106 protein-coding genes and 3 pseudogenes (2 of these 109 cut by a window edge) are annotated in these 115,343 nt (G+C 34.2%); 61 read left to right on the top strand and 48 right to left on the bottom strand.

Annotation, left to right across the window (positions count from 1 at the left end; all coding sequences use genetic code 11):
• Positions 1-2,381, bottom strand: partial view of a gluzincin family metallopeptidase gene (locus EQG63_RS06285; protein ID WP_235827814.1) — the 5' portion only. It extends 415 nt beyond the left edge of the window; only the first 2,381 of its 2,796 coding nucleotides appear in the window; it begins with the start codon at positions 2,379-2,381; the stop codon falls past the left edge of the window.
• A 182-nt stretch (positions 2,382-2,563) separates the two neighbouring features.
• Here EQG63_RS06285 and EQG63_RS06280 point away from each other — a divergent pair, with 182 nt between their 5' ends.
• A complete protein-coding gene (locus EQG63_RS06280; RefSeq protein ID WP_129435508.1) occupies positions 2,564-4,549 on the top strand; it encodes an endonuclease in 1,986 nt (661 codons plus the stop codon).
• A gap of 49 nt (positions 4,550-4,598) precedes the next feature.
• Here EQG63_RS06280 and EQG63_RS06275 read toward each other — a convergent pair whose 3' ends face one another.
• Positions 4,599-5,462 carry a bestrophin family protein gene (locus EQG63_RS06275; RefSeq protein ID WP_129435507.1) on the bottom strand — a complete coding sequence of 288 codons (864 nt, stop codon included), beginning with the start codon at positions 5,460-5,462 and terminating at the stop codon, positions 4,599-4,601.
• 2 nt (positions 5,463-5,464) lie between these two features.
• The gene (locus tag EQG63_RS06270; RefSeq protein WP_129435506.1) at positions 5,465-7,444 is read right to left on the bottom strand and encodes a KUP/HAK/KT family potassium transporter; all 1,980 of its coding nucleotides are present in this window, start codon (positions 7,442-7,444) and stop codon (positions 5,465-5,467) included.
• A 117-nt stretch (positions 7,445-7,561) separates the two neighbouring features.
• On the opposite strand from EQG63_RS06270, the gene EQG63_RS06265 reads away from it, so the two are divergent.
• Positions 7,562-8,614: a WD40/YVTN/BNR-like repeat-containing protein gene (locus EQG63_RS06265; RefSeq protein ID WP_129435505.1), complete on the top strand. Its 1,053-nt coding sequence runs from the start codon at positions 7,562-7,564 to the stop codon at positions 8,612-8,614.
• Here the strand turns inward: EQG63_RS06265 and EQG63_RS06260 are convergent, their stop codons facing one another.
• The 3 genes from EQG63_RS06260 to EQG63_RS06250 are packed head-to-tail and all read right to left on the bottom strand — an operon-like array spanning position 8,615 to position 10,121.
• Positions 8,615-9,067 (bottom strand): sensor of ECF-type sigma factor, encoded by a 453-nt coding sequence (locus EQG63_RS06260; RefSeq protein WP_129435504.1) that lies wholly within the window; start codon positions 9,065-9,067, stop codon positions 8,615-8,617.
• A gap of 1 nt (position 9,068) precedes the next feature.
• The gene (locus EQG63_RS06255) at positions 9,069-9,545 is read right to left on the bottom strand and encodes a hypothetical protein (protein WP_129435503.1); all 477 of its coding nucleotides are present in this window, start codon (positions 9,543-9,545) and stop codon (positions 9,069-9,071) included.
• A gap of 33 nt (positions 9,546-9,578) precedes the next feature.
• Entirely contained in the window at positions 9,579-10,121 is a 543-nt protein-coding gene (locus EQG63_RS06250) for an RNA polymerase sigma factor (RefSeq protein WP_129435502.1), read from the bottom strand.
• A 98-nt stretch (positions 10,122-10,219) separates the two neighbouring features.
• On the opposite strand from EQG63_RS06250, the gene EQG63_RS06245 reads away from it, so the two are divergent.
• The gene (locus EQG63_RS06245; RefSeq protein ID WP_129435501.1) at positions 10,220-10,882 is read left to right on the top strand and encodes an HAD family hydrolase; all 663 of its coding nucleotides are present in this window, start codon (positions 10,220-10,222) and stop codon (positions 10,880-10,882) included.
• Here EQG63_RS06245 and hutI read toward each other — a convergent pair.
• The gene (hutI, locus tag EQG63_RS06240) at positions 10,879-12,114 is read right to left on the bottom strand and encodes an imidazolonepropionase (protein ID WP_129435500.1); all 1,236 of its coding nucleotides are present in this window, start codon (positions 12,112-12,114) and stop codon (positions 10,879-10,881) included. The two genes, EQG63_RS06245 and hutI, sit on opposite strands and share 4 nt — an antisense overlap.
• Before the next feature lie 126 nt (positions 12,115-12,240).
• On the opposite strand from hutI, the gene corA reads away from it, so the two are divergent.
• Positions 12,241-13,311 carry a magnesium/cobalt transporter CorA gene (gene corA / locus EQG63_RS06235; RefSeq protein ID WP_129435499.1) on the top strand — a complete coding sequence of 357 codons (1,071 nt, stop codon included), beginning with the start codon at positions 12,241-12,243 and terminating at the stop codon, positions 13,309-13,311.
• 96 nt (positions 13,312-13,407) lie between these two features.
• Entirely contained in the window at positions 13,408-13,575 is a 168-nt protein-coding gene (locus EQG63_RS06230) for a hypothetical protein (RefSeq protein WP_129435498.1), read from the top strand.
• Between the two features lie 100 nt (positions 13,576-13,675).
• Here EQG63_RS06230 and EQG63_RS06225 read toward each other — a convergent pair whose 3' ends face one another.
• Both EQG63_RS06225 and arsC read right to left on the bottom strand, forming a co-directional pair.
• Positions 13,676-16,150: an outer membrane beta-barrel family protein gene (locus EQG63_RS06225; RefSeq protein ID WP_129435497.1), complete on the bottom strand. Its 2,475-nt coding sequence runs from the start codon at positions 16,148-16,150 to the stop codon at positions 13,676-13,678.
• Between the two features lie 70 nt (positions 16,151-16,220).
• The gene (arsC, locus tag EQG63_RS06220) at positions 16,221-16,562 is read right to left on the bottom strand and encodes an arsenate reductase (glutaredoxin) (RefSeq protein WP_129435496.1); all 342 of its coding nucleotides are present in this window, start codon (positions 16,560-16,562) and stop codon (positions 16,221-16,223) included.
• Between the two features lie 82 nt (positions 16,563-16,644).
• On the opposite strand from arsC, the gene EQG63_RS06215 reads away from it, so the two are divergent.
• The gene (locus EQG63_RS06215) at positions 16,645-17,592 is read left to right on the top strand and encodes a CPBP family intramembrane glutamic endopeptidase (protein WP_129435495.1); all 948 of its coding nucleotides are present in this window, start codon (positions 16,645-16,647) and stop codon (positions 17,590-17,592) included.
• Positions 17,579-18,634, top strand: a complete 1,056-nt coding sequence (locus EQG63_RS06210) for an AMP-binding protein (protein ID WP_129435494.1) — start codon at positions 17,579-17,581, stop codon at positions 18,632-18,634. The genes EQG63_RS06215 and EQG63_RS06210 overlap by 14 nt, the downstream gene beginning before the upstream one ends.
• A gap of 20 nt (positions 18,635-18,654) precedes the next feature.
• Here EQG63_RS06210 and EQG63_RS06205 read toward each other — a convergent pair whose 3' ends face one another.
• From EQG63_RS06205 to EQG63_RS06195, 3 genes are all read right to left on the bottom strand, one after another.
• Entirely contained in the window at positions 18,655-19,386 is a 732-nt protein-coding gene (locus EQG63_RS06205) for a DUF2490 domain-containing protein (RefSeq protein ID WP_129435493.1), read from the bottom strand.
• 130 nt (positions 19,387-19,516) lie between these two features.
• A complete protein-coding gene (locus tag EQG63_RS06200; RefSeq protein ID WP_129435492.1) occupies positions 19,517-20,836 on the bottom strand; it encodes an inorganic phosphate transporter in 1,320 nt (439 codons plus the stop codon).
• A 24-nt stretch (positions 20,837-20,860) separates the two neighbouring features.
• The gene (locus EQG63_RS06195; RefSeq protein ID WP_129435491.1) at positions 20,861-21,505 is read right to left on the bottom strand and encodes a DUF47 domain-containing protein; all 645 of its coding nucleotides are present in this window, start codon (positions 21,503-21,505) and stop codon (positions 20,861-20,863) included.
• Between the two features lie 173 nt (positions 21,506-21,678).
• Here EQG63_RS06195 and EQG63_RS06190 point away from each other — a divergent pair, with 173 nt between their 5' ends.
• The 3 genes from EQG63_RS06190 to EQG63_RS06180 all read left to right on the top strand — a co-directional run bounded on the left by EQG63_RS06190 (position 21,679) and on the right by EQG63_RS06180 (position 25,521).
• Positions 21,679-23,322, top strand: a complete 1,644-nt coding sequence (locus EQG63_RS06190) for an acyl-CoA carboxylase subunit beta (protein ID WP_129435490.1) — start codon at positions 21,679-21,681, stop codon at positions 23,320-23,322.
• Positions 23,323-23,406: 84 nt separating this feature from the next.
• The gene (locus EQG63_RS06185) at positions 23,407-25,035 is read left to right on the top strand and encodes a M1 family metallopeptidase (RefSeq protein WP_129435489.1); all 1,629 of its coding nucleotides are present in this window, start codon (positions 23,407-23,409) and stop codon (positions 25,033-25,035) included.
• 63 nt (positions 25,036-25,098) lie between these two features.
• On the top strand, positions 25,099-25,521 hold the full coding sequence (locus EQG63_RS06180; RefSeq protein WP_129435488.1) for a DoxX family protein: 423 nt from the start codon (positions 25,099-25,101) through the stop codon (positions 25,519-25,521).
• A gap of 52 nt (positions 25,522-25,573) precedes the next feature.
• Here EQG63_RS06180 and EQG63_RS06175 read toward each other — a convergent pair whose 3' ends face one another.
• Together EQG63_RS06175 and prfB are read right to left on the bottom strand one after the other, a co-directional pair.
• The gene (locus tag EQG63_RS06175; RefSeq protein WP_129435487.1) at positions 25,574-26,368 is read right to left on the bottom strand and encodes an HNH endonuclease; all 795 of its coding nucleotides are present in this window, start codon (positions 26,366-26,368) and stop codon (positions 25,574-25,576) included.
• Between the two features lie 16 nt (positions 26,369-26,384).
• Positions 26,385-27,480 (bottom strand): peptide chain release factor 2 gene (gene prfB, locus EQG63_RS06170; protein WP_129435486.1). Its coding sequence is split into 2 segments (ribosomal slippage): positions 26,385-27,416 and positions 27,418-27,480, totalling 1,095 coding nucleotides; the frame shifts between segments, so codons are not numbered across the junction.
• 177 nt (positions 27,481-27,657) lie between these two features.
• Here prfB and EQG63_RS06165 point away from each other — a divergent pair.
• A complete protein-coding gene (locus EQG63_RS06165) occupies positions 27,658-28,683 on the top strand; it encodes a threonine aldolase family protein (protein ID WP_129435485.1) in 1,026 nt (341 codons plus the stop codon).
• Positions 28,684-28,721: 38 nt separating this feature from the next.
• Here the strand turns inward: EQG63_RS06165 and EQG63_RS06160 are convergent, their stop codons facing one another.
• Positions 28,722-29,045, bottom strand: coding sequence for a YbaB/EbfC family nucleoid-associated protein (locus tag EQG63_RS06160; protein WP_129435484.1), 324 nt, complete (start codon positions 29,043-29,045; stop codon positions 28,722-28,724).
• Between the two features lie 67 nt (positions 29,046-29,112).
• On the opposite strand from EQG63_RS06160, the gene EQG63_RS06155 reads away from it, so the two are divergent.
• Positions 29,113-31,251 (top strand): S9 family peptidase, encoded by a 2,139-nt coding sequence (locus tag EQG63_RS06155; RefSeq protein WP_164974470.1) that lies wholly within the window; start codon positions 29,113-29,115, stop codon positions 31,249-31,251.
• A 69-nt stretch (positions 31,252-31,320) separates the two neighbouring features.
• The gene (locus EQG63_RS06150; protein ID WP_129435482.1) at positions 31,321-32,358 is read left to right on the top strand and encodes a PLP-dependent cysteine synthase family protein; all 1,038 of its coding nucleotides are present in this window, start codon (positions 31,321-31,323) and stop codon (positions 32,356-32,358) included.
• 78 nt (positions 32,359-32,436) lie between these two features.
• On the opposite strand, the gene EQG63_RS06145 is transcribed toward EQG63_RS06150, so the two are convergent.
• Positions 32,437-33,825, bottom strand: a complete 1,389-nt coding sequence (locus EQG63_RS06145) for a TlpA family protein disulfide reductase (RefSeq protein WP_129435481.1) — start codon at positions 33,823-33,825, stop codon at positions 32,437-32,439.
• A 150-nt stretch (positions 33,826-33,975) separates the two neighbouring features.
• Here EQG63_RS06145 and EQG63_RS06140 point away from each other — a divergent pair, with 150 nt between their 5' ends.
• Positions 33,976-35,592, top strand: coding sequence for an ABC-F family ATP-binding cassette domain-containing protein (locus tag EQG63_RS06140; RefSeq protein WP_129435480.1), 1,617 nt, complete (start codon positions 33,976-33,978; stop codon positions 35,590-35,592).
• A 37-nt stretch (positions 35,593-35,629) separates the two neighbouring features.
• Here the strand turns inward: EQG63_RS06140 and EQG63_RS06135 are convergent, their stop codons facing one another.
• The 16 genes from EQG63_RS06135 to EQG63_RS06060 form a co-directional block, all read right to left on the bottom strand.
• A complete protein-coding gene (locus tag EQG63_RS06135) occupies positions 35,630-36,484 on the bottom strand; it encodes a TolB family protein (protein WP_129435479.1) in 855 nt (284 codons plus the stop codon).
• A gap of 122 nt (positions 36,485-36,606) precedes the next feature.
• On the bottom strand, positions 36,607-37,005 hold the full coding sequence (locus EQG63_RS06130) for an OsmC family protein (RefSeq protein WP_129435478.1): 399 nt from the start codon (positions 37,003-37,005) through the stop codon (positions 36,607-36,609).
• Between the two features lie 3 nt (positions 37,006-37,008).
• The gene (locus tag EQG63_RS06125; protein WP_129435477.1) at positions 37,009-37,890 is read right to left on the bottom strand and encodes a pirin family protein; all 882 of its coding nucleotides are present in this window, start codon (positions 37,888-37,890) and stop codon (positions 37,009-37,011) included.
• An 11-nt stretch (positions 37,891-37,901) separates the two neighbouring features.
• On the bottom strand, positions 37,902-38,780 hold the full coding sequence (locus tag EQG63_RS06120; RefSeq protein WP_129435476.1) for a pirin family protein: 879 nt from the start codon (positions 38,778-38,780) through the stop codon (positions 37,902-37,904).
• 76 nt (positions 38,781-38,856) lie between these two features.
• Positions 38,857-39,459 carry a Crp/Fnr family transcriptional regulator gene (locus EQG63_RS06115; protein WP_129435475.1) on the bottom strand — a complete coding sequence of 201 codons (603 nt, stop codon included), beginning with the start codon at positions 39,457-39,459 and terminating at the stop codon, positions 38,857-38,859.
• A gap of 75 nt (positions 39,460-39,534) precedes the next feature.
• Complete coding sequence (locus EQG63_RS06110) at positions 39,535-40,296, bottom strand: SIMPL domain-containing protein (RefSeq protein WP_129435474.1); 762 nt, start codon at positions 40,294-40,296, stop codon at positions 39,535-39,537.
• Between the two features lie 159 nt (positions 40,297-40,455).
• Positions 40,456-42,882 (bottom strand): phenylalanine--tRNA ligase subunit beta, encoded by a 2,427-nt coding sequence (gene pheT / locus EQG63_RS06105; RefSeq protein ID WP_129435473.1) that lies wholly within the window; start codon positions 42,880-42,882, stop codon positions 40,456-40,458.
• A 121-nt stretch (positions 42,883-43,003) separates the two neighbouring features.
• Positions 43,004-43,939: a PorP/SprF family type IX secretion system membrane protein gene (locus tag EQG63_RS06100; RefSeq protein ID WP_129435472.1), complete on the bottom strand. Its 936-nt coding sequence runs from the start codon at positions 43,937-43,939 to the stop codon at positions 43,004-43,006.
• Complete coding sequence (locus EQG63_RS06095; protein ID WP_129435471.1) at positions 43,932-46,334, bottom strand: Ig-like domain-containing protein; 2,403 nt, start codon at positions 46,332-46,334, stop codon at positions 43,932-43,934. Before EQG63_RS06095 ends, EQG63_RS06100 begins: the two co-directional genes overlap by 8 nt.
• A 258-nt stretch (positions 46,335-46,592) precedes the next feature.
• A complete protein-coding gene (locus tag EQG63_RS06090; RefSeq protein ID WP_129435470.1) occupies positions 46,593-47,792 on the bottom strand; it encodes a cytochrome-c peroxidase in 1,200 nt (399 codons plus the stop codon).
• Between the two features lie 95 nt (positions 47,793-47,887).
• Positions 47,888-49,240 carry a YHYH protein gene (locus EQG63_RS06085; RefSeq protein WP_129435469.1) on the bottom strand — a complete coding sequence of 451 codons (1,353 nt, stop codon included), beginning with the start codon at positions 49,238-49,240 and terminating at the stop codon, positions 47,888-47,890.
• A gap of 66 nt (positions 49,241-49,306) precedes the next feature.
• Positions 49,307-50,329, bottom strand: a complete 1,023-nt coding sequence (locus EQG63_RS06080; protein ID WP_129435468.1) for a cytochrome-c peroxidase — start codon at positions 50,327-50,329, stop codon at positions 49,307-49,309.
• Entirely contained in the window at positions 50,326-51,012 is a 687-nt protein-coding gene (locus EQG63_RS06075) for an MbnP family protein (RefSeq protein WP_129435467.1), read from the bottom strand. The genes EQG63_RS06080 and EQG63_RS06075 overlap by 4 nt, the downstream gene beginning before the upstream one ends.
• Positions 51,002-51,472 carry a hypothetical protein gene (locus tag EQG63_RS06070; protein WP_129435466.1) on the bottom strand — a complete coding sequence of 157 codons (471 nt, stop codon included), beginning with the start codon at positions 51,470-51,472 and terminating at the stop codon, positions 51,002-51,004. Before EQG63_RS06070 ends, EQG63_RS06075 begins: the two co-directional genes overlap by 11 nt.
• A gap of 2 nt (positions 51,473-51,474) precedes the next feature.
• The gene (locus EQG63_RS06065) at positions 51,475-51,744 is read right to left on the bottom strand and encodes a hypothetical protein (RefSeq protein WP_129435465.1); all 270 of its coding nucleotides are present in this window, start codon (positions 51,742-51,744) and stop codon (positions 51,475-51,477) included.
• A 23-nt stretch (positions 51,745-51,767) separates the two neighbouring features.
• Complete coding sequence (locus EQG63_RS06060; protein ID WP_129435464.1) at positions 51,768-52,313, bottom strand: RNA polymerase sigma factor; 546 nt, start codon at positions 52,311-52,313, stop codon at positions 51,768-51,770.
• 133 nt (positions 52,314-52,446) lie between these two features.
• Here EQG63_RS06060 and fabG point away from each other — a divergent pair, with 133 nt between their 5' ends.
• Together fabG and EQG63_RS06050 are read left to right on the top strand one after the other, a co-directional pair.
• A complete protein-coding gene (gene fabG / locus EQG63_RS06055; protein WP_129435463.1) occupies positions 52,447-53,193 on the top strand; it encodes a 3-oxoacyl-[acyl-carrier-protein] reductase in 747 nt (248 codons plus the stop codon).
• 71 nt (positions 53,194-53,264) lie between these two features.
• Complete coding sequence (locus tag EQG63_RS06050; RefSeq protein ID WP_129435462.1) at positions 53,265-55,322, top strand: VWA domain-containing protein; 2,058 nt, start codon at positions 53,265-53,267, stop codon at positions 55,320-55,322.
• Here EQG63_RS06050 and EQG63_RS06045 read toward each other — a convergent pair.
• Complete coding sequence (locus EQG63_RS06045; RefSeq protein WP_129435461.1) at positions 55,317-57,413, bottom strand: LTA synthase family protein; 2,097 nt, start codon at positions 57,411-57,413, stop codon at positions 55,317-55,319. The genes EQG63_RS06050 and EQG63_RS06045 overlap by 6 nt on opposite strands.
• Positions 57,414-57,537: 124 nt before the next feature.
• Between EQG63_RS06045 and EQG63_RS06040 the strand changes: the two genes are divergently transcribed.
• Positions 57,538-58,032: a hypothetical protein gene (locus tag EQG63_RS06040; protein WP_129435460.1), complete on the top strand. Its 495-nt coding sequence runs from the start codon at positions 57,538-57,540 to the stop codon at positions 58,030-58,032.
• A gap of 2 nt (positions 58,033-58,034) precedes the next feature.
• A complete protein-coding gene (locus tag EQG63_RS06035) occupies positions 58,035-58,745 on the top strand; it encodes a VIT1/CCC1 transporter family protein (RefSeq protein WP_129435459.1) in 711 nt (236 codons plus the stop codon).
• 62 nt (positions 58,746-58,807) lie between these two features.
• On the opposite strand, the gene EQG63_RS12235 is transcribed toward EQG63_RS06035, so the two are convergent.
• Complete coding sequence (locus EQG63_RS12235) at positions 58,808-58,957, bottom strand: hypothetical protein (protein WP_164974469.1); 150 nt, start codon at positions 58,955-58,957, stop codon at positions 58,808-58,810.
• 14 nt (positions 58,958-58,971) lie between these two features.
• On the opposite strand from EQG63_RS12235, the gene hisG reads away from it, so the two are divergent.
• From hisG to EQG63_RS05990, 9 genes are all read left to right on the top strand, one after another.
• On the top strand, positions 58,972-59,829 hold the full coding sequence (hisG, locus tag EQG63_RS06030) for an ATP phosphoribosyltransferase (protein ID WP_129435458.1): 858 nt from the start codon (positions 58,972-58,974) through the stop codon (positions 59,827-59,829).
• 10 nt (positions 59,830-59,839) lie between these two features.
• Positions 59,840-61,132: a histidinol dehydrogenase gene (hisD, locus tag EQG63_RS06025; protein ID WP_129435457.1), complete on the top strand. Its 1,293-nt coding sequence runs from the start codon at positions 59,840-59,842 to the stop codon at positions 61,130-61,132.
• A complete protein-coding gene (gene hisC / locus EQG63_RS06020) occupies positions 61,122-62,165 on the top strand; it encodes a histidinol-phosphate transaminase (RefSeq protein WP_129435456.1) in 1,044 nt (347 codons plus the stop codon). Before hisD ends, hisC begins: the two co-directional genes overlap by 11 nt.
• Complete coding sequence (gene hisB, locus EQG63_RS06015) at positions 62,158-63,294, top strand: bifunctional histidinol-phosphatase/imidazoleglycerol-phosphate dehydratase HisB (RefSeq protein ID WP_129435455.1); 1,137 nt, start codon at positions 62,158-62,160, stop codon at positions 63,292-63,294. The genes hisC and hisB overlap by 8 nt, the downstream gene beginning before the upstream one ends.
• Entirely contained in the window at positions 63,294-63,875 is a 582-nt protein-coding gene (hisH, locus tag EQG63_RS06010) for an imidazole glycerol phosphate synthase subunit HisH (RefSeq protein WP_129435454.1), read from the top strand. Before hisB ends, hisH begins: the two co-directional genes overlap by 1 nt.
• Positions 63,876-63,953: 78 nt before the next feature.
• Entirely contained in the window at positions 63,954-64,682 is a 729-nt protein-coding gene (gene hisA / locus EQG63_RS06005) for a 1-(5-phosphoribosyl)-5-[(5-phosphoribosylamino)methylideneamino]imidazole-4-carboxamide isomerase (protein ID WP_129435453.1), read from the top strand.
• Between the two features lies 1 nt (position 64,683).
• On the top strand, positions 64,684-65,439 hold the full coding sequence (gene hisF, locus EQG63_RS06000) for an imidazole glycerol phosphate synthase subunit HisF (protein ID WP_129435452.1): 756 nt from the start codon (positions 64,684-64,686) through the stop codon (positions 65,437-65,439).
• A 2-nt stretch (positions 65,440-65,441) separates the two neighbouring features.
• The gene (gene hisIE / locus EQG63_RS05995; protein ID WP_129435451.1) at positions 65,442-66,041 is read left to right on the top strand and encodes a bifunctional phosphoribosyl-AMP cyclohydrolase/phosphoribosyl-ATP diphosphatase HisIE; all 600 of its coding nucleotides are present in this window, start codon (positions 65,442-65,444) and stop codon (positions 66,039-66,041) included.
• A 42-nt stretch (positions 66,042-66,083) separates the two neighbouring features.
• Positions 66,084-66,749, top strand: a complete 666-nt coding sequence (locus EQG63_RS05990; RefSeq protein ID WP_129435450.1) for a DUF2461 domain-containing protein — start codon at positions 66,084-66,086, stop codon at positions 66,747-66,749.
• Here the strand turns inward: EQG63_RS05990 and EQG63_RS05985 are convergent.
• Positions 66,746-67,147 (bottom strand): glyoxalase, encoded by a 402-nt coding sequence (locus EQG63_RS05985; RefSeq protein ID WP_129435449.1) that lies wholly within the window; start codon positions 67,145-67,147, stop codon positions 66,746-66,748. The two genes, EQG63_RS05990 and EQG63_RS05985, sit on opposite strands and share 4 nt — an antisense overlap.
• A 92-nt stretch (positions 67,148-67,239) precedes the next feature.
• On the opposite strand from EQG63_RS05985, the gene EQG63_RS05980 reads away from it, so the two are divergent.
• Both EQG63_RS05980 and EQG63_RS05975 read left to right on the top strand, forming a co-directional pair.
• Complete coding sequence (locus tag EQG63_RS05980) at positions 67,240-67,647, top strand: NUDIX domain-containing protein (RefSeq protein ID WP_129435448.1); 408 nt, start codon at positions 67,240-67,242, stop codon at positions 67,645-67,647.
• Positions 67,644-68,033 carry an acyl-CoA thioesterase gene (locus EQG63_RS05975; protein WP_129435447.1) on the top strand — a complete coding sequence of 130 codons (390 nt, stop codon included), beginning with the start codon at positions 67,644-67,646 and terminating at the stop codon, positions 68,031-68,033. Before EQG63_RS05980 ends, EQG63_RS05975 begins: the two co-directional genes overlap by 4 nt.
• Positions 68,034-68,108: 75 nt before the next feature.
• Here EQG63_RS05975 and EQG63_RS05970 read toward each other — a convergent pair whose 3' ends face one another.
• Together EQG63_RS05970 and EQG63_RS05965 are read right to left on the bottom strand one after the other, a co-directional pair.
• Positions 68,109-69,371 carry a mechanosensitive ion channel family protein gene (locus EQG63_RS05970; RefSeq protein WP_129435446.1) on the bottom strand — a complete coding sequence of 421 codons (1,263 nt, stop codon included), beginning with the start codon at positions 69,369-69,371 and terminating at the stop codon, positions 68,109-68,111.
• Positions 69,364-69,648: a DUF3817 domain-containing protein gene (locus EQG63_RS05965; protein ID WP_129435445.1), complete on the bottom strand. Its 285-nt coding sequence runs from the start codon at positions 69,646-69,648 to the stop codon at positions 69,364-69,366. The genes EQG63_RS05970 and EQG63_RS05965 overlap by 8 nt, the downstream gene beginning before the upstream one ends.
• A gap of 174 nt (positions 69,649-69,822) precedes the next feature.
• Here EQG63_RS05965 and EQG63_RS05960 point away from each other — a divergent pair, with 174 nt between their 5' ends.
• From EQG63_RS05960 to EQG63_RS05950, 3 genes are all read left to right on the top strand, one after another.
• Positions 69,823-71,361: a DEAD/DEAH box helicase gene (locus EQG63_RS05960; RefSeq protein WP_129435444.1), complete on the top strand. Its 1,539-nt coding sequence runs from the start codon at positions 69,823-69,825 to the stop codon at positions 71,359-71,361.
• 111 nt (positions 71,362-71,472) lie between these two features.
• A complete protein-coding gene (locus tag EQG63_RS05955) occupies positions 71,473-73,383 on the top strand; it encodes a DUF294 nucleotidyltransferase-like domain-containing protein (RefSeq protein WP_129435443.1) in 1,911 nt (636 codons plus the stop codon).
• A gap of 1 nt (position 73,384) precedes the next feature.
• Entirely contained in the window at positions 73,385-73,945 is a 561-nt protein-coding gene (locus tag EQG63_RS05950; protein WP_129435442.1) for an exonuclease domain-containing protein, read from the top strand.
• Between the two features lie 6 nt (positions 73,946-73,951).
• Here EQG63_RS05950 and acs read toward each other — a convergent pair whose 3' ends face one another.
• Positions 73,952-75,859 (bottom strand): acetate--CoA ligase, encoded by a 1,908-nt coding sequence (acs, locus tag EQG63_RS05945; RefSeq protein WP_129435441.1) that lies wholly within the window; start codon positions 75,857-75,859, stop codon positions 73,952-73,954.
• Between the two features lie 114 nt (positions 75,860-75,973).
• On the opposite strand from acs, the gene EQG63_RS05940 reads away from it, so the two are divergent.
• The 10 genes from EQG63_RS05940 (at position 75,974) to EQG63_RS05895 (ending at position 86,736) form a co-directional block, all read left to right on the top strand.
• On the top strand, positions 75,974-76,576 hold the full coding sequence (locus tag EQG63_RS05940) for a flavin reductase family protein (protein WP_129435440.1): 603 nt from the start codon (positions 75,974-75,976) through the stop codon (positions 76,574-76,576).
• Between the two features lie 3 nt (positions 76,577-76,579).
• Positions 76,580-77,032 (top strand): SRPBCC domain-containing protein, encoded by a 453-nt coding sequence (locus EQG63_RS05935; RefSeq protein ID WP_129435439.1) that lies wholly within the window; start codon positions 76,580-76,582, stop codon positions 77,030-77,032.
• Between the two features lie 48 nt (positions 77,033-77,080).
• Positions 77,081-79,429 carry an oxidoreductase gene (locus EQG63_RS05930; protein ID WP_129435438.1) on the top strand — a complete coding sequence of 783 codons (2,349 nt, stop codon included), beginning with the start codon at positions 77,081-77,083 and terminating at the stop codon, positions 79,427-79,429.
• An 8-nt stretch (positions 79,430-79,437) separates the two neighbouring features.
• On the top strand, positions 79,438-81,027 hold the full coding sequence (locus EQG63_RS05925) for an AMP-binding protein (protein ID WP_129435437.1): 1,590 nt from the start codon (positions 79,438-79,440) through the stop codon (positions 81,025-81,027).
• A 3-nt stretch (positions 81,028-81,030) separates the two neighbouring features.
• On the top strand, positions 81,031-81,456 hold the full coding sequence (locus tag EQG63_RS05920) for an acyl-CoA thioesterase (protein ID WP_129435436.1): 426 nt from the start codon (positions 81,031-81,033) through the stop codon (positions 81,454-81,456).
• 7 nt (positions 81,457-81,463) lie between these two features.
• On the top strand, positions 81,464-82,444 hold the full coding sequence (locus tag EQG63_RS05915; protein WP_129435435.1) for a carbon-nitrogen hydrolase family protein: 981 nt from the start codon (positions 81,464-81,466) through the stop codon (positions 82,442-82,444).
• Positions 82,445-82,458: 14 nt separating this feature from the next.
• A complete protein-coding gene (locus EQG63_RS05910; protein ID WP_129435434.1) occupies positions 82,459-83,781 on the top strand; it encodes an APC family permease in 1,323 nt (440 codons plus the stop codon).
• A gap of 60 nt (positions 83,782-83,841) precedes the next feature.
• Positions 83,842-84,951, top strand: a complete 1,110-nt coding sequence (locus EQG63_RS05905; RefSeq protein WP_129435433.1) for a cupin domain-containing protein — start codon at positions 83,842-83,844, stop codon at positions 84,949-84,951.
• 38 nt (positions 84,952-84,989) lie between these two features.
• Positions 84,990-85,898 carry a fumarylacetoacetate hydrolase family protein gene (locus EQG63_RS05900; RefSeq protein WP_129435432.1) on the top strand — a complete coding sequence of 303 codons (909 nt, stop codon included), beginning with the start codon at positions 84,990-84,992 and terminating at the stop codon, positions 85,896-85,898.
• A gap of 88 nt (positions 85,899-85,986) precedes the next feature.
• Positions 85,987-86,736 carry a maleate cis-trans isomerase family protein gene (locus EQG63_RS05895; protein WP_317125544.1) on the top strand — a complete coding sequence of 250 codons (750 nt, stop codon included), beginning with the start codon at positions 85,987-85,989 and terminating at the stop codon, positions 86,734-86,736.
• 44 nt (positions 86,737-86,780) lie between these two features.
• Here the strand turns inward: EQG63_RS05895 and EQG63_RS05890 are convergent, their stop codons facing one another.
• The gene (locus EQG63_RS05890) at positions 86,781-87,068 is read right to left on the bottom strand and encodes a hypothetical protein (RefSeq protein WP_129435431.1); all 288 of its coding nucleotides are present in this window, start codon (positions 87,066-87,068) and stop codon (positions 86,781-86,783) included.
• 102 nt (positions 87,069-87,170) lie between these two features.
• Between EQG63_RS05890 and EQG63_RS05885 the strand changes: the two genes are divergently transcribed.
• The 4 genes and pseudogenes from EQG63_RS05885 to EQG63_RS05875 all read left to right on the top strand — a co-directional run bounded on the left by EQG63_RS05885 (position 87,171) and on the right by EQG63_RS05875 (position 90,277).
• Positions 87,171-88,754, top strand: a complete 1,584-nt coding sequence (locus EQG63_RS05885) for an FMN-binding glutamate synthase family protein (protein ID WP_129435430.1) — start codon at positions 87,171-87,173, stop codon at positions 88,752-88,754.
• Between the two features lie 24 nt (positions 88,755-88,778).
• Positions 88,779-89,117: pseudogene (locus EQG63_RS12425) on the top strand (Crp/Fnr family transcriptional regulator); the annotation flags it as partial.
• 24 nt (positions 89,118-89,141) lie between these two features.
• Positions 89,142-89,351, top strand: coding sequence for a cyclic nucleotide-binding domain-containing protein (locus tag EQG63_RS12355; RefSeq protein ID WP_235827813.1), 210 nt, complete (start codon positions 89,142-89,144; stop codon positions 89,349-89,351).
• A 74-nt stretch (positions 89,352-89,425) separates the two neighbouring features.
• Positions 89,426-90,277: an acyl-CoA thioester hydrolase/BAAT C-terminal domain-containing protein gene (locus tag EQG63_RS05875; RefSeq protein ID WP_129435429.1), complete on the top strand. Its 852-nt coding sequence runs from the start codon at positions 89,426-89,428 to the stop codon at positions 90,275-90,277.
• A gap of 39 nt (positions 90,278-90,316) precedes the next feature.
• On the opposite strand, the pseudogene EQG63_RS05870 reads toward EQG63_RS05875, so the two are convergent.
• The 3 genes and pseudogenes from EQG63_RS05870 to EQG63_RS05860 form a co-directional block, all read right to left on the bottom strand.
• Positions 90,317-90,526, bottom strand: a pseudogene (locus EQG63_RS05870) (slipin family protein); the annotation flags it as partial.
• 84 nt (positions 90,527-90,610) lie between these two features.
• On the bottom strand, positions 90,611-92,587 hold the full coding sequence (locus tag EQG63_RS05865) for an alpha-ketoacid dehydrogenase subunit alpha/beta (RefSeq protein ID WP_129435428.1): 1,977 nt from the start codon (positions 92,585-92,587) through the stop codon (positions 90,611-90,613).
• Positions 92,588-92,593: 6 nt separating this feature from the next.
• Entirely contained in the window at positions 92,594-94,207 is a 1,614-nt protein-coding gene (locus tag EQG63_RS05860) for a S8 family serine peptidase (protein ID WP_164974468.1), read from the bottom strand.
• A 241-nt stretch (positions 94,208-94,448) separates the two neighbouring features.
• On the opposite strand from EQG63_RS05860, the gene EQG63_RS05855 reads away from it, so the two are divergent.
• The 7 genes from EQG63_RS05855 (at position 94,449) to EQG63_RS05825 (ending at position 100,019) form a co-directional block, all read left to right on the top strand.
• Positions 94,449-95,402, top strand: coding sequence for an isopenicillin N synthase family dioxygenase (locus EQG63_RS05855; RefSeq protein WP_129435426.1), 954 nt, complete (start codon positions 94,449-94,451; stop codon positions 95,400-95,402).
• Positions 95,403-95,483: 81 nt separating this feature from the next.
• A complete protein-coding gene (locus EQG63_RS05850) occupies positions 95,484-95,816 on the top strand; it encodes a translation initiation factor (protein WP_129435425.1) in 333 nt (110 codons plus the stop codon).
• Between the two features lie 11 nt (positions 95,817-95,827).
• Positions 95,828-96,700, top strand: a complete 873-nt coding sequence (locus tag EQG63_RS05845; protein WP_129435424.1) for a nucleoside phosphorylase — start codon at positions 95,828-95,830, stop codon at positions 96,698-96,700.
• Positions 96,701-96,978: 278 nt separating this feature from the next.
• A complete protein-coding gene (locus EQG63_RS05840) occupies positions 96,979-97,497 on the top strand; it encodes a GNAT family N-acetyltransferase (protein WP_129435423.1) in 519 nt (172 codons plus the stop codon).
• 3 nt (positions 97,498-97,500) lie between these two features.
• On the top strand, positions 97,501-98,034 hold the full coding sequence (locus tag EQG63_RS05835; RefSeq protein WP_129435422.1) for a GNAT family N-acetyltransferase: 534 nt from the start codon (positions 97,501-97,503) through the stop codon (positions 98,032-98,034).
• 165 nt (positions 98,035-98,199) lie between these two features.
• Positions 98,200-99,045, top strand: coding sequence for a substrate-binding domain-containing protein (locus EQG63_RS05830; RefSeq protein ID WP_129435421.1), 846 nt, complete (start codon positions 98,200-98,202; stop codon positions 99,043-99,045).
• Positions 99,046-99,071: 26 nt separating this feature from the next.
• The gene (locus EQG63_RS05825; protein ID WP_129435420.1) at positions 99,072-100,019 is read left to right on the top strand and encodes a transglutaminase-like domain-containing protein; all 948 of its coding nucleotides are present in this window, start codon (positions 99,072-99,074) and stop codon (positions 100,017-100,019) included.
• Between the two features lie 35 nt (positions 100,020-100,054).
• On the opposite strand, the gene ung is transcribed toward EQG63_RS05825, so the two are convergent.
• Positions 100,055-100,723 carry a uracil-DNA glycosylase gene (gene ung / locus EQG63_RS05820; protein WP_129435419.1) on the bottom strand — a complete coding sequence of 223 codons (669 nt, stop codon included), beginning with the start codon at positions 100,721-100,723 and terminating at the stop codon, positions 100,055-100,057.
• A gap of 171 nt (positions 100,724-100,894) precedes the next feature.
• On the opposite strand from ung, the gene EQG63_RS05815 reads away from it, so the two are divergent.
• Positions 100,895-103,072, top strand: coding sequence for an endonuclease MutS2 (locus tag EQG63_RS05815; RefSeq protein ID WP_129435418.1), 2,178 nt, complete (start codon positions 100,895-100,897; stop codon positions 103,070-103,072).
• Between the two features lie 146 nt (positions 103,073-103,218).
• On the top strand, positions 103,219-103,632 hold the full coding sequence (locus EQG63_RS05810; protein ID WP_129435417.1) for a thiol-disulfide oxidoreductase DCC family protein: 414 nt from the start codon (positions 103,219-103,221) through the stop codon (positions 103,630-103,632).
• A gap of 88 nt (positions 103,633-103,720) precedes the next feature.
• Here the strand turns inward: EQG63_RS05810 and EQG63_RS05805 are convergent, their stop codons facing one another.
• Together EQG63_RS05805 and EQG63_RS05800 are read right to left on the bottom strand one after the other, a co-directional pair.
• Positions 103,721-105,073: a T9SS type A sorting domain-containing protein gene (locus EQG63_RS05805; protein WP_129435416.1), complete on the bottom strand. Its 1,353-nt coding sequence runs from the start codon at positions 105,071-105,073 to the stop codon at positions 103,721-103,723.
• 325 nt (positions 105,074-105,398) lie between these two features.
• A complete protein-coding gene (locus tag EQG63_RS05800) occupies positions 105,399-105,590 on the bottom strand; it encodes a cold-shock protein (protein ID WP_129435415.1) in 192 nt (63 codons plus the stop codon).
• 130 nt (positions 105,591-105,720) lie between these two features.
• Between EQG63_RS05800 and EQG63_RS05795 the strand changes: the two are divergent.
• A pseudogene (locus tag EQG63_RS05795) lies at positions 105,721-105,843 on the top strand (DCC1-like thiol-disulfide oxidoreductase family protein); the annotation flags it as partial.
• Between the two features lie 39 nt (positions 105,844-105,882).
• Here EQG63_RS05795 and EQG63_RS05790 read toward each other — a convergent pair.
• The 3 genes from EQG63_RS05790 to EQG63_RS05780 all read right to left on the bottom strand — a co-directional run bounded on the left by EQG63_RS05790 (position 105,883) and on the right by EQG63_RS05780 (position 108,746).
• Entirely contained in the window at positions 105,883-107,118 is a 1,236-nt protein-coding gene (locus EQG63_RS05790) for a DUF6161 domain-containing protein (protein WP_129435414.1), read from the bottom strand.
• 2 nt (positions 107,119-107,120) lie between these two features.
• A complete protein-coding gene (locus tag EQG63_RS05785; protein ID WP_129435413.1) occupies positions 107,121-107,810 on the bottom strand; it encodes a hypothetical protein in 690 nt (229 codons plus the stop codon).
• Positions 107,811-107,990: 180 nt separating this feature from the next.
• Positions 107,991-108,746: an abortive infection system antitoxin AbiGi family protein gene (locus EQG63_RS05780; RefSeq protein WP_129435412.1), complete on the bottom strand. Its 756-nt coding sequence runs from the start codon at positions 108,744-108,746 to the stop codon at positions 107,991-107,993.
• A gap of 261 nt (positions 108,747-109,007) precedes the next feature.
• Here EQG63_RS05780 and EQG63_RS05775 point away from each other — a divergent pair, with 261 nt between their 5' ends.
• The 5 genes in view from EQG63_RS05775 to EQG63_RS05755 are tightly spaced (at most 24 nt apart) and all read left to right on the top strand, a layout consistent with a single transcriptional unit that may run on beyond the window.
• Complete coding sequence (locus EQG63_RS05775) at positions 109,008-110,369, top strand: TerC family protein (protein ID WP_129435410.1); 1,362 nt, start codon at positions 109,008-109,010, stop codon at positions 110,367-110,369.
• A 1-nt stretch (position 110,370) separates the two neighbouring features.
• Positions 110,371-111,042, top strand: coding sequence for a TetR/AcrR family transcriptional regulator (locus tag EQG63_RS05770; protein WP_129435408.1), 672 nt, complete (start codon positions 110,371-110,373; stop codon positions 111,040-111,042).
• Entirely contained in the window at positions 111,039-112,673 is a 1,635-nt protein-coding gene (locus EQG63_RS05765) for a peptidase domain-containing ABC transporter (RefSeq protein ID WP_129435406.1), read from the top strand. The genes EQG63_RS05770 and EQG63_RS05765 overlap by 4 nt, the downstream gene beginning before the upstream one ends.
• A 24-nt stretch (positions 112,674-112,697) precedes the next feature.
• Positions 112,698-114,050 (top strand): HlyD family secretion protein, encoded by a 1,353-nt coding sequence (locus EQG63_RS05760; RefSeq protein ID WP_129435404.1) that lies wholly within the window; start codon positions 112,698-112,700, stop codon positions 114,048-114,050.
• Positions 114,034-115,343 carry the 5' portion of a TolC family protein gene (locus EQG63_RS05755; RefSeq protein ID WP_129435402.1) on the top strand. The gene runs 76 nt beyond the window's last position, so 1,310 of the gene's 1,386 nt are visible here — the first part of the coding sequence; the start codon lies at positions 114,034-114,036; its stop codon lies off the right edge, out of view. Before EQG63_RS05760 ends, EQG63_RS05755 begins: the two co-directional genes overlap by 17 nt.

Raw genomic sequence — 115,343 nt, 5'->3', positions numbered from 1 at the left:
AAAGCGTATAAATCTTTCTGTTTGTTTTGAATAAAAGTTCCGGCAAAAAGACGAAGACTAAATTGATAGTTGTTTTCGAATAATTTACTGTATCCAATTTCAGATGTAAATTTACTAAACTGACCTGCAAAAGTAGTACTCAAGCTGTAACCAAAGCTTTTGGCAGTTTCACTTTGACCACTTGAAAAACCAATGGTTGTAGCGCTAAATTGCAGTGGTATCTTGTCATTTACCAAAAGTGGAGAAGATTGCTTGTTCACATAATTTTGCTTAATATAAAGAGTTTTGCCAATGTTTTTGGTCAAATCTGAATCTCTAAAATTCAAACTAATAGCAGGGGTAGCCTTGAAATAAGCAGCATTTTCATAATAATGAAAGTAAGAACTTCCAAAAGAATAGCGAATACTATGCAGTTTTTTATTGCTTCTTTGATGATTATATGAAAGTCCGAACGAGCCCGTTGCTTTTCTAGGTGTTGTGGAATAACTTGGACTAAAATCGAAAACCAATGGCTTATTGATAAGATTTTTGTTGTGGAGACTTAGGGTAAGAATTGCCCCATCATACTTGTTATATCCAATTTCTGGAACATAAAAAATTTGACTATAATTGGCATTTTCTACATCTCTTAAAAATGTAAATTTTACCGGTTTATTAAACCATAAGAATTTTTTAAGTTTTCTATGGTTATTTCGGTTATTAATTTCGGTAAAAAAATTATTGTTATTAATAATCAGTTTGTCAACTTCAGTATTGTTTATGGTGATAATGGAATCTTTTTGTGGATTGTCAATCCATTTTTCAAATACTTTTTGTCTGTTTTTAAACCCTGAAACTAAATAGGGTACATGGCTGTTTGTTTTGTTTTTAATTTCAACCTGACTGGTTTCCGATTCTTTTGTTATAGCACCGAAAGAATAATCAATTGCTATGTTAGAATGAATCATTTCATCAAAAAACCAATTGATATCTTTACTTGAATTAGAAACTAATATTTTTCTAAAATCTTGTTTTTCAGTATATTTATAATTATTAATCTCTACAAATTCTTTAATTGATTTTTTTAATAAATCATTTCCAATATAATTATCTAAAAATTTAAATGCCAAACCAGTTTTGTATTTTGAAGCGATTTGCTCATTAAATTTTACTAATTTTTCTTTAGACTCATCAAGTCTTTGATCTAAATTTTTTCGAGCCATCAATAAATAGGCAAGCTGGTATTGGTCATTAAATTTTGCACTGGCTAATTGATATCCATTTGTGATTTTGAATCGGCTTAAATTTCCTATCAAGCGCAAATCGGGATAATTTTCCTCGATATAATTCATTAACAAATAGGTTTGTATACCACTAAATAAATAATGGTCTTTTCTAAAATCGATATTTAAGTTTTGCTTTAAGTAATTTTGAGAATAGACTTTTAGAAACTTTAATTCATATAAAAAGGAATCAGGGAATGGACTTAAAAATGCCGGAAGTTGATTTAATCCATAAAAAGGATTTCGGTCGTAATCGATTTGAGAAACCATAATTTTATCTACTTTCGATTTTCCTAAATTGGAATCAATATAGTTGATGATTTTATCAATCACAATCGCTCTTTGGAATTCATTTACTCTTAAGTTGGTTAAATTCGTTTCTATTTCAATTTTATCATTTTTAAAGCTTTCAAAACTTGATTTTTTTTCTATCGCGAACTGATTTTCTTTCGAACTGCCATTAAATGTATTTACTTCCGTTTCTTTTAAATTGGATGTTATGGTATATGATGACGGCATTTTAAAGGCAACTGTAATAGATTCAATGTCTTCTAAAACAGCATCTTCAATATCTTCATTGCTGTATTGAACACTCGAACCATTCTTAATCTTTGCCAATGCCAGAAAGCTATCTTTTAAATAAAAGTTTTCTTTGACTTTGCCCCAACGCGTAAATTTAGCATCAGGAATTTTTATTTCATAATCGATTTTAATTTGTATGGAGTCATTGGGTTGCAGCGTATTAATTTTCAACTCTACTAAATCAATTTGATTTTCAATTCTTTGCCATTGCGCAGGTGCATTATTGATAGTAAGCTGATTAATTTTAGTGTTTCCTCTCTCTTTTTCTGTTGAAAGATGAAAATTCCTAACATATTGATCTGAGAAACGTTTTCCCAAATTTGTTTTTCTGTTAGAATAAGCATGATTCCAATCGTTTAGAATTAATTTATCAATTGGGTTTGCATATTGATTTTTGTAATTAATTTTTTGAGTTACATGAAATGTATAGGAAATAGTGTCCAATCTTGCTGTAATAGTCACCTTTTGCTGACTGTAAACAGGTAATGAAACAATTATGAGGATTGCGAATAACGGAAAAAAAAGTTTGTCCTTCAATTTTAATTTATTTTAATGGCAATGTAACACTATTTAATGTAATTTTACAATATATAGGTTTTGAGAATATTTAACAATTGATTTTCAATTTGTTAAAAATTCTGTTTGTTTATAATTCTTTTATAGAATATGGTTTTTCATATTACAATTTGGCTATATTGCACCCCCCAAATTTAGTTATTATGATTAAAAAAATACTTTTCTTATTACTGTTTTGTAATGTTTCCTTTTCACAGGTTTATATTAATGAGCTTGACTGTGATACACCTGGAACTGATGCTTTAGAATTTATTGAATTTAGAACGATGACCCCTAATTCCTCTTTGGATGGGTATGTTTTAATTTTCTTTAATGAAGGAACTGGCTTAAGTTACCAAACATTTGATTTGGATGGCATGATAACAGATGTGAATGGAATTGCTACCTTAGGTAGTGTTGCTGTTTCTCCTTCTCCAGATAGAATAGCACCCAATAATTTTATCGAAAACGGACCTGATGGTGTCGCTATTTATCAATTGAATACTGCACCTACAAACGGAAAAACACCCGCTCAAATTACAGGACTTGGAGGTATTTTAGTGGATGCATTAATTTATGAAACAAACGATGCGACTCCAGCTACTGGATTAATGGCTGCATTTGGTGAAACGATTTCGTACGATGAGCAAATTAGTACTGGTAGTCCAAGTACTGTAAATTCAATTCAAAGAAAAGAGGATGGGACTTATGAAACCAAAACTCCAACTCCAGACGTACCTAATGATGGATCAGGAACGATTGCCAATGCTATTTCAGTTGCCTTTTCTGCTTCAGAATTAAGTGAACCTAATCCTTTTACAATTACTTTTTCAACACAAACTCCCGTAACAGGAAGTAATCTAGTTTTAAATTACACATTAGCTAATGGTACTTTTACCACGGGTGATTATACTGGAGTGCTAACAGCCACCATACCTGTTGGTTCTTCAAATGTTATAGTAAATTATACGCTAGTTGATGATACCAGTAATGAAGGTGATGAAGTATTAAAATTAACAATTGCAGCAGTACCGGCAACATATTCCTTAACGAATAATAATATTGAAATTCGAGTGCATGATAACGATTATATCGTTCAGCCATGGGGAACACCAATTGCACCAACATATGGATTGTGCCCTAAAAATATTCCAGTAGGATATTATGATTCTTTGGAAGGAAAGTCAGGAGCTCAATTAAAACAAGCGATTCAGGATATTATTGCTAATCCAGCTGTGGTTAGAGAACATACTTATGCAGATGTGTGGGAAATGCTTAGGGAAGCCGATTCCAATCCACAAAATAGTAGTGATGTTTGGTTGATGTATGTAGAACACACAAGTTCAAAATTAAACCAACAAACAGGAACTAGTGGTGCTACAGGGTTTTGGAACAGAGAACACATTTATTGTCAATCAAGAGGAGCATTCAATTTAGATACAAGTGCTCCAAATGACGGAATAGACGTTTGGACACCAACGGATGCTAATGATATTGAAGCCGGAGGTGCAGATGGTCATCATATTAGATCAGAAGATAGTCCAGAAAATTCTTCTAGAAATAATAAAAATTATGGAGTAGATGCAGGAACTGATGATTACAACGGACCATTAGGAAATGTAGGGAGTTGGCGTGGTGATGTTGCCAGAGCTATTTTCTATATGGCGGTGCGATATAATGGGTTAAATGTAGTGAATGGTTTTCCTTCTGAAACACCAACAGGTTATATTGGAGATTTAGCGACACTTTTAAATTGGAACGTACTTGATCCTTCTGATGATTTTGAAATGAATCACAATAAAGTCGTTTATAATTGGCAAAAGAATAGAAATCCCTTTGTTGATTATCCGATACTTGCTGATTATGTTTTTGGATCTCAATACGGACAAACTTGGAATGCTGCTTTAGCAACGCAAAGCTTCGACAAACTAAATGTCGTAATGTATCCTAACCCATCAAATGGTTCAATTCGCATTTCTGGATTGTTTGAAACGGCTACTGTTGAAGTACAGGCAATCACAGGACAAAAAATAGTGGAAACCAAATACGAGAACGATTCAAGATTGGATTTAGATTTAGCGGCTGGAGTGTATTTAGTTAAAATTACTGAAGGCAATAAATCAGTGACGAAGAAATTAGTGATTCGATAGTTGTAAAATACACAAATAAAAAAGTCCCACATTCTGGGACTTTTTTGTTTTATAATATTTCTTCAATGTTTTTCTTAATGTTTTCTGCCATTCTTTGGGTTGGAAGATCATTCTCATCATTTCCAAAAGGCTCTTCAATTTCTTCCGCAATCAATTCTAAACTTGCCAATACATAGAAAATAAAAATAACCACAGGAATAGTGTAGTAGCCTAGACTAAATACATAACCGAATGGAAGTGTCATCACATAAAAAAAGATGAATTTTTTAAGGAAAACACTATAAGAATAGGGGATAGGCGTGTTTTTTATTCGCTCGCATGCACCACAAATATCCAAGAAAGACGTCATTTCAGGATTGATGTACAGCAAGTTTTCATCGGTAAGTTTGTTTTGTCGTTTCAACTCAAAAAGTTTTTTCGACATTAATTTTACCAGCTGATTGGGTTTGTGTTTTTTATGCGCAACATTAATATTAAATTCTTCAAAAAGTTCGTGGCTTATTTTTTCATCTTTCAAATGTAAACTCAATGCTTGAGCAAAGCTGGGAATGGTTTTTCGGAAGAATATTTTATCCTCTTTTTCAAGTAAAATGGCGGAAAGTTTTACCGCTAAATTCCGACTGTTGTTCACTAAGGCTCCCCATTGCTTTCTGCCTTCCCACCAACGGTCATAGGCTGTATTTGTTCTAAAAACCAATAACAATGAAATCACAAAACCCAACATGCTATGCATGATAGTGATGTTTTTTAAATGATGGTTTTCGGATAATTTAAAATATTCAATTTCTAAAAAAGCAATAATTCCAGTGTAAATCCCAATACAGATGATTACCGGTAATAATTGCCTAAAAGTATCCGCTTTGTGGAATCTGAAGATAAAGGCAAACCAATCTTTTGGATTGTAGGAAATCATATTTAAACCTCTTTTTCTTTATAAACACGAATCATTTCAATTTTTTCTGGGGCGTGAAGTACCATCGGGAATTTTTCAATTTTTACCGAGCCACTATCTAGACCGAATGCTTTTTCTTCAGATAAAGAGAATTTCTTAAAGAAGAAATAAGTATTCATCACCACTTTTTCATAGAAATGCATGAAGCTATCGTTGGATAAATATTTTTCTGAAAGTACAAATTTGAAATCTCCCAAAATATTATTTTTACTCAAAGATTCGTAACGGCTGGTGATGTCAACTTCTCCGTTTTTCACCATATCCTTGATTACTTCTTTGAACATTAAATTGATTTTTGTTGGCTCTCTAAAACCAAGATTAAAATCAATTCTGTACAAATCATCTTTAATAATTTCGGTTACCTTGTATTCTTTTTTATAGGGCTCACTCAATACATTTACGTGAATGAACCAATATAAATCGGCACGTTTAGGTCTTTTTTGAAGAATAGAATACATTACTTTTTCTTCAATTTCATCCACACGACCTGCATTGGTCATGTATACTAAGTGCGTAGCGTATTTCGGGATTGACAAGTCAACACTTAATTCAGCCAATACTTTTTTGTAGTTATCAATTTTGACAAATTTGGTATAGGCTTTTCCAATTTGTTTGGCTTTGAACCATATGGCCATTATACTAATTAAAATAGCAGCTATAATTAATGTCACATAACCACCGTGCATAAATTTATCCAAGCATGCAATTAAGAAACTAAATTCTATTACCAAATAAAGTAAAATAACTGGTATGATGATATAGGCAGCAAGTCTTTTCATAACCATGTAATACATTAAAAGTAATGTGGTCATAATCATACAAAGAACAATTGCTAAACCGTAAGCCGCTTCCATTTTACTGGATTCTTCAAAGTATAATACAATTCCAATACAACCTGCTAAAAGCAACCAGTTGATCGATGGAATATAAAGTTGTCCTTTTAGTTCTGTTGGGTATTTGATTTTTACTTTTGGCCAGAAATTTAATCGCATTGCCTCATTGATTAAGGTAAAGGAACCAGAGATTAAGGCTTGAGAAGCGATAACCGCCGCCATTGTTGCAATTACAATTCCGAACGGTTGAAACCAATCGGCCATCATTAAATAAAACGGATTTACATTGTGTGGATTGATACTCGAAAGTGTTTCTCCTTGATGTTTGATTAAATACGAACCTTGTCCGAAATAATTCAAAAGCAATGCAATTTTCACAAAAATCCAACTGATTCGAATGTTTTTACGACCACAATGTCCCATATCCGAATATAAAGCCTCGGCACCTGTTGTACATAAAAAGACAAAACCTAATACATAAAATCCTTCCGGATGAATTTTTAATAAATGAATGGCATAATATGGATTTACAGCATTTAAAACCTCCATATTATGAGTAATCTGAATAGCACCCAGTACCGCTAACATTCCGAACCAAATCATCATCATTGGCGCAAAGAATTTACCAACTAAGCTCGTTCCAAATTGTTGTATGATAAATAAAATACATAAAATCGCAATTACGATAGGCACTGTATTAAGTTCAGGAAAATAAATCTTAACTCCTTCAACTGCTGAAGACACCGAAATTGGAGGGGTAATAATTCCATCAGCTAAAAGTGCCGAACCTCCTATAATTGCGGGGATAATTAACCATTTTACTTTGGTTCTTTTCACAAGAGCATATAAAGCAAAAATACCTCCTTCACCATGATTATCGGCTGATAAAGTCATGATTACATATTTCATTGTGGTTTGAAGCGTTAGGGTCCAAAAAATGGCTGAAATTCCCCCCAACACTACGTCGGTCTCAATGGCATGAGTACCAATAATAGCTTTCATTACATATAATGGTGAAGTACCAATGTCACCAAAAATAATTCCTAGTGTTACAAGAATTCCGCCAAGCGTATATTTGTTGTGAATGTCTTGATGATGCGATGCGCTCATATTGAAAGTATAAATAAAGAATCAAAATTAAAATAATTAAATGTAATACTTCGTATTTTTATGCAATATTTACATACAAAATAAATCAAAATGCTGATTATTAATAATTTACAAATAATGAGAAAAATAGTAATGCTATCATTTTTACTACTTTTTATGATTTCTTGTTCTTCAAGTAAAAAAACAGTAGATTCTTTTAACTATTCCAAAATTGAAATCGATACTCTTTTAAACCAAAAAATGAGTAGTCGTGCACTTTTAGTTGATGGTAACAAAGTGTGGTTTGGCGCCACTGGAAATAAATTTGGGTTTGTTAATTTAACAACGAAAGAACACAAAATTATAGAGGTTGGAAATGTAGATTTAAAAATTGATTTCAGAAGTATTGCACAAACTCCAAATGCTGTTTTTGTTGCTAGTGTAGCTAATCCAGGTTTGATTTATAAGATAGATAAGGATTTAGGCAAAATAGAATTGGTTTATGAAGAAAAGCACGAAAAAGTATTTTATGATAGTATGCTTTTTATGAACGATAATGAAGGTATTGTGATTGGTGATCCTACCGAAAACTGTCCCTCAATAGTGATTACGAATAATGGTGGTGATACTTGGCGAAAACTTTCGTGTTCAAATTTGCCTAATTTTGATGAAGGAGAAGCATTTTTTGCTGCTAGTAATACCAATATAATGTATAGAAACAACACTTTGATAATGGTTTCTGGTGGAAAAAAATCAAGAGTATATACTTCTAAAGATAAAGGAAAAACTTGGCAAACTTTTGAAACACCAATTGTACAAGGAAGTGCTATGACTGGTGCTTTTACAGCCGATTTTTATAACGAGCGCATTGGGATTATTGCAGGTGGTGATTATGAAAAGCCGCAACAAAATAATACGAATAAGGCGATTACAAAAGATGGTGGAAAGACCTGGCAATTGATGGCAGAAAACCAAGGCTTTGGCTATGCTTCTTGTATACAATTTGTTCCAAAATCGAAAGGGAAATGCCTTTTAGAAATGGGAGCTAACGGTATTTTTTATTCCAATGACAGTGCTAAAAGTTGGACACAATTAGCACCAGACAAAGATTTTATCGCTTTTCGATTTGTAGATGAAAAAACTGTGGTGGCTTCGGGTAAAAACAGAATTGTAAGTATTCACTTGAAGTAATTACCTTCTCATTCTTTCTTCTCGACGATTTTTCATTTGGTTTAACAGCTTTTGTTTGAATTCAACTTCAATTTTACGAAGCATTAAAATCTTTTGATTCGGAATCACGCCTTGCAAATTTTTGACTAATTGCCGGCGATTGTTTTGAATTTCTTCTTCCAATCTATCATCTTCATCCATAAGCATAGTCGTTTCTTTTTCCGATAATCTGGAAGCGTTTTCCGGACGAAGTTTAAACATTAATTGGCGTTTTTGCTTGTGAAAACCCTCCATTTTATCATCAAACTGATTAAAAACAGGCCAGAAACGTTGTGCTTCTTCAGTCGTTAAATTTAACTTTTCGGAAATATAGGCCACACGAAGCGCTTTTATACGTTCAAAACGGTCATCCTTATCCTGACCAAAAGCAAGAACCGTTACAAAAAGTAGGAGTATAGAGTATATTTTTCGCATCTTAATTCAAATAATCATTAATGTAAGTTTCGGTTTCACTATCAAATGTTGTCAATTCACTTTCAAGTGCTGTGATATCTTCATCCGTTAATTGCAAGGCAATATCTTCGGTGGTAATGTCACTTTGATAAGCTAAATAATCGCTTGAGATTGTCAAATCAGTACTATCTTGTTGATTAAAAAAGTACAAAGTCCCTAATGAAATTAAAAATACAGCCGCTATACTTGATATCCAAACCGATTTTCGTTGCCATAAGGATATTACTTTTACTTCTTTTGTTTCCAATGGAAGCTTTTGCATTACTTTTTCTTCCAAAGAATCAAAATATTGATCGGGAACTTTAAAACCGGTTGCTATTTTATTTTCATCAAAAGAAATACGTTGCATGACTCTTTCTTCTAAAGAATCAAAATAATTCTCTGGAATTTTAAATCCTGTCGGAATTTTTGTATCGTTATGTAAATCGAAATTTTTCATAGTATTGATTAGACAAAATTACTTCTAAAAGGTTTAATTGGAATGTAAATATTCTTCAATTTTTTTAACGGCATGGAAATACGAAGCTTTTAATCCACCCACAGAAGTTTCTAAGATCTCACTTATCTCTTCGTATTTTAACTCCTGAAAATATTTCATTTTAAAAACAAGTTGCTGTTTTTCAGGCAAAGTAGCTACTGCTTTTTGTAATTTTAACTGAATGGCATCACCATCATAATCGACATCAGCCTGCAAGTTATTAATCATTTTATCTTTTAATTCTTCGCTGGAAATACCACTTTTTTTAGCTCTCGTATTGATAAAAGTAATGGCCTCATTGGTGGCAATTCGATACACCCATGAATACAATTTGCTTTCTCCTTTGAAATTTTTAAGATTTTGAAATACTTTTACAAATGTATTTTGCAAGACATCATCAGTATCGTCATGATTTATAACCATATTCCGAATATGAGCATATAACGGACGCTGGTAATCGCGCACCAATTTTCGAAACGCTTCGTTTTGCGTTTTCGGATCTAATAATTCGGTTATAAATACTTTTTCGTCCTGCAATGGTCTGGTTTTGCTTGTAGGACTAAAGATATTTAAAAAGGTTTAATTGGAGGTAAAATTTTTTCACTTTAGTATCTTTGAAACTTGAAATGTAAACAATGATAAAAACTGTAATTTTTGATATGGACGGCGTAATTGTAGATACTGAGCCGGTTCATAAATTTGCCTACCATCAACATTTTAAAGAATTAAACATTGAAGTTTCGGATGAGATGTATGCTACGTTCACCGGAAATTCAACTCGGAATGTGTTTCAAAAATTGAAAGAAACATTTGGTTTAAAAGAAGATGTTGAAGATTTAATTCTTCGCAAACGCCATTTGTTTAACGAAGCTTTTGATACCAAACCCGATTTGGAACTAATTGAGGGCGTGTTGCATTTGATTCAAGATTTCCATCAAAACGGAATGCAATTAATTGTGGCTTCTTCTGCCTCTAACAGTACAATAAATAGAGTATTTAATCGATTTAACTTAAACCAATACTTTAACTACAAAGTAAGTGGTGAAGATTTTCCAAAATCAAAACCACATCCGACCATTTTTTTGCATGCGGCCTCATTGTCAGCAAACACAAAAGACGAATGTGTGGTTATTGAAGACAGTACGAACGGGATTTTGGCTTCTAACGCAGCAGGTATTTTTTGCATTGGCTATGACAGCGCTAATTCAAAACACCAAGATTTATCATTAGCCGATATGGTGATTCAGCATTTTAGTGAAATAAATGCTGAAAAAGTTCAAAAAATCAAAGAAAATTAAACTTCAACTCCATTAATTAATACTGTTTCGATCAAATTACTTCCAAAAGCATACGGCAATTGGTAGTAGGAGGTAAGCGGTTTGGTAATGATCATATTTGCTTTTTTTCCTTTGGTTATACTTCCGTGAGTTTGCGAAAGTCCCATGGCATAGGCTCCATTAATTGTGGCAGCATTTATAGCTTCTTCGGGGGTCATCTTCATTTTGATACAAGCCGTAGCCACCACAAAATTCATATTTCCTGAAGGAGTAGTACCTGGATTAAAGTCGGTAGCAAGCGCTAAAGGCAATCCTGCAGCTATCATTTTACGAGCAGGAGTATACGGAATGCTTATAAAATAGGAACAACTCGGTAAGGCAACAGGAATGGTATTGGTGTTTTTTAAGACTTCAATGTCTTCATCTGTTACAATTTCAAGATGATCAACACTTAAGGCCTCATGCTTTACGCAAGCTGCAATTCCGTTGATAGCAGTAAATTGGTTGACATGAATTTTAGCAATCAAACCGTGTTTTTTACCGGCTTCCATGATACGTTCGGTTTCTTCTACAGAGAAATAACCCGTTTCCAGAAAGGCATCAATATAATCGGCTAAATTTTCTTCGGCGATTTTAGGCAGCATTTCGTTGATGATTACATCAATATAGGCGGCGTGATTTTCTTTATATTCGGTAGGGAAGGCGTGAGCCCCCAAGAAAGTTGCTTTGATGGCTATAGGATAATTTTGCGCCAATCGTTTGATGACGCGAAGCATTTTAAGTTCACCATCAACGGTCAAACCGTAACCCGATTTAACTTCTACAGCACCCGTTCCTTGTTGCATCACTTCTTCTAAGCGTACTTTCGATTGATTGTAAATTTCCTCTTCGGAAGTTTCATTTAATTTTTTAGCCGAATTTAGAATACCACCGCCACGATTTGCAATTTCTTCATAGGTTAATCCGTTAATTCGATCTACAAATTCTTGTTCGCGATTTCCAGCATACACAATATGGGTATGGCTGTCACACCAAGCTGGCAAAACGGTTTTACCTGTGGCATCAATGGTTTTGTCTACGGGAATATTCGGGCAATTGACCATCGTTCCAAAATCAGCAATTACATCATCTTCAATCAATAAATAGGCATTGTCAATCTTTGGAAGTATTGCCATTTCGGCACCCGAAACTTTAGAGATCGCTAATTCTCTAACTTGAAGTAATTCTTTGATATTGATGAGTAAGGTTTTCATGCCAAATATTTTGGGTAAAAATACTATTACTTATTTAATTCAGGAAAGCGCTAAGATGTTATTTTGCTATTTTTTTTGCAAAAATGTGTTGATTCTTTTGTAATATTACTCTTAAATTAAATTCGTGTGCGAAAAATAAAATATAAAAAAGGAAAGAAGGTAGTGCCAACTTTTTTGGAATATACTGGCGTTCATAAAGAGGTAGCCACACAGATGCAATTGTTTGTGTATGACAATGAGGATTTAACAGAATGTTCGGATGGATATTTTGGAGAAATATTAAGTAATGTCAATTACAAAAAGCAAAACTGGTTAAACCTTCACGGCTTAAATAATACAGAAGTACTTTCGCAAGTAGGAGATTTTCTGAAAGTTGATACTTTTATGTTGGGAGATATTTTAAACACCATAAAAAGAACAAAACTTGACGAGTATCACGATGTTTTATTTTTCAGCATTAAGTCGATACTTCCAATCGAAAACTCCGATAATATCAATATGGAGCAAATCTCATTTTTACTGAAAGATGGAATTTTGACTTCGTTCCAAGAAAAAAGAAGTGACTTTTTTACTCATATTCGAGAGCGTATGAGAACGCACTCTGGAATAGTTCGAGAAAAAAAAGTTGATTATTTATTGTATCTTTTATTGGATGCGGTAATGGAAAATTTTTACATCACCATTGAAGCTGAAGAAGATAAAGTAGAAGCCTTAATTAATCTTTCAAAAACAACAACTAAGCCAATTGTTTTAGAGCAAATTGAGAAACACAGAGACAACTTCAACTTTTTAAAACGTTCGATTATTCCACTTCGGGATTCGTTGTATTCTATTAAAAGTATGAAAGAAGACAATGTGTTTAATTCGATAGAAAAAGACAATTACAGTTTTTTTGATCGCTTGCATCAAAAGAGTTTAGAACTTTTGGAACAGATTGAATACGATTTGACTTCTTTAGAAAGTGCTTCCAATTTTTACTTTTCCTCTCAAAATCACAAAATGAATGAAGTAATGAAAACACTAACAGTAGTTTCAGTGTTTTTTATGCCTTTAACTTTTATAGTGGGCGTGTACGGAATGAATTTTGATAATATGCCAGAATTGCATTGGAAATATGGTTATTTTGCCCTTTTAGGATTTATGTTTTTCCTACTTATGGGGATGATTTACTATTTTAAATGGAAAAAATGGTATTAATCAGGACTTTAGCTTGGTAAAATAAATTTATAATTATTATTGGGTAAACCAAATAATACTTTTACATTTGTAAGGTATTCAAAAATTCCGGAAAACATGTTTGAATTTCAACAGTATTTAGGTTTCTTACTTTTCTTAACTATCCTAACAATGGGATTTTGGTTAATGATTTTTCTTGTTCACTTCGTATTCTACTGGATAGGTGGTGCTTTGTGGGAAAATTTCAAAGAGAAAAGAGCTAATAAAAGAGCCGCAGAACAATAAAACCTATTGTTTTTAAAATAAAAAGTCCCGAATTATCGGGACTTTTTTTATGTTCCTTGGTGATTTCGATAACATCTGTTACCAAAATTGTTAAAGCCAATTACCCTCCAATCATATCATCACCATTGTCATTTTGACGTGGTTTGTTATCTTTTTCTCTATCAGTTTTCTTTTTGTTGAAACGGTACGTAAACGAAAAGGTAATACTACGTCTTCTCCATTGCATTTCACTATGTGAAATTACTCTCGGAAGCTCAGTATCTTGAATTCTTTTACGAGAATTGAAAACGTCGTTCACATTAAAAGCAACTGTTCCCATATCTTTTAGCACATCTTTACTGAAAGATAAATTAGCCGCTGCGATTCCTTTATTAGTCCCTTGTGCCGTTTTTTGGGCCGCATTATAAGTGGCATTAGTTTGCCATTCAATTTTATAAGGTAACGTAACTTTAGAAGTAATTCGACTTGACCATGAGGTAGCTTTTCTATCAAAATTTTGAGTGATAGTTTGATTATTGGTATCAATATAACTATACTCTCCATTGTTTTTACTATTGAAGAAGTTGAAGTTACCGTTTAGTTTCCACCATTTTTTGAAATTGTAGTTTAAGGTAAACTCAAACCCTAATCTATCGTTTTCTCCAAGGTTGAAAAAAGTGGTTTCTACTACTGGAATTCCGTTGATTTTTTCTCCGGTTTCTTTTTTTACTTGCTCGAATGAACCAATAGTATGGTTGTAGTAAAAAGAAGTATTTAAGGTTAATTTATCCCATCGTTTTAAATATCCAATATCATAGGCATCTGTTAAAGACGGATTGATGTCAGGATTTCCTCTAAATAGGTTAATATTACTGGTGTAAGAAGCAAATGGATTAATAAAACGATCTCTTGGTCTAGAAATTCGTTTGCTATAGTTTATTGCCACACTACTTTGATTAGTAATTTCATAAGTTAAAAAGGCACTTGGAAACCAATTGCTGTACTTTTTAGTTTTAAAAATGTTTGAAGTCAATTGGTTTACGTCAATTTTAGAATCTTCAAATCGTAATCCTAATAAATAAGAAAACTTATTGATTTTTGATCCAAATTGACTGTAAGCTGCCGTCACATTTTCATTGTATTCTAAAATATTGGTGAATCTATCAATATTTGTATAGGGTGCTGAAAGAGTTTTTTGTTCTTCCACTTGATAATCGGCTACTGTTTTTACATAATTACCTCTGAAACCCGCTTCTAATCTTGAATCTTTTCCAATTGGCAATACATAATCCATTTGAAATAAGTTTCGCAATTGCTTGTCATTTTTACGAGTTCTCTCCGAAGTTATAAAGGCATTATCATCAACTCGAGTTCCTGTTATATAGGAATAATCTTTATCGTTATTCGAGGATACAGAATAATCAGCCGTTAACTTATGTCCATCTTTTTTAAAGTTTTTCACGAAGTTTGACGCATATTCAATGTTTTTACTATCCGATATTAAATTGTTGTAACGTTTTGTAGTTTCTTGATACTGGCGATTAGCATCGTAGTTATAATATAGAACATTTTCGATATTTCCTCCTTCATTGGTTCGGAAATTCATAGAATTGGTCCATGAAGTAGAATTGTCTAATAAAAGTTCGATTCCGAAATTAGCAGTAATTCCTTCACCAAATCGGTCGTTATTTCTTCTCTCATTAACAAATTTTTCAAGCACTCGGTTTTCATCAAAAATTTGCTGATCAATTTTTGTATTTCCGGGATTACTTCTGTTGTTGTATCCAAGAGTTGTAAAAAAGTTAGCACTTTTTTCTTTAAAATTAAGATTAGCAGAAACACCCGTGTTTTTTGGTTCACCTGCAGACACAATAAACGTCCCATTAATACCTTGATTTTTTCCTTTTTTCAATATAATGTTTAAAATACCGCCACCTCCTTCAGCATCATAACGTGCCGACGGATTGGTTACAACTTCAACTTTGTCTATAGTTTCGGCAGGGATAAGTTTCAATGCATCATTAATATTTCCCATATTGGAAGGTTTACCATCAATAAGAATACGAACATTTTCATTACCACGTAACGCCACAGTCCCTTCGGCATCGACTGAAACAGAAGGAATGTTGTCTAAAACATCGCTCACTGTACCTCCTCGAACCATAAGATCTTTACCTACAGTATATACTTTCTTGTCAAGTTTAATATCTACCGCAGTTTTTTCGGCGCGAACTACTACTTCGTCCAACGTTTTTGCATCATCACTTAGGGAAATAATACCTAAATTGGTATTTTCGGAAAATGCTTTTTCAGGAGAAGTAATTGTTTTGAACGAAATATATTCATATTTCATAATAAAGTTTCCAGGAGAAACTTCTATGCTAAATTCACCTTTAGCATCAGTCACAGCACCTGAAATGGGCTTGTTGGTATTGACACCTATTACTGTTACTGTTGCATATTCTAAAGGTTGTGAAGTTGTTTTTTCAATTACTTTTCCAGTGATTGTAATTTTTTTTCCCGCTTCTTTTTGTTGACCAAAAGTTAGTGTAGGCAACAATAAAAAGAGACAAAAAAGTCTGGTGATTAGATTCATGTTAATTGCTTTAAAGCGCAAAAATAAATCTTTGGAAATGGTAATTCTGCCAAATTATTGTTAAATGAAACTATAATATTTCATTGATTCTTTCAGTAGGTCTGGCAATTACAGCCTTATCTCCATTAACAATAATAGGTCTTTCTATCAATTTGGGATTTTCAATCATAGCGTGAATTATTTCGTCTTCCGATAATTCTTTTCCTTTATAGTGTTCCATCCAGATAGCTTCTTTTTTACGAACCAAATCCAATGCCGGAATGTTTAATTTTTTCAATAACTCTTTTAATTCCGAAGCTGTAGGAGTGTTTTCCATGTAATTAATCACTTGAAAATCAACTTTTTTGTCTTCAAGAAAACAAAGCCCTTCTCTCGATTTGGAGCATCTGTTGTTATGGTAGATTGTAATCATTTTTTATATGTATCGAATTTGTTGTATTTTGTAACAAAATTATAGGTTTTATAACTAATTGCAATAACTTAAAGAGATAACTATGTTTTTATCAAAAGCTTTTTTTCAAGGGAATCAATTTTGGAAATATGTTGTTGGAACATTATTGATAATAATTGTATCCACAATAGGGCAATTGCCTCTAATGGGAGCTATTATTTATAAATTGAAATCGGAAGGTAAAAGTTTTTATAATATCGATGAAACGCAAATGATGTCTATTTTAGGTAAAAACACGACGTTATTTTTTATGTTATTATCCTTTGCGGTTGTATTTTTTGCTATGCCTTTCATCACAAAGCGGTTACACAGTCAGAAGTTTAAAGACATGTTAACCTCAAGACTTAAGTTGGATTGGAAACGTATTTTCTTTTCTTTTTCAGTTTGGACTATCTTTCAAATTATAGTTACTATTGTCGGTTACTATGCTGCTCCAGAAGATTTTAAATGGAATTTTGAATGGCAACCTTTTTTAATATTAGCGCTAATTGCAATAATAATGATACCCCTTCAAACCAGTGCTGAAGAATTCATTTTTAGAGGTTATTTAATGCAAGGATTCGGATTATTGGCTAAAAACAAATGGTTTCCGTTACTACTTACCTCAATCTTATTCGGAAGTCTGCACTATTTTAATCCCGAAGTTGAAAAAATGGGAAGTATTATCATGGTGTATTATATAGGAACAGGTTTATTTTTTGGAATTTTAACCTTGATGGATGAGGGTTTAGAGCTTGCTTTGGGCTTTCATGCGGCAAATAATCTTATCACAGCTTTATTGGTAACTTCCGAATGGTCAGCATTGCAAACACATTCAGTTTTAAAAGACGTTTCCGATCCTAGTGCAGGTTTTGAAATATTTTTACCTGTATTAGTGGTTTTTCCAATTTTATTATATGTTTTCGCTAAGAAATATGGTTGGACGGATTGGAAAGAAAAATTAACTGGAAAGATTGAGAACCCATCAATTGTTAGTGATGTTTCAGTATAAAATTCATCCTTCGTTTAAATTAAACGGAAAATCTTATTCCAAAGTAGAATTAGTTGTTCTGGCTAATTCCTATTGTGATTCCTTTTATGACTACGAACAAGAATGTGGCCAATTTCTATCCAAATGGCTCGATGAAAAGGATACTTTAGAAGTACAAACTTCAGGAACAACTGGAAAACCTAAAATAATCAAAATTAATAAGTTAGCAATGATTAATTCAGCTATTGCTACAGGTAAATTTTTACAATTATTAGCAGGAAACTCTGCAATGTGTTGTTTACCAGTTAAATATATTGCTGGCAAAATGATGTTGGTTCGCGCTTTGGTTTTGGGATTGGAAATTGATTTGGTTGAACCTAAATCAAATCCGTTAGAATACAATTTCAAAAACTATGATTTTGTGGCTATGGTACCACTTCAGGTTGAAAATTCTTTGCAAAAATTGAATCAAATCAAGCAATTGATAATTGGTGGAGCTAAAGTAAACCAAGTGCTGGAAAATCAATTAAAAACAACCTCTTGTCAAGTATATGAAAGTTATAGTATGACCGAAACGGTGACACATATTGCTTTAAAAAAAATAGGAGAGAAGGTATTTACGGTTTTGCCAAATGTTTTCATTGCTACTGATGAGAGAGGCTGCTTGGTTATTGACGCACCACAATTAAATTCGGTAAAAATTGTCACGAATGATATGGTTGACATTCTTTCCGAAAAGCAATTCATATGGAAAGGTAGAATTGACAATGTCATCAACAGTGGTGGAATTAAACTTTTTCCAGAACAAATTGAAGAAAAATTGATCAATAGTATTGCTTCTCGTTTTTTTATAGCGGGTATTGCCGATGCAAGGTTAGGAGAAAAAGTTGTTTTGATTGTTGAAGGTGACGAATTTGCTTTACCTGAGACTATTTTTGAAACACTTGATAAATATGAGAAGCCTAAATCGGTTTATTTTCTTCCAACATTTCTTCAGACAGAAACAGGAAAAATAAAGCGGAAGGAAATATTGAAAAGTATTAATAAAAAAGAGCAACCATAAGTTGCTCTTTTTGTTTTGAATTAATCGGCGTCTGGTGTGACAATGGTAGAAGTCGATTTATGTTCTTTATGTGCAAGTGTAAAATTGAGACCACAAAATATGAAATGTGTATTGGTATTTTTAGTTAGCCCAAAATCTCGCTGCCATAAATACCCTAATATAACACCAAATGAATTTGTGGCTTGATATCCAAGTCCGCCAAACAATCGGTTTCTACTGAATGTTGGTTTGTCATCACCGGCAAAAAAGATTTCATTGTAAGTGCTGGTAAAAAACGTTTTCGCTTCGATTTTTTCTTTATTCAACGGAATAATTACATTCATACGGTATCTATAACGCTCTGTATTTATATTGAAATCAGCACCAGGATTATTGAAAAAGCGTTTTTCGGCTCTAACTCTTTGCTCCAATTTTACACGAGAAATAAATTTAGAATACACATATTGAATCCATACGCGAAATTCTTGTTTTGCTAATTTATTATCTGTGTAGCTTGCATAACGCCCTAATCCTACAAATGCCTGATGACTCTTGTTAAAATTATATCCAGCACCACCTTTTATCTCATAATAATCGACTTCAGAAAAATCAGCTATTGAGCGGGCTTGAGTCTCGGCATATACATACCAATTAGGATTGAACTTATAAGTAAGTGATAAGGTAGTAAAACCAGATAAATGTTCTTTTTGTTGTGCTGATATTTCAGCGCTCAATCCTAAAAACAAGGCTAATATTGGAAAAATTTTTTTCATTTTTGTAGTTAGAATAATGAATTAATGTGTAGTTAAAGTTGTGTGTGTTTTATGAAAATGTTAATTTTTTTAAAATTGATTTAAAAAAAAGAGACTAAGTATAGCCTCTTCTTTTTAAGAATATATTGTATTACATAAAGATCCTAAGTATATAGTAAGTTGTAGCTGCTAATACTGCTGAAACTGGGATAGTTAAAATCCAAGCCCATAATAAGTTTATAGTTACACCCCAACGGACCGCTGAAACACGTTTTGTAACTCCAACACCAATAATTGAACCTGTAATTGTGTGTGTTGTAGATACTGGAATTTTGAAATGTTCTGTAATAAATAAAGTCATGGCACCAGCACTTTCGGCAACAACTCCTTCAAAAGCCGTTACTTTAGTGATTTTAGAACCCATTGTTTTTACAATTTTCCATCCACCACTTAGCGTTCCTAAACCAATTACAGTATAACAAGCTAACGGAATCCATTCTGGCATATTGGCTTTAATTCCTTTTTCTTCATTAGGCAAAACTACTTGTAACCATTCTGGCATTTGCATTACATCTCCACCAGTTGTTCCAATATATACTGCAACAGCTGCTGCAATAATTCCCATTACTTTTTGAGAATCGTTCCCTCCATGTCCTAAACTAAAGGCCGCTGAAGATAATAATTGCGTTCTTTTTAAAACAGTTTCTGCTTTTCCTGCCGAAAAACTACTAAATAATAAACATATGGTACTTAAGCTGAAAATAATGAATCCAACTAATAACCATTTGATATTTTCTGGTTCTCCTAAAACACTCCAAAATTCTGACTCGAATCTAGGTTTTTTAATTTTTGCATACGGTTTCATAACTGAAGTTAAAAACCAAACCGTAGCAGCCATAAAAGTTAATGTAAATAACTTAGGATAGATATTTTTTTTGGCCGAATACATAAACCAAAGTGAAACCAAATAGGAGATAAGCATTCCAACAATTGGAGCCAATGCAATAAATGCAATGATGACCAATACACCACTCGGTAATAGCTCTCCTTCTTTAGCGGCTTTAAACCAGTTTACAATTCCGAATCCGTAATGCTCTGGATCGGTAACTCTTCCTGAAAAACCGTGCGCTAATGCAGCACCAGCAAAACCACCAATAAGGGTATGTGAAGAAGACGATGGAATACCTTTCCACCAGGTTAATAAGTTCCAAATAATAGCTGCAATAATTCCTGCAAGAATTACAACCAAGTCAATGCTTGATGTTTTTGCTGTTTTAGCAACCGTATCGGCTACACCAAATCCAAAAACCCAGTACGCCAAGAAGTTAAAAAAAGCAGCCCAAGCCACCGCTTGAAAAGGTGTTAAAACCTTAGTTGCTACAACTGTAGCAATTGAGTTGGCAGCATCGTGAAAGCCATTGATATAATCAAACACCAAGGCTAAAACTATAATTATGATTAGTAAAGTCATACGATTGTAATCGAAAAATCGATATTAAGAATGTTTAACAGAAATTTGTTCAATTACATTAGAAACACCTTTACATCTATCAGATGCCATTTCTAATGCTGACAATACTTCTTTGTACTTAATTACTTTGATAGCATCAGATTCATTTTCAAAAATATCAGCTACTGCTTTATCGAAAACAACATCAGCTTTGCTTTCTAATTTGTTTATTCTTTTGCAAATAGCTTTGATTGAACCGTGATTTTTTAAATCTTTCAATTCTTTTACGGCTTTGTCAATCAACTGACAAGCTTCCAAATTGATTTCAGTTAATTTACGAATCGATTTTGTGATTTTTTCTACTTGATATAAACGCATTCTACTGGCTGCACCATGCATATTGTCTGCCACATTGTCCATTGCTTTTATCAAAGCATTAATATCTTCACGATCAAATGGAGTGATGAAGTTTTTGCTTAATTCCAATTGAGTTTTGTGCGTGATTCCTTCAATTTTATTTTCTAATTCTTCAATTTTTTTGAAGTAATTTTCTCTTTCGTCTTTTGGAGCATTTACGGCTTCGTGTAAGGTTTCTGCCAATACAACTAAGGTACCGCTAGCTTGTTCGAATAAAGGAAAAAATTTAGTGTCTTTAGGAACTAAAAATTGAAAAATACTGTTAAGGTTCATAGGTTCTATTTTTTGATGTTGCAAAAGTATGTTTATAATGTTAAGAAATTATTAACAAAACATGAAACTCTCATTAAGAATGTTAGCTAATTATTACTAAATATAAAAAGGGAAGTTTAATTGTATTTTGTATTTTAGCCACTCAAATTTACAAAAATAAATTCACGCAACACATGGACTTAAACTTCAATAAAAACGAAGATCATAACAAATTACTACTATCCGATTTACGCCAACGTTTTGCTAAAGTGAAACTCGGTGGCGGTGAAAAACGTATCGCAAAACTACATGCTGAAGGTAAAATGACCGCTCGCGAGCGCATTGATTATCTATTAGATCAAAAAGAAAATGCTATCGAAATTGGAGCGTTTGTAGGTGATGGAATGTATAAAGAACATGGTGGATGTCCATCAGGTGGAGTAGTGGTAAAAATTGGATATATTTCTGAAAAGCAATGTATTGTTGTGGCTAATGATGCTACTGTCAAAGCTGGCGCTTGGTTTCCGATAACGGCAAAAAAGAATTTAAGAGCGCAAGAAATAGCTATTGAAAATAGATTACCCATCATCTATCTTGTTGATTCGGCGGGAGTATATCTTCCAATGCAAGACGAAATATTTCCAGACAAAGAGCATTTCGGAAGAATATTCAGAAATAATGCCATCATGAGCAGTATGGGGATTACTCAAATTGCTGCTGTAATGGGCAGTTGTGTAGCCGGTGGTGCTTATTTACCGATTATGAGTGACGAAGCCTTGATTGTGGATAAAACGGGAAGTATTTTTTTAGCAGGAAGTTATTTGGTTAAAGCTGCTATTGGCGAAACGATTGATAATGAAACATTGGGTGGTGCAACTACACATTGTGAAATTTCGGGAGTGACCGATTTTAAAGCCAAAGATGATGCCGATGCTTTAGACCGAATTAAAAGTATTGTTGGAAAAATGGGCGATTTTGATAAAGCAGGTTATAACCGAATCAAAGCGGAAAAACCAGCCTTAAATCCACAAGATATCTATGGGATTTTACCCAAATCACGTGCCGAACAATACGATATGATGGAAATCATCAAACGTTTAGTGGATAATTCGGAATTTGATGAATACAAAGCAGGGTATGGACAAACGATTATTACGGGTTATGCGCGTATTGACGGTTGGGCTGTTGGAATAATTGCCAATCAACGTAAAATTGCTAAAACTACTGGAGCCAAAACCAAACCAAGTGAAATGCAGTTTGGTGGTGTAATTTATTCAGATTCGGCCGATAAAGCCACACGTTTTATTGCCAATTGCAATCAGAAAAAAATACCATTAGTATTTGTACACGATGTTACCGGTTTTATGGTAGGTAGTAAATCGGAACACGGCGGCATTATTAAAGATGGTGCTAAAATGGTGAATGCAGTGGCAAATTCAGTAGTGCCAAAATTTACGGTTATCGTTGGAAATTCTTATGGTGCAGGAAATTATGCCATGTGTGGAAAAGCTTATGATCCAAGACTAATATTTGCTTGGCCAAGTGCCGAATTGGCTGTAATGGGTGGAGCACAAGCCGCTAAAGTATTAATGCAAATTGAAGCTGCTTCCCTAAAAGCAAAAGGTGAAGAAGTAGATGAACAAAAAGAACAAGAATTATTCGATAAAATAAAAGCACGATACGACGAACAAGTTTCGCCATATTATGCTGCTTCTCGTTTATGGACGGATGCTATTATAGATCCATTAGAAACACGTACTTGGATTTCTATGGGAATTGAAGCCGCTAATCACGCTCCAATAGAAAAACAGTTCAATTTAGGGGTTATTCAAGTATAAGTAAAGTATAAACTTTTCTTAAAATAGTTGACATATCAAAATCTACTACTAACTTTACGGTAGTAGATTTTTTATTTTATAGCTATGAAGAGAATAATACTGTTTTCGTTTTTGGTTTTTGGTGTTCACACTGCTTTCGCTCAACTTACGGTTGCTAAAGAAATATTTACCCGTCGTGATACCTTACAAGGTAGTTTGCGCCCAGAACGCACTTCATTTGATGTGCAACGCTATGATTTGAACATCAAAGTAGATATCGATAAAAAAAACATTGTGGGGTATAATGATATTACTTTCAAAGTAGTAGAAAATACCTCCAAAATCCAAATCGATTTGTTTGAAAACATGCAAATTGACAGTATCGTTTACAACAATAAAAAACTACAATTCAAAAGAGAACTGCTAGCTACCTTTATTCAGTTTCCAACGCCACTTCAAAAAGGGAATCAAGAAAAAATTCGTTTTTATTATTCGGGAAGTCCTGTAGTTGCCAAAAGAGCGCCTTGGGATGGCGGAATCGTATATAGTCAAGATACAAACGGAAAACCTTGGGTAGCTATGGCTTGTCAAGGTTTTGGTGCGAGTTGCTGGTTTCCAGTGAAAGATTCTCAAAGCGATGAACCCGATTTTGGCGCCTCAATTAAAGTCGCAGTTCCCAATGGCTTGAAGAATGTTTCCAATGGGCGTTTTCTTGGCAGTGAAGATTTAAATAATGGTTACACTCGTTGGGATTGGGAAGTAAAAAGTCCTATTAATACTTACGATATAACTATTAATATTGCCGATTATGTACACATTCATGACAACCACAAAGGACTGGATTTGGATTATTATGTACTAAGAGCCAATGAAGCCAAAGCGCGTAAGCATTTTGAAGAAGTAAAACCAATGATGGACTGCTTTCAATCGAAATTTGGAGAATATCCATTTAAAGAAGATGGTTATAAATTGGTGGAAACGCCTTATTTAGGTATGGAGCATCAAAGCGCTGTAGCTTACGGTAATAACTACTTGCAAGGTTATCTAGGAAATGATTTATCACGAACTGGGGTTGGATTATTATTCGATTATATTACGATACATGAAAGTGGACATGAATGGTTCGGAAATAGTATCACCAGTAAGGATATTGCTGATATGTGGATTCACGAAGGATTTACACAATATACCGAAATTGTTTTTGCCGAGTGTCAATTTGGTTACGAAAAAGCAATGGTGTATGCCAAAGGTCTTCAAAATAATGTTAGCAACGACCGTCCAATAATTGGGCATTATGGCGTAAATAAAGAGGGTAGTGGTGATATGTATCCGAAAGGTGCCTTGTTACTCAATACACTTCGTCACGTAATTAATAATGATGCAAAATGGTGGGCTATGGTTTTTAAATATTCTGAAACATATAAAAAGCAGATTATTACTACTCAAACCGTGATTGATTTCTTCAACAAAGAATCAGGGATCAATTTGACACCCATATTCAATCAATATTTAAGATACACTACTATTCCAGAATTAGAAATTAGAAAGAAAGATAAAGCTTTAGAAATTCGATGGAAAACTGATGAAGCGAATTTTGAAATGCCAATAGTTTTAGAAATTAAAGGAGTGAAAAATAGAGTTAATGTTACCAATAATTGGAAAAAATTAGAAGTAAAAACGAAATCAATTAGTGAAGTTCATCCTGATAAATCTGCATTTTATATAAAATACTGATTTCTAGTTGGTTGTTTTTAGAATCTTTAGTAAATTAGAAGGACAATTTAAAACTAAAGAACTATGGAAACTGTTAAAAGCTTGAACAAATGGGCTAACGCTCACACTTCTTATCCGCTTGATTTTTTAAGAATAGCAGTTGGGATTTTCCTTTTTTGGAAAGGAGTTTCATTTATAACCAATACAGCCTATTATGACCAATTGGTCGAACCAATAAAAAATCTTGGTGGAGGAATGCTAATTGTACATTATGTTATGGCTGCTCATATGGTGGGTGGAATTATGATTGTATTTGGATTACTGACACGTTGGTCAATCATGGCTCAAATTCCAATTTTACTGGGAGCTTTTCTTGTCAATTTCATTGGTGAAATGAATATGGGTAATTTAGTACTCTCTTTTTTATTACTAGCAATTTGTATTTTCTTCTTATTTTATGGAAGTGGTAAACACTCCGCCGATTATTACTTTAAGATGCAACAATAATATGAAATATTTAATTTTGTAAAATTACAAAGGAGCTATAAAGCTCCTTTTTCTATCTTGCAGCAGGAATATTTCCCCAATTAATTCCTCGTTTAATGCGCAATAATTGTGTTTCAGACACCTTATAGCGTTTTGCTAATTTACTTAGTGGTATATCTTCGCTTAGTCTCTTTTTGATAACCATCACTTGATGAACTGTTAATTTTTGTCTGGTAATTCGAGAAACACGAACAGCAGCTGCCTTTGCTTTTATCACATACGGACTATTTTGCTGATGTATTGTGTTTTCTTTTTGAGTCATCCATTTTAAGTTAGAATGATGATTGTTTTCTTTATCAAAGTCCAAATGTGCCACAAATTTATGCTCTTCCGAAGGACGTTCTAAAAAGTGAATAGCGACCATGCGATGTGTTAAATTCCCAAAGCTAATTTTTCGTTTGAGTTCATTCTTTTTATATTTAGCTCTATAATTTGAATTTATGGTATCATGGAGTTTTTGATTTTCCTCTATTTTTTTGGAAATATCGTAAAAAGCAGCATCGCGACCATCGCATTTGATTAATTCTTTCTCTAAACTTCTAATTTCTTTCTTTAAAACACTTATGTGTTTTCTTATTTCGTTGAAATACAGCTGATCTTCTTCTGAAATTTTACCCATAAATGAAACAGTAAACGAAGGATAACCTTCTGTTCTGGTCTGGGTGATAATAATTTCAGTGTCGCTTATTTTATTGTATTTTTTCATCTGACCATGATTGGAAATATACAACCGGAATCGCTCCATAAAAGGCGATTTAAGCTCAATTTCTTTCCAAATTTCTTCGTCATAATACTTTTTTAAATACATATAAAAAGGATTTAAATTACTCTTCTTTTTGTCCCATCATCATTAGATACGCTTTTAAAAAGGCATCCAAATTACCATTCATTACGCCATCAACATCACTGGTTTCATGACCACTTCGAACGTCTTTAATTAATTTATAAGGATGCATAACATAATTTCTTATTTGCGATCCCCATTCAATTTTCATTTTACTCGCTTCAATATCGGCACGTTGTTCCAGTTGCTTTTTTAATTCAATCTCATACAATTGAGAGCGTAACATTTGCATGGCACGTTGTCTATTATCCTGCTGCGAACGCGTTTCCGAACACTGAATTTGTATTCCAGTAGGTTTATGAAACAACTGCACTTTTGTTTCTACCTTATTTACATTTTGCCCACCGGCACCGCTAGAGCGGGAAGTTGTAATTTCGATATCGGCTGGATTAATGTCTATTTCAATACTATCATCCACCAAAGGATATACATAAACTGAAGCAAACGAAGTATGACGCTTGGCATTACTGTCAAATGGCGAAATACGCACCAAACGGTGTACCCCATTTTCTCCTTTTAAATAGCCAAACGAATATTCTCCTTCAAATTCAAGAGTGACCGTTTTAATACCGGCTGTATCTCCTTCTTGATAATTCAGTTCTTTTATTTTGTACCCATTCTTCTCGCCCCACATCATGTACATACGCATTAGCATACTGGCCCAATCACAACTTTCAGTACCACCAGCACCTGCTGTAATTTGTAAAACAGCGCTCAGCGAATCTCCTTCGTCAGAAAGCATGTTTTTAAACTCAATATTCTCAATATGTGTATTGGTTTGCTCGTATAATTCATCTAATTCTTCTTCTGTAAATTCACCTTCTTTATAAAAATCGAAAGCAATTTGAAGTTCATCAGTCAAATTCACGGCCTTTTCGTAGTCTTCCACCCATTTTTTCTTCGAACGAAGATTTTGCACAATTACTTCAGCTTCTTTAGGATTATTCCAAAAATCGGGAGCAAATGTTTTCTCTTCTTCGTTGGTAATTTCAATTAGTTTGGCATCAATGTCAAAGATACCTCCTCAACGCACCAAGGCGCTCCACAATACCTTTTATTTGGTCGGCATTTGTCATAAAATTTTTATATTTTTGATTTTTATATTTAACTTAAAATATGGAATGCATCCATAAGAAGTAGGTCAATTAAATATATATTTGGATTCACTGGTAAAAATATAAAAAAAATGTATATCACCAAAATTAAGGATACTCGAGTAGTATAAATCTTACAAAATTAAATTTTATTTTAAAATGGAAATAAATTTGGTCAGTGATACTGTCACAAAGCCTACACAAGAAATGTTACACGCCATGTTTAGTGCTAAAGTAGGGGATGATGTGTACAAACAAGATCCAACCATTAATGCCTTGGAAGAAAAAGTAGCAACCATGTTTGGCATGGAAGCCGCATTGTTTTTTCCTTCTGGAACAATGGCTAATCAAGTAGCATTAAAATTACATACACAACCTGGTGATGAAATTATTTGTGATAAATGGTCGCATATTTATTTATATGAAGCGGGCGGTGCTGCTTTTAATAGTGGTTGTTCTTTGAATTTGGTAGATGGAAATCGCGGAATGATAACTGCGGAGCAAGTCCAAAAATCGATCAATGACCCTGAATTTTTTCATGCACCTTTAACGAGTTTGGTTAGTATTGAAAATACAACGAATAAAGGGGGTGGAGCGTGTTACGAAATCGAAACATTAAAAGAAATCAAACAAGTTTGTGTCCAAAACAATTTAAAATACCATCTTGACGGGGCACGACTTTGGAATGCGATGATTGCTAAAAATCAATCTCCAAGACAATTTGGTGAATTATTCAATAGTATTTCGGTTTGTTTGTCGAAAGGACTAGGAGCCCCAGTTGGTTCGGTGTTAATTTCGGATGCAAAAACGATAAAAAGAGCTTTACGAATTCGTAAATTATTAGGAGGAGGAATGCGTCAAGCAGGCTATTTAGCAGCTGCTGGAATTTATGCTTTGGACAATCATTTTCTACGTTTGGCTGATGATCATCGAAGAGCAAAAGAAATAGGCAATTTATTACAAAAATTACCTTGGATCGCCTCTGTAGAACCCGTCGAAACAAATATTTTGATATTTTCAATTCAGTCCTATCTAGATGAAAAAGTAATCATTCAAAAACTAAAAGAAAAAGGAATACATATTAGTGCTATGGGACATGGCAAATTACGTATTGTAACCCATTTGGATTACCGACAAGTAATGCATGAATATGTGTTAGATATTTTACCTAAAATTGTGATATAAATATTTGTCTGGTTAAAAAAACCAGACAAATATTAAGTCTACTTAAACATATCCAAACCAGGAATATTAGGCATGCCTTCTTTGGCTACAGCGCCAAGTTCGGCTTCGTTTATGGTAGTGGCTTTTTCTATAGCTTTGTTTAAAACCAAAACTAAATAATCTTCCAATTGCTCCTTATCGGTTAGTAAACTATCGTCAATTGTTATACTTCTGATAGTTCTATTTGCGGTTAATGTCACTTCTAAAAGACCATCTGAACTTTTTTCGTCAACTAAAACAGTATCTAATCTTTTTTTAGTGGCTTCTACTTTTTGTTGGGTTTCTTTAAGTTTACCCATCATTCCCATTATATCACCAAACATTTTAATTTCAATTTAAATTAACGAAACAAAATTAGTAAATTGCTACCCAAATAAACAACTAAATAAAATGAAAAACCTAATAAAAATAAGTCTAATTAGCTTTATTTTTGCTGCACCAATTAACAATATAATTGCTCAAAACAAAATGTCAAAAATTACACTGCCACCAGTGGCTAAAATTGTTCCAAAAAATCTTGAAAAACATGGTGATGTTCGTGTTGATAACTACTATTGGCTAAACCAACGTGAAGACAAAGAAGTAATCGATTATTTGACAGCCGAAAATAAATATTATGAGGAAATGACTGCTCATACTAAAGGTTTTAGAACTTCTTTATTTGAAGAAATGAAATCTAGAATAAAAGAAGATGATTCTTCAGTTCCTTATTTATATAATGGGTATTGGTATATCTCTCGTTTCGAAAAAGGACAAGATTATCCAATACATTCACGCAAAAAAGGAGCTTTGACAGCTGCTGAAGAAGTAATGTTCAATTGCAATGAGATGGCAAAAGGACATTCTTATTTTCAATTATCGGGATTAAGTGTTAGTCCGAATAACACCTTTGCAACCTTTGGAATTGATAAAGTAAGCCGAAGAATTTATACCATTCAAATTAAAAATTTAGTAACTGGTGAAATTCTTGCTGATAAAATTGAAAACACAACAGGAGGCTCTGTTTGGGCAAATGACAATCAAACCATTTTCTACACAACAAAAGATCCTATAACACTTCGTTCGGATAAAGTTTTCCGTCACAAAATCGGTACTGATGCCAAAGAAGATGTTTTGGTTTTTGAAGAAAAAGACGACACTTATAGTGTTTTCTTGTACAAAGAAAAATCAAGAAAATACATTGTGATTGGTTCACAGAGTACTATGACTTCTGAATACCGCTTTTTGAATGCCGACACTCCGGAAGCCGATTTTAAATTGTTTCAAAAACGTACACGCGGATTAGAATACAGTATTTCTCATTTTGGGGATAGTTTTTATGTTTTGACAAATAAAGACAAAGCCACTAATTTCAAATTGATGAAAACCTCCGAAGCTGCTACCGAAAAAGAAAATTGGAAGGATGTTATAGCACATAGGTCAACTGTTTTATTAGAAGATATCGAAATTTTTAAAGACTATTTGGTTGTTGAAGAACGTGATAACGGTTTAACAAAACTTCGCATCATGCCTTGGAGCGGAACAGGTGAATATTATCTTCCATTTGAAAGTGAAACGTATAGTGCCTACACAACAACGAATGTTGATTTTGATACGGATGTATTGCGTTACGGCTATCAGTCGCTAACAACACCTTCTTCGGTTATCGATTTTAATATGAAGGACAAAACTAAAGTGGTTTTAAAAGAACAAGAAGTTTTAGGCGGAAAATTTGATAAAAAGAATTACGAAGAAAAACGTATTTGGGCAACTGCAAAAGATGGAACCAAAGTTCCTATTTCATTGATTTATAAAAAAGGAATCAAATTAGATGGTAAAAATCCATTATTGCAATATGCCTATGGTTCGTATGGCTATTCTATGGATTGTACGTTTTCAACGACTCGTTTAAGTTTGTTGGATAGAGGATTCATTTATGCTATTGCACACATCCGTGGAGGAGAAGACTTAGGACGACCTTGGTATGAAAACGGAAAGTTATTGACCAAAATGAATACGTTTACTGATTTTATTGATTGTTCAAAATACTTAATCGAAAATAAATACACATCTCCCAAACATTTATACGCTGAAGGTGGCTCGGCTGGAGGATTACTTATGGGAGCTGTAATTAACATGGCACCCGAATTATATAATGGAGTTATAGCTGCTGTTCCTTTTGTAGATGTTGTTACCACAATGCTAGACGATTCGATTCCGTTAACTACAGGCGAATATGACGAATGGGGAAATCCAAACGAAAAAGAGTATTATGACTATATGAAATCGTATTCTCCTTATGATAATGTAGCCAAAATTGCTTATCCTAACATGTTGGTAACAACAGGATTACACGATTCACAAGTACAATATTGGGAGCCAGCAAAATGGGTGGCTAAATTAAGAGCTATGAAAACCGATAAAAATTTGTTATTTTTAGACACCAATATGGATACAGGACATGGTGGTGCTTCTGGACGCTTTGAAGCATTGAAGGAAGTAGCCAAAGAATTTGCTTTCTTGTTAGATTTGGAAGGAATTAAAAAATAATTAAATTTTTTTTATAAATTTGCAAGGTTTTGGATACTTGATTTCCAATACTAATGCCACTAATTTTATATGGGAAAAGATATTAAAGCTTATAATAATATTTTAGAATTAATAGGGAATACACCGCTTATCAGGCTAAATAAAATTACCGATGATTGCAAAGGTAATTTTTATGCTAAAGTTGAAGCATTCAATCCAGGTCATTCTACAAAAGATAGAATAGCTCTTTATATTATTGAAGAAGCAGAAAGAAGAGGGATTTTAAAACCAGGAGATACTATTGTTGAAACCACTTCTGGTAACACTGGATTTAGTTTAGCAATGGTAAGCATTATTAAAGGATATGATTGTATCCTTGCAGTAAGTTCTAAATCTTCGCCAGATAAAATAGATATGTTAAAGAGTATGGGAGCAAAAGTGTATGTTTGCCCTGCTCACGTATCGGCAGATGATGAGCGTTCTTACTACAATGTTGCCAAGCGTTTACATGAAGAAACTAAAGGATCGGTATACATTAATCAATATTTTAATGATTTAAATATTGAAGCGCATTACAAAACTACTGGACCAGAAATTTGGGAACAAACTAATGGACATGTAACACACGTAGTGGCTTGTACAGGTACAGGAGGAACTTTATCAGGAATTGGAAAATTTCTGAAAGAAAAAAATCCAAATATCCGTATTTTGGGTGTTGATGCTTATGGTTCGGTAATTAAAAAATATCACGAAACCAAAGAATTTGATGTGGAAGAGATTTATCCGTACAGAATTGAAGGTTTAGGTAAAAATTTAATTCCAACGGCAACAGACTTTGATGTAATTGACAAGTTTGTAAAAGTAACCGATGAAGAGAGTGCACACATGACTCGTAATATCGCAAAAACTGAAGGTTTATTCGTAGGTTATACTTCTGGAGCAGTAGTTCAAGCTATTAAGCAATATGCTGAAGAAGGCGAATTTGATGAAAATAGTAAAGTAATTGCAATTTTTCCAGATCACGGTTCACGCTACATGAGTAAAGTATTTAATGACGAATGGATGAATGCTCAAGGTTTCTTCGATAGCGTAAATGCAGAAGAACAAAAAATTGAATTTATAAAGTAACTTTCGCAGAAAGTATTAAAATAAAAAAGCGGTTTTTCTTAATTGAAAAGCCGCTTTTTGGTTTGAATTGGTAATAGTTTATTTTAAATATTTTTCAAATCCTGAATCAAATAAACTTACAAAAGCATTATTTATCGTACCGTCCGAATTAATAATCATCGTTCTGTGGATTTTAGTAATCACCCATTTTTCTTTAATTTCCTCAAAATTTGAGGCATGTAACTCGGTAATATTGAATTTCGATTTTCCTAAACTTTCTTTCCAGTTTTTATCCGAATCATCAATATTAACAGCAATAAAATTCAAATCCGGATATTTCTGTTTTAATTCGATAGCACGTTTGTGAGCCATTTCCATATGAGATTTTGCTTCTGATGTCCAGAAGAAAATAACTGTTTTTAATCCGTTTGTGTTTAATTTGCTTACTTTTTTATTGTCTAACCCAACCAATTCAATTTCAGGCAGGTTTTTACTTTTCGCCAAAATTTGTATTTGAGTACCTATTTTTTTGATTTTTTGCTTACTTTCCTTATCCGTAGAAAGCTGATAGTATTTATCTAAAAATGCTTTATTGTGCTGTATGTTTTGATCTTCTAAAAGATACATAAAAGCAATATTATGTAACACCGAGTTTTTAATTGTAGTATTCGTAAATATTGAATCGGCAACTTTTAGTTTTTTAATATTATTTTCTAAGGAATACGTATCATTGTCTTGACACGTAACATTATTTAACATAGATGTTAAATAGCCCACAAATGGTGCGAAATATGTCAGTTTGTTATTATTGAAGTCTATTTCTTTGCGGTAACAATAATAATCTTTTGGTAAAATTTTACAAACATCGTCACTGGTTCTGAATTTGTGAACCATCGGATACATTTCTTTTTTTGCCAAATATGGCATTTCCAACATGGACTTTGCATATAAATCGAAATCTTCTGTCCAATCAATTTCTTCTTTTCTTCTATCGTAAAATGCCTTCTTTATTTTTTGATCTTTATTGATTTTAGATTCGAACTTTTTCAAATCATAATCGTAAATTCCAAAAGAAGTGTTTTTTTCATTTTCATTCTTCAAAAACAACTCAATTAAAAAGTTATTTTTCTCATCTCCACGTCCACAAAAAGTAAGTGAATTGTCAAATTCTTGCGTATTCAAACGAATCATCAAACTATCACCTTTGTCAAAATAAATATATTGATATTCCGGATCATGTTTAAAAGTGTACATTCCAGAGGATAACGTATCGTATTTTTGAAGAAAACGATTGTTTTTGTCTAATTCTATAGTATCAATGACTTCATTGTCTTTGCACAAATAGACAAATTTAGAATTCGGATTTATAATTTCACCGCCGAAATAAGAAGCACCATCATTTCCTTTAAGTATATCGTTACATGATATAAAAAGAATAGGTGATGATAGTAAAGTTAGGAATAGTAGTTTTTTTAAATAGGCAATCATTATAAATCATTTATGACAAACAAATATATTTTTATAATTTATATAATCTTGTTAATGTACAGTTAAAGTTAACTTAGAGATATATTAAAGTATTGGCTCAAAACTCCACTATTTTTTCTACTTTTGCAACACTTTTTAAAAAATAAATAAATGCTTACAGTTTCTAATTTATCAGTTCAATTTGGTAAACGAATTTTATTTGACGAAGTAAACGTAACTTTTACTCAAGGTAACTGTTACGGAATTATCGGTGCAAATGGTGCAGGAAAATCAACCTTCTTAAAAATACTTTCAGGCGATATCGATCCTACTTCAGGACGTGTTATTCTTGAGCCTGGCAAACGTATGTCAGTTCTGAATCAGAACCACAATATGTTTGACGAATATACTGTTTTGGAAACCGTTTTAATGGGTAACAAGACTTTATTTGCGGTTAAAAAAGAAATGGATGATTTGTATGCCGATTATTCTGATGATAAAGTAGATAGAATAGGGGAGTTACAAGTACAGTTTGAAGAGATGAACGGATGGAATGCCGATTCGGATGCTGCCACAATGTTATCGAACTTAGGTATTGGAGCCGATTACCATTATACACCAATGGGTGAGATGGAAGGAAAATTAAAGGTACGTGTGCTTTTAGCGCAAGCTTTATTCGGAAATCCTGACGTACTTATCATGGATGAGCCTACCAACGACTTGGATTTTGAAACCATAGGTTGGTTGGAGAATTTCTTAGCAAATTATGAAAATACAGTTTTAGTGGTTTCACACGATCGTCACTTCCTTGATTCTGTTTGTACGCATGTTTCGGATATCGATTTTGGAAAAATTAACCATTATTCTGGAAATTATACCTTTTGGTACGAATCATCACAATTAGCCGCCAAACAAAAAGCACAACAAAACAAAAAAGCGGAAGAGAAAAAAGCCGAATTAGAAGAATTTATTCGTCGTTTCTCTGCGAACGTAGCCAAGTCGAAACAAGCTACTTCTCGTAAGAAAATGATAGAGAAATTAAATATTGGTGAAATTAAACCGTCAAGCCGTCGTTATCCTGCTATTATATTTGATCAAGAACGTGAAGCCGGAGATCAAATATTAAATGTTCAAGGTTTGGCCGCTTCAGTAGAAGGTGATGTTTTATTCAAAGATGTCGACTTAAACATGGCAAAAGGGGATAAAGTAGTGGTTTTCTCTAAAGATTCACGTGCTACAACTGCTTTTTATGAAATATTAAACGGAAATATGACTGCTGATGCTGGTACTTTCGATTGGGGAATAACAACAAATCAATCGTATTTACCAGGTGATAACCACAGTTTCTTTGAAAACGATTTAACATTAGTAGATTGGTTACGCCAATGGGCAAAAACAGAAGAAGAGCGTGATGAAGTTTACGTTCGTGGTTTCTTAGGGAAAATGATTTTCTCTGGAGAAGAAGCCTTAAAAACGGGTCGTGTATTATCCGGAGGAGAAAAAGTACGTTGTATGTTGTCTCGAATGATGATGTTGCGTGCTAATGTTTTAATGTTAGACGAACCAACCAATCACTTGGACTTAGAATCGATTACAGCGTTTAATAATTCCTTGAAAAACTTTAAAGGTTCAGTATTGTTTACTACGCATGACCACGAGTTTGCACAAACTGTTGCCAACCGTGTGTTAGAAATCACTCCAAAAGGAGTAATTGATCGCTACATGACATTTGATGAATACCTTGAAGATGAAAAGATTCAAGAATTGAGAAAGAAAATGTATTCTTAATATTTAAAATCCCGCCTTTAAGCGGGATTTTTTTTTCTTACCATTTGGCAAGCTTTTTCATTGCTTTTAAATTTAAATCTTTTAAAGGAATACTAAACATATTTTCAACACGTTTCCCATCAATCACTTTAGTTCTCGAAAAAAGAAACTGTTGATTTTTTACATCAATATTTGGACAAAATTCACTTACTTCTGAATTAATTTTATTTCCCAAATTGATAGGATGACTCCATTTGTTATTTTTATTAAAACTGATATACAAGTCAGTATCACCTAATCCACCTGTCTTATCTGAAAAGAAAATAATAAAATCTTCTTTTGGTGAAATATAAGGATTGGATTCGTTCATGTCGGAATTTATAGGACCGTCAAGAAGTTGAGCCCTTTGGTATTTATTGTCAACAAAGTAACTCACATAGATATCATTACTTTTTGTTCTTCTTGTAAAATAAATATTCTTGTTAGCTGAAATCGTTGCATAAAAATCACTTGAAGAGGTATTGATAGCATCGGTTAATTTTTCTGGATTAGTCCAACCAGTTTTGGTTTTATGAATCACAAATACATCAAAACTATTTTCCTTATTTTCAAGTGAATTGTACAATATAGTTTTACCATCTGGAGAGAAAGCTGGGTCAATTTGTTTGTATTTTGGATCAGCAAAAAAGGCCAATTCCGGTTTTTGCCATACATTATTAATTTTTCGAGATTGGAAAATGCGTAAAGAGTCTCTTCCTCCATAAGCTTTTGTATAAAGCAGCATATTTCCATCTGGTGAAACGGTAACACCGAAGGCATCATTATCCCTAATAAGAAGGGGTTCAAATTGCCTTAGTTGTCCAAATGCGAAGGTTGTAATGAAAAAGGAGCAGGCAATAATAAATTGTTTCATTTTGATTGTTTTTGATTGATTTCTATTGCAAAAATTGTGACAATTATTTCAAAACAAAAAAATAATCACAAAAGTTGTGATTATTTTATGATATTTTTTCATTGCCAGAAAAAATATTTTGCTTACCCATTCCCTAATAAAGTTTCAATTTCAATTGGGTTCGTCAGTATTTTATGAATGGGGCAACTGTTGGCGATCTTTAATAATCGTTTTCGTTGTGCATCGTCTAAAGTACCAAAGAGTGCTATGTTTCTTTTGATCACCGATTTCAAATTTTCGGCATCCCATTCAAATGTGATTGCTACTTTAGCATCTGTCAAATCCCAACCTTTTCGATCGGCGTACATTCTAAGTGTAATGGCGGTACAAGCACCCAATGACGAAGCAAGCAATTCTCTTGGTGCAAATCCTAAATCCTTTCCGCCAGCTTCAACCGGCTCATCTGCAATGATAGTGTTTACAGCCGATTTGATTTCAGTTTTGTATAATTCTTTTCCAATTTGTGCCGTTATTTTTATCATAATTTAAAATTTTATAGGTGGTGGAAGCGGAACAAAATCGTTTTCTCCTGGAACTTTAGGAAAAATCTGTTTTTCCCAACGTTCTTTAGCATCTTCAATAAGTGCTTTGGAGGTTGCTACAAAATTCCAAAAGATAATGCGTTCCTCCGGAAACGGTTCGCCTCCAAAAAGATAAACAGTCGTGTTTTCACCCATTTCAAATTCGCAAAGTTTGCTATCTTGAGCAATTAAGATTTGCTTGGGTTCAAAAACAGTTTCGTCGCTTGTAATACTTCCTTCCAAAATGTACAAGGCGCTTTCTCCAAATAAATCCTTTCCAATCGAAACTTTTTGCGATTGAGTGCTTTTTATTTCCAAAAAGTAAAGCGGACTATAAACTGGCACGGGCGATTTTCTTCCGAAAGCTTCTCCAGCAATGAGTTTAAAAGAAAGTCCATTATCTGTCCAATTCGGTATATCCGCTTCTTCTACATGTGTAAAAGAAGGCTCCATTTGTTCCAAATCTTTGGGTAAGGCGACCCAAATTTGAAGTCCGTGTAATACTTTATCTGAAGTTCTCAAATACTGAGGTGTTCTTTCCGAATGCACAATTCCTTTCCCTGCGGTCATCCAATTGACTGCTCCGGGTTTAATTTCTACTTCGGTACCCAAACTGTCTTTGTGCATGATACTTCCTTCAAAAAGATAGGTGAGGGTCGAAAGTCCAATGTGAGGATGCGGAGGAACATCTAAATTTTGATACTCTTTAAGATAAGCAGGCCCCATATGATCAATAAAAGCAAAAGGACCAACGGTTCGCTTTTCCCTAAAAGGCAGAAGACGCCCTACCAAAAAGTTTCCTATGTTAGCAGCGCGCTCTTCTATGATTAATTTAACGTTTGACATGTTGTCTGTAATTAGTCTTCAAGATAACCAAATTTACCCAAATTCACATCATCAAACGCTTGTATAATTTCTTCTCTGGTATTCATTACGAAAGGACCGTGAGCAAAAATTGGTTCATTGATAGGCTCTCCACTCAACACCAATACAATTGCATTTTCAAGCGCTTCGATGGTAAAGTCTTCTCCAGCATTTTCAAACAAAACAAAATGATCGGTTGGTACAATTTCAGTATCATTTACTTTCACACTTCCTTCAATAACCAGTAATGCAGTGTTATAATGAGCAGGGAACGAAAAATCGGCTTTCCCACCTGAATTTAGCTTTGCATTTTGCATGTTTACTGGTGTAAAAGTTGAAGCTGGCCCCTTCACCTTTTTATAATCCCCAGCAATAACTTCAACAAATCCAGCATTATCAGCCAATTCGTATCTTCCCATTTCTGCATTTGCTATGGCTTGGTATTTCGGTTGACTCATTTTGTCTTTGGCTGGTAAATTCACCCACAATTGCACCATTTGAAAAATCCCACCTGTTTTGCTAAATTCTTCTTCATGATATTCTTTGTGTAAAACTCCTGAGGCTGCAGTCATCCATTGTACATCTCCTTCTCCAATAATTCCGCCACCGCCAGCACTATCATGGTGTGCAACTTTTCCTTTATAAGCAATGGTTACGGTTTCAAAACCTCTGTGAGGATGAACGCCAACTCCTTTAGGAACGATTGAAGGTGGAAAATTATATTTTGAATTGTAATCTAACATGATAAACGGACTCATACGTTCCATATCCAAACGAAATCCACTTGGGATAAAATTGTGTACTCTAAAGCCATCGCCTACAAAATGAGGTGCTCTAGGTGTGGCTACTAATTCAATGTTTTTTGTTGCCATTGTGTTTCCTTTTTTAAAAGTTATAGAACAAAATTACTACGACATGAATTCGTATGCATTGATGTATGATAAGAAATCAATACGGTTTGAAATTTCGTTTTGCCAGTTCCTTTCTAACGCGGCTTAGACTTTCGGGTGTAATCCCTAAATAAGACGCTATCATCCACTGTGGAGCCCTTAAAAGCATATCGGGGTAGAGTTTGATGAAATCCAAATAACGCTCTTCTGCAGAAGCTCCAAGCAATAAATTAATTCTTTTTTGTAAGTGCCGAATGTGATTTTGCAAAGCTCTATCGTTAAATAAGCGAAAAGAAACGCTGATTTCACATGCTAAGTTGATAAAGTTTTGATCGATTAGAATTAACGTAGAATCTTCTACGGCATCAATATAAAAATCGGAAGGTTCGTTAAAAAAAATACTGCTTCGGTCACTGATGATCCAACTTTCGGAAGCAAACTGAATGATATGTTCTTTCCCTGCAGCATCAATAGTGTAGGAGCGGAGTAGTCCTTTTTCCAAAAAAAAGGAATGAGAACAAATTTCACCTTGACGTAATAAAACACTTCCTTTTTCAATCGTTTTTGATTGAATAGCGTCATTTAATTGCAACAGTTGTTCGTCTGTAATTCCTGCCTTGGTTTGAAGGTATTCGGTAAAAGAAATGGATACGTTCGTCATTGTTATACTGTTCTCTCAAAGATAATGAAAATAAAAAACTCCTGATAAACAGGAGTTGAGTTTGTGTAGTATAAATTAGTTTAACTCGTATTCTAATCGTACCGTAATTCTAGCCGTTTTGTTTTTGCTAAAGGTATCATTAATACCACCATAACTATCTTCTTCGGTAGAACCTTGACCCGTAATTTGGAACACTCCCATACTGGCATTTTTTAATTTTCCGATATCGCCATTTCCTTGTTTTACAATTTTTTCAGCTCTTTCACGTGCATCTTTGGTTGCGCTTTCAATCAAGCTGTGCTTCAAACTTGGTAATTCAGAATAGGTATATTGCACCGAATTAGAAGCCAATTCAATTCCAGAATTAATCAATTCGGAAGTTTTGCTAGAAACCGCTTCTATACGCTTCATTAAATCAGGGTTTTTCTTCGCTGAAAAAGAAATGGTTTGTGTGGCTTCATAACCATCAAACACTTGTTCGTATTTGTTGTTGTAAGTATTGTTTGGATCTTCGGTTCGTACTTCACGAAATTTCTTCTGAAAATTTACAGCTCCAAAAGTAAATTCGCTAGCACTGAATCCTTTATTAATAAAGAAGTTGGATACAATTTTTTGATCGGAAGTAATTTTACTGTAGGCTTCTTTAATGTCATAACTTTTAGTTGTAAAACTTCCTGACCATAGAATTTCATCGGAGACAAAATCTTTTGTTCCAAGACCAATAACTGAAATAGAATCGAGGTTTTCGTTTCTGTTTTTAAAAGCCATGCCTAACAAAAAGCCTGTAAGTACAATGGCCATTCCATAAATTAATGCTGATTTGATTTTGTCATCCATATCCCTAATTTTTTAGTTTACTAAATATAGTACAAAATCTATTCCAATCTACTAGCTTTTCAATTATTTTTTAACAAAGAAAAAGGGACAAAATTGTCCCTTTTAGTTATTTATTCAACCTCTCGACTGCGCTTGAGGTGACAAGTACAATTTATACTTCTATCTCAAACTCGCTCCTAATTCTGTTTCGAACGTTTGAGTCAGCTTACTCATGACTTTGTCGATTTGTGAATCGGTTAATGTTTTGGTATTGTCTTGTAAAATAAAGCTTACGGCATACGATTTTTTTCCTTCCGGAAGGTTTTTACCTTCGTATACGTCAAATAAATCGACTTCTTTCAACAAACCTTTCTCTGTTTTATTAGCCAATTCTAATATTTTAGAAAACTCCACTGATTTGTCTAATAATAAAGCCAAATCACGACGTACTTCAGGATATTTAGAAATTTCTGTAAACTTAATATTGTTCGCCGAAACATGTTTTAGAATCGAATTCCAATTAAAATCTGCAAAAAACACATCTTGTTTGATATCAAAATGTTTTAAAACCGATTTTTTTATAGTTCCGAATTCCACTAAAGTAGAACTTCCTAATTCTAAAGTCAAACCTTCTGAGAAAACATCTGTTTTTAAAGCAGTTTTCACTAATGATTTTGATAACCCTAGACGCTCTAAAATTCCAATCACATACCCTTTGAATAAAAAGAAATCACTTGGTTTTTGCACGTTTGTCCAACTTTCCTGATTTCTATCACCAGTCATCGTTAAAGTCAAATGCATATTTTCTTGATTTCCCGATAATAATTTGTGGTAGGTTTTTCCGAATTCGAATAATTTTAAATCGGAATTTCTACGATTGATATTAAAAGATACCGCTTCTAATGCCGAAAACAATAACGATTGACGCATGGCTGATAAATCACTACTTAAAGGATTTAACATCATCACATTATTACTTTCGTTCAAATGTTCGCTTAACGCCACATAAGAAGGTGAAGTTAAGGAATTAGCCATCATTTCGTTGAAACCATTTCCAACTAATAAATTAGCTACAATATTTTGGACTTTATAATCTTCTGTTCTAGAAGAGTGAGAGGTAGTTGCGTTTAACTTTTGTGTAAAATCAATATTATTGTATCCATACACACGAAGAATTTCTTCGATAACATCAATTTCGCGTGTTACGTCTACTCGGTAAGCTGGAATAATTAAACCTAAACCAACTTTTGTAATACTATTTACTTTAATGTCTAAAGACACTAATATTTTTTTAATAATATCGTCTGGAATCGTTTGACCTATTAGTTTGTTTACCTTTTCTAAGTTAAGTAATACTTGATGGTCTTCTATTTTTTTAGGATAAATATCCACAATATCAGAAGTCATTTCACCACCAGCGACTTCAGTAATTAAAATAGCAGCACGTTTCAGTGCATATTCGGTAATAGCGGGATCAATTCCTCTTTCAAAACGAAAAGAAGCATCAGAATTGATGGCGTGACGTTTTGCCGTTTTTCTAACAGAAACTGGATTAAAATAAGCACTTTCTAAAAAGATAGTCGTCGTATTTTCATTCACACCCGAATTTTTTCCACCTAAAACACCTGCAATACATAAAGGTCCTTTTTCATCGTGAATCACGATGTCTTCTTTGCTTAATGTACGTTCAACATCATCTAAAGTTGTAAATTTAGTTCCTTCTTCAGCAGTTTTTACGATAACTTTTCCGTGAATTTTAGAAGCATCAAAAGCATGCAATGGTTGACCTAATTCGTGTAATACGTAATTGGTAACGTCAACAATATTATTTTTAGGAGTCAATCCGATTGCTTTTAAGCGATTTTGTAGCCATGCTGGAGAAGTTCCTACTTTAACATCAGAAATGGTAACTCCGCAATATCTTGGAATTAACTTATTGTCTTCAACATTAACGTCAATTTTTAAGGTTCTTTTTTCAACTTTAAAAGAAGTAACGGATGGAGTAATTAATTCAACATTAATTCCTTGTTGCATCATTCCAGCACGTAAATCGCGGGCAACACCCCAGTGACTCATCGCATCGGCACGGTTAGGAGTCAATCCAATTTCGAAGACTTCATCGTTTTCAATATTGAAGACTTGAGCGGCAGGCGTACCTGGCTGCAATTTTTCGTCAAGAATCATGATTCCGTCGTGACTTTCACCCAGACCTAATTCGTCTTCGGCACAAATCATCCCTTGGCTTTCTTCTCCACGAATTTTGCCTTTTTTGATTTCAAATGAATTCCCTTCCTTATCGTATAATTTAGTACCGATAGTAGCCACAGGTACTTTTTGTCCAACCCCAACATTACTAGCACCACAAACAATTTGAACAGGTTTTCCATCGCCTAAATCTACCGTAGTTACTTTTAGTTTGTCGGCATTTTCATGTTGAACACAAGTTAGTACGTGACCAACAACAACTCCTTCAAGTCCACCTTTAATGGATTGGTATTTTTCAATTCCTTCGACTTCAAGACCAAGGTCTGTAAGCAATCCTTCTGTTTTTTCGGAATCCCAATCTGTTTTTATAAACTGTTTTAACCAATTATATGAAATTTTCATATTCTATGTGCGTATAATTTTATTAAGATTGGCAAAGATAAAAGTTATTTCAATAAAAAATGCCTCAAATTGAAGCATTTTGAATAAACTATATGTAAAATTCTAAATTAATATCGAGTTATTAAAGCAAGTTACATGAACACTTTTTGCCACTATCAGGATTTATTATACTATATTTTAAAAATATAGCATGATTTCCACTATTGTATTTTATAGAATTATTAATTGAAGTATCATAGGAATAGCCTACTTTAAAATTTTCCAATGCTTCAATTGCAAAATAGGCACCAATACTTGAATTTAATTCAAAATTTAAACCTCCAGCTACTTTTTCTCTCCATTTAAGATTTAAAGAACCTAATGTACTTATCGGTGCTCCAGCAGTTAATCGAGTAATAAATGCTGGGGTAAAGATAAAGTCCTGATTAATATCTATTTTATAGCCACCATTAATGTAGTAATATTGTTTTTCAGATGTTACTACAGCAGTGAATTTATCATTATAATATTTTTGTTTAAATATACTAGGAACTGAAAAGCCTACAAAAGCATTATCGGTAAAAATGTATGTGCCAATTCCTAAAATCATACTCATATCATAAATATTTCCGGTGTTATAAGCTTGTTCTTGTGGATTAAGAACCACTAAATTTTTTAAATCTGCATTAAAGTTTCTAATTCCAGCTTTAATACCAACAGAAATAGTCACTTTTCTATTTACTTCTAAAAAATAGGAAACATTTCCTTCAATATTTTGTTGTTTAATAGGTCCTGCCTTATCATTCAAAAAACTCAATCCAATGCCAACATTTTTATTGTTAAACATTGTATGTGCTGATAGAAATTGTGTCTCAGGAGCACCTTCAAAACCCATCCATTGAGTTGAATAGATACCCGTTACGTCAGGTCCATAATTTGATCCTGCAAATGCTGGATTGTAAATTAATGTATTATAATTGAAGATGCTTAATTTTGCATCATTTTGACCAAACAAAGAATTTCCTGTAAAAATATTTAGCGCTATATAAATACTAAAATTTAAAATTAATCTATTCATTATTATTAATATAAAGGAATCCTTTTATTGTTTTATTAATTTCTAAACTTTCTCTCTGATAATTTAGTATGTAGTAGTATGTACCAGTAGGTAGTTTATTGCCATCTTGAAAGATTAATCCTTTATTAGCAAATCCATAAAAATAATTAGAGTCAATACCGTAGCGATTAGATTTGTAAACTAATTCACCATAACGATTATAAATCTCTAATTTATTTTCAGGAAAAGTTTCAATGTTTTTAATGATGAATTTATCATTCAAATCATTTCCATTTGGTGAAATAGTATTATACACATTTAAATCACATGGATATAAGTAAGTTGTAACAGCTGTTCTAGTAGAGCTTTCACATTTTGAAACAGGATCTATTTGTGAAGCATAGTAGGTATTTCCATTTATGATTGGAGTATTTGATAGTAACATATTAGAATCCGTAGATGATGTATACCATTTTATTTTATTTCCATAAATTTTAATATTACTTAATAGTGGCTTTGACTCTATACAAAAATCTTGTATTGCTATGGAGTTTGGAGCTGAAATATCATTCAATTTTACTGTAACTTTGAGTCTACTTAAACTTTCGCAATTATTAATATCCGTTTGAGAGGCATAATAATCACTACTCCTAAGAAATGTGTTTGGAGGTAAAACACTTCCTCCAGTTGGACTAGAATACCATTTAATATTACTGCCAGTAATAATTAAATCAGATATTTGGGGATTGTCGATTTTACAAAATTCTTGAAAAGTATTTCCAATTGGTTTTGGATCTACTAATTGAACTTGAATGGCAGTTCTTATACTACTTTCGCATCCAATTGTATTTTGAGTTGCATAGTAAGTGCCATTTAAAAGAGGGGTATTTAAAGTTAACGGATTATTACTAGTAATAGAATTATACCATTTTATATTTACACCATTAATAATTAAATTATTTAGAGTTGGCTTGTCATTTGCACAAAAAGATTGTGGGGATGGGCCTGTTGGCGCTGGAGACGCATTTAAAATGGTTACAACAACGGGTTTACGTATACTACTAGAACAATCATTTATAACACTTTCAGCATAGTAAGTAGCTCCATTTATTAATGGAGTATTTGGGGTAAGCGCTGTTCCTAATGCAGGTGTTGAAAACCATCCTATACTAGTACCGCTAGCTGTTAAATCTGCAACTGTTGGATTATCATTGATACAAAATACTTGATTGTCACTAGCCGTTGGAGTTGGGACTGTATTATTTACAATAGTAATAGGGGCTAACGCAATTGATTTTGAACAACCCGACTCAGAGATTGCATTTAAAGTAACTGTATAGATTCCTTGTGTAGCAAAAGCATGAGATGGGTTTTGAAGTGTAGAAGTTGTGCCATCACCGAAATCCCAAAGCCAACCTGTTATTGTACTATTGATTGCTGTGGATAAATCATTAAATTGAATAGGATTGTTCGCTGTTGGAATAGAATTATTACCACAATTAAATGTATAATTGTAATTTGGCATTATAGTAGCAGGATCTGATATTATTGCTTGTATTTGAGCAGGACAAGTACTTCCATTACTGAAAGACGTCATAGTACAATCAAAAATACTTCCCACAGGATATAATGCTTGTGGAACCGTAATTGATTGCGTTGCTGTTCCTACTGGAACTCCTTGAAAACTCCATGAATAAGTAGCAAATCCTGGAGGTGCCGATAAAACAATATTTGGATCACCTGTACATGTTTTTACATTAATTCTTAATTGACTACAATAAGCCGCAATATATGCATATCCAAAATGAGCACTAAGACTACAATCTCTTGTCGTAAATTCTATCGATACTTGATTTCCAATATAGGGTGTAAGATTTAGCCCTACAGTGTTCCAAGGTAACCATTTAACAATACCACACGATTGGAAATTCTGACCAGGTTGACCTGCATAAACGTTATATGCACCACAAGTTGGATCGATTGTATTTCCATTTGCATCTAAAATTTTAACATCAAAATTTGGTTGTTCTTCAGGTAAATGGAAGGGGTCTTCCAAAACAACAGCATATTTGTAAATAAAAAGTGAGTTTTGAGGAGTAACATTAATTTTGTAGATTAATTTTTCTGCTTCAGCATTAGTACTGCTATTTCCTAATTGAGCGGAATAACTACTTCCTGTGGGTATGGTATTTAGATTATTGCAAGTATTTGGATCTAAAGTGTTGGTGGTAATAATTGTGTGTCTGCCTTGAATAAATCCGACATTTAAACCAGGATCTTGATAATTACCATTGTATCCTTCCCAGTTAGTGAAATCACTATTTGAAAAATCAGAATTAGGGCAAGAACTCTGTGCAAAAATGAAATTTCCTAAAAAGAAGAATAAGGAAATAAAATAGGGTTTGTAATTAAACATAAATGATTTTGGGAAAATTGGGTGCAAATGTAATTCTTTAAATGATATTTAGTCTGGTTTTATGGTTTATTTTTTTAATATAAAAGTTGCATGCCAGGTAATCCTTTTATTTTTACCCACTGTTTTAACCAATTATATGAAATTTTCATATCCTATGCGTGCATCATTTTATTAAGATTGGTAAAGATAAAAGTTATTTTAATAAATAAATGCCTCAAATTGAGGCATTTATGAATAACGGTAAAGCTGAAAATTAATTTAAAAAGGGGAAGACCATTTTGAGTCGGTGTAAACATTTGTTCCAGACAAAGTTCGTAAAAAAGCAATGGTTGCATTTACTTCTGTTGCTGTAAGATGTAATTGCTGTCCGAACCCATTTGGACGTAATCTTGGATCCAGATTTGTATTTCCAGGAGCAAGATTAATTGTTCCATAATGTCCGATGGCAGCTTGTAAGGAATTAATATTGGCCGTATGCATGAATCCACCGTTTAAAGTACCATCACGTTTGACCAAATCACGTAGCGAAGGAGCTCGCGTAACGGTAATATCAATACCTGAACCTGCAATGGTACCTATAATTCCATTATTTCTTGAATTAGGATCGATGTCGAATTCAGGAGCGGCATGACAACCAGCACAACCTAAACCTCCACCAGTTCTATTTCCTGTAGCATCAAATACAGGAGGAGCAAGGAATAAGTTTTTTCCATTATTTTCTTGAGCGGTAAAATTAGGAAAGGGTTGTCCATCATTCGGAACAAAAATTCTACCGGAATCATATTTCGAATCAAAAGATTGAATACTTCTTACAAATTGTGCTAATGCCAATTGTATTCTGTTTTCGGTGATTACTTCAGTACCATAGACAAATTTAAACAATTCTTTATAATAGCCAATTCCTTGAAGTTTTGTAATTAAATCATTAAAAGATAAATCACCATTAGCACCACTAAATCCCATTTCTCCGTGGTCTTTAATAGGCATTGTAGTTTGTATCTCTAACGAACCAGCTCTTTCATCCCAAAAGAATTTTGATTCTACTGCAAATCGAGCATTAATTAATCGCATCGAATGTCTGCCCGTCATACCATTTACACCCGTACTGGCAATATTAGTATCACTAAATGCATTGGCTTGTTGATGACAACTCGAGCATGAAATAGTATTGTTGGAGGATAGGTTTTTATCATAAAAAAGAACTCTACCCAAAGTAGCACCTTTGTCAGTTACTGGGTTCGCATTGCCATTACGCTTTCTAATATAGGGCGGTATATATTGATTAGCATAATTGGAAAGATTGTTCAAGTCCAGTTTTGACCCAAAAGCAGCTTCTACTTCTGGATAACTTGCATTCGGAGTAATTGGTACATATTGTGCATCATCAGAATCACTACAAGAAGAAATTGTAATAGATATTCCAAGTAGCATAAAAAAAGGGACAAACAGTTTTTTCATAGGTGGTTGATTTTGTTTTACATTAGACTTTAAACTTTTTAAATGGTTTAATTCTTTAGGAACTAAACCATTTCAATCAAAAAACAATTATTAATTTATTTTTGTATTACAACAGTTCTTGAAAGACTGTTATTTCCATCAAAAATTTTAATAATATATGTGCCGCTGTACACATCCTGTACATCAAAATAAGTTATGGTTTGACCCGCATTCATGGATGTTGATTTGACCAATCTCCCCGTAACATCAAACAGATCAATTTTTAAATTACGCCCTACTAATCCTCCCATTTGGATAGCAATTAGATCAGACGATGGATTAGGAAATATGATTAGTGATTCCTCTTTTAAATTATTTTCTGTTGTAGCAAGAGAAGGATTGTAAGTAGTGGTAGTCTCGCTTACAGTAGTCACTTTAGCTGCTGTTTTGTTTCCATAGTAGGTTGGCCCCACTAAATAAGGATATGAGGAGTTATGATTGGCATTAACTGTTGCGAAATAGCAATAAATACCAGCTGGATATTCGGGTGTAACACAAAATCTTCCATTGTGTTCGTCCAAATAACTTTCGTCACCAGCATGAGCAACCCATTCATAATCTTCTCTGAAATAACCCAAAGGATAGGTGGCATTTACAGGAGGTCCATCGCTTACATCGGTTCCATTTGCATGGTGGGTTCTTACAGTAATATTTCGTAATTGATACCCCGATTTAATTCTAGCGATTCCACCGGTTCCGTTAGCATTGGCATAACCATAAGCCCCATAGACAGGAAAACCATCGTATGCAAAACCTATAAGTGGCGAATGTTGGCTAGTATTAATGGCATACAAGCCATCTGCATCATACAAATTACAAATATTGGAAAGCACATTTAGGTCTAAATCAAATGCACTTGGATTTTGGTGGTGATGATAATTGGTTCCACCAGGATGTCCTTTAGAACAATCAAATCCGGGTCTTTCATACAAAACAGCATCTCTGTACCAAGCAGGAGTTCCAGTACAAGTCGGGTTACCCGGACCTCCACACAAAGCATTAGTAGTTGTATTCCACGCAACACCATCTCTAAAATCATACATGGCCACTCCATTAATAAACACCCCTATATTACCTCCTGCAGTTGGCGTTTTTGTACCAGTATTTTGAGTTGGAACAAGTGGAAATTTAAAAATTGCATTTTGATTTCCGGCCTGATTGGGATTACCGTCTAAGTAAGGTCCAACGGAATAGGCTGGTATGCCGGCTGTATTTACATACGACCAAGTGGCTGAATAGCGTACTTGTTGGCAATTTACTAAAATACCATTTGAAATAGGAGTAGAATTCCCTGAGACATAATATGTACCAGTTACAGTTGTATTTTGTAACCATTTAGTAATCGCAGGATTGGTTTGTGATTTTGCTATACTACTGATGAAGAGCAAGCAAAGTAGGATTTTTTTCATAATGGTACATTTGGTTTTATAGTTAGACGACAAGAAAAATATATTCTTGCGGTCGAAAGTGATTTTTTATTCTTTTGGGTAAGAAAATCTAGGATTGAATAAAAATTCTTTATCTGTAAGGGTTTTCAAAAAGGCAATTATTTCGGTTCTTTCATTATCGGAGAGGTGCAGAGGTTTGCTTAATTCTTTGGAAAGACTTTTGCTTTGTTGAATTCCAGAATTGTAGTGTTTCAATACTTCAGAAAGTGTTTTAAAACGACCGTCATGCATGTAAGGAAATGTAAATTCAATATTTCGGAGGGTTGGCACTTTAAATTGTAAGGAATCCTTTGGATTTTGAGAAATTTTCATTCGCCCCAAATCGTTTAAAAAACTATCCTTTGGCAACCCATTGTTTTCAAAAGAATCAGAAGTAAACAAAGGTTCTTGGTGACATGTAGCACAATTCTTTTTAAAAAGCGAATATCCCTTTTTTTCCATTTCGGAGAAAGAAGCTTTTATCTGCATCACTTTATCATACTTTGCATTGGTAGTGGTTAATGAAACAACAAATTGTGAAAGGGCTTTCAAGGTAAATTGACCCGTTATTTTTTTGGTTCCGAATGCTTTTTCAAATAGTAATGGATATTTTTTGGAGTTTTGAAGTTTTACTACTACGTTTTCAAGGCTTTCATTCATTTCAACTTCACTTGTTATAGGCGCTATGGCTTGTATGTCTAAATGATTAATCCCACCGTCCCACATAAAATGTTTACTCCACGCTAAATTTTGTAAGGTCAGTGAATTCCGAGTACCAATTTTGCCTTCAATTCCGTGACTCAAATCATGATCAACATGTGTAAAACCAGTGGCTTGCATATGGCAACTAGAACAAGAAATCGTACTGTCTTTAGACAATATAGGATCATAAAATAATTGTCGACCCAGTTGAAAACCTTCTTCGGTTAACGGATTGGTTTTGAAATTATAATGAGGTTTGGGCCAACTTTTGGGGATGTTAAAATATAAAGGTGTGCATTCTATTTTAGCGAAAGCTATCACAATCAGGAAAACGATCCCAAGCACTGCATATTGGATGCTTTTTTTCATTTGGAAGCAAATATTTTTGTGCATTTATTGGCTATCTCCATGGCTTTTTTTCCAGGTATCATTATCGAATTATTTTCGGAAAGCAATATGTTATCAAACAAAGTAGCCACATCCACAATCACTTCAAGAGAATTCGATTTTGGGGTTAAAACTATTTTACGTGAAGCATTATTTGGCGGTAAGTACCCTCCAATGTGAAAATGAAAAGCATTATTTCGCGTAGCGCAACTCGAACTCGTTCCTTCTATTTTCATATTAATATAACCACTTTGCCAAGCCCAATACATTCCTTTTGCAGGATCTAAATCACCAGCTAATGCTCCTGAAACAGATTGTAAACTATCCACACCAATAGAAAAGCTTATTTGAGAAATATTTTTTTTTTCATTTTTACATATTGGAATCCGCATCGAGTTTAAATTTTCCAAGTCAATCAAGTGGTAGACTTTTTGTTGAAAATTACTTTTGTCATTAAAATCAATTTGAATGTTACCTACATAAAATTTTAATTGATGCAGTTGCAGGGTGTCATTATTTGATGAAATATAAGTTTTGCTTAATGCTAAGGGATTTCCTTTCCATTCTATTTTTAAAGTCAGAGCCAGTGAATCGCTTTGGTTTTGAGCTACTGCCTGCCAAAAACTTAAAAGTAAAATAAACGGTAGGAATAATTTACTTAGCATGCTTTGGTCTTCTTGGATGAGAAAATATCTTGGCTAATTCGGTGGTTAATTCGTTATAGTTTTCCAATTGTTCTGGACGACATATTTTTTTGATATCCAAAAAATGATTGTAATGCGTAATTTCTATTTGACTTTGATAATTGGCTATTTGTTTTACCAAACGATCGTTTTCGCTTATTGGGGTAGCATTATCCTTTAAATGCGAATAGAGTTCATTCTTTTTTGCGCGAATGGCATCGTTCAAAAAGCGTATTTTCTGTTGATGCCCTTTTATAAGTAAGTCATAGGCTTTGATTTGCTGATCATCAAAAACTAACTTTTTAATCACAATTTCTCTAGGCATTTCTTTTCCTTTATTTAATAACGGAATGCCATCAGTAAAAAAAAGGTAACTAATAATGCCAACATTGATCACCAACATGATGACTACTAAAAGGTATAAAAACTTAGACTTATTCATATTTATTGATATAGCTGATTATCCTTGTCCAATTCTTGTGTCAAAGCTGAAAATTGACGTTCTTGCTTCGAGGTACTATAGTTAATTAGTAAGATGTTGAGAGTAAAAAACAAAAGGATTGAAGCAGCAGCAAACCACATTGTTCTAATGCGTACTTCCGGTTTTTCATTAATAGTATTCATGATTTTTGAAAACAACTGTTCATCCGGAGTCACTTTCTGAATTCCGTTGCTACTGTTTAAAACCATTTCTATCCATTGATCTTGTTCCATAATTGTTTAGACGATTTATTTTATTAATTCTTGCGGTATTCTTTAAATTTTAATGCTAATTTTTCTTTCAGGTTGCTTTTCGCTCTGAAAATAAGTGATTCGACAGATGAAATACTGACTTGCATAATTTCGGAAATTTCTGGATTGCTTAACCCATCCAATTTGGATAGTATAAAAGCTGTTTTTTGATTTTCAGCCAATTGATTTATAACACTAAATAAAATTTCTGAATGTTCTTTATTTTCTAATAAAATACCGGGATGCTCAAAATTAGTAGAATTTTCAATCTCGACCGTATTATTACTTTTAGTACCGAAAACAAAGAAATATTTTTTACTGTTTTTCTGTTTTATAAAATCATGACAAGAGTTTATTGTAATTCGATAGATCCAAGTTTTTAGAGAAGATTCTGCTTTAAATTGAGGCAATGCTTTATACAGCTTTACAAAAACATCTTGCGTCACTTCTTCTGCATCTTCCGTATTTTGGAGATAATTAAGTGCAACATTATAGACTAATCTAGAATATTGATTGTATAGAGAAGTAAAATCTGTGTTTATTTTATGCATCGATAAAACAAAGTTAGACTACATAAAATTATAAAAGTTTAATCGAAATTTAAAATATTTTCTTTTGTTCATAAAATGCAAAGTATTTCTATATTTGTTTCACCAAAAATTAATTAAAAGAAATAGATTTAATATGAAATTATTAGAAGGAAAAGTAGCAATTATAACTGGTGCAAGTAGAGGTATTGGTAAAGGAATTGCCGAAGTTTTTGCTAAAAATGGTGCTAATGTTGCTTTTACATATAGTTCATCTGTCGAAAGTGCAATGGCTTTAGAAAATGAATTAACGGCTTTAGGAGTTAAAGCAAAAGGATACAAATCGAATGCAGCCGATTTTAACGAGGCTCAAAAATTAGTAGATGACGTATTAGCTGAATTTGGAACTATTGATATTTTAATAAACAACGCTGGAGTTACTAAGGATAATTTACTAATGCGCATGTCGGAAGAAGATTTCGATGCTGTTATTGAAATCAATTTGAAGTCCGTGTTTAATATGACAAAAGCAGTTCAGAAGACTTTATTGAAAAATCGTGCCGGATCTATTATTAACATGAGTAGTGTAGTAGGAGTGAAGGGTAACGCTGGTCAAGCGAATTACGCAGCTTCTAAAGCGGGTATGATTGGTTTTACTAAATCTATCGCGTTAGAATTAGGTTCACGTAACATTCGTTGTAACGCTATTGCACCTGGTTTTATTGAAACTGAAATGACGGCTAAATTAAATGAAGATGTAGTGCAAGGTTGGAGAGATTCTATTCCTTTACGTAGAGGAGGTTCTCCAGAAGATATTGCCAATGCTTGTGTTTTCCTAGCATCAGACTTGAGTGCTTATGTTACAGGTCAAGTATTGAATGTGGACGGAGGTATGTTAACTTAAAAGTTATTAGTTAAAAGGGATAAGTTATAAGACTTTTCACTTTTAACTAATCAATTATCACTTAAAAAAATATGTCGATAAACACAATTTTACTTTTATTATTAGCTTTAATAGTAGCTGCTGGAATTGCATTTTATCAATATTTATATACCCGAGCGCAAGGCGCGAACTGGCGAAGCAAAGCCAATTACAAATCTAAATTGCATTTGTTTTTGGCTTTTTTGCGTTTTGCCGCTATTTTTCTGATTTTGGTATTACTAATTAATCCTATAATTTCAAGAAAAACATACGAAACACAAAAAACGCCTTTGCCGATTGTCGTTGATAATTCAGAATCAATTTCGTTTTTAAACCAAGACAAAAAAGCAAAAGAATTAGCAGAACTTATTGCTCAGAATAAAGATTTACAAGAAAAGTATGCCGTAAAACAATTTAGTTTTGACCAGGATTTTTATTCGGATAAAGAATTAGATTTTAAAGGCAATCAATCGAATATTTACAAGGTTTTTGAGAATATAAAGCAATTGTATCGTAGTCAAAAACACCCCATTGTTTTGGTGACCGATGGAAATCAAACGCAAGGGAACGACTATGTCTATAATATACAGCAAAATGCTAGCGTATTCCCAATAGTTGTAGGAGATACGATAGAACATTTGGATCTGAAAATTTCTCAGCTTAACGCTAACAAATATGCTTTTCTAAAGAATAAATTTCCGGTGGAAGTATTTTTGAATTATAGCGGAAATAAGCCCGTGAATGCAACTTTAAGTATTCAAAGCGGAAATACTACTTTAGTGAAACAAAACATTTCCTTTTCCACACAAAAAAGATCTCAAAGTATCTCTGTTTTGTTACCAGCGGAAAGAGTAGGAGTGTACCAATACAGAGCGGTCATTTCTTCTGCAGAAAATGAAAAAAACAAATACAATAATGTCAAGAATTTTGCGGTCGAAGTGATTGATCAACGTACTGAAATTGCTTTGGTTTCTTCAATACTTCATCCCGATTTAGGTGCTTTAAAACGCAGTATCGAATCTAATGTACAGCGTAAGATAACAACACTTAAACCAAATGAAATCAAATCATTACAAAATTATAATGTATTGATTTTTTATCAACCAAATGCAAGTTTTAAATCCCTACTAGAGCAAAATAGAAATGCTAAATTAAATACTTTTGTCATTACGGGTTTGAATACCGATTTCAATCTTTTGAATCTATCACAAGATGATTTTGAATTTAAAATGTCGAGTCAAAAGGAAGATTATTCTGCAAATTTTAATGCCCAATTCAATTCTTTTTCTATTGATAATTTAGGTTTTGAACAATTTCCACCGCTTGAAAATCCATTTGGGAGTATCATACAAAAAGGAAATGCCAATCATTTGTTACAAGCGAGAATTAGAAGCATTACAACAGAAAATCCGTTACTGACTTTTACCGAAAAAGGAATTAGTCGAAATGCCTATCTATTTGGAGAAAACATCTGGAAATGGCGCATGGAAAGCTATCTTAAAGACAAATCCTTTGAGAAGTTTGATGTTTTTTTAGACAAAATCATTCAGTATTTGGCATCCAATGCTAAAAAGAAAAATTTAATTGTCAACCACGAAAATTTTTATAATTCGGGTGAAACGATTAGTATTTCAGCGGAATACTTTAATAAGAATTATGAATTTGATGAAAATGCGCAATTAACGATTCAGCTAAAAAATAAAAACACGAACACCTTCAAAGTCTATGATTTCTTGAAAGGTAGCAATGACTATCAAGTTGCCTTTCAGGATTTAGAAGCAGGACAGTATAGCTTTACTGTTAAAGAAAAAACATCTAATTCACAGTATTCGGGAGTATTTCAAGTATTGGATTTTGATGCCGAAAAACAATTCGTCAATGCCGATTGGAGTCGATTAAAACAGTTAGCCGAAAACACACAAGGAAAAGCTTATTTTCCATCGGAAGCGCAACAATTAGTTGATTTTTTAAAGCAAAACGACGCGTACAAACCCATTCAAAAAGAAGTAGTGTCTAAATCACCACTTATCGATTGGATTTGGGGATTGATTTTCTTGGCTGTTTTATTTACAATAGAATGGTTCGTCAGAAAGTACAACGGATTGCTATGATTTCTTTTGATATATTTTTCTTTTCAATTGAGAAGAAGAGGTTTGATAAAAAGCAACCGTTTCTTTAACCAACATTTCATTTAGTTTTTTTACTGGCCTTTCCTCATATTCTATGGCAAAATTTGGATTAAGATTTTCGGCAGTATGCTTAATTAAATCAAATTGTTTAGCCTTTTGCTTCGGTGAAATTATAGTCAGTTTATTTTGTTCTATAAGTCCTAAATCTTGATAAGTGGCAATTAAAGCTCGTTCTTCAAAATCATTTTGCAGCACATTTTGCCCGTAAAATTTACTATCGTATTTAAAGTTTAATTTACCGAATAGGGTTGGCATGATATCTATTTGCGACATTAATTTTGAAGTGATTTCAGGCGCTTTTCCTGGCTCAAAAATCATAGCTGGAATATGGTATTTATCTAATGGTAATTCTGTTTTACCGGCACTAGAAGCACAATGATCAGCTAATATTACAAAAACGGTATTTTCATACCACGATTGTTTTTGTGCCATTTTAAAAAACTGCTTCAAAGCATAATCCGTATAAAGCACACCACCTTCTCTCATTTTATATTTTGGCGAAATCGCAATTTTACCTTCTGGGTAAGTGAAAGGTCTATGATTACTTACCGTCATCCAATGATTGAAAAAGGGTTTACCAACTTTGGCTTCTTCATTCATGGTTTTAATTGCTTTTTTGGCCATGTCTTCATCGCAAACTCCCCAAACATTTGAAAAAGTAATTTCTTCAGGTTTTAAGGTTTTTTTATCCACTATATCATAACCATTTCCTCCAAAAAAATCTTCCATATTATCAAAGTACGCATCGCCACCATATAAAAATTTTACTTGATAACCTTTTTCTTTGAAAATACTACCGGTAGAGAATTTGTTCTTATTGTCTTTTCGCTTAACAATACTTTCACCAGGAGAAGGAGGTAAGCATAGTGTAACGGCTTCAAGTCCACGAATGGTTCGATTTCCAACTGCATACAGATTTGTAAACTGATGACTTTTTAATGCCAAACTATCTAAAAACGGCGTGATTTCATATTTGTTTCCATAGCACTTCATAAACTCGGCACTAAAACTTTCGATTGTAATTAAAACTACATTTTTACGTATTTCAGGTTGAGTTGGATTGATATGACGGGTGGTTGAATTTCCGTTAATCTCTGGTATTTGAACCTTTAGCAATGCATAGGCTTCTTTTTCAGGTAATGTTTTATAGAATTTGTCATAATCCAATTCACTATTCATAAACGCCAAATAAAAGCGATACAATCCGTTGGCTTGTAATTCATTAGCAAAAACATTGTTGGAAGTTTCTTGTTTGGCTAAAGTTGGAATCAAGAACAAGGCCAAGGCAAACATAAGCGCATATATCCCTGAGATTTTGAGTTTATCCTCAAAAGAAGGAAGATTGTTTAAAAAATCTTTTGATCTATTTACAATTATAAAAGTTATGAAAGTAGTAATTAATCCTATACCTATAAATAGTGGAATAACGGGATAAGATTCTAGAATGTTTTTAATTACTTCATTAGTATAGACCAAATAATCGACAGCAATAAAGTTATAACGAACACCAAATTCATTCCAAAAAAAGAACTCACTAAGCGCATTTTGAACAATTACTAAAACAAAAATAAAAATAACAAAAGAAAACAACGCCAAACGAATCTTGTTACGATATTTCGGTAAAAACAAAAGGAGTCCGAATAATACCGTTTTCAATCCAATTAATCCAATCCCTATTTCAGGTAAAGAACCACCATATTCATTTAAAAGTGTATTAAAAAAAGTGACATAAATAAATAAGGATAGTAAAATTCCGAAAATTATATACCCCCATGGCTTATCATACTTTGAATTGGATAAAAAAATCAAATACAACCATAAAAAAGCACTTGCTAATACAAACACAGAAATGTCCGACAGAAATCCAGTTACAAAAATTTTGGCAATTTCAATACCACTAAAACTTGCAGAAGTAATAGGGTGAAACATTAAAACAACTCTTAAAACGATACTTAAAATCAAATACAGTTTTAATAAATTATAAAATGGCGATGTAGCATGAAAGTATTTCATTGGGGCAAAATATTTTAAGCTAAAGTAATTGTTTTTTAATAACTTGTAAGTGATTTTTATCACATTACATTTTTTTTACCTTTACTACATTTATCGAACAAAACTAACCAACAAAATAAGTACCATGAACGATGCACACTACCACATGCTTGTCAATCATTTTCCAATTATCGGATTATTTTTCGGAATAGCCATCCTAGTATTTGGAATTTTGAAGCGAAATGCTTTATTGATTAACACCGCTTACATCATATTCATCTTTTGCATGATTATGGGTAAAATCACCATGATGACAGGAGATAAAGCCGAACATTTTGTGGAAAATATTAATGGTTTTTCACACGATTTAATAGAAGAACACGAAGAAACAGCCGAAGGATTTATGAAAATTATGTACGCCTTAGGTTGTGCCTCTGCTTTAGGTCTTTATGTCGATTATAAAAAGCATAAGAAAGCACTTTTGTTTTCGTTTTTAGTACTTATTATCGCTGTAGTTGCAATTATTTTATCCGGACCGGTTGGTACTTCAGGAGGTGAAATTCGCCATACTGAAATTCGAAAAGGGGACACAATTTCTATTCCTGAGGCTTCATCAAAAGAATTTGAAAAAGAAGACTAATCATGAGTGATACTAATTTTGAAAACTATTTAGATTCCCATTACATTCACCGTAGCAATTGGCTTCGAGCAGCGGTATTAGGGGCAAACGACGGGATTCTTTCTATTTCCAGTATTGCCATTGGAGTTGCGGCGGCCAGCGATACTCGTGAAGCTATTGTATTGGCCACTTTAGCTGGTTTGGTTGCCGGGGCCTTATCTATGGCGGCAGGTGAATATGTGTCTGTAAGTTCTCAAACAGATGTAGAAAAATCGGATATCGAAAGAGAAAAACAAGAATTGGAAGAAATGCCAGAATTGGAACTTCAAATTTTAGCTCAGATTTATGAAAAACGGGGATTAAAAAAAGAAACGGCGTTACAAGTAGCCAAAGAATTAACCGCTTTTGATGCTTTAGGCGCACATGTAAGAGATGAACTCGGCATCAATGAAATATCGCAAGCCAATCCACTACAAGCGGCTTTTGCCTCAGGAGCTGCTTTTATTTTTGGAGGTGTTTTACCTTTTTTAGTCACTTTATTTTCCCCTATAAAACACATGGAATATTCGCTCTATGGATTGGCTATTCTTTTTCTCGCAGTATTGGGTGCAATAGCTGCAAAAGCAGGAGGTTCAGGTATTTTAAAAGCTGTATTTAGAATAACTTTTTGGGGTACAATTGCCATGGGTTTAACCGCGTTAGTAGGACATCTATTTGGGGTAAACATTTCTTAAAGTTTAAAATAAATTTGTTTATTCGAAAATAAATACAATACCTTTGTCTCAACAAAAAGAAATTATGTTTTTAAATCAATTACATCATCATCATCATTTTTCCCACGCTCGAGCGAGGTAGTGATGATATTTTGTAAAATCATATAACTATTAACCCGTTTGAGTATATCAAACGGGTTTTTTATTGCATAAAACTTCGCTGGTATACTCATAAATTTTAAATCACATGAGTATTTTAAAAATTGCCATTCAAAAATCAGGTCGTCTCAACGAAGACAGTCTAAAAATTTTAAAAGATTGCGGAATTTCTGTCGACAACGGAAATGACCAACTTAAAGCTTCCGCCTCTAATTTTCCATTAGAAGTATTATTTCTTCGAAATTCAGATATTCCACAATATCTTATTGACGGAGTGGTAGACATCGCCATAGTGGGAGACAATATTTTAGTGGAAAAAGGAGGGAACATCAAAATTATTGAAAAACTCGGTTTTTCTAAATGCCGTGTTTCTGTAGCGGTACCAAAAACCTTTGATTTCAAGTCTATTTCCGATTTAAAAAAGATGCGTATCGCCACTTCTTATCCGAATACTACGTTACAATTTTTTAAAGGCCAAAATATTAAAGTCGATTTACACCAAATTTCAGGTTCGGTAGAAATTGCACCAAACATTGGACTTGCCGATGCCATTGTTGATATCGTTTCTACGGGAAGTACGCTCTTTAAAAATAATTTAAAAGAAGTGGCAACCATAATGAAAAGTGAGGCAGTATTGGCGGTTTCTCCCAAAATCACTGAAGATAAAAAGGAATTATTAGACAAATTGAAGTTCCGAATTCAAGCTGTACTTCGCGCCAGAAAGGCCAAATATATTTTGATGAATGTTCCTAACGAAAAAATCAAAGAAGTCAGTCAAATACTACCGGTTTTAAAAAGCCCCACCATTGTGCCATTAGATCAAGTGGGTTGGTGTAGTGTACAATCTGTTATTGATGAAGAACAATTTTGGGAAGTAATTGATCAATTAAAGCTTGCTGGAGCCGAAGATATTTTAGTTTGTCCCATCGAAAAAATGGTTATTTAAATCCAATCTCATGAAAAAATACCTATATCCCGAAAAAGAGCAATGGGAAGTTCTTACAACAAGGCCTACACAAAGTTATGCCGACATTGAAGAGACAGTCAAAGCAATATTTAAAGAAGTTCAAAAGAATGGAGATACCGCTATCGCAAAATATACTTCTTTTTTTGACGGAGTTATAATTGAAAAAACGGAAGTAACGACAAAAGAAATCGAAGAAGCAATCAATTTCGTTTCTGCCGATTTAAAAGAAGCAATTGCTTTGGCCAAATCCAATATCGAAAAATTTCACGCAGCACAACAAACAGGTAAGGTGGAAGTAAAAACGACTGTAGGAGTCTATTGTTGGCAGGAAAAAAGAGCCATTCAAAAAGTAGGCTTGTACATTCCTGGGGGATCTGCACCTTTGTTTTCAACAGTATTAATGTTAGCCATTCCTGCAACATTAGCAGGGTGTAACGAAATCATTTTATGCACACCGCCCAATAAGAACGGAACCGTTGATCCTGCTATCCTATATACTGCGAATTTGTGTGGCATCACTAAAATATACAAAGCGGGAGGGATTCAAGCGATTGCTGCTATGACCTTCGGAACTCAATCTATTGAAAAAGTGTACAAAATTTTCGGCCCTGGAAATCAATTTGTAACGGTTGCTAAACAAATAGCAACACAATATAACGTGGCTATCGATATGCCAGCAGGTCCGAGTGAATTGCTTGTTTTTGCAGATACATCGGCGGTTCCAGCCTTTGTTGCGGCTGATTTGCTGAGTCAAGCGGAACATGGATCCGACAGTCAGGTGGTTTTAGTAACTACTTCAAAAGCTGTTTTAAAATCGGTAGAAAGTGAAATTAAAAATCAACTGAATGAATTACCAAGAAAGGAAATTGCCCAAAAAGCAATGGAGAATTCAAAGTTAATTTTGGTCAACAATATCCAGGAAGCTATTGCTTTTATTAATGATTATGCTCCAGAACATTTTATTGTTTGCAGTAAAAAGGAGACTTTTTTTGTAGAAAACATCAGGAACGCAGGTTCTGTATTTATTGGAAATTATACACCTGAAAGTGCTGGAGATTATGCCTCAGGAACGAATCACATATTGCCTACCAACGGATATGCAAAGAATTACAGTGGTGTTAACCTGGATAGCTTCATGAAGTCTATGACCTTTCAAAAAATCTCAGAAAAAGGCATCCAAAACATCGGAAAAGCGATTGAAATCATGGCGGAAGCCGAAGGTTTACAAGCACACAAAAATGCGGTTACACTCCGCTTAAAATCACTCAAAAATGGAAATTAATCAGTTAATACGAACAAATATCGCTCAAATGCAGCCTTATTCTTCCGCTAGAGAGGAATATAAAGAATCGGATAAACAGATGGTATTTTTGGATGCGAATGAGAATCCGTTTGAAAATGGTAGCAACCGTTATCCTGATCCGCAACAAAAATCGGTCAAACGAATACTTTCCGAACATAAGAGAATTCCCGAAAACCAGATTCTGTTAGGAAATGGAAGCGACGAAGTATTGGATTTACTCTTTAGAGCTTTCTGTGAACCGAATGTTGACAATGTAATCACATTACCTCCAACTTACGGCATGTATGCTGTTTTGTCCAATTTGAATGCCATTAAAAATAGGGAAGTGTTCCTCAATGCAGATTTTGAACCCGATGTACAAGCTATTCTGAATCAAATAGATGAAAACACAAAAATTATCTTTTTATGTTCTCCGAATAATCCAACGGGAAATTCCTTTTCAGACGAAAGCATTGTAACTTTATTGAAGCATTTCAAAGGTTTAGTACTTATAGATGAAGCATATATTGATTTTTCTGATAAAGAAAGTTGGCTACAAGAATTGGGTGATTATCCGAATTTGATTATTTCGCAAACGCTATCCAAAGCGTATGGTATGGCGGGTATCCGATTGGGTATTTTATATGCTTCCACCGAAATAATTACCGTTTTGAACAAAATCAAACCACCATATAATGTAAATAGTCTAACTCAAAGTAAAGCATTAGAAAGATTGAATCAATACGAAGATGTAATAAGTGAAATAGTCAATATTAAAGAGGGAAGAGAATATCTACTTAAACAATTACTTCAAGTGAATTTTATTGAAAAGATATATCCAACCGATGCAAATTTCATACTTGTTAAAGTCGATGATGCAAATTTTCGTTACCAACAATTATTAGAAAAGGGAATTGTGGTGCGTAATCGTAGCACCCAACCCTTATGTTCCAATTGCCTCAGAATCACCATCGGTACAAAAGAAGAAAACGAACAACTTATAAACACACTTAAATCAATACAAAATGGCTAAAAAAGTTTTATTTATTGATAGAGATGGAACCATCATCAAAGAAACAGTAGACGAACAAATTGATAGTTTCGAAAAAATGATATTTTATCCGAAATGCCTTCCGTATCTGAGCAAAATCGCACAAGAATTGGACTATGAATTGGTGATGATAACCAATCAAGATGGCTTGGGAACAGCAAGTTTTCCGGAAGAAACCTTCTGGCCAGTGCATAATTTTATAATGAAAACGTATGAAAATGAAGGCGTATTCTTTGACAAGGTATTTATTGACCGTACCTTTCCTGCTGACAATGCAACCACTCGCAAACCGGGAACAGGCTTGTTAACCTCATATTTTTCTGTTGATTACGATTTAGCCAATTCTTTTGTAATTGGTGATCGATTAACGGATGTAGAACTGGCTAAAAATCTAGGTTCAAAGGCAATTTTTATCAACGATAATACCAATTTAGGAACTTCGGAAATCAGTTCAAAACAAGAAGATTTAGCCTCATTTATTGCTCTTGAAACGAATGATTGGCAAATGATTTATGAATTTTTGAAATTAGACTCAAGAACCGTTTCCATCACCAGAAAAACCAATGAAACCGATATTTCAATCAACTTAAACCTTGATGGAACTGGAAAAAGTAATATCAATACAGGAATAGCCTTTTTTGATCACATGTTGGACCAAATTGCCCGACACGGACAAATTGATTTGAATATTGAAGTTCAAGGTGATTTACAAGTAGATGAACACCACACCATCGAAGATACCGCTATTGCGCTGGGTGAAGTTTTTGCAAAAGCCTTGGGGAATAAACTAGGAATCGAACGCTATGGTTTTTGCCTTCCTATGGACGATTGCCTAGCCCAAGTGGCGATTGACTTCGGGGGTAGAAACTGGTTGGTTTGGGAAGCCGATTTCAAACGTGAAATGATCGGTCAAATGCCCACCGAAATGTTTTTCCATTTCTTCAAATCGTATACCGATGGCGCTAAATGCAATCTCAATATCAAAGCGGAAGGAACCAACGAGCACCACAAAATTGAAGCGATTTTTAAAGCGTTTGCAAAAGCCATCAAAGCTGCTATAAAAAGAGATGTAGAAAAAATGATTTTACCAAGTACTAAAGGAATGTTATAATGCAGATAGCCATCATAGATTACGGCGCAGGAAACGTACAAAGTGTTCTTTTTGCCATTGAAAGATTAGGATTCACAGGAATTATAACTAGTGATTGGAAAACAATTCAAACGGCAGACAAGGTTATTTTTCCCGGCGTTGGCGAAGCAAATACTGCCATGACCAAATTAAAAGCAAATGGCTTAGACACTTTAATTCCAACACTCAAACAACCTGTTTTAGGGATTTGTCTCGGAATGCAATTATTATGTAATGCATCGGAAGAGGGAAATACGAAGGGATTGGGAATATTTGATGTCGATATTATTCGTTTTTCAAACCAAGTAAAAGTCCCTCAAATGGGATGGAACACCATTTATAATCTGAAATCAGTATTATTCAACGGAATTAATCCTGACGAATATGTGTATTTGGTGCACAGCTATTACGCTCCACTTTGTGCCGAAGCGATTGCTAAAACTAATTACGAAATGGAATTTGCTTCGGCTTTACAGAAAAATAATTTCTACGGCGTACAATTTCACCCTGAAAAAAGTGGCGCTTTTGGAGAACAGATTTTGAAGAATTTTTTAAATATATAATTGGGCGTTACCCAAAGGGTCGGGCTTTCCGCAGTGCATGGCACTTTGCTGCAATCCCTAACGCAAATACAAAACAACATGAGAATTATACCAGCCATAGATATCATCGACGGAAAATGCGTCCGACTTTCTAAAGGAGATTACAATACGAAAATCATTTACAATGAACATCCTTTGGAAGTTGCCAAACAGTTTGAAGCCCACGGAATTCAATACTTGCATGTAGTCGATTTAGACGGTGCCAAATCCAATACAATAATCAATCACAAAGTTTTGGAACAATTGGCTTCCAAAACTGCTTTAAAAATTGATTTTGGAGGTGGTTTAAAATCCGATGAAGATCTCCGAATTGCCTTTGAATCGGGAGCCAACCAAATTACAGGCGGAAGTATTGCCGTAAAAAATCCAGAAGTCTTTGAACAATGGATTTTAAAATACGGAGCTAATAAAATCATTTTAGGGGCTGATGTCAAGAATAAGAAAATAGCTGTTTCGGGTTGGCTAGAAGAAAGTCAAGAAGATTTGATTCCGTTTATCGAAAAGTACAAAGTCAAAGGAATTCAACAAGTGATTTGCACGGATATTGCAAAAGATGGCATGTTACAAGGTCCTAGTTTCGATTTGTATCAGGAAATTTTAAGCACCATTCCTGAAATTCAACTTATTGCTTCAGGTGGTATTTCAACTTTCGAAGAATTGCCTCAATTGGCTCAATTGGGATGTGAAGGAACTATTATTGGTAAAGCCATTTACGAAGGCCGTATCAGTTTAAAACAATTAGAACAATTCATTTTAAATAATAAATAAGATGTTAACCAAAAGAATTATTCCGTGCTTGGATATTAAAAATGGAAGAACGGTAAAAGGGGTCAATTTTGTGGATCTAAGAGATGCCGGCGATCCAGTAGCATTAGTCATAAAATATGCCGAAACAGGTGCAGATGAATTGGTATTTCTTGACATTTCCGCCACAGAAGAACGTAGAAAAACTTTAATTCCATTGGTTCGAGAAGTGGCCAAAGCCATCAATATTCCATTTACGGTTGGTGGTGGTATTTCAAGTGTTGAAGATGTGCAATTATTGCTTCAAAATGGAGCTGATAAAGTTTCAATCAATTCGGCTGCTGTTAAAAATCCGGATTTAATTAATGAATTAGCTGCTGCATTTGGGAGTCAATGCATTGTTGTCGCTATCGATGCCAAACAAATCGATGGAATTTGGAAAGTGCATTTAGTGGGGGGGAAAGTTCCAACAGAATTGAATTTATTTGATTGGGCCAAAGAAGTCGAACAACGTGGAGCCGGTGAAATTCTTTTCACATCGATGGATAATGATGGCACCAAAAATGGATTTGCGAATGATGCTTTAGCACAACTTTCAACGACAGTAAACATTCCCATTATTGCATCGGGTGGAGCGGGAAACAAGCTGCATTTTGCCGATGCTTTTTTAAAAGGAAAAGCAGATGCCGCTTTGGCTGCCAGTGTTTTTCATTTTCAAGAAATCGAAATACCCGAATTAAAAATGTATTTAAAAAATCAATCTATTTCAATAAGACTATAATTATGAACATCAATTTCAATAAAAGCTCAAACGGGTTGATTCCCGCAATTATTCAAGACAATCAAACCAAAAATGTGTTAATGCTTGGTTATATGAATCAAGAAGCATTAGACAAAACGTTGGAAACTAAACAAGTAACCTTTTTTAGTCGCTCTAAAAATCGCATGTGGACAAAAGGGGAAGAGAGTGGTAATTTTTTAGAGCTAATTTCAATCAAAGAAGATTGCGATAATGATACCTTACTCATCAAAGTCAATCCTAATGGACCAACATGTCACAAAGGAACCGATACTTGCTGGGCGGAATCGAATAATCAAGATTTCGGATTCTTATTACAATTAGAAGAAACCATTAGTGAACGCAAACAAAATGCCGATTCTGAAAATAGCTACGTCGCTTCATTATTTGCCAAAGGAATCAATAAAATTGCTCAGAAAGTAGGAGAGGAGGCTGTAGAAGTAATTATTGAAGCCAAAGACAATAGCGATGTTTTATTTTTAAGTGAAAGCGCCGATTTACTCTTTCACTATTTAATTTTATTACAGGCCAAAGGTTTCAGACTTAACGATGTTGTGAAAACATTAAAATCAAGATCCAAATAATTTGCAATCACGTTCAGAATTTTGCTATTTTTAAAATAAAAAATGATTTCAAAAGCAGCGCTGGATTTTCTTTCAGAATTGGCACAAAACAACAACAGAGACTGGTTTAACGAGAATAAAAAACGATTTGAAAAGCATCAATCGGAAATCAAATCGTTTTTTCAAGAAATCAATCAAGAACTGTCGGCAAAAGACAAATTGGAGAAAATGCAAATGCACCGAATTTATCGAGACATTCGATTTTCTAAGGACAAAACTCCGTACAAAAACAATTTCAGCGTCAGTTATGACAGAGCTAAACCGTATTTGCGTGGGGGTTATTATTTACATATTCAGCCGGGTGCTAGTTTTATTGGTGGCGGATTTTGGGAACCTAATGCAGAAGATTTGAAACGAATTCGCAAAGAGTTTGAATTAGACGATACTGAAATCCGTTCGATAACCTCAGAAGCAAATTTTGTGAAGCATTTTGGAACATTACAGGGTGCTGAATTGAAAACAGCTCCGAAAGATTTTGATAAAGAACATCAAGCGATTGATTTAATCCGTAAAAAACAATATTTAGTCTATCGTCGTTTTACAGACAAGGAAGTAACTGACTCAAATTTCAAAAGGGAAGTCTTAACTACTTTTATGGCGATGCGTCCTTTTTTCGATTACATGAGTGAGGTACTTGGAACCAATTTAAATGGAGAAGCTATTTATTAAAAGCTGTATTCTTCCAATAATTGGACTTGACTTTTCAATCGTTCCACTAATAAATTCATCATTCTTTTGTTTAGGTTGGATGAATTCTTAATGTATTCTGAATATTCGTCAATCGTAAAAAATGCAATGATCATTCCTTTTAAGGAGTTTCTGAATTTGATGTCTTTCTGGATGACATTTTCGATATAAGCCATTTTTTTATCGGGTGTCAAACCAAAAAATACATTTTTTTGTTTCACCGCATAATTGATAAAAACGTGATTGAACAAATCGTTTTGTAGTTTTAAAATAGGCCTAAGGGTCTGATTTTGAAAAGTTTCTTCGCTAGACGATTGAGCAGTCACATTTCCTAACGTTTCTCCTCTTATTTCCAAAAGTTTTGAGTCTCGAGATTCCATTTTGTTTTTTATTAAATTTATGAAGAATTGGTTTCCATTTAAGAAATGACTTTCAAAAGTTATTAGTAATTTAGTGTTGAAAAGATTTCACTATGTACACTTCTAAAATATTCGTTACGGTCGATATTATATTGGTTAAAAAAGACACCTTATTACTTATCAAACGTTTAAAAGATCCCTATAAAGATTGTTGGGCATTACCTGGTGGATTTGTAGATGAAAACGAAGATTTACTAGATGCTGCCAAGCGTGAATTAAGGGAAGAAACGAATGTGTCCATAGAAAATTTGGAACAAATTGGTGCCTTTGGAAAACCGTTTCGCGATCCTAGAAATCATACCGTTTCGGTAGCTTATTTTGGTCGAGTAGGGGAAGATACGATTGCTATTGCTGCCGATGATGCCAAAGAAGCACAATGGTTCCCTATAAATAATTTACCTGAATTGGCTTTCGATCATAAAGAAATCATTGAAGAAGCTTTAAATAAACAAAAACTATGAGATTCCACACCAGAAAATGGGTAAAACCCGAAGATTTAAACCCGAACCATTCTCTTTTTGGAGGCAAATTATTGGCCTGGATTGACGAAGAAGCCGCTTTGTATTCTATTGTGCAATTGGAAAATCCTAGAGTCGTAACCAAACACATGTCGGAAATTAATTTCATCAGTTCCGCCAAGCAAGGTGATATTGTCGAAATTGGATTGGATGTCGTGAAATTTGGAAACTCATCTTTGATTTTAAAATGCGAAGTGCGTAATATGATGACAAGAGAAACCATTATTACTATTGATAGTATTACCATGGTTAGCTTAGGAGAAAATGGCAAACCACAAGCCCATGGAAAAACACGTGTGGAGTTTGTGAGCGATAGAATGAAAGAATAATCAGAGAATACTAAAAAAATCCAATTAGAATTAAATATCGAAATTGCCGGTTTATTCTGTAAACTGACTACTTATTTAAGCCTCACTAACCGCATTTTTACCAGAAGGTGCTTCATACACTTCCAAATCAAAAAAGCGAACCGACGCCAAAATATGATCGAAAATATCACTCATGATGTATTCGTAATTTTCAAAACGCTTGTCGGTGGTGAAAACATAAATTTCCAACGGAATTCCATGAGCAGTCGGTTGTAACTGTCGACACAACAAAATCATGTCTTTATTTAAACCTGGATAATTTTCAAGATATTGAGTCAAATATTTACGAAATAGTCCAAAATTGGTCAAGTTTCGACCATTTATAGCTAAGGATTTATCGACGTTGTGCAATTGATTGTGACGCGAAATATCGACTTGTTTCTTTTCAATATACGCTTTAATTAGCTGGATTTTTTTGAAATCCTCTAATTCTTCTTCACCTAAAAAACGAATACTACTCGATTTAATTAAAACATGTCGTTTGATTCTTCTTCCATCCGAATTAATCATCCCGCGCCAGTTTCTAAAACTATCAGAAATCAAGCTATAGGTCGGAATTGTAGTAGTTGTTTTATCGAAATTACGCACTTTAACAGTGGCCAAATTAATTTCAATCACATCACCATCGGCACCAAATTTATCCATCGTGATCCAATCCCCAATTCGAATCATATCATTGACAGAAACTTGAATGGAGGCTACAAATCCTAAAATAGTATCTCTAAAAATTAAGATAATAACAGCCGAAACCGCTCCAAGTGTTTTGACTAAGGTATCGGTTTCAATATCAAATATTTTAGCCACAATAATCACAATACCTAGAATCCACAAAGCAATCATAATTACTTGCACATAACTATCGATTGGTTTATCGCTATATTCTGATTTACTTTTTAAATGATCGCGAATAGCTCGTAATGTTGAATGTATGATCCATAAACTCAACAAAACAATATATACCGCGACTAATCTTGCAAAAATAGTTTCCCAGGAATTGAAATTTTCAAGAATAACAGGAACAGTTTTGTAAATGTAAATAAGCGGAATAAGATGTGAAATGTATTTAGCCGTTTCGTTAGAAACCAATAAATCATCGAATTTAGTATGAGTTCGTTTAGCAACAATGGCCATTACCGTCACCAATACAAATCGGAAAATCATGTACATAAAATACACGATACAACTTAAAATAAAGATGTTAACAGCCAAACTTAAATACGATGCAATGGTTTCGTTGAAATCCATTTTCATCAAAAGTTCATAACACCAACCAAATATTTTTTCAGTGTATTTATGCATTACGCAAGTATTTCTTTTCTATGTAAAAAGTACCAAATGGCGGAATAGAAGCCAGACAAATTTCAATATATTTTCCAATTCCCCATTTTTCTTTTCTCATCATGATGGTGGCCAATAAAATGTATCCGATAAAAAGAATCCCATGAATCATACCAATGTATTTCACAAAAATGGGCATATCGAAGGCATATTTCATTGGCATGGCAAAAAAGAATAACAAAATAGCAGAAACTCCTTCTATCAAGGCCAGGGTTTTGAAATTTTTAAGTGTAAACATTATAATTGAAATTGATTATGATTATTGATTCTGCAAAGTAAAGAAATGTTTGCAAAGTAATTCCTGCAATTGACCCACAAATTCATTAAAAAATGCATAAAACAAATATTTCATGAAAAATACTGTTGTTTAACTGTTTTTAAACCGTATTTTTGCAAAAATTCAGAAAAAGGTATGTCAAAAATTGATCTTGAAATCGAACTAGAAGAGAGAAAAGTCTTATACGACTACCAATCTCGTGACATCAATGCCATTTTTGACCGAATGGATAACACCCCTCAAAATTATCACTTGTTGTACCAATTACCAACAGGAGGAGGGAAGACGGTTATTTTTTCTGAAATTGTACGTCGTTATTTAGAAACGCACAATAAAAAAGTGGTGGTTCTAACACACCGAATTGAGCTTTGTAAGCAAACGTCTAAAATGCTGAGTTCCTTTGATGTAAAAAATAAAATCATCAATTCTAAAGTCAAAGAATTACCAGATCAAAACGAGTATTCGTGCTTTGTGGCGATGGTAGAGACTTTAAAAAACCGATTAAACGACGACAAATTATTAATTGATAACGTTGGACTTGTTATCATTGATGAAGCGCATTATAATTCGTTTCGAAAATTATTACATTCGTTTAAAAACTCCTTTATTTTAGGGGTTACAGCCACACCTTTAAGTTCGAATATTAATCTTCCCATGTATGAAAACTACAAGGAATTGATTGTAGGAGATCCTATCAATAAGTTAATCAAAAACGGATTTTTAGCAGAAGCAACTACCTACAGTTATGACGTGAGTTTATCCAGCTTAAAAGTTGGAATTACAGGCGATTATACCGTAAAATCTTCCGATGAATTGTATTCCCAATTGGACATGCAAAGTAAATTATTACATGCCTATGAAGAAAAATCTAAAGGTAAGAAAACGCTAATTTTCAACAACGGAATCAATACGTCATTATATGTTTATGATACGTTTAAAAAGGCCGGATATCCAATAAAACACCTAGATAATACAACAAGTGCTGACGATAGAAAAGCCATATTAAAATGGTTTAAAACAACTCCGGATGCCGTGTTGACCTCAGTAGGAATTCTAACGACTGGTTTTGACGAACCTACAGTCGAATCAATCATTATTAATCGTGCTACGAAATCGTTAACGCTTTATTTTCAAATGATCGGACGTGGTTCTCGTAAATTGCCAAATAAAAGTGAATTTACTATAATTGATTTAGGAAATAATGCGTCACGTTTTGGTTTATGGAATGACCCAGTAGATTGGCAGCATATTTTCAAATCTCCTGAATATTATCTTGAAAATTTACGTAGCGATGCAGATATCGAAATTAATTTCAGATACGAAATGTCGCCAGAGGTTCGTGAGTTATTTAAAGCATCTGAGAATATTGATTTTGATATCGATGAAGAATTTAAAATCATTTTAGCTAAAAATTTACGTCCCAAAGAAGTTATTGAAAAATCGATTCAACAACATGCAACGATGTGTGTCGATAATTCGGATGATTTAGTTGGCGCTAAAAATTTGGCGAAATTTCTAATTGAAGATATTGAATATCGTGTCAAACTTTTTACGCGCTGTTTAGCAAGTTCGACAAAAAATTATCGTGAATGGCTTATTGAAGACTATCAAACTCGTTTACAAATAGCTATCGGAAAATTATACAGAGAGCGTCTTTTTGCTCAGGAAGATTAATTATATCTTTTGAACTATAATTTATATTATGTAAAATAGAATATTTCAGAAGCCTCTTCATTCTTACAAAAATTGTTACTACATTTACCTTTTAGTAACAGTGAGAATATTATGAAGAATTCTATTGCAGAAAGTGTTGCCAATTTTCTAAAAGACTTTAAACCCTTCAGTTTTTTAAGTTTCGAAGATTTAAAAAGTATTTCAAAGTTTGTAAAAGTCATTCATTTGGATAAAAATCAGAAGCTTTTTCAAATCAACGACGAATTGCACAATAGTTTTTATGTTGTGAATTCAGGTGTGATACATTTAACTGTGTTTTCTGATGCAGAAGAAACACTTTTAAACAAATGTTATGCTGGTGATGTTTTTGGTTTACGCCCTTTCTTTGCTAAAAATAATTATCAAATGACAGCAAGAGCCAATGAAGAAGCCATTCTTTTTGCCATTCCCATTGAAAAAGTAAAACCTTTTGTTGGTCAAAATGCGGAAGTTTTAAACTTTTTATTGGAAAGTTTTGCTAACAATTCCAATAATCCTGCCGATAAAGATCGAAATAAACTACTATCCGATTCTGTACAGTTATCTGAATTTCAAAATGATTTCTCCTTTATTCAATCCTTAACCTATAATAAAAAACCTTTACTCGTAGAACATGATCAAACGATTCGTGAAGTTGCAGTATTAATGACCGATAACCTTTTGGATAGTGTTTTTGTAAAAGAGCAAAACAAATTGGTTGGAATTGTTACTGATTCCGATTTCAGATTAAAAGTAGCTACAGGAAAGCAAGCCATTCAGTCACACATTGATAAAATTATGACGTTTCCGGTGATAACGGTTACTGAAAATATATCGCTTGCCGAAGCCCAATTGGCTATGCTTTCCCATAAAGTGCACCACTTGTGTGTCACTATTGATGGTACACCACATACTGACGTTAAAGGCGTTATCACTCAAAATGATTTAATTCAAGCACAGGCCAACTCCCCTGGTGTGTTGATTAAAGAAACCAAAAAAGCATTGTCTGCTTCCGATTTAAAAGCGGTGTATCATTCGCTTTCAGGAATTATTCAACAAGCTGTTACTAAAAGTATTCCGCTGCAGCATTTGTACAATGTTTCGGGAGAAGTTACCCTAGCCATTATTCGACGTGCCATAGAAATCAGTATTTTAGAATTGGGCTCCCCTCCTGTTCCATTTGCCTTTTTAAGTATTGGAAGTCAAGGCAGAAAAGAACAACTATTATTGACAGACCACGACAATATTTTAGTGTATCAAGATGTTGATATTCAGCAAGTACGTGATGTTAAAGATTATTTTAATCAATTGTCTAAAAAAACAACCGAGGTATTAGAAAAAGTAGGTTACAAACATTGTGAATTTGGTCATTATGCAAATAATCAAAAATGGTGTAAGTCATTGACAGAGTGGGTAAAACAATACGAGAATTGGATTAATACTCCAGGTGAATTTACCAACGAGCATTGCTCCATATTCTTTGATTATGAATTTGTTTTTGGGGATCAAAATTTAGAAACGGCTATTACTGAAACTATTTTTAAAACCAAAAGTAAAGTCTTATTTCTAGATTACTTAGGAAATGATGCACTGAAAAAACCGGCTCCTCTTAGTTTTTTCAAAAAATTTAACGAAGAAGAAAGCGGACCGAATGTTGGAAAATTTAACGTAAAAGAAAAAGCGATTAATCAATTGGTCGATATTGCACGCTTGTTATCCATTCAGCACGGATTAAAAGGAATCAACAACACCTATTCACGTTACAAGGAATTGGCGATAAAAGATACGAATAATGCCGAAATATATTTAGAAGCTGCGGATACTTTCTTATTATTATCGCGTTATAGAACTTTAGAAGGATTGAAAAATGATAATTCGGGAGAATTTATAGACATTGAAAAACTTTCAAAAGTAGATAAAGAAAAACTAAAAGAATCGTTACATATTTTAAAAGATTTAGAAGAAATTGTAAAAGATACTTTTCAATTAACACAATTTTCATAAAATGCTGGACTGGATTAAAAATATAGGAAAAGATTATCCTGAATTTTGGAAATATTATTTAGTACAACTGGAAGTGCCTTCTACTCGAAAAGTTGCGTTACATCTAGAAACAACAGGAATTAATCCTACCAAAGATAAAATAATATCTATTGGAGCTGTGGCCATTGAAAACAATCAGATTCTAGTAGAAAGTAGCTTAGAAATAGAGCTAAATAAAGACGAAATTTTAGAATCGAAAGAAGTAACCTATCAAGAAGTACAAGCCATCGAATCCTTAATTAATTTTATGGGAAATGCGACTTTAATTGGTCACCGAATTCATTATGATATTGAAATTTTAAATGAATATTTATCCAAACTGCAAAGTGGCCGATTGAAAAGTAACCTGCTAGATGTAGAAGTCATGCACGATCGCATAATGGATACCGCTTCTAAAAAGTATTCGTTAGAAGAATTACTTTCTTTTTATAACATAAAAAATCCCGAAGTGGCTACCTCGGGAAATTCTGCTTATATGATTGCGGTGTTATTTCTGAAAATGAGAAATAAATTAGGGTTATAACATCTTTTAAACCTTGCCTTCTTTAATTTCCTCAACAATTTCTGGGTTTAATAAAGTTGAAATATCTCCAAAATTATTGAAATCGCCTTCAGCGATTTTACGTAAAATACGTCGCATAATTTTACCCGAACGTGTTTTAGGCAAACCGCTTACAAACTGAATTTTATCCAACTTCGCTATAGGTCCAATATGGTTGGCGATTTGTTGATTGATTTCCATTGATAAGTTATCACGATCACGATATTCACCGGTTTCTTTCAAAATTACAAATCCGTACAAAGCATTTCCTTTTATATCGTGCGGATAACCTACAATTGCACTTTCGGCCACTGCAGGATGTTCATTAATCGCGTCTTCAATAGGCGCCGTTCCTAAATTATGCCCTGAAACAATAATGACATCGTCTACCCTACCTGTAATTCGGTAATAGCCTACTTCATCACGTAAAGCACCGTCACCTGTAAAATATTTTCCTGGAAAAGCTTTAAAATAGGTGTCAATATAACGTTGATGATCACCCCAAATGGTTCGAGCCATACTCGGCCATGGAAATTTTATGCACAAACTTCCTACTACTTGATTCCCTTCAATTTCATTGCGTAATTCATCCATCAAAACAGGCTGTATTCCTGGTAATGGCAAGGTTGCATACGTAGGTTTGGTTGGGGTTACGAATGGAATCGGTGAAATCATAATACTCCCCGTTTCGGTTTGCCACCAAGTATCTACAATCGGACATTTTTTCTTTCCGACATGATCGTTATACCAATGCCAAGCCTCTTCATTTATAGGCTCCCCTACCGAACCAATTACTTTTAAAGAGGATAAATCGTGTTTGGTAACCCAATCAGTACTTTCTTTAGCTAACGATCGAATAGCAGTGGGTGCGGTATAAAACTGGGTCACTTTGTGCTTATCAATCACTTCCCAAAAGCGTCCAAAATCAGGATATGAAGGAATTCCTTCAAACATTACAGTAGTGGCTCCATTTAATAACGGACCATATACAATATAAGAATGACCTGTTATCCAACCAATATCGGCAGTACACCAAAAAATATCGTTTTCTTCATAATTAAAAATATTTTTAAAGGTATACGCGGTTTGCACCATATAACCTGCTGTGGTGTGCAACATTCCTTTTGGTTTTCCTGTCGATCCCGAAGTATACAATATAAACAACGGATCCTCGGCATCCATAATTTCAGCTACATTATTATCTAAAGCAGCTTCTAAAAGTGGTTCCATCCAAAAATCTCTATTTTCTTGCATTTGAACCGATTGATTAGTTCTTTTTACAACTAAAACTTTTTCAACCGCATCATATTTCTCTAAAGCTTCATCGACAATAGTTTTTAACGGAATCGTTTTATCGCCGCGATAACCACCATCAGCTGTGATAACCATTTTAGCTCCACAATTTTCAATTCTTGAGGCAACTGCAGCAGACGAAAAACCGGCAAATACTACCGAATGTACCGCACCAATTCTTGCACAGGCCAAAACTGAAACTGCCAATTCCGGGATCATAGGTAAGTAAATACAAACGCGATCTCCTTTTTTAATGCCTTGCTCTCGAAGTACATTGGCTAATTTAGAAACTCTAACATATAATTCACTATAGGTAATGTGTTGTGCTGCTTCATCCGGATTATTGGGTTCAAAAATAATCGCTGTTTTGTCACCTTTTCGTGCCAAATGTCTGTCAATACAGTTTTTAACAATATTAAGTTTTCCATTAACAAACCATTTGACATCAGCAGTAGCCATATCAAAATCAACTACTTTATCCCAGCCTTGGTACCAAACAAAATTTTCTTCCGCTATTTTTCCCCAAAATTTACGAGGTTCACGAACCGATTTGTTATAATGTTTAAAATATTGTTCTAAATTATTGACTTTGAAGTAACTCATATTGGTTCGTTTTAATATTCAAAAGTAAAAGAAAAATGCTTAAAAATAAAGAGAAACTTTATTCCTTTTTACAGATATTTTTGCTATTTTTCAAACCTGTTAAACTAATTTTTTATGCAATTTGACCCAAACGAAATTCCTTCGTCTGACGTATATAAATTATTAACCGGAATTGTGATTCCGAGACCAATTGGTTGGATTTCCTCTATTAGCGAAGACGGATATGTCAATCTAGCGCCGTTTTCATTCTTTAATGTAGTTGGCGAAGATCCTCCTCATGTTATGTTTTCAACTGTAAGGACGGGCAACAAAAATAAAGACACTCTCAACAATGTATTGGCAACCAAACAATTTGCAGTGAATATGGTTACCGAAGATTTGGTTGAAAAGATGAATATAACCTCTCAAGCTATTCCTTCCAACGAAAGTGAATTTGAATTAGCAGGCCTTACTCCTATCGCTTCTGTAAAAATTAAAGCTCCACGTGTTGCCGAATGTTTAATTACCATGGAATGCGAATTGGTGCATCATTACTTTTTAGAAGATCATAAAAATGGTGGTGCCTGTATAATGGTTGGTCGTGTTGTTTTATTTCATGTGAATGAAAAAGCAATACTTGAGGGAAGTAAAATAAATATGGAGGTCTATCGACCTGTGGCGCGTTTAGCAGGCTTCAATTATTCGAAACTAGGTGAAATCTTCTCTATTAAAAGATAAATTATGGACAAGTTAGAAATTAAGTGCGCTATGCAAATTCAAAAGCCAATTCATGAAGTTTTTGAAGCAATTATAATTCCTGAAAAAATGTCCAATTATTTCATTTCACAAAGCACTGGAATTATGGAAACAGGAAAAAACCTAATCTGGAAATTTCCTGAATTTGATTTTGAATGTCCAGTAAAAGTCCAAAAAGTTGAAAAAGACAAATACGTTTCTTTTTATTGGGAGAATTCGGGACACGATTTATTAGTAGAAATCACGCTTTCCGAAAAAGAAAACAATTCAACTTTAGTTTCTATTTCCGAAAAAAGCATGGAAAATAATGAAGCTGGTCTACAATGGCTTTCTGGAAATTCTTTTGGATGGTCGAACTTTTTAGCCTGTTTAAAAGCCTATTTAGAATACAATATCAATTTGCGTAAAGGCGCTTTTGATTTTATGAAAAAAAAGTAAAAATATAATTAATGAGGTTCAGATTACTTCGATCCTCGCAATGACAACATGAAAATAACAGTAATTGGTGGAGGTCCCGGCGGACTATATTTCTCAATATTAACCAAAAAAGCATTACCAGATTGTCAAATCGATGTGTACGAACGTAACAAACCAGAGGATAGTTTCGGGTTTGGTGTCGTGTTTTCAGATGAAACCTTAGGTGAGTTCTTAAAACGCGATATGCAATCCTACGAATTAATTCGTAGTGAATTTGCCTATTGGGATGATATTATCGTAGCCCGTGATGGTGAAACTGTCAATATCGCTGGAAATGGTTTTTGCGGTTGTTCTCGAAAAACGTTACTAAAATTATTACACCAACGATGCCAAGAAGAAGGCGTAAATCTTCACTTTGAACAAAATGTAGACGATTTAGAACAATTCGCAGATTCAGATATTATTTTAGCTTCAGACGGAATTGCAAGTGCCATTCGTACGAAATATGAAAAGGAATTCGGCACCAAAATCGAAATGAAGAAAAACCGTTTTGTATGGTTAGGTTCTACAAAACCATTGGATGCTTTTACCTACTTTTTCAGAAATACCCAACACGGTTTAATCGTAGCACATTCCTACCAATATCAAGAAGGAATGAGTACGTGGATTTTCGAATGTTCGGAAGAAACATGGCAAAAACATGGTTTTGAAGTGACTAATGAAGAAGACACAATCACTAAAATCGAAGCTATTTTTGCTGCAGAATTAGACGGTCATTCCCTTATCTCAAATAAATCACATTGGCGCCAATTTCCACACGTAACCAATGAAAATTGGTATCATAAAAATATCGTTTTATTAGGCGATGCTAAAGCCACAGCGCATTATTCTATTGGTTCAGGAACGAAACTTGCTATGGATTCTGCCATTGGTTTATCCGATGCTGTAATTGCGAATCCAACAGATGTCCAAGCCGCTTTTCAACAATATGATAAGTCGAGAAGAAACACCGTTGAAATGATTCAATATGCAGCTTTAGTGTCGTTAGATTGGTTCGAAAACATGAACCGTCACAACCAGCATCCTTTTTATCAATTTGCTTTCGGATGTATGACGCGCGCCAAAAAAGTGACTTTCGAAAACTTACGCTTACGCGATAAATCATTTACAGATAAAGTTCTAGGAGAATTCTTGTTGGCTTCCAGTGCCTCAGCCAACAATTTAAAACAAAACACGTTTCCTGAGATTCTCGAAGCGTTGCCTGAGGCTCTCGAAGGCAAAAGCGCCGCTTTCACACCCTTTAAACTTCGCGATTTACAATTACAAAACCGAATTGTAATGACGCCAATGGGACAATATTCTGCCCAAAACGGATTGGTAAATGATTGGCATTTTCAACATTACACTTCGCGTGCTGTTGGTGGTTTAGGATTGATTTTAACCGAAATGACTGCGGTTTCAGAAAATGGTAGAATTACAGAAGGTTGTGCCGGAATCTATAACGCAACTCAAATTACAGCATGGAAACGCATTAACGATTTCATTCATAATAATACACAAACGAAAATCGGAATTCAATTAGGACATTCGGGTCGAAAAGGTGCAACCAAAAAACCTTGGGAAGATTCGTTTACTGGTTCGAGTTGGGAATTACTTTCTGCGTCTGCGATTCCGTTCAATGAGAATTCAAAAACACCTAAAGAAATAGCAATTGCTGATATGGATTTGGTGACTTCTCAATTCGTACAAGCAACTAAAAATGCTGATGCTGCTGGTTTCGACATGATTGAATTGCAAGCGCATCATGGATTTTTACTGGCGTCTTTCTTATCTCCCTTAACAAATACTCGAACCGATGAATTCGGCGGAAGTATCGAAAACCGATTGAAATTTCCATTACGAATTTTTACAGAAATGAGACATGCGTTTCCAAAAGAAAAACCCATGTCGGTTCGAATTTCTGCTTCCGATTGGGCGCAAAACGGAATTTCAGAAGAAGATGTCATCACCATTGCAACAGCTTTTAAAAACGCGGGTGCCGATATCATCAATGTTTCGACAGGAAATACAGTGGCGAATCAAAAACCGCAAACAGGAAGAATGTGGCAAACGCCATTTTCAGATGCGGTGAGAAATACCGTTCATGTTCCAACCATAACAACAGGTTATATTCAAGATATCGATCAAATCAATACGATTATTTTAAACGGTCGTGCCGATTTAGTAGCCTTAGGAAGACCGTTACTTTTGGATGCAAATTTTGTACGAAATGCACAAGCTTACGAACATTTCCAAGCCACAGACATTCCAAATCCATACAAAATGGGAATTTCACATTTGTACCCGCTAAAAGCTTCCGAAAGAAAACAAACTGAAGGCATGAAAATAGCTTTAAAACCAAAAAGTAATAAGAAGTAATTACTGTTATGAAACATTACGAAGACAATTTCGCACACCTAAGCTTACCCAATCTGGATGTACAACCTGAATATAAATTCTTGGATTTACCACAATTTAATCGACCAGAAATGCTCAATTGTGTTGAAAAATTATTGGACAATCATATTAAAGAAGGTCGAGGAAACACTATCTGTATCAGAACTTTTGAAGAAACTTGGACCTATCAGGATTTGTATGAAAAAGCCAATCAAATTGCTCATGTCTTAATAGACGATTTAAATTTGAAATCTGGGAATAGAGTGTTATTGCGATCAGCTAATAATCCAATGATGGTGGCCTGTTGGTTTGCCGTGCTAAAAGCAGGTGGAATTGTCGTGGCAACCATGCCTTTATTACGCTCCAAAGAGTTAACAACCATTATCGATTGTGCTGAAATTTCACATGCGATTTGTGATAGTGAGTTGGCCGAAGAAATGAATCTAGTCCAATCCGATTTTCTTAAAAAAGTGAGTTTCTACAGAAATTCCGAGGTAGAAAAGTTGCTAGAAAACAAACCAAAAACCTTCCAAAATTATCACTCCAAATCCGATTCGGTAGCTTTGATTGGTTTTACTTCTGGAACTACAGGTTTGCCAAAAATGACGGCACATTATCACAAAGATATATTAAATATTTGCGAAGCCTTTCCTCAATATTCTTTGCAACCAACCCAAAATGATGTATTCATCGGAAGTCCACCCCTTGGTTTTACTTTTGGTTTGGGTGGATTGGTTTTGTTTCCAATGTATTTCGGTGCTTCGACATTCTTAATTGAAAAACCGAGTCCCGATTTATTGTTAAAAGCCATTCAAGAATATAAAGTGACGATTTGTTTCACGGCTCCAACGGCTTGGCGAATTATTACCACAAAAGTCAATGAGTACGATATTTCAAGTCTTCGAAAATGCGTATCCGCTGGAGAAACTTTACCTTTAAAAGTTTGGCAAGATTGGTATGCGGCGACAGGTTTAAAAATCATCGACGGAATTGGAGCTACCGAAATGTTACATATTTTTATTTCTTCTAACGAAGAAAATATGAAACCAGGTGCCACTGGTTTAGCTGTGACTGGTTATGAAGCAAAAATTATCGATACTAACGGAAAGAAATTACCAAGAAATGAACCAGGAAGACTAGCGGTGCGCGGCATTACAGGTTGTAAATATTTAAATCGAGAAGAAAAACAACGAGAATACGTTGAAAATGGCTGGAATATTACTGGTGATATTTTCCGTCAGGATGAAGACGGTTACTTCTATTTTGTAGCACGTGGGGATGATATGATTATTTCTTCTGGCTATAATATTGCCGCAATTGAAGTAGAATCCGTACTTTTAACACACGATGACATTTTAGAATGTGCTGTTGTGGGTTTACCTGATGAAGAACGTGGCATGTTAGTTTGCGCCCATATTGTTTTAAAAGAAACAGATAAAGCAAATGATGAGTTAGCAAAAGCTATTCAACAGTGGTTCAAAGAAGTAGCTGCACCATATAAATACCCTAGAGTAATTAATTTTACCAACAATTTACCTAAAACAGAAACAGGTAAAATCCAACGATTTAAGTTAAAATAATATATGAAATACTTTATCAAAGAACAAAAAATAAAATTCAAACATATTGATTATGCTGGAATTGTTTTTTATCCACGCTTCTTAGAAATGCTAAATGATTTGGTGGAAGATTGGTTTGAAGAAGCCTTGGATCGCCCTTTTCACAAAATGCATCAATCCAACGGAATTCCAACCGTGGACTTAAAAGTGCAATTCAAAAAAGCAGCTCGTTTAGGAGAAACCATAATCAAAGAGCTTTGGGTGAAAGAATTACGCTCTTCTTCCCTACTATGCGGATTTTTATTCAAAAACCAAGAGGGAGAAACCGTTTTAGAAGGTGAAGTGACATTGGTTAACGTAAAAATTGGAGAGGATCGAAAATCCATTGCTGCCGAAGCATTTAACGAAGCAATGAGAGCTAAAATTGGATATTTTCTTATATCAGAATAAAAAAACTATGGACTTTAAAAAATTCAAAGCAGCAACGGTACAAACGTCGCCCGTATTTCTTAACGTAGAAAAAACTGTTGAAAAAGCAATTACTTTTATCAAAGAAGCCAGTCAAAATGGCGCACAACTGATTGCCTTCCCGGAAGTTTTCATAGCTGGGTATCCTTATTGGAATTGGATTATGACACCCGTTCAAGGGAGTAAATGGTACGAAAAACTATACAAATGTTCGGTCAAAACGGATGAAGAAGCAATGCAACCTTTGTTTCAAGCCGCAAAAGAATATAACATTCATATCGTAATTGGAATTAACGAACGTGGTGATAGCTATGGTGAAATTTACAACACGAATTTAATTATCGATAACCACGGAAATTTAATCGGAAAACACCGAAAGTTAGTCCCAACTTGGGCTGAAAAACTAACGTGGACTTCTGGGGATGGTTCTTCTTTAAAAGTATATAATACGGAAATTGGCCCTATTGGAACGTTGGCTTGTGGAGAGAATACCAACACTTTAGCTCGTTTTACACTGCTTTCTCAAGGGGAATTAATTCACATAGCGAATTATATTTCACTACCTGTTGCTCCACCCGATTATAATATGGCGGAAGCCATTAAAATTCGTGCTGCGGCACACTCATTCGAAGGAAAATTGTTTACAATTGTATCCTGTTCGACGATTTCAAAAGAAATTATGGAAGCCTTAAAAGAAGATGTTCCGAATGTTGAAGAATTACTAACTCGTAAAAACTCTGCTTTTTCTGGATTTATTGGTCCGAATGGAGCAGTAATTGGCGAACCATTAATTGACGATGAAGGAATGGTATATGCCGATATCGATTTGGAAAAATGCATTCAACCAAAGCAAATGCACGATATCTTAGGACATTACAACCGTTTTGATATTTTTGATTTGAGAGTAAATATAGCACCAACTAGAAAAATCACCTTTATTGACAATCACGAGGATTTCAATAAAAAATAAAAGCACAACAAAATATGACAAGCAAATCCCCTAATCAATTAAAAAAAATTCTTGGCCTTAGTTTCGGAATTGCTATTTTAATTGGTGGCACCATAGGTGTTGGTATACTAAGAACTCCAGGAACTATTGCTGGAATGTTAGACAACTATTGGCTCATTATTGCTTGTTGGTTATTGGGAGGTATTTATGTCTTGATTGGTGCTGGAACTTATGCCGAATTAGCTTCGATGTTACCAAAGGCTGGTGGTTCTTATAATTATGTGAAACGTGCTTTTGGTGATTATGCCGGATTTATTACCGGTTGGTTTGACTATTTCTCCAATGCTATTGCACCCGCATTCTTTTGTATTGTGATTAGTGAGTATATCGTAATTCTTATGCCGGAATGGCAAAACGAAACAACTGTTATTGCGATGGCTTTCCTCATAGGTTTTACCCTTCTTCATGCTACAGGAATTAAAAGTGGAAGTATTGTACAACAAATCTCCAGTGTTATCAAAGTGATATTGTTTGTCATCTTAATTATCGCCTGCTTTAGCTACACCGGTATTCAAATTGAACCAATAAAAAAAACACCTGCACTAATGGATGCGGGAATTATCATTTCTTTTTTAAAATCATTACAATTGGTTTTAGGAACGTATGATGGCTGGAATGCTGCTTGTTTTTTTGCAGAAGAAGATGAAAATCCAGGGAAGAACATTCCAAGATCATTGTATTTTGGAGCATTGCTAGTCATTGCAATATATATAATCATCAATATGGCTTTTTTATATGTCTTGCCTGTTTCTAATATTGCCAATTCTCCATTAGCAGCTTCAGATGTTGCAAAAGTAGTATTTGGAGAAAAAGGATCTATAGTGGTAACAATCATAGCAATATTTTCTATTATAAGTGTTTTAAATGCCTACATGATGGTGCCCTCTCGAATTTTATATGGAATGAGTCGGGATGGTTTTTTTATCAAAAAAGGGACAATAATTAATACTACTGGTACGCCAATAGTTACGCTGTTAGTGTCTTCTCTATTTGCTTTCATTTTAATTTACATTGGAACTTTTGAAATTTTGTTTTTATTATCCACTTTTATGGCTATCACGGTTTGGGGATCAACCTACGTATCATTAATAAAATTGCGTATTTCAGAACCCAATCTAGAAAGACCCTATAAATCTTGGGGCTATCCATATACTTCCATTTTAATGATCGTATTTTCGATAGCCTTATTTACGGGATTTGCTTATAGCGACAGCAAAAGTTTCCTAGCCATTGTTGGGATAACTTTACTTTCGTACCCTATTTTTTTGTTACTCAAACCTAAATCAAATAAAGAATAATCAACTTAAAAGTTAGAAGATAAATCGTAATTTTACGACTGATTTTTTCGAAAAATAGATATGGAAGGAAAATATTCAGATGACCAAATTGGTCGCGCCAGAGTTAAAGATACTCCCGAATTAGAAGCGTATTACAAAGAGCTCGAAACCCTTGGGGCTGGTGCTTTATGGACCGTTGCTAACGACATTGAACCTTGGGAACCAAGAACTTCTTCTGTTCCTATGCTTTGGAAATATGATGATTTACGGGAATTGGTTTTAAAATCTTCCGAACTGGTTACGCCTGAACAAGCCGGACGTCGCGTTGTTTATTTAGTTAATGACAAGCGCAAAGATGTCAGTGCTGCTGTGGGCTGGCTGTATACTGGTATTCAGGTGACCCGTCCCGGCGAAAGTACCTCCGCGCATCGACATAAAGCTTCTGCCTTACGTTTTATTATGGAAGGCGACAAAGGCTATACCGTTGTAGATGGCAATAAAATCATGTTGGAAGTCAACGATTTTGTGATTACTCCAAATTCTACTTGGCACGAACACGGTGTTGAAGAAGGTGGAAAAACCTGCATTTGGCAAGATGGTTTGGATATTCCATTGGTGAATGCGCTAGAAGCAAATGATTATGCAGTGTATGATGGAAAACAACCTTTAATCAAGCCATTAAATTATTCCCCAATTGCTTATGGTTGCGCCGGATTAATTCCAGCCGACAACGCCTGGGACAAACCGTATTCGCCTTTATTCAAATATTCTTGGAGCAATGTGTATCCAGCACTTTTAGAAGCGCAAAAAGTTTCAGAAATCAATCCGTTTGATGGCATTTTTATGCAATATTCAAATCCGTTAACGGGCGGTCATGTGATGCAAACGATGGGTGCCGCGATGCAATTATTACCAGCTGGTTTCAAAGGGAAAGCGCACAAGCATACAGGTTCTTTTGTGTACCAATGTGCCAAAGGAAAAGGGTATTCTATCATTAACGGAAAACGATTCGATTGGAAAGAAAGAGATATTTTCTGTATTCCTTCTTGGGCTTGGCACGAACATCATAATATATCAGAAACTGAAGATGCTTGTTTATTTCAATTTAACGATTTGCCAGTCATCGAAAGTTTAGGTTTATTCCAGTCTAGAGAATTAGAAGATAATAACGGACATCAACAAATTCAATAACAATAAATAGCACCGGTTTTGCGGTTAAATTCTTAAAAATGAAATTACTTACTTACACCATTGAAGATTCTGAACCTCGTTTAGGGTTTATCCACAACAATCAAGTCATTGATATGGAAGACTTTGGAGATGTGTCCAATTTTCCGTTGCCTAAAACCATGTTAGAGTTAATCGATATGGGATTTGAAGTGATCGAAGAAATCAACGATCTAATTTCCGATACTAGTGATAAACAATTCGATGAAATCGCCTATGCAATAGAAGATGTAACCTTCCTTGCTCCTATTCCAAAACCTAGAAAAAACATTATCGGAATTGGTTTAAATTATACAGAACATGTAGCTGAAAGCGCTAGAACATTAGATACAACTGGCAAACTACCTGCAAAACCCATTATTTTCTCGAAACCACCCACAACCGTTACAGCGACCAATACAAATATTATTAAAAACACAAAATTGACGTCTCAATTGGATTGGGAATGTGAATTAGCGGTGGTTATTGGTAAAAAAGGAAAATACGTGGCCAAAGAAGATGCTTTCGATTATGTTTTCGGATATACTGTAATTAACGATATTTCGGCACGTGATTGTCGTCGTGAAGGACAATGGATTGTTTCCAAAGGACAGGATACTTTTGCACCAATGGGCCCGGTATTAGTCACGAAAGACGAAATTGAAAATCCACACAATCTGAATGTATCCTTAAAAGTAAACGGTATTGAAAAACAAAATTCGAACACGAAATTCATGTTGTTTAACATTAATGATTTAGTGGAAGATTTAAGTACCGTTTTCACCTTAGAGCCTGGCGATATCATTGCAACCGGAACTCCTGCAGGTGTTGGAGCCGGACGTGATCCACAAGAATGGATGTACGATGGCGATGTGGTGGAAGCCACTGTGGAAGGTATTGGTACGATTGTGAATACGATTAAAGAAATTTAAAACTTTGCGAACCATGCGAGGCACCTTTGCGAGCTTTGCGGTTAAATAACTAAAAAATAGCGATTGCTTCGTGCCTCGCAATGACAAAATGAAAAAATACAGAATAGGACAAATAGTTCCATCCTCCAACGTAACGATGGAAACCGAAATACCAGCCATTTTTCGTTCACGTGAAACCATTTTACCAGAACGTTTTACGTTTCACAGTAGTAGAATGCGTATGAAAAAAGTAACCAAAGAAGAATTGGAAGCGATGGATGCCATGAGTTTAAAATGTGCCCAAGAACTATCCGATGCTCATGTAGATGTGATGGGTTATGCGTGTTTGGTGGCGATTATGAGTATGGGCCGCGGGTATCATTGCGTGTCGGAAGTCAATTTACATCAAGAAACCATTGCCAACGACTTCCCTACTCCAATTGTTACTTCGGCTGGCGCTTTAATCAATGGTTTAAAAGTGTTAGGAGCCAAACAAATTTCAATTATTACACCTTATATGCGTCCGTTAACGGATATGGTAGTCGATTATATCGAACATCAAGGCATCAAAGTGAAACAAAGTATTGCGTTGGAAATTCCAGATAATTTGGAAGTAGCGGCGCAAAACCCAATGAATTTATTGGAAATCTACAAACAATTGGATTTAACCGATGTTGATGTTTTAGTCGCTTCAGCTTGTGTGCAAATGCCATCGTTAGAAGCAATCGATTTAATTCAGGCAGAATGCGGCATTCCAGTAACTTCTGCGGCGGTTTGTACGACCTATGAAATGATGAAAAAACTCGAAATAGAAGCAAAATCAGCTATTGGTGGTGAATTACTAAACGGAAACTACTAAAAAAAAGCGCCTCTTAAAAGAGGCACTTTTTTTATGATATAAGATTAATTATGTTTCGTTCTACGGATAGTTCGGTCTAATTGTCTGTCTTTTCTAGCAATATTCGCTCTTTCTTGATCGGTTACAATTCCGTCACTTTTAGCTCTTCGTTCCGCTCTATTAACTTTAACCGCTTTGTGTGCAATTACAGCACCTTCTTTAGCATTAATTTCACCCGACTTCACTCCTTGTGCTACTCTTTTTCTCTCACCTCTCAGGTTCATGTCTTCTTTTTGCTGCGCGAATGAAATTCCAAATGACAATAACGCTACTAATACAACTATTTTTTTCATGATTTTTATTTTTTGGTTTACGGGTATTGGACATTGTGAAATTAAAAAGGTTTAATTTGAATTCAATATTTTTTTGTTACTTTATCCTACAATAAACAAATCATGAGAAAAGCTTTTATTATTTTCAGTACTACCCTTTTAGCTTTAACTGCAATTTTAATATTCGTCAATTGGAAATTTAGTTTCTTACTACTACTCTTTGTTCCGTTAATAGGAATGGGATTGTTTGATATGTTTCAGTCGAAGCAAACCATCAAACGAAACTTTCCACTATTAGGAAGAATGCGTTATGTTTTAGAATCGCTCGGTCCTGAAATGCGTCAGTATTTTATTGAAACTGATACTGATGGAAAACCGTTTACCCGTTTGCAACGCACCTTGGTGTATACTCGAAGTAAAAAGCAAACTTCTACTCAACCCTTCGGAACGCAATTGGATGTATATGATGTAGGTTATGAATGGATCAATCACAGTGTAAAAGCCATTCCGTTCAAAGAAGTAAATGAAAATCCCAAAGTAACCATTGGCTCTTCACAATGTACTAAACCTTACCAAGCAAGCCTGTTTAACATTAGCGCAATGAGCTACGGGTCGTTGAGTAAAAATGCTATTTTAGCCTTAAACTCCGGTGCCAAACAAGGCGGTTTTTATCACAATACTGGTGAGGGCGGACTTTCCCCTTATCACCTAGAACCAGGTGGTGATGTGGTTTGGAATATCGGCACGGGATATTTTAGTACCCGAACTCCGGATGGAAAATTTTCGATAGAAGAATTTAGCAAACGTGCTACTTTGGATAACGTCAAAATGATTGAAATTAAATTCTCTCAAGGCGCAAAACCGGGACATGGTGGCATTTTACCCAAAGAAAAAGTGACCGATGAAATCGCAGCTATTCGATTGGTTGAAAAAGGAAATGATATTGTATCGCCACCCAAACATTCCGCATTTAGCACTCCGTTAGAATTGATGGAATTTGTAAAAGTATTACGGGAACATTCTGGTGGAAAACCTATCGGAATTAAAATCTGTATCGGAAATAAATCGGAATTCATATCGATTTGTAAAGCGATGGTTCAAACCAATACGTATCTTGATTTTATTACAGTGGATGGTGGTGAAGGTGGTACTGGTGCTGCTCCACCCGAATATTCCGACCATGTAGGAATGCCGTTACGCGATGCTTTGGCTTTTGTATATGATTGTTTGAATGGCTTCGGAATAAAAGACCAAATAAAAATTATCGCCAGTGGTAAAGTGATTTCTGGGTTTGATATTATTCGTTGTTTGTCGATTGGTGCCGATTTGTGTAATTCAGCTCGCGGAATGATGTTTGCTTTGGGTTGTATACAGGCTTTAGAATGTCACGCCAATACCTGTCCAACAGGCGTTGCCACCCAAGATCCAAAACTCACCAAAGGTCTAGTTCCGGAAGAAAAAAGTGTTCGTGTGGCAAGATTCCAACATGAAACGGTGAAAAGTGCCATGGAATTAATGGCTTCGGCAGGAATCAATCATCCGGATGGTGTCACTCGTGATGTAGTAAGTACACGTGTAGAACGCAACAAAACTGAAACTTTCGGCGAAACGTTCCCTGAGTTAGAAACCGGTTGTTTTTTGAAGGAAGACACTGTTCCTACTTCCTATCAATATTTTTGGAAAAAGGCGAAAGCAGAGAGTTTTTAATACATCCTTTAAAAGTAAAGTAATATCGAACCAACTATAGAAATAATTCGCCATTTTGAAAAGTACATCAAAGTAAACGATGTATTAAAAGAAGAACTCATTAAAAAATTATCTTTCAAAACTTTTAAAAAAGGCGAAATAATTCATGATGCCAATAAAATTTGTACTCAAAGTTATTTTATACATAAAGGACTAGTTCGTGTCTATTTTTTAAAAGACGGCAAAGAAATAAGTGAGTATTTTAGTTCCGAAACCGAATGGGTAAACTCTCCTCGAAGTTTAAGGCAACAACAAGTAGACATCTACTATTTAGATGCTATAGAAACTACAGAAGCTTTTTGCTTACATGTTAAGGATTTAATATATTTATTTGATAATTTTCCAGAAATGGAAAGGTATGCGAGACTTTCTATGGGAACCGTTTTTGGTCATTTTATGGAACGTATTACTTCAATGCGTTTTACTTCTGCCAAAGAAAGATACCAGCACTTTTGTACTACCTATCATGATATTTATCATCGAATTCCTTTGGGAATGATTGCTTCCTATTTAGGTATTACACAAGAAACTTTAAGTAGAATTCGAGCCGAAAAATGATTTTTTGATCTATATCAAAAGTTATGATACAAAAAGTTGAGATTTTTGTATCAAACAAATAAAATCAATCAAAAATGAAAATTTTTAAATCATCAAAAACTTTATGTCTATTAGTTTTATTAGCTATTACTTTTAAGAACTCTGCACAAACTGTATTAAATACACCTAACATTGAAAGTGTATTATATTTAGGAAAAGGTAAAAACCAACCTCTTATTGTCGGATTAGGTGGATCAGAAGGCGGAAACGCTTGGACAAGCGATTATTGGAAAAAAACTAGAGATCAATTTATAGATAAAGGGTATGCCTTTCTTGCCATTGGATATTTTGGTGCAAATGGAACACCTGAAATTTTAGATAAAATTGCTATTGAAGATGTTTACAATGGCATAAAAGAAGCAACTAAAAACAAAAAGATTAATAAAACTAAAATTGCTATTGTTGGAGGATCACGAGGAGCAGATTTGGCTTTATTACTAGGATCTTATTATAAAGAAATTAAATGTGTTGTTGGTTTGGTTTCTAGTAATGCCGTATTTCCGGGTCATACAGATCATTTTTCAACCTCATGTTGGACATATCAGCAACAAGAACTTCCCTTTGTTCCTGTTAATGAAGAATCTGTTCCTTTTTTAATGAAGCGAGATTTAAGAGGTGCTTTTGAAGCGATGCTAAAGGATACAGCTGCTGTAGAAAAAGCTAGCATCAAAGTAGAAAATATTAATGGTTCAATTTTATTATTGTCTGCAACCAAAGACGAAATTTGTCCTTCTACTCCAATGGCTGATAAAATGATAAGCAGACTTAAAACGAATAAATTTAAATATCATTATGAACACAAAGCTATTGAAGGCACTCACGCTGAACCATTAAAGCATTTTGACTTGGTATTTAGTTTTTTGGGAAATTATTTTATTAAAAAATAAGAGAAAACATAAATCCTCGAGAAAATTCTCGAGGATTTATTATTTAACGAAAATCTCTTTCGATTGACTGATAACGTTTGCGCTTCCTGAGATAGTAATTTCTCCAATTCTATTCGCAATTTTCTCCACGTATTCCATTTCTTTCAATTTCCATAACATTTCGTTTTCTTCCATCAATTTGGCAGTATTCAACAAACTTCTTGTGGCTGCAGTTTCTTCACGTCTCATGATTCTGTTCGCTTGTTGCAGTATAATTGCAACAAGACTGCAATAAGAAACCAACAAAAAAGCCGCTCCAAACGGAACGGCTTTCATTGTTATAATTGACGCTTTTTAGTAAGCCAACAACTCTTTCAATTCTGTTTCAAAACGTACTTTTGGTAAGTATTGATCTTCCAATGATTTCATAAACGGAATCGCACTTTCTAAACTTCCCACTCTACGAACAGGAGCATCTAAATGTTCGAAGCAATTTTCCATAATCATCGAAGAAATATCACTTGCAATTCCTCCAAAAATAGTATCTTCTTGCAAGATAATCACACGGCTTGTTTTCTTAACAGAAGTATAAATCGCTTCCCAATCTAACGGCTGTAACGAACGCAAGTCTAATAAATCAGCTGAAATTTCAGGATTCTTAGTCAAAGTCTCTAAAGCCCAATGTACTCCGGCTCCAAAAGAAATAATCGTTACATCATTTCCTTCTTTCAATAACGCGGCTTTTCCAAAAGGTAACGTGTAATATTCCTTTGGCACATCTTGATACACACTTCTATATAATTGTTTGTGTTCGAAGAACATTACTGGATTCGGATCGTTAATCGCAGTATTTAATAAACCTTTGGCATCATAAGGAAAGGCTGGATATACTACTTTTAAACCTGGTGTTTTGGTAAACCAAGCTTCATTGGTTTGTGAATGGAAGGGTCCTGCTTGCGTCCCACCACCACAAGGCATCCGTACTACCACATCGGCTTTTTCACACCAACGATAGTGTTGCTTCGCCAATAAATTAACAATCGGATTAAAACCAGTCGAAACGAAATCGGCAAACTGCATTTCTACTACTGCTTTGTGTCCGTTAATAGACAAGCCATTAGCTGCCGACACAATAACACTCTCGCAAATTGGTGTGTTACGTACTCTTTCTTTTCCAAATTGTTCCACAAAACCATCGGTAATTTTGAAAGCACCACCATATTCGGCAATGTCTTGTCCCATGATCACTAAATTCTCATGGCGTTCCATCGACTGACGCAATCCATTTGAAATAGCGTCAATGAGGCGGATATTCTCCACTTCTGAAGTAGGTTCAATATTTTCGAATGTATACGGAGCGTATACATCATTTATTTCTTCGTCTAAATCGGCTACAATTTCAGGTTCCGCTTGTACTTTCGCCCAATCCGTATCAATTTCATTTTTAATAGCGGCACGAATTGCTTCATCTTCTTCTTCAGATAAAACAGCTGTTGCTTTTAAATAATTTCTATAGTTCTCTACAGGATCTTTAATTGCCCACATGTCCATTAATTCTTGCGGTACATATTTGGTACCACTCGCCTCCTCGTGCCCACGCATACGGAAGGTTTTGAATTCTAATAAAACAGGACGCGGATTGTCTATCATCGAAGCTTTCAATTCGGAAATTAAAGTATACACTTCTAAGATATTATTTCCATCCACCACATGACTTTCCATTCCGTACCCTACTCCTCTATCGGCTAAGTTTTCACAACGGTATTGTTCATTGGTTGGTGTAGATAATCCGTAACCGTTATTTTCAATCACAAATAAAACCGGTAAATCCCAAACAGAAGCCACATTCAATGCTTCGTGAAAATCACCTTCCGAAGTAGCGCCTTCTCCTGTAAAAACAGCCGTCACTTTTCCGTTTTGTTTTAGTTTATTGGCTAAGGCAATTCCGTCAGCAATTCCTAATTGTGGCCCTAAATGCGAGATCATTCCAATAATATTGAATTCTTGCGTTCCAAAGTGGAAAGAACGGTCACGTCCTTTTGTAAAGCCATTGCGTTTACCTTGCCATTGCGAAAACAAACGGTGTAATGGAATTTCACGAGTAGTGAATACTCCTAAATTTCGGTGCATTGGTAAAATATACTCATCTTTGTCTAAGGCAGTGGTAATTCCAACCGAAATAGCTTCTTGTCCAATTCCAGAAAACCATTTGGATACTTTCCCTTGACGGATAAGAATCAACATTTTTTCTTCGATAAGACGAGGTTTTAAGATGTTCTTATATAAATCTAATAATACTTCGTTGGTTAGATTTTTTCTTTCAAAATTCATGATGGCTTATGGATTTACTATTTTAAAAACTTTCGTGTATTTTTCTCCTTTGACAGTTAGAATATAATTTCCTTTGGCATATGGGAAAGGAATAGTATTCGAACCACTATTTAATATTCTTTTTTCTTCCTGTATTTTTTGCCCTTGTAAGTTAATCAAAGAAAAAGAATACATTCCAGATAAGTGATCACTTGTGATGATTTTTAGCTCTTTATTTTGTACAGGATTCACAATAGAAATTCTGTCAGCAAAGGCATTAAAACTATCTACTCCTAACATTACTTGAGTAAGCGCGCTATTTGCATTCACTCTTCCGCTTCCCATGTAGGTGTCCCAACCAGGAATATCTTCAGAAGCAATTCCAACCTGATCTTGCGCAGTATTCATAATAATAGTTCGCATTTGTGCAGGAGTTAAGGCAGGATTTTTCGATTTTAATAAGGAAGCTATTCCAGCTACTAAAGGTGTTGCTTGGGAAGTTCCTCCCCAATACGAGTTATAGTCGGTGTTATTTGCAATTCCTAATCCCCAAATATAATTTCCAGGCGCCACTACATTAATATGATTACCATAATTACTTCCTGAAGTACCACTCCAGAAGAATGGATTCGTACGTTGATCGTTAGAATTGGTAGAACCCACCGCCATTACATTCGATTTTGTGGTAGCATAGCCTGCGGGATAATATGTTGTATTGTTATTAAAGTTCATCATACAAGCTATAAAAAGTACCCCGTTTGTATTGGCGTAATCCAAAGCATTAGAAACCAGTGTACTTGCCCCACTTCCGCCAATAGACATGCTTATGATTTTGGCACCATTATCCACGGCATAATAAATACTATTGGCCATGTTTGCATATGTACCACTATTCGCATTATTCAATACTTTTAGCGGCATAATTTTACTATTCCAATTGGCACCCGTATATCCAATACTATTATTCGATACCGTACCAATTATTCCGGCACAATTGGAACCATGTCCATGATCATCCGTTGGATTGTTATCAGCGTTTACCCAATCCCATCCTCTGTAATCATCAATTAAACCATTTCCATCATTATCAATACCATCAATTGGTTCAGATGCTTTATTCCAAACTCTTGAAGCAATATCTACGTGGGTCATATTCAATCCAGAATCAGAAACTGCAATAATTAAGTTAGGGTCTCCGGTTTCTATATTCCAAGCCAACTCCATATCAACATCAGCGTCAAATACTGAAGAATAAGGCATTCCTGAAACGGTGAAACTTCCATCATTGTATAGTCCCCATTGTCTGGAAAAATATAAATCATTTGGAAAAAGAAAAGTGTTCGTTCCGCGAACCCCTCCTGCTTCAGCAAGATAATTAGGTTCTGCGAATGCAATTTCTTTTACTGTTTGATATTCTTTGGTGGCAGCACTTATATCTCTGGTATCCGAAAAGGTAATTAAATAGGTAGTAGCTTCTTTAGTATTTCCAATTATTTCAACATCAACAACAGCATATTTTTGGTTCAAATCATCAATTGCCGGTATACCAAAAGTATTAGTATTGGAATTGAATTGCGTCGGATTAGCATGCAAACCAATTATCAATTGATTTTCTACATAATTTAATTTTTGTGAGAACATTGCAAAATTTGCACATAAAAATAAGAACAAAATTGCACGGAACATTGGATTTTTCATTATAGATAACACTTGTATTAAATAGAATGCCAAAAGTAAAAAAAAATAACAGGAACTCCTTACTTTGTTATATTTTTTTAAAATGTTAATAACTTTTAAAATTCCAATAAAAATTTTATATTTATCTTTGTTTTATAAAGGGCTCAAGCCTTTAGTAAGTTATTAACATATTTTTTTAAAAAAGATGCAAAACATTCCAAGTGTTGACTTACGTGATTTCCTATCGGGTGACCCGGTACGTAAACAAAAATTTGTAAATGAAATCGGAAAAGCGTACGAAGAAATAGGCTTCGTAGCATTAAAAGGTCATTTTCTAGATGACAAATTAGTTGAGGATTTATATTCTGAAGTGCGTAACTTCTTTTCGCTTCCTCTTGAAACAAAAGAAAAATACGAAATCCCAGGAATTGGAGGACAAAGAGGCTATATTTCTTTCGGGAAAGAGCATGCTAAAGGTCGTTCAGCAGGAGATTTAAAAGAATTTTGGCATTTTGGCCAGTATGTAGAGGCAGATTCTAAATATGCTGCGGAGTACCCTGCCAATGTTGAAGTAGAAGAATTACCACATTTCAATGAAGTAGGTAAAGAAGCGTATCAAATGCTTGAAAAAACAGGCGTTTATGTATTAAGAGCTTTAGCTATTTATATCGGTTTGGATGAGTTTTATTTTGACAAATATGCCAACCAAGGAAATAGTATTTTAAGACCAATTCACTACCCTCCTATCACTAGCGAACCAGCTGATGGTGCGGTACGTGCTGCGGCTCATGGTGATATCAACTTGATTACCTTATTAATGGGTGCTCAAGGAAAAGGATTACAAGTTCAAAATCATGACGGACAATGGATTGATGCCATTGCAGAACCAGATGAATTGGTAATTAATGTGGGCGACATGTTATCGCGTCACACAAACAATAAATTAAAATCAACCATTCACCAAGTGGTAAATCCGCCTAGAGAATTATGGGGAACTTCACGTTACTCAATCCCTTTCTTTATGCATCCAGTAAGTGACATGTCACTAAACTGTTTACCAGAATGTATTGATGCCGATCACCCAAAATTATATGAAGATATTACCGCTGGTGATTTCTTATACGAGCGTTTGGTTGATTTAGGATTGATTAAAAAGTAAATTTAAATCAAAATAGAAGATTCCAAATTCCATGAAATAATTGGAATTTGGGATTTTTGTTTTTTGTAATTTTACAGAATTATGGATTTACAAGACCAATTAAAAAACCTTTTTCCCGATCATATTCCTTCTAATGAACCTGAAATTCAAGAAGAAAAAGAACATGAATTATTCGTTCAAAAAGAACCTATGATTTGTAAATATGAAAAACGAAAAGGAAAACCCACAACGATTATTGCTGGATATGAAGGCGAAGAAGAAGACTTTAAACTACTCGCTAAAGAAATTAAAAACAAATTAGCGGTTGGTGGAAGTTTTAAAGATGGGGAAATTATTATTCAAGGCGATTACCGTGACAGAATAATGAATATCCTTAAAGAAAAAGGATTTAAAGTAAAACGCGTAGGCGGATAAAAAATAAAATTATGTCAGAAATAAAATCATCAGAATTAATTCTGAATCCAGACGGAAGTGTCTATCATTTAAACTTACGTCCAGAAAATATTGCCCATGATATCATCTTTGTGGGAGATCAAGAACGTGTTGCTAAAATTACCCAACATTTTGATAGTATCGAATTTTCAACCCAAAAAAGAGAATTCAAAACCGAAACCGGAATGTACAAAGGCAAAAGATTAACGGTTCAATCTACAGGAATTGGTCCAGATAATATTGATATTGTATTTAACGAATTGGATGCGTTGGTCAATGTTGATTTAGCAACCAGAACGATTAAACCAAACCATACGGCATTAAACATTGTACGTATCGGAACTTCAGGTTCGTTACAAGCGGATATTCCAGTAGATAGCTGGGTAATGAGCAAATACGCCATTGGCTTAGACAACATGCTTCGTTCTTATTTAATTGAAGAACATTCTGTTGCCGATTTAGAAGACGCTTTCATTGCACAAACCAATTGGGATTTACGCAAAGGTCGTCCAACGGTAGTACCTTGTGCCGCAGCCTTAGAGGATAAAATATACTCCGATAAATTTCACAAAGGATTTACCGGAACAGCTGGAGGATTTTATGGTCCACAAGGTCGTGTCGTTCGTTTGAATATTCAAGATCCAAATTTAAATAAGAAAATGGATGCTTTTAATTATAACGGAACACGAATGACCAACCTAGAAATGGAAACATCAGCTATTTACGGTCTTGGGAAATTATTAGGTCACAATTGCCTTTCTTTAAATGCTATTATTGCCAACAGAGCGGTGGGTGAATTTAGCTCCAATCCAGAACAAACAGTAAACGATTTGATTAAATACACATTGGATAAGTTGGTAGAATAATAATGGATTTTATTTCTCATTTACTCTACAAACCTATTGGAAATTTTTGTCTCGCTGTTGGTGGAATTTTTAGGTTCCTATTCTTCCAATTGGTAAATGTTGTTTATAGTAAAAATTACCCAAACGAGTTAAATTATTATATATCTTCAATTTCTGAAGAGAAAGAAACACTTGATAAACATGGTTTTACGAAAGGACAAAAGAATTTTTTAATCTTTATTTTAATCTTTGTTTTATTTATAGTTATTGTTGAAAAAATTGAATCGAATATTTGAGAAATGAAATTAGTACTCGAAACGCCACGCCTGCACCTTCGCCCACTTGAATTAAGTGATGCAGAAGGCATGTTCTTGTTAGATAGCAATCCAAATGTTCATGTATACCTTGGAAACAAACCTGTTAAAACGATAGCAGAAAGTATTGGTTATATTGAAAACATACAAAATCAATACAAAACTAATGGAATCGGTCGTTTTGCAGTAATTCATAAAGAATCTGGTGAATTTTTAGGCTGGAGTGGGATTAAATTTATCACTGAGGAAGAAAACAATCATAATAACTTTTATGAAATTGGTTACCGATTTCGTGAGGAATTCTGGGGAAAAGGTTATGCCTATGAAACAGCCAAAGCTTGGTTTGAATATGCTTTTAACGAACTAAAAGTAGATACTTTATATGCTTCTGCACATATTGACAACTTAGCCTCAAGAAAGGTTTTAGAAAAAATTGGATTGAAATTAAAAAACGAATTCACTTGGAATAATGACGTTCCTTGTGTTTGGTATGCCTCAAATTAACTTATGAATCTACTACTCGAAACGCCACGCCTGCTCCTTCGCCCGCTTGTATTAAGTGATGCGGAAGCATTGTTTGAATTGAATAAAAATCCGGAAGTACATAAATACTTGTGGCAAACGCCTGAAAAGGAAATCGAAGAAAGCATCAAGGTGATTGAATATGTAAATCGTCAATATGCCGAAAATAACATTGGCCGATTTGCCACTATCTTAAAAGAAACAGGAGAATTTATAGGTTGGACAGGAATCAAATTCGTAAATGATCACATTGAAAATGGCAATACTAATTTTTTCGATTATGGTTACCGTTTGGCGGAACCCTTTTGGAATAAAGGCTATGCGACTGAGGCTACAAAATTTTGGTTGGACTACGGTTTTACCCAAATGAATATTGAAAAAATGAATGCGTATACGCATGCTCAAAACGGAGCTTCCAATCACATTTTACAAAAATCAGGCATGGTATTTATGGAAGATTATACCGATGCAGTCGGTGTTATATGGAAATGGTGGCAAATGAATAATCCAAACGGATAATGTGACTTCGAGAACCTCAGTCACCAGTTGATAAAAGCTCTCGATGTGACTTCGAGAACCTCAGTCACCAGTTGACAAAAGCTATCGATGTTGGCTGAGGTGTCACACTGAGCTTGTCGAAGTGCTCTCGAAACCAACAATTATTAAATTATTTAGTATATAAATATGAAAACTGTAAAAATAGTAGGTGTTCCAGAACATTTTAATCTGCCGTGGCATTTGTGTATCGAAAATGGGGAATTTGAAGTCACTGGTATCGACTTGCAATGGACCGATGTTCCGGAAGGCACCGGAAAAATGTGTCAGATGCTTCGTGACGGTGAAACTGATATTGCTGTTATCCTTACGGAAGGCATCCTAAAAGATATCGCTGCCGGAAATGACTCCTCTATTATACAGGTTTATGTGCAATCTCCATTAATTTGGGGAATACACGTGGATGCAAAATCAAAATACAATCAACTATCTGATTTAGAAAATACTACAAGCGCTATTTCACGTATCGGTTCAGGTTCTCATTTGATGAGTTTTGTCAATGCCGAACAACAAAATTGGGATACAGCCAACTTGAAATTTGAAATTGTTAATACCATCGATGGCGCTGTGGAAGCGCTTCAAAAGGGTAAAGCCGACTATTTTATGTGGGAACGCTTTATGACCAAACCTTTAGTAGACAAAGGTACTTTTAAAAGAATTGCCGACTGCCCTACTCCCTGGCCTTGTTTTGTCATTGCTGTTCGTAATGAGTTTTTAGCGAAAAATGCTTCTACAATAGAATTAATCTTAGAAACCATCAACAATACCACTATTGAATTTAAAAGCATTCCGAGTATTGACAGAACTTTGGCTTCGCGATACCATCAAAAATTGGAAGACATTCAGGAGTGGTTGAAATTGACTCGTTGGTCACAAAAAAAATTAGATAAAAACACTTTCGAAAAAGTCCAAAATCAACTGCATCAGTTAAATTTAATAGAAAATAAAATTTCGTTTGAAGCGGTCGTTAAATAATTCGTTATTTTTACCGTTTTAGACCCATGACTACGAATATTTTCCAAGATTTATATGCCAAATATAAAGACAAGCTTTCCTTGCCAAAGCCTTGGGACACTGTAGTTATTTCTATTTTAAATGTATTACTTACCCTTCCAACCTTTATTATTGCGCATCATAACTTCTTAGAGTTAGACACTCGCATTCCTATTGACAGAATTTTACTATTTATAATTATTTTTATTGTTTTTCACTATATTTTGATTGCCATTAAAAAATACATCATTATTGGCGTGTTTATTTATTTGGTAATGCTTTTCTACGGCACACTTGTGGGCGGTTATAGTTTTTACAGAGTCTATGACGATTATCGTTCAATGATGTACACGATGGGAGACAATCCGTATCCGCAGGATATCATTATCGACAAACTATTACCATTTCCGAATAAATCCAAAGTACTGAAAGCAATTGATTTCACCAATCCGAAAGTTCGGAATTTTGCCTTATCAGCAACGACCAAGCACTTCCAAGAGGCCAAGCAAATTAAAGGGTATTCCGAATACCGAAGCATTATACAAAGTTTTGCCGTTTTCAAAGAAATCAAATCGCGTTGGAATTATGTTAACGATCCAATCGGAAGCAATTATATCGCTACAGCCTCTGAAACCTTGCAACATTTTTCGGGTGATTGTGATGATCATGCCATCTTAATGGCGGCGGGTGTTAAAGCTGTGGGTGGTATTCCACGATTGATTCATACCGATGCCCACATTTATCCTGAAATTTACATCGGAACCAAACGCGACTTAGAAAATATAACCTTCCTAATTCGGAAAGTATTGTTTGTGGAAGAAAGCAAAGGAAAACAAATCCATTACCACATTGACGAACGCGGACATATTTGGCTCAACCTCGACTATACTGGAACCTATCCTGGTGGAAAATTCATGAGTGAAACCATTTTAGGTCAGTTGACGTTAAACGATTAGTCATTGCGAGGAACAAAGTGACGAAGCAATCTTTGCTACCACTCAATTTCCCTTTTCCCAACGCTCTTCAAATAGTCATTCGTTTTCAAAAAGTGATTGTTACCAAACCAAAAGCCACGGTTGGCACTTAATGGCGAAGGATGTCCTGTTTCCAAAACCAAATGCTTTTCTCGGTCGATTTTACTTCCTTTTTTGTGCGCAAAACTTCCCCAAAGCAAAAAGACCACATTCTCACAGTTTTCAGAAATGTAGTGTATGACATTATCGGTAAAAACATTCCATTTTAAATGTTTGTGACTGTTGGCCAAATCTTTACGAACGGTTAGCCCTGCATTCAAAAGCAAAATACCTTGTTGCGCCCAAGCTTCTAAATTTCCAGAAGTGGGAAAAAAGACCCTGTCGAATTCCGTATTGATTTCTGTAAAAATATTCTTCAATGACGGTGGAATAGCGACTCCATCATTCACCGAAAAACACAAACCATTCGCCTCCCCTTCTCCATGATACGGATCCTGACCAATAATCACCACTTTCAAATCGGTGATAGCAAACTGATTAAAAGCATTGAAAATCAATTTCTTGGGTGGAAAACAAACTTGGTTTTGATATTCCTCATCAACTTGTACCATCAAGTTTTTAAAATAGTCTTGGTCTGATTCTGTCTCAAAAAAAGAATGCCAGGAAGCATGAATATTGAATTGCATAAAAAATGTTTCTACAAATATAATTTTAAAAATTTCAAATGATTCATTACTAAATAAACTTCATAAAAAAGAATAACTGGAACACTTTAAAAACACAAACCATATCTTTTAATATTCGTGAATTCGTGGCTGAAAAATTCTTTGTAACTTTGAACTTTCTCAATAAAAATAATGATATCCATAAATACCAAAACACTTCAGGATTTACAATTTCAAACGGTTTTAGAAACCATTTCGGAGTTATGCATCACCGAAATTGGAACTGAAAAAGCCTTAAGCATAGCGCCTTATAAAAACGAAGTTGATTTATTGCAATCGTTGCATGAAACTTCTGAGTATCGTGCTTCGTTTGACAATAACAATGCCTTGCCCAATCACGGTTTCGAACCCATTACCAACGAAATTAAGTTTTTAGGTATTGAAGATAGTTTTCTAGAAGCCGGAAGTTTTAAAAAAATCCATTCCATTTCGGAGAACACCAATATCTTACTGCAGTTTTTAAAGAAATTTGAAGATTATTATCCTGCCTTATCCAAAAAAGCCAGCGAAATAGAAATCACAAAGGACATCCTCAAAGCCATTGATCGTGTTTTAGATAAGTATGGCGAAATAAAAGACGATGCCACTCCTGATTTACTGGAAATTCGTCGCAATATGAATGTCGTTCGTGGCAAAGTCAACCAAAGTTTCGGAATGGCGTTAAGTCAATATAACGGATTGGGTTATTTGGATGATATTCGCGAAACCGTAATGGAAAACCGCCGTGTTTTAGCGGTGTTAGCCATGTACCGTCGAAAAGTAAAAGGAACGATTCTTGGTAATTCCAAAACGGGAAGTATTGCCTATATCGAACCCGAAGCCACGTTACGTTATTCCCGAGAGCTATCGAATTTGGAATACGAAGAGCGCGAGGAAATCATCAAAATTTTAAAAGATTTAACCAATAGCATTCGTCCGTTTTTACCTTTATTGATTCAGTATCAAGATTTCTTGAGTGATATTGATGTGGTGGCAGCCAAAGCGAAATACGCGCGAAGAATCAACGGATTATTGCCGAATATTACCCAAGAACGCAGAGTTTATTTTAGAGAAGCCTTCCATCCTATTTTGTATTTGACCAACAAAGCGAAAAAGGAAGTTACCTATCCGCAAACGTTCGAGTTCACACCCGAAAACCGAATTGTAGTGATTTCGGGTCCGAATGCCGGTGGAAAAACCATTTCGATGAAAACCGTTGGTTTGTTGCAATTGATGCTGCAATCGGGTATGTTAATTCCGGTGCACGAACGCAGTGAAACCTGCTTGTTTGATCGTATCATGACTGATATTGGCGACAATCAATCGATCGAGAATCATTTGAGTACCTATAGTTACCGATTGAAAAACATGAATTACTTCTTGAAGAAATGCAATTCAAAAACCTTATTCCTGATTGACGAATTTGGAACCGGTTCCGATCCCGAATTGGGTGGCGCTTTGGCAGAAGTTTTCTTGGAAGAATTCTATCACCGTGAAGCCTTCGGAATCATTACCACGCATTATTCCAATTTAAAAATGCTGGCGAATGAATTGCCTTTTGCCACCAACGCGAACATGCTTTTTGATGAAAAATCGTTGGAACCAATGTTCAAACTGGTCTTGGGTCAAGCGGGAAGTTCCTTTACGTTTGAAGTGGCGTTGAAAAATGGTATTCCGTACGGTTTGATCAATCGTGCGAAAAAGAAAATTGAAGGTGGGAAAGTTCGTTTTGACAAAACCATAGCCACGCTGCAAAAAGAGCGTTCCAAAATGGAAAAAACGTCGTTAATTCTGAAAGAAGAAGAAACCAAAGCCCGTGAAGAAAGCAAAAAAATGGAAACCATTAATGCTAAAATTCAGGAGAAACTGGAGCGTTATCAGGAATTGTATGATGCCAATCAGCGTTTGGTGTATTTGGGACAAAAAATAGACGATATTTCGGAGAAATACTTCAATAACAAGAATAAAAAGGACTTAATTGGTGAGTTTTTGAAAATGGTGGAAATTGAAAACTCCAAACGTAAAAAACTAACCGTAAAAGAAAAGAAAGTCAAAGAAGTCGTTGAAAAACAAATCATTGAAGAAGTCAAAGTCAAAGTAGAAGAAATTCGAAAAGAGAAAAAAGAGAAAAAAGAGAAAAAAGAAAAAGCGAAGATTGAAGAAGACAACAAACCTAAAGTAATCCTTAAGGTCGGTGACCGCGTTCGTATGATCGACGGGAAGTCTATCGGTTCTATTGATAAAATTGAAAAGAAAAAAGCAACGGTGAACTATGGTATTTTCACCTCGAAAGTCGATTTGGATCAGTTGGAGTATATCCAGCCGGTTTAATGTTCAGCATTCGTTGTTCGTTGTTCATTGTTCAATATTCCTTGTTCGTTGTTCATCGTTCGTTGTTCATCGTTCGTTGTTCAAAATTACTAGTTCAATGTTGAATATTCAATTTTGAATGTTGAATGTTCAAAAAAATTAAAAAAATGGAAGGCATACCACAAGACAAAAAAATAATCCTATTTGATGGGGTGTGCAACCTTTGCAATTCCTCCGTGCAGTACATTATTAAAAGAGACCGCAAGGATCTTTTTCGGTTTGTATCGTTGCAATCGGAATTAGGGCAAAAAATCATCAAGCATTTGGGCATCTCCGACCGAAACATCGACAGTATTGTGTTGTACAGCCCTGGCAGAGCCTATTATTACAAATCGGGCGCGATTATAGAAATTGCCAAAGAACTGCCGTATTTTAATTGGTTTACGGCATTTCGCTTCGTACCCACTTCCCTACGCGATGTTATTTATGATTTTATCGCCAAAAACCGCTACCACTGGTATGGCAAACAGGAATCGTGTATGATTCCTACGCCTGAATTGAAAGGGAAGTTTTTGGAATAAAAAAAAGACGAGGTAAAACTTCGTCTTTTTTTATGAGTGAGAAAGGTTAATTATAAACCAGTGTTAATGAGTTTCAATCTTATAAATTTTAAATCTTAAACAGTTTTTGTGTTTCGATATGTCCTTCTCCTTGCAATTTTATCAAATAGAGCCCGCTCGACAGCTTTGAAATATCAATTGATTTGCTGTTACTATTGCTAATGACAATCTGACCTTTTAGGTCGATTATTTCTATTTTCTTTAATTGAAATTCTGATTGATAATCGAAGTATAGTATTGAATTCGCTGGATTAGGATAAATTCTAACGCTATTTGCAAATGCAAATTCGGAAGTTCCGAGACTTGTGCAATTAACTATGACTGGTGCGTTTTGTTGCGTTCCGGTATTGCCATTTCCCAATTGTCCATATTGATTATTCCCCCATGTTAAGGTTACAGTATTTTGCATCGCCGCACTGTTGTTGGTCATTGAGGTTATTTTAGACCAGTTAGTGTCAACACTGACCTGTTGCGGACTATGATATTGCGTAGTTGTACCATTACCAATTTGTCCAAAATCATTATCACCCCAGCCCCAAAGTGTACCATTACTTTTTAACCCTAAACTATGTTTGATCCCATCTGATATTTCAATCCAATTGGTTTCGGTTCCTATTTGTACAGGATAAAGTCTGTTTATGGTAGTTCCGTCCCCAACTTCACCTTCAAAATTAAGACCCCAACCCCATAAAGTATGGTTTGTTTTTAGTGCATGTACGTGGTATTCACCCCCAGTTGCAGATAACCAATCAGAATCGGTTCCTATTCGTTGTGGGGTATTTTTATTGGTAGTTGAGCCATCGGCAAGCATATAATAAAAGTTTTCGCCCCAGGCCCATAAAGATCCATCTTGTTTAACACCAAGGGAAAAATTTTCACCCGCGCCAATCGAACTCCATAAATCGGTTCCAATTTGAATAGGCATCAATCTATTGGTGAATGTACCATCACCGAGTTGTCCATAAAAATTACGTCCCCAACACCAAAGCGTTCCATTCGATTTTAGCGCCATGACATGATTAAATCCTCGAGCAAGACTAACCCAATCGTTATCTGTTCCTATTTGAACTGGTACTAACCTATTCGTGGTCGTTCCATCCCCTAGACCACCGTACAGATTTGAACCCCAAGACCAAAGTGTTCCATCTGTTTTTTTTGCAACATTATAATGTCCGGCTGCAACAACAGTTTCCCAATTTGATTCGGTGCCTACTTGGGCCTGTACATTTCGGCTAACTAAAGTACCGTCACCCAATTGCCCGAAGGTATTTCTACCCCATGCCCACAGCGTACCATCATTGCGCACAGCAGCAGTATGATAGCCTCCAGATGATATTGATTTCCAACATTGGGAATAGGAAAATGTGGAACATAAAAGTAATGTGAGTAGGATTTTTTTCATATTATAAATTACAAAGTAATTAGTATAATTCGTCTAGTTAAAACACAAGTGTTTTTTATATTTTTTTGATTTGGGTTGCTTCAAACACTCATGATGACATAGATTGTTGAAATTTTTTGCAAATATAAAGAAAAGTTGAAAAGAGTAAATCTTGATTTTGAAGGAAAACCCATTAATGATAAACAACTCTTACTCCTGAGTTGAAAGGGAAGTTTTTGGAGTAAGACAACTATTGAGAAGAAGCTCACAACAGCATCGAAAAATAATGCAACAAAAAAAGCCAATCTAAAACAGATTGGCTTTTTTGTTATACGTAAAATATATCTTAGATAAGATTTACATTAGTTGCAGTTGGTCCTTTTTGTCCGTTTTCTACAGAGTAAGATACCGAGTCATCCTCACGTACTGATTGGTTAAGACCTGTAACATGTACAAATACATAATTACCACCATCGTTTGGACTGATAAAACCGAAGCCTTTGGCTTCATTGAAAAACTTAATTGTTCCTTCGTTCATAAAAATATTATATTAATAAAGGACAAATGTACAGTTAATTTTTGAATATTTTTTAATAATTTATAAAAAATATTAAATTATTTTTAAAATAAGCTTTAAAAAGGCATAAATTTTTTAAATATTTTTAAATTTTAATTGGTTTACCGTGTTTCGTTGGGTACCCACGTACCTACGCGATGCTATTTATGACTTTATTGCCAAGAATCGTTACAAATGGTATGGCAAACAAGAATCCTGTATGATTCCTACGTAGGAGTTGAAGGGGAAGTTTTTGGAGTAATTAATGGATATATTATGTACGTAATTTATCAATTATGCTTGGCATAGTCGGACTACTATCTTCTTTAAGTAAACCTGAATCGGCTCTACTAAAAAGAGATTGCAAAATTAAATTTTTATCTTCATTTCCTATAGCACCTTCCTTTATAAGTGATAAATAGTACATTGTCAATTTTTCTCTTTCCTGTGCATCCCTAGCTAAGTGAAAACTTGAAAACATTGCTTTACGCAAGGATTGAACACCGAAGAATATTAATGAAATAAATGTTACAAAGACAATTGACCAACGAATTGCTGACGACTTATCCCCGTTAAAAAAACTTGCTAACATACCTTCTGGCGTTTTCCAAAGAAGAAAATATAATGAAATTCCACCCAATATTATTAAAGCAAATAATGCTCTCATAAGCATGTGCCCTTCATCTAACAATTTTTCAGCTGTGTCTTTCCAATGTTTAGCAGGTGCCTGTAATTGTAATAATTCTTTATAAGTTTGCTCAATATTCTTTCTCTCCTCATTCACCTCTTTGCTAAAATCTCTTGCTGTTGTTTGATTCAAAGAAAACCATTTATCAAACTTATCTTGATTATCCTTTTTCATACTATCAAGATTTTTAACAAAAACTTCTATTGTTTCATGTCCTTTTGTGAATAATCCTTTAAAATCTTCATCAGATTCAGTTACATATTTTTCTACTCTGTTTTTTAGAGAATTGAAAGAATTTCTCTCATGTGAAGTTCTATTTATGGTTGGGCTTTCACCTATTTTATGTAAAGCTGCGATTAATGCACCTTGAAAATATTCACTATTTGAAAAAGCAGTATAACTAGTTTTACCACTCAAGAAAACATAAGCCGCTACAAATTGTTGATTTGATTCTTTGAAGACAGAAATTAAAAATGAAGCCTCAGTCGAATCTGCTGGTATCACTTTTTGGCTATTATGAATAATTGCAGCTTGTAATTCATCAAGATGTGGATATGTAGAATTACCTCCAGATACGCTTTCAACTAATTGTTCAATTCTAACCTGAATTGTTGAAAAGTAATTTCTACTTTCTAATAATTCTGATGGCAACGCATCAAATTCATCCCATTTTTTTACCTGGTTCGTAACATACCTGTGTAATGTCGATAATCCATAAGAATTTTCGAAGTTAGAAATTGGAAATTTTAAGGTAAATTGTAAATCCCTAATTTCTGTAGCAACATTAGACTTTATAAATTTATTTATTTCTCGTGTATTCATTATCAGTAACGGTAATTTTTAATCATTTTTTTAAATTTAGTAGAATCAATTTCAATAAGTGAAACCATGGATTCAGATTTATCTATGAATAAATTTGTTATTTTTTCCCACTCTTTCAAAGGTATTTCTTGAATAATTGGTGAAATTTGATAATACTTTTCAATGTTATTATTTAATACTGTTGAGTATGAAATTTTAATATAATTATTAATTTGAAGATAACCATTTTGTTTAGTTGCTAAATCCAGATTTCTAAAATATAATCCATTCTCTTCATTATCAAATTCGTATAATAACCCTTCATTTTGATCAAACAAAGTTCCAGATGTATTTATATAATGATTAATAGGAAAAATAATTGAATCCCGTGTAGAAATTTGTTTTTCATGATAGACTAAAAATGATTTAGTATCTAGAACATCAAAATTGGAAAGTTTACTATTCTTGTTATAAATGAGCCATTTCTCTTTATAACGATATCCCAAAGTATCATTATAAACTTGTTTAGATCTAATCTCAATTTTTGGAGTATTTTCAAACTCCATTATTTTTGTTTGATTATCTGAAATATTGTTTGCTTGAATTGAAACAAAAACTGCCATAAATGATAAAAGACCAATATAAATTATTTCAAAAAATATTTTATTTTCTTCTAATTGTTCTTTTATTCTTTTTAACGAAAAATTTTTCATTTGTTGTATTGAATAGTTAAAATTTTCACTGTCTGTGATATATTGTTTGTAAAGTCTCTCCGTTTTGAAACTTCTTCGGCTAAGTGAACTATTTGTTTCTGTCTAATAAGGTTTTCAGCGGAAAATCGGTAACCGGCTTAAACAGCTCGCTATTTCATGAAACCGCTGCTAGTGATAGTTTTAAAAATCTGTTCTTAATTGTTCAACAGAAATAATACGGCTTATTAATCGCTTAACTTGTTCATGTGGATATTTAGCATTAACTTTTTCTAAAGTCTCGATAACTTTATCTCTTTCCGATTCATACTTAACTATTATGTAATTAATATCCTCAGGCGTAAATTGTAATCTTTCAGTTTCAATTTTTTTATTCTGCATATTCTTAGCTTCTGGAATTTTAGCAACAGTTATGTTTTTCAAATTACCGAATAATGGATAATCTAATTTTGGATCAATAACATATCTCCATTCTCTTTCATCTGAAAATCTATAATCTTTAATTGCTTTTTTTCCAATTCTATTTAAATCGCCTTGATAATTTTTTGTGTATCGTATTATGTCGAACCTGCATTTTTCATCACTGTCTAGTTCGGTAACTTTCGATTTTGAGGCAGTTAAATGCTTATATAAATGTAACAACATGTTTTCTGTTAACGATGAATGTTTATCGAGATATAAAACTGGATTAAGCCCACATTCTTCAGCCCATTTTTTTTTAAGTCCAATTCCATAACAGCCATAACTATCAATGTGGTTAACGATTTGCGAAAATGGAATATCACAAAATGAAACCATCGGAACTAATAAATCATATGTTTTACTTTTAGCGTTTATTATTTCTCTACAATATCTAACTTTGAAATTTTCAGTGAGAATACCTTTTAGATTTGATAGACTTTTGGTAAAATGCGTAACTGTATTTGAACTTAATCCCATTTTTTTAGATGTTGGTTAAAAATTAACGCTAAATCATAAATATTTTCTTGCTTTAAAAAAAAACACTTAAATCTTCCCAAACCTACACAATAACTATCACCTATGAAATCACCTAATTCTGGTATTTTTATCTCACTAATATTAGTGAGACATCATTAATTGCAAACATTAAAACAGTGCTTTGTTTTATTATTTTTATGATATTATTTATCATAAAACTTTGCAATTCAATAACTTAAAAACAAAACATCTCTTAAACAAATGTTAAACTTTCATATATTAATAGTAATACTATTATATTTGCGCATAATTAATTTAAATATTAAAAGTATGGAAGTCATTGTACCTTTATTATCGTTAATTGCTTTAGAAGTAATTTTAGGGATAGACAATATCATTTTTATTTCAATTTTAGCGGATAAACTTCCGCAAAGTCAAAGGAATAAATTAAGGTACTTAGGTATAGGATTAGCCATGATAATGCGTTTAGCTCTTTTGGCACTTATTAGCTGGATACTTAAATTAGATCAAATCCTCTTTACGGCATTTTCGGTAGATTTTACAGGAAAAGGAATTATTCTCATTCTTGGAGGTTTATTTCTAATTTATAAAAGCACGAAAGAAATTTATCATAAAACGGAAGAACAAAATAAATCGGATATAGTTGTACCTAAGAAAGCAAATTTTAAAAAATTATTATTGGAAGTAATTATACTTGACTTGGTCTTTTCTATCGATTCTATTATAACTGCCGTTGGAATGGTAAATGAGTTGTGGATTATGTATGCTGCCGTTGTGATAACGGTAATCATAATGTTAATTGCTTCTAAACCTATTAGTAATTTTATTCATAAACATCCTTCTTTTAAAGTCTTAGCGTTGTGCTTTTTAATGATTATTGGTGTTTCTCTTTTAGCCGAAGGATTTAACTTTGAAATTCCAAAAGGATATATTTATTTCTCAATGGCTTTTGCTTTTTTTGTGGATGTAGTTCAAATGAAAACCCTTAAAAATGTGATTCCCATTGTATTGATTTTTATGAGTACTTTAAGCTTTTCACAAGAAACAACATTCAGTACAATTAATGAGGCGTTAAAATTTCCAAGTAACGTGAAAAGACTCGATTTGAGTAATCAAAAAATCGATATCAACACAATTGATTTAAGTATATATACTAATTTAGAATATCTTAGTTTAAAAAATGAGCATCTAAAAGTATTGCCTTCTCAAATTGGTACGCTAAAAAATTTAAAAGTATTAGATTTGAGTGGAAATGAGTTTTCTCAACTTCCAATAGAATTTAAAAAACTAAGTAATTTAGAAGAAATATACTTGAATGAAGATAAAAATATTGATTTATATCAAAATATTGAAATATTAAAAGTGTTACCTCACCTCCATATTATTCATTTAGAAAATGACAATTTAAAAAATCTTCCTTCAAATTTTAATGAGTTAAAGCATTTGGAAACGTTATATTTAAATGAAAACAAATTTAAATCTATTCCAAAAGGGATTGAAGGTTTAGATCACTTGCAATATTTGAATTTAGAAAAAAACAAAATTAAAATGGAGGACCAAAATATTCAACCGTTGAACTTTGGACTAAAAATACAATTTTAATATGCAGAACTTATTATCAAACTTTAAAATCACGATCAACCCAAAGTTGTACGTCAAAGATCCTGAAACGTCTGAATTGGGACGCAAAATACTGGAACAAAGCATACTCCTAATCGACGAAATAGGCTTTGAGCACTACACCTTTAAAAAACTGGGCGAACGCATTAATTCCAATGAAAGTTCGATTTATCGCTATTTTGAAAACAAACACAAACTCCTCGTGTATTTGTCGTCGTGGTATTGGACTTGGATCGAATACAACTTGGTATTTGCCACGCAAAACATAACCGATAGCCACCAAAAACTAGAAAAAGCTATTACCATTGTCACACAAAATATTGACGATGACACGAATACCTCACATATTAATGAGGAAGTATTGCACCGCATTATTGTTTCCGAATTCAATAAAACCTTTTTAACCAAAGAAGTCGATGAAGAAAACAAAGAAGGCTTCTTTTTGGTCTATAAAAGTGTGATTAATAGAATAATCGCAATCATTCAAGAAGTGAATCCAGAGTATCAATATGCGAAAAGTTTGGCTTCTTCGGTGGTAGAAGGCGCCTTACACCAGCAATATATTAAATGGCATTTTAAAACCATTACCAGTTTTGAACCCCATAATAATGTATCGGAATTTTATATTGATTTAGTTAAAAAAGTACTAGCATGACACCGTTAAAACGTTTTAAAAAACTTATAGCCTTAGATAAAAAAGATATTTATCAAATCTTTCTCTACGCCATATTTGCGGGAATCATCAGTTTGTCGTTGCCGCTGGGCATTCAATCGATCATTAACTTTATTCAAGCCGGAAAAATTAGCACGTCTTGGATGGTTTTGGTCGTGATTGTGGTATTAGGGGTGAGTTTGGTCGGCATTTTAAAAATCATGCAGTTCCGTATTTCCGAAAACTTGCAGCAAAAAATATTTGTGCGCTCTTCATTCGAATTGGCGTATCGTTTTCCAAAAATCAAACAAAGTGAGTATTACAATCAGTACCCACCCGAATTGGCGAATCGTTTTTTTGATACCTTAAACATTCAAAAAGGGGTTTCAAAATTATTACTAGACAGTTCTACTGCCCTATTGCAAATTTTATTTGGGATTGTATTACTATCGCTGTATCATTCTTTCTTTATTTTCTTCGGAGTGATACTATTAGTGCTGTTGTATTTTATTTATAGAGCCAATTTCGAAATTGGACTTACGACCAGTTTAAAAGAATCGAAATACAAATACAAAGTAGCGCATTGGTTGCAGGAAATTGCTCGCAATCATATTAGTTTTAAAAATGTGCATGCTTTCGAATTTTCTCTAGCAAAAAATGATGCCATTGTCAGCGAATATTTAGGCTACCGAGAAAAACATTTCAAAGTCCTTAAAAAACAATTCATACAATTAATCGGATTCAAGGTGTTACTGACGGCTGGTTTGTTAATCGTAGGAGGCTTGTTGGTTTTAAATCAGCAAATGAATATCGGTCAGTTCGTAGCGGCAGAAATTGTGATTTTATCGATCATTGCGGCAGTGGAAAAATTGTTTTCGGGATTGGAATTGTTTTATGATGTCCTGACTTCTTTAGAAAAAATTGGACAGGTCGTGGACATGGAAATTGAAGAAAACAATGTCAATTCTAAATATTCATTGGGAGAAAATACGTCTTTTAGTATTGAAACCAAAGACTTAACCTATTACTACCCAAATAGCGAACTTCCAACGATTTCGGGGGTAAATCTCAAAATTGAAGCCGGAGACAAAGTGGTCTTAAAAGGAGAAAATGGATCGGGAAAAACTACTTTATTGCGATTGTTGGCGCGCTTGTTCGAACCTAGTTCGGGAACGCTATACATTAACGATACTAACTCCAAATTGCTTTCTTTGGAAGCATACCGTTCTAAAATTGGGTTTATCGCTTTAAACGAAAGTCCGTTTGACGGTACCATTTACGAGAATATTACCAATAATAATCCAGCTATCACTTTAGAACAAGTACATGACGTTTTAGAAAAAGTAAAATTAACAGAGAACATTAAAAACCTTCCCAAAGGATTAGACACGCATTTATTTCCACAGGGAAAACAAATTAATTCTTCTGTGATTCAGAAAATTATGCTTGCGCGATGCATCATTAACAACCCACAAGTACTATTCTTGGAAGATCCAATTGATAAAGCTGATGAAACAACCGCCAAAGCCATTATTGATTTCCTAACGAGTCCAGAGAACAAGTGGACATTAGTTGTCGTGGCGAAGCATCCGTATTGGGAGGAAAAATGTAACAAAACAATTGCACTGGTTTAATTGTTAAACGATAAATGAATTACGATGCTAAATATTACGAACAATAGAATCGAAAAATTAATTGACTTATCGAAATACCAATCGACATTGGTTTTTGCAGATAAAGGTCAATATAAGATCATTAGAAAAATTCTTTTAGCTACGGCTTTACTAGTGGTATTAGGCTTGTTTATGCCGTGGACGCAAAACATTAAAGGAAGCGGCTTTGTCACTACTTTAAAACCCAACCAACGCCCGCAGGAAATTCAAACAGCCATTGCCGGAAGAATTGAAAAATGGTATGTACAGGAAGGCGATTTTGTCAAAAAAGGCGACACTATTTTATTCATCTCTGAAATTAAGGAAGATTATCTTGATCCAAATTTGGTAGAAAATACGGGGAATCAAGTCAAAGCTAAAGAAAGTGCTGTGCAATCTTATGAGCAAAAAGCAAAAGCATTGGACATGCAAATCAGTGCGATTACTAACGAAAAAGGTTTGAAATTTCAACAAGCCAAAAACAAATTACAGCAAGCCTATCTTAAGGTAAAAAGTGATAGTATCGAATTTGAAGCGGCAAAAACACAACTCAAAATCAGTCGAACGCAATACAACCGATCGGTAACACTGAATAAAGAAGGTTTGAAACCAGTATCGGATGTGGAAGAAAAACGAATGAAATTGCAGGATACTGAAGCCAAAATAATTACGTCAGAAAACAAATACATAGCGAGCAAAAATGACGTATTAAACGCAACCATGGAATTAAGCCGAATCAATGCCGAATATTCCGAAAAAAATGCCAAAGCAAGTAGTGACAAACAAACCGCTTTGAGTGCTCAATTTGATACGGAAGCGCAAGTGAACAAGTTAAAAAATCAGTATAAAAATTATCAAATCCGAAATGGCCTGTATTACATCACGGCACCACAAGATGGCTATGTAAATAGAGCCATTCGTTCTGGAATTGGTGAAACCATGAAAGAAGGAACACCAGTTGTGAGTATAATGCCAGCTAATTTTGATATCGCAGTAGAAACGTATATCGATCCTATCGATTTTCCTTTAATCAATAAAGGCGAAAAAATTAGAGTTTGGTTTGACGGCTGGCCCACCATCATTTTTAGTGGGTGGCCTGGGGCTTCCTATGGCACCTATGGCGGTGTTATTGTAGCCAAAGAAAACTTCATCAGTCAAAATGGTAAATACCGTATACTGATTGCGCCAGACGCTGCTGATAAAAAATGGCCGGAACTCTTAAGTATTGGTGCGGGAGCACAAACGTTGGCTTTACTCAATGATGTGCCTATCTGGTTTGAAATTTGGCGTACACTTAATGGTTTTCCACCTAATTTTTATAAAGTTGAAAATGCTAAGAAAGATGAACAAAAAAAATAGTTTTCTGCTTGCTTTGTTTTTACTCGTTTGGTCTGGTTTTTCACAATCCAAAGAATTAACCTATAACGAATTCTTGGGCTATGTCAAAAAGTACCATCCATTAGTCAAACAAGCCAATCTGAATATTACCGAAGCACAAGTACAATTGATGCAAGCTCGAGGTGCCTTTGATCCTAAAATCGAAATAGATTATGACAAAAAGGAATTTAAAGATAAAAATTATTATTCCCTCTTTAATGGAAGTTTTAAAATTCCGACTTGGTATGGCATTGAAATAAAAGGAGCTTTTGACAATAACGAAGGTATTTATGTGAATCCTGAAATGAATACGCCCAACCAAGGATTAACTTCTGTAGGAGTATCAATTCCTATTGGACAAGGTTTATTTGTCAATCAACGAATGGCTGACATTAGAAAAGCAAAACTGGCTCAATCTTTAAATACTGCCGAACGTGATTTACAAGCACTAGAAATTATTTACGAAGCGTCGTTGCGCTATTTTGATTGGAAACGACATTACGACGAAGTAAAACTGTATGAAAACTATTTAAAAAATGCCGAACTTCGCTACAAAGGGGTTAGTAAATTGATTGAACAAGGTGACAAGCCTGCCATAGATAGCATTGAAGCGGGTATAGTCGTTAAAAGTCGAAAACTGAATTTGGAAGATGCCAATTTGAAACTAACAAAATCGCGATTGGCGTTATCGAATTATGTTTGGACAGTAGATGCGATTCCATTAGAGATTTCCGAAACACTTTCACCAGAAAGCAATTTGAAAAATACCATTGAAGAAGTCCTCAATTATAAAAAATTCAATGCTTTTATCGCTGAAAACCATCCCAAAATTCAAGCTTGGAATACTAAAATAAATATGTTAGAAATTGATAGAAAAGTAAAGGCAAATGCATTATTACCCAAAGTAGACTTGAGTTATAATTATTTATCCGAACCAAGTAATTTTAACCAATATCGATTTCAAGATTACAAGCTAGGAGTCAATTTTAGTATGCCGATATTTTTACGAAAAGAACGTGCTGGGTTAAAATTGGCACAACTTAAAATTCAAGATTCAAAATATAGCTTAGAATTTGAGAGCATTCAATTGCAAAACAAAGTCAAAGCACAAGAGCAAGAAATAGTTTCACTAAAAAAGCAATTGGACTATACGAATCGCTTAGTATCCGATTATGACGTAATGCTTAAAGGAGAAGATCGATTATTTGAAATTGGAGAAAGCTCTTTGTTTGTCATCAATTCTAGAGAAAATTCTTTAGTGAGTGCTCAAATCAA

The organism is Flavobacterium amnicola (genome assembly GCF_004122165.1).
In the GTDB taxonomy this organism is placed as follows: Bacteria; Bacteroidota; Bacteroidia; order Flavobacteriales; family Flavobacteriaceae; genus Flavobacterium; species Flavobacterium amnicola.
Note: the sequence above shows the minus strand (reverse complement) of the source record. Positions and strands in the feature narration are given on the sequence as shown.

Excerpts from the sequence above, each read along its gene's own strand:
- EQG63_RS06190 (WP_129435490.1), top strand. The coding sequence starts at position 21,679 with ATGGACTTAAACTTCAATAAAAACGAAGATCATAACAAATTACTACTA.
- EQG63_RS06045 (WP_129435461.1), bottom strand. The coding sequence starts at position 57,413 with ATGAAATACTTTCATGCTACATCGCCATTTTATAATTTATTAAAACTG.
- ung (WP_129435419.1), bottom strand. The coding sequence starts at position 100,723 with ATGCAATTCAATATTCATGCTTCCTGGCATTCTTTTTTTGAGACAGAA.
- EQG63_RS06205 (WP_129435493.1), bottom strand. The coding sequence starts at position 19,386 with ATGAAAAAAATTTTTCCAATATTAGCCTTGTTTTTAGGATTGAGCGCT.
- EQG63_RS06155 (WP_164974470.1), top strand. The coding sequence starts at position 29,113 with ATGAAAAACCTAATAAAAATAAGTCTAATTAGCTTTATTTTTGCTGCA.
- EQG63_RS05905 (WP_129435433.1), top strand. The coding sequence starts at position 83,842 with ATGGAAGGAAAATATTCAGATGACCAAATTGGTCGCGCCAGAGTTAAA.
- EQG63_RS05830 (WP_129435421.1), top strand. The coding sequence starts at position 98,200 with ATGAAAACTGTAAAAATAGTAGGTGTTCCAGAACATTTTAATCTGCCG.
- EQG63_RS06080 (WP_129435468.1), bottom strand. The coding sequence starts at position 50,329 with ATGAAAAAAAGCATCCAATATGCAGTGCTTGGGATCGTTTTCCTGATT.
- EQG63_RS06145 (WP_129435481.1), bottom strand. The coding sequence starts at position 33,825 with ATGATTGCCTATTTAAAAAAACTACTATTCCTAACTTTACTATCATCA.
- EQG63_RS05900 (WP_129435432.1), top strand. The coding sequence starts at position 84,990 with ATGAAATTACTTACTTACACCATTGAAGATTCTGAACCTCGTTTAGGG.
- EQG63_RS05760 (WP_129435404.1), top strand. The coding sequence starts at position 112,698 with ATGCTAAATATTACGAACAATAGAATCGAAAAATTAATTGACTTATCG.
- EQG63_RS06270 (WP_129435506.1), bottom strand. The coding sequence starts at position 7,444 with ATGAGCGCATCGCATCATCAAGACATTCACAACAAATATACGCTTGGC.
- EQG63_RS06200 (WP_129435492.1), bottom strand. The coding sequence starts at position 20,836 with ATGACTTTACTAATCATAATTATAGTTTTAGCCTTGGTGTTTGATTAT.
- EQG63_RS05930 (WP_129435438.1), top strand. The coding sequence starts at position 77,081 with ATGAAAATAACAGTAATTGGTGGAGGTCCCGGCGGACTATATTTCTCA.
- EQG63_RS05815 (WP_129435418.1), top strand. The coding sequence starts at position 100,895 with ATGATATCCATAAATACCAAAACACTTCAGGATTTACAATTTCAAACG.
- acs (WP_129435441.1), bottom strand. The coding sequence starts at position 75,859 with ATGAGTTACTTCAAAGTCAATAATTTAGAACAATATTTTAAACATTAT.
- EQG63_RS05935 (WP_129435439.1), top strand. The coding sequence starts at position 76,580 with ATGGACAAGTTAGAAATTAAGTGCGCTATGCAAATTCAAAAGCCAATT.
- EQG63_RS05890 (WP_129435431.1), bottom strand. The coding sequence starts at position 87,068 with ATGAAAAAAATAGTTGTATTAGTAGCGTTATTGTCATTTGGAATTTCA.
- EQG63_RS05865 (WP_129435428.1), bottom strand. The coding sequence starts at position 92,587 with ATGAATTTTGAAAGAAAAAATCTAACCAACGAAGTATTATTAGATTTA.
- hisF (WP_129435452.1), top strand. The coding sequence starts at position 64,684 with ATGTTAACCAAAAGAATTATTCCGTGCTTGGATATTAAAAATGGAAGA.
- EQG63_RS05990 (WP_129435450.1), top strand. The coding sequence starts at position 66,084 with ATGATTTCAAAAGCAGCGCTGGATTTTCTTTCAGAATTGGCACAAAAC.
- EQG63_RS05765 (WP_129435406.1), top strand. The coding sequence starts at position 111,039 with ATGACACCGTTAAAACGTTTTAAAAAACTTATAGCCTTAGATAAAAAA.
- EQG63_RS06180 (WP_129435488.1), top strand. The coding sequence starts at position 25,099 with ATGGAAACTGTTAAAAGCTTGAACAAATGGGCTAACGCTCACACTTCT.
- EQG63_RS05845 (WP_129435424.1), top strand. The coding sequence starts at position 95,828 with ATGTCAGAAATAAAATCATCAGAATTAATTCTGAATCCAGACGGAAGT.
- EQG63_RS06110 (WP_129435474.1), bottom strand. The coding sequence starts at position 40,296 with ATGGATGACAAAATCAAATCAGCATTAATTTATGGAATGGCCATTGTA.
- EQG63_RS05960 (WP_129435444.1), top strand. The coding sequence starts at position 69,823 with ATGTCAAAAATTGATCTTGAAATCGAACTAGAAGAGAGAAAAGTCTTA.
- pheT (WP_129435473.1), bottom strand. The coding sequence starts at position 42,882 with ATGAAAATTTCATATAATTGGTTAAAACAGTTTATAAAAACAGATTGG.
- EQG63_RS06130 (WP_129435478.1), bottom strand. The coding sequence starts at position 37,005 with ATGATAAAAATAACGGCACAAATTGGAAAAGAATTATACAAAACTGAA.
- EQG63_RS05925 (WP_129435437.1), top strand. The coding sequence starts at position 79,438 with ATGAAACATTACGAAGACAATTTCGCACACCTAAGCTTACCCAATCTG.
- EQG63_RS05790 (WP_129435414.1), bottom strand. The coding sequence starts at position 107,118 with ATGAATACACGAGAAATAAATAAATTTATAAAGTCTAATGTTGCTACA.
- EQG63_RS05970 (WP_129435446.1), bottom strand. The coding sequence starts at position 69,371 with ATGCATAAATACACTGAAAAAATATTTGGTTGGTGTTATGAACTTTTG.
- EQG63_RS06260 (WP_129435504.1), bottom strand. The coding sequence starts at position 9,067 with ATGCGAAAAATATACTCTATACTCCTACTTTTTGTAACGGTTCTTGCT.
- EQG63_RS05840 (WP_129435423.1), top strand. The coding sequence starts at position 96,979 with ATGAAATTAGTACTCGAAACGCCACGCCTGCACCTTCGCCCACTTGAA.
- EQG63_RS05780 (WP_129435412.1), bottom strand. The coding sequence starts at position 108,746 with ATGGGATTAAGTTCAAATACAGTTACGCATTTTACCAAAAGTCTATCA.
- EQG63_RS06135 (WP_129435479.1), bottom strand. The coding sequence starts at position 36,484 with ATGAAACAATTTATTATTGCCTGCTCCTTTTTCATTACAACCTTCGCA.
- fabG (WP_129435463.1), top strand. The coding sequence starts at position 52,447 with ATGAAATTATTAGAAGGAAAAGTAGCAATTATAACTGGTGCAAGTAGA.
- EQG63_RS06050 (WP_129435462.1), top strand. The coding sequence starts at position 53,265 with ATGTCGATAAACACAATTTTACTTTTATTATTAGCTTTAATAGTAGCT.
- EQG63_RS06165 (WP_129435485.1), top strand. The coding sequence starts at position 27,658 with ATGGAAATAAATTTGGTCAGTGATACTGTCACAAAGCCTACACAAGAA.
- arsC (WP_129435496.1), bottom strand. The coding sequence starts at position 16,562 with ATGATTACAATCTACCATAACAACAGATGCTCCAAATCGAGAGAAGGG.
- EQG63_RS05965 (WP_129435445.1), bottom strand. The coding sequence starts at position 69,648 with ATGTTTACACTTAAAAATTTCAAAACCCTGGCCTTGATAGAAGGAGTT.
- EQG63_RS06185 (WP_129435489.1), top strand. The coding sequence starts at position 23,407 with ATGAAGAGAATAATACTGTTTTCGTTTTTGGTTTTTGGTGTTCACACT.
- EQG63_RS06195 (WP_129435491.1), bottom strand. The coding sequence starts at position 21,505 with ATGAACCTTAACAGTATTTTTCAATTTTTAGTTCCTAAAGACACTAAA.
- EQG63_RS06125 (WP_129435477.1), bottom strand. The coding sequence starts at position 37,890 with ATGTCAAACGTTAAATTAATCATAGAAGAGCGCGCTGCTAACATAGGA.
- hisB (WP_129435455.1), top strand. The coding sequence starts at position 62,158 with ATGGCTAAAAAAGTTTTATTTATTGATAGAGATGGAACCATCATCAAA.
- EQG63_RS05835 (WP_129435422.1), top strand. The coding sequence starts at position 97,501 with ATGAATCTACTACTCGAAACGCCACGCCTGCTCCTTCGCCCGCTTGTA.
- EQG63_RS06115 (WP_129435475.1), bottom strand. The coding sequence starts at position 39,459 with ATGACGAACGTATCCATTTCTTTTACCGAATACCTTCAAACCAAGGCA.
- EQG63_RS05875 (WP_129435429.1), top strand. The coding sequence starts at position 89,426 with ATGAAAATTTTTAAATCATCAAAAACTTTATGTCTATTAGTTTTATTA.
- EQG63_RS06265 (WP_129435505.1), top strand. The coding sequence starts at position 7,562 with ATGAGAAAAATAGTAATGCTATCATTTTTACTACTTTTTATGATTTCT.
- EQG63_RS06100 (WP_129435472.1), bottom strand. The coding sequence starts at position 43,939 with ATGAATAGATTAATTTTAAATTTTAGTATTTATATAGCGCTAAATATT.
- hisG (WP_129435458.1), top strand. The coding sequence starts at position 58,972 with ATGAGTATTTTAAAAATTGCCATTCAAAAATCAGGTCGTCTCAACGAA.
- EQG63_RS06175 (WP_129435487.1), bottom strand. The coding sequence starts at position 26,368 with ATGTATTTAAAAAAGTATTATGACGAAGAAATTTGGAAAGAAATTGAG.
- EQG63_RS06035 (WP_129435459.1), top strand. The coding sequence starts at position 58,035 with ATGAGTGATACTAATTTTGAAAACTATTTAGATTCCCATTACATTCAC.
- EQG63_RS05955 (WP_129435443.1), top strand. The coding sequence starts at position 71,473 with ATGAAGAATTCTATTGCAGAAAGTGTTGCCAATTTTCTAAAAGACTTT.
- hisH (WP_129435454.1), top strand. The coding sequence starts at position 63,294 with ATGCAGATAGCCATCATAGATTACGGCGCAGGAAACGTACAAAGTGTT.
- EQG63_RS05980 (WP_129435448.1), top strand. The coding sequence starts at position 67,240 with ATGTACACTTCTAAAATATTCGTTACGGTCGATATTATATTGGTTAAA.
- EQG63_RS12235 (WP_164974469.1), bottom strand. The coding sequence starts at position 58,957 with ATGAGTATACCAGCGAAGTTTTATGCAATAAAAAACCCGTTTGATATA.
- EQG63_RS05805 (WP_129435416.1), bottom strand. The coding sequence starts at position 105,073 with ATGAAAAAAATCCTACTCACATTACTTTTATGTTCCACATTTTCCTAT.
- EQG63_RS05915 (WP_129435435.1), top strand. The coding sequence starts at position 81,464 with ATGGACTTTAAAAAATTCAAAGCAGCAACGGTACAAACGTCGCCCGTA.
- EQG63_RS06215 (WP_129435495.1), top strand. The coding sequence starts at position 16,645 with ATGTTTTTATCAAAAGCTTTTTTTCAAGGGAATCAATTTTGGAAATAT.
- EQG63_RS06085 (WP_129435469.1), bottom strand. The coding sequence starts at position 49,240 with ATGAAAAAAATCCTACTTTGCTTGCTCTTCATCAGTAGTATAGCAAAA.
- EQG63_RS05775 (WP_129435410.1), top strand. The coding sequence starts at position 109,008 with ATGTTAAACTTTCATATATTAATAGTAATACTATTATATTTGCGCATA.
- EQG63_RS06255 (WP_129435503.1), bottom strand. The coding sequence starts at position 9,545 with ATGAAAAATTTCGATTTACATAACGATACAAAAATTCCGACAGGATTT.
- EQG63_RS06150 (WP_129435482.1), top strand. The coding sequence starts at position 31,321 with ATGGGAAAAGATATTAAAGCTTATAATAATATTTTAGAATTAATAGGG.
- EQG63_RS06120 (WP_129435476.1), bottom strand. The coding sequence starts at position 38,780 with ATGGCAACAAAAAACATTGAATTAGTAGCCACACCTAGAGCACCTCAT.
- EQG63_RS05940 (WP_129435440.1), top strand. The coding sequence starts at position 75,974 with ATGCAATTTGACCCAAACGAAATTCCTTCGTCTGACGTATATAAATTA.
- hisIE (WP_129435451.1), top strand. The coding sequence starts at position 65,442 with ATGAACATCAATTTCAATAAAAGCTCAAACGGGTTGATTCCCGCAATT.
- EQG63_RS06245 (WP_129435501.1), top strand. The coding sequence starts at position 10,220 with ATGATAAAAACTGTAATTTTTGATATGGACGGCGTAATTGTAGATACT.
- EQG63_RS05800 (WP_129435415.1), bottom strand. The coding sequence starts at position 105,590 with ATGAACGAAGGAACAATTAAGTTTTTCAATGAAGCCAAAGGCTTCGGT.
- EQG63_RS05785 (WP_129435413.1), bottom strand. The coding sequence starts at position 107,810 with ATGAAAAATTTTTCGTTAAAAAGAATAAAAGAACAATTAGAAGAAAAT.
- EQG63_RS12355 (WP_235827813.1), top strand. The coding sequence starts at position 89,142 with ATGGAAAGGTATGCGAGACTTTCTATGGGAACCGTTTTTGGTCATTTT.
- EQG63_RS05810 (WP_129435417.1), top strand. The coding sequence starts at position 103,219 with ATGGAAGGCATACCACAAGACAAAAAAATAATCCTATTTGATGGGGTG.
- EQG63_RS06075 (WP_129435467.1), bottom strand. The coding sequence starts at position 51,012 with ATGCTAAGTAAATTATTCCTACCGTTTATTTTACTTTTAAGTTTTTGG.
- EQG63_RS05855 (WP_129435426.1), top strand. The coding sequence starts at position 94,449 with ATGCAAAACATTCCAAGTGTTGACTTACGTGATTTCCTATCGGGTGAC.
- hisA (WP_129435453.1), top strand. The coding sequence starts at position 63,954 with ATGAGAATTATACCAGCCATAGATATCATCGACGGAAAATGCGTCCGA.
- EQG63_RS05850 (WP_129435425.1), top strand. The coding sequence starts at position 95,484 with ATGGATTTACAAGACCAATTAAAAAACCTTTTTCCCGATCATATTCCT.
- hutI (WP_129435500.1), bottom strand. The coding sequence starts at position 12,114 with ATGAAAACCTTACTCATCAATATCAAAGAATTACTTCAAGTTAGAGAA.
- EQG63_RS06210 (WP_129435494.1), top strand. The coding sequence starts at position 17,579 with ATGTTTCAGTATAAAATTCATCCTTCGTTTAAATTAAACGGAAAATCT.
- EQG63_RS05910 (WP_129435434.1), top strand. The coding sequence starts at position 82,459 with ATGACAAGCAAATCCCCTAATCAATTAAAAAAAATTCTTGGCCTTAGT.
- EQG63_RS05825 (WP_129435420.1), top strand. The coding sequence starts at position 99,072 with ATGACTACGAATATTTTCCAAGATTTATATGCCAAATATAAAGACAAG.
- hisD (WP_129435457.1), top strand. The coding sequence starts at position 59,840 with ATGAAAAAATACCTATATCCCGAAAAAGAGCAATGGGAAGTTCTTACA.
- EQG63_RS06060 (WP_129435464.1), bottom strand. The coding sequence starts at position 52,313 with ATGCATAAAATAAACACAGATTTTACTTCTCTATACAATCAATATTCT.
- EQG63_RS05975 (WP_129435447.1), top strand. The coding sequence starts at position 67,644 with ATGAGATTCCACACCAGAAAATGGGTAAAACCCGAAGATTTAAACCCG.
- EQG63_RS05860 (WP_164974468.1), bottom strand. The coding sequence starts at position 94,207 with ATGTTCTCACAAAAATTAAATTATGTAGAAAATCAATTGATAATTGGT.
- EQG63_RS05885 (WP_129435430.1), top strand. The coding sequence starts at position 87,171 with ATGAGAAAAGCTTTTATTATTTTCAGTACTACCCTTTTAGCTTTAACT.
- EQG63_RS06090 (WP_129435470.1), bottom strand. The coding sequence starts at position 47,792 with ATGAAAAAACTGTTTGTCCCTTTTTTTATGCTACTTGGAATATCTATT.
- EQG63_RS05895 (WP_317125544.1), top strand. The coding sequence starts at position 85,987 with ATGAAAAAATACAGAATAGGACAAATAGTTCCATCCTCCAACGTAACG.
- EQG63_RS06140 (WP_129435480.1), top strand. The coding sequence starts at position 33,976 with ATGCTTACAGTTTCTAATTTATCAGTTCAATTTGGTAAACGAATTTTA.
- EQG63_RS06230 (WP_129435498.1), top strand. The coding sequence starts at position 13,408 with ATGTTTGAATTTCAACAGTATTTAGGTTTCTTACTTTTCTTAACTATC.
- EQG63_RS06275 (WP_129435507.1), bottom strand. The coding sequence starts at position 5,462 with ATGATTTCCTACAATCCAAAAGATTGGTTTGCCTTTATCTTCAGATTC.
- EQG63_RS05770 (WP_129435408.1), top strand. The coding sequence starts at position 110,371 with ATGCAGAACTTATTATCAAACTTTAAAATCACGATCAACCCAAAGTTG.
- hisC (WP_129435456.1), top strand. The coding sequence starts at position 61,122 with ATGGAAATTAATCAGTTAATACGAACAAATATCGCTCAAATGCAGCCT.
- EQG63_RS06095 (WP_129435471.1), bottom strand. The coding sequence starts at position 46,334 with ATGTTTAATTACAAACCCTATTTTATTTCCTTATTCTTCTTTTTAGGA.
- EQG63_RS06160 (WP_129435484.1), bottom strand. The coding sequence starts at position 29,045 with ATGTTTGGTGATATAATGGGAATGATGGGTAAACTTAAAGAAACCCAA.
- EQG63_RS06280 (WP_129435508.1), top strand. The coding sequence starts at position 2,564 with ATGATTAAAAAAATACTTTTCTTATTACTGTTTTGTAATGTTTCCTTT.
- EQG63_RS06225 (WP_129435497.1), bottom strand. The coding sequence starts at position 16,150 with ATGAATCTAATCACCAGACTTTTTTGTCTCTTTTTATTGTTGCCTACA.
- EQG63_RS05920 (WP_129435436.1), top strand. The coding sequence starts at position 81,031 with ATGAAATACTTTATCAAAGAACAAAAAATAAAATTCAAACATATTGAT.
- EQG63_RS05985 (WP_129435449.1), bottom strand. The coding sequence starts at position 67,147 with ATGGAATCTCGAGACTCAAAACTTTTGGAAATAAGAGGAGAAACGTTA.
- EQG63_RS06065 (WP_129435465.1), bottom strand. The coding sequence starts at position 51,744 with ATGGAACAAGATCAATGGATAGAAATGGTTTTAAACAGTAGCAACGGA.
- EQG63_RS05950 (WP_129435442.1), top strand. The coding sequence starts at position 73,385 with ATGCTGGACTGGATTAAAAATATAGGAAAAGATTATCCTGAATTTTGG.
- EQG63_RS06040 (WP_129435460.1), top strand. The coding sequence starts at position 57,538 with ATGAACGATGCACACTACCACATGCTTGTCAATCATTTTCCAATTATC.
- EQG63_RS06070 (WP_129435466.1), bottom strand. The coding sequence starts at position 51,472 with ATGAATAAGTCTAAGTTTTTATACCTTTTAGTAGTCATCATGTTGGTG.